Raw genomic sequence first — 110,900 nt, forward strand, 5'->3', positions numbered from 1 at the left:
GATGCGTCAGCTCGCGGACTCCGGATCGGCCGTCAGCTACAACCCGGTGGCCAGCGCCTGGAAGGGCAACGCCGTCGCACAGGCCACCATGATGGCCGCCATGGACGTGCGGTTCGGTACGGGAACCGACGGCACCCGTGGCGACGGGTTCCGGCTCGTCGACGCGGCGGAGTCCGCGCAGCGGCTGACGTCAGGACTGGCGACGGGAGACTCCTCGTGCGGCGCCGGACGGCTCTGGCTCGACCACGCCACCAGGCTGAGCGCCGACGCCGTCGGGCTGAGCAAGGTGACCGGTGAGATCGCCGTCGGCAAGGCAGCCGACTTCCTCGTCGTGGACGTGAACGTCCCCGAACTCACCCCGTCCTTCGACCTTCGCTGGGAGCTGGTCCGCCTCTCGAACCGGGACCAGATCACCGCGGTCGTCGTGGACGGCCGGCTGCGCCTGTGGGACGGCTGGCCGCAGGACTGGGACGGCCGCGCGCTGGTGGCCAGGGCCGCCGAGGTGGGCCCCCAGGTGGTACGCCGCGCCAAGCTGCAGCGGGTCAAACCGACATAGGGGGAGGGGGCCCGGGGCCGCGCGACGGTCTCCACCGGTCCCGGTCCCGGCCCCAGCGGTGCGTGCTGGTGGCGGGGCCGGGACCTGCCAGACCGGTCAGCCGGAGTGGCGCAGCGTGATGTGCGGTTCGAAGGCGTCCAGGAGCAGTTCCCGCATGCGCTCCACCGGCATCTCCGCACTGCCCGACAGCATCTGGATCGCCAGCCCGTCAACCAGGCTGGTGAAACGGCTGGTCAGAGCTTCGGGGTCGGCGTCGGGGGCCAGGCCCTCGCGCTGGCAGTGCCGGATGAGGCCGAGCACGGTCCCGCGCCAGCGCGAGTAGGCAGCCCGCTGTGCCTCGCGCAGCGAGGGCTCCAGCATGGCGGCCGTCCACGACTGGATCCACACCGACCACTCGTCGATGTCCTCCCTGCTGCTGGGCAGTTGGACCTCGACCAGCCTGCGCAGCATCTCCACCGGGTCGCCGACCTGCTCGAACTCGCTCTGCAACCGGGCGTGCAGCCGGTCGGCGCAGTAGCTCAGCGCGGCCCGCAGTGCGCCGTTCTTCGCCGGGAAGTGGTAGTGCACGGTGCCGGTACTGGTGCCGCACTCCCGGGCGATGTCGGCGACCCGTACGGCGTGGATGCCCCGGCGGGCGATCAGCCGCGCGGTGGCTTCGAGGATCTGGACACGGCGTACATCGGCGTCCAGCGACTCGGCCCGCCGCCGTGCGCCCCCCGCGGCGGCACGCGCCAGGGCCGCAGGCTCGCGGCCGCTGCCCGTCGCCAGATACCGCACCGGCACCTTGCCGACCCGGGCGATGGCGGCGAGCTCGTGGTCCTGGAGCCTGCGGGTGCCGCGCAGCGCCTTCGACAGCGCTGTGGGGTCCATCCCGATGAGACCGGCGAACTCGCGCTGGCTGACGTCGGCGGCGAGCACCACCCGGCGCGCCCGGTCGGCCGCCGTCTCCGGGGGCCGGTCAGGTTCCTGGGCCCGGGAGCCGGCCGGATTCGCGGTTGTCTGAGTCTCCTTCGCCATGGCGGGCCCCATTATGCTCGACCGGCCGCACCCGGCGGAATGCCGGGCCGGGACGTCAGCCGTGCTTCTCCGCGAGGACGGCGGTGGGAACGGCGATGGCCCCCGCGATCTCGTCGGCGGCGCGGTATCCGGACGCGATGGCCCCGTCGATGTAGCCGTTCCAGACCGTCGCGGTCTCGGTTCCGGCCCAGTGCACGGCGCCGGTCGGCTCCCGCCAGCCGTGCTCCCCGTAGCCGCTCCAGCCGCCGGGGGCCACGTACGCCGCGTAGCCGCCCCGGGCGAACTCGTCGTCCTCCCACAGGGTTTCGGTGTAGTCGACCGGCCGCTCCGCACGCTCGCCCACCACGGCGCGGAGGCTGCCGAGTACGGTCCTGCGGCGCTGCTCCTCGTCCATCCCGGCCCAGGAACCGGCCCGGTCCCCGTAGACGAAGGCCACGAGGACACCCGCCGACCCGTCCTCGGGGGAGTTGTCGAAGACGACGCCGACCGGCAGCGAACCGTAGAGCGTCGCGATGCCGGACAGACCGTCCGCCCGCCAGAACGGTTCGGAGTACACAGCATGGATCTTGGCCACCCGCCCCATGGGGCTGTGCGCGATCCAGCCCGAGCGGGGCTCCGGAAGCGCGGGGCTGAAAGTGATCGAGCGGGCCGCCGGCGGTGGCAGGGCCACGACCGCGCGGCGGGCCTCCACGACCGCACCGGCAGCGGTACGCACCCGGACTCCGGACCCGTGCTGCTCCACACCGCACACCCGCTCGCCCAGCCGGATCCGGTCGCCGAGCAGCTCCGCGACGGCGCGCGCCGGCCCGGCCGCGCCCGTGGCGAACCGCCGGTCCTGGGCGCAGCCCCCGGTCTCCATGAGCTGCTCGTAACTCCCCGCGGCCCGGATGTAGAACAGCACGTGGAACAGTGAGATCTCGCGCGGTTCGGCACACCACACGCCCTGTACGGCGAGGGCCAGGCGGACCAGGGCGTCCGGGTCCGCGGTCTGTTCGCGGAAGAACGACTCTGCGCTCAGACCGTCCCACTCCGTGAAGTGCGGTGTCAGCCAGGGCTGTTCGGGGTCGACGGTCAGTGCCAGCTCGTCCAGCAGTGCGGTGATCCGGAGGTACTCGGCGATTCCGGGGCCCGAGGCCGGTGCGGCGCCCGCATATCCGACGCGTGCCCCGTCGTGCCAGACCTCGATGTGCTGTCCGGTCTCCCAGGTGGGGAAGGTCCGGCAGCCGAAGCGTTCGGCCAGCGCCAGCAGGCGCTTCTGCGTCGGGCCCACCCACTGGCCACCGTGGTCCACCACGGGGCCCGATGGCCGCTCCTCGCTCAGCACCCGGCCGCCGACGCGGGAGGAGGCTTCGAGTACGACGACGCCGAGGCCCTGCTCGTGCAGTCGGAGCGCGGCGCTGAGCCCCGCGTAGCCGGCGCCGATGACGACGGCGTCCGTCATCACGGGCCGGGCCACGCCCGGGTCGTCCGGCGCGCGTTCGTCCGGGGCGCGGTGCGCCGGGGTGGGTGGGGCCGATGCAGGGGCCGGCATGGGTGCCGACGTGGGATCGGTCTGTGCGGGCTCGGACTGCGCGGGTTCGGTCTGTGACCTCATGGGGGAGAGCGTGGAGCAAGACTGAACTGTCAGTCAACCATTGCGATCAACTTTGTCCGCACCCCTTGACGGAGGTTCCGGCATCAGCAATGGTGACGCACCAATCAGTATTGCGACTCCGTACTCAGCGACCCTGCACCCCACGACCCCGCACTCCACGACTCCACCACTGCCGCGAAGGCCCGCCCCGGGTGCTCCTGCGCGCTGTACATCCCGGCCGGCCCTCCACTCCGTGAGCAAGAGGAGCATCCATGGCAACCACCGAGCAGACCGAGCCGACCGGCTCGGCCGAAGTCCAGTCCAAGGGGCTGCGGCCCGGGGCACTGGGCATGGTCACCAGCCTGATCCTGGCGACGGCATCGGCCGCCCCCGCCTACAGTCTTGCCGCGACGCTGGCCTTCGTCGTCGCGGCCGTCGGCTTCCAGGCGCCGGCGGTCGTGGTGCTGGCCTTCGTACCGATCCTGTTCGTGTCCTTCGGCTACGCGGCGCTCAACCGCTCCGACCCCGACTGCGGAACGATCTTCACCTGGGCCAGCCGCTCGCTGGGCCCGCGCACCGGTTTCATGGGCGGCTGGGCGATCATCGCCTCGTTCGTCCTGGTCATGGGAAGCCTCGCGCAGGTGGCCGGCCAGTACGTGTTCCTGCTGTTCGGTGCGCACGGCATCGGCGAGGACCCGTCGAACCCCTGGGTGCTGGCCGTCGGCCTGGGCTGGATCGCCCTGATGACCGCAGTCTGCTACCGGGGCATCGAGGTCGCGGCCGCCGTCCAGCGGGCGCTGCTCTTCCTGGAGTTCGCCATGCTGGTGGTGTTCTCCGTCGTCGCGCTCGTCCGTGTCTACACCGGCCACGCGGGCGCCGGCGCCCGGCATCCGCAGCTGTCGTGGCTCGACCCGTTCGCGATCTCCTCACCGAGCGCCTTCGCCAGTGGCCTGGTGCTGATGCTGTTCATCTACTGGGGCTGGGAGACCGCTCTCACGGTCAACGAGGAGACTGCCGACCGCCGTCGGACGCCGGGCCGGGCCGCCACCCTGTCGACCCTGCTGCTGCTGGCGCTCTACCTCGGGGCCACGTACGCGACCGTCTCGTTCGCCGGTATCGGCACGACCGGCAACGGCCTGGCCAATCCCGACCACTCGGGCGACGTCTTCTCCGCCCTCGGCGGAGCCGTGTTCGGCACCACCGGCTTCGGCTCGGTGATGTGGCACCTCATGGTCCTGATGGTGCTGTCCTCGGCTGCCGCGTCGACCGAGACGACCGTACTCACCCTCGGGCGCACCATGCTGGCCATGGCGAGGCACCGGGCGCTGCCCGGCTCACTCGGCACCGTGCACCCCCGCTTCTCCGTCCCGAAGGCCGGGACGATCGCCACCGGTGTGGCCGGCGGAGTGGTCTACCTGGCGATGAACTTCCTGGCCCACGGGCATGTGATCGGCGACGCCGTCTCCTCCTGCGGGCTGATGATCGCCCTCTACTACGGCCTCACCGGGATCACCTCCGCCTGGGCCCACCGGCGTGCGGTCCGCCGGAGCGCCGGCGAACTGTGGCTGCGGGTGGTCCTGCCGGCCATCGGCGGGCTGACCCTCGTGGCAGCCGGGGTCTGGAGCCTGCGCAATGACTGGGACCCGGACTCCGGCGGCACCTCCTGGACGCTTCCGTTCGCACCGCACTGGCATATCGGCGGTGTCTTCCTGATCGGTGTCGGCGCACTGGCGGTGGGCCTCGTGGTGATGCTCGTCCAGCAGCGCCGCGCGCCGTCCTTCTTCGCCGCCAAGCTGTCGGCTCCCACGCTGACGGAGGCCATGGACGAGCCCTCGCCGGCCGCCGCCGGACGCAACTGACCGCCCGTCCCTTCCGACCCACCGCCGACCGCTGCCCCGGCAGCGGCCTGCCGGCCCACCACGTACCCGTACCCGTACCGCAGGGAGCCTTCATGCCTTTCGAGATCCGCGACGTCCTGGAACTCAGCACCGAGCAGCGGCAGATCCTCCAGCTCAGCCGCGAATTCGCGGCGAAGGAGATCCGGCCCCGGGCCCGCGAGGTCGACGACGCCCAGACCGAGTCGCCGCTCGACCTGTGGGCCAAGGCGGCCGAGATCGGCCTCGCCTCCTTCATGATCCCCGCCCAGTACGGCGGTGGCGGCATCACCGACATGCTCACCCAGGTCCTGGTGCAGGAGGAGCTGTGCCACGGCGACATCGCCATCGGCAACCTGCTGACCTCCAGCGGGTTCTTCGCCGACCCGATCCTGGAACTGGGCACCGACGAGCAGAAGCAGCGCTGGCTGAGCCCGCTGTGCGGCGACACCCCGCCGTTGACGGCGCTGGCCGTCACCGAACCGGGCCACGGCTCCGACGCCGCCGGCATCCGTGCCCGTGCGGTGCGCACGGGCACCGGAGCGGACGAGCACTACGTGCTCAACGGGCAGAAGGCATGGATCTCCAACGCCCCCTACGCCCAGCGCTTCGTCGTCTTCGCCACCGTCGATCCCTCGCTGGGTGCCAAGGGCGTGACCGCGTTCGTGGTCGAACGGGACACCCCCGGCCTGACCGTCGGCAAGCCGATGCGCAAGATGGGCCAGCGGGCGATCGTCAACGCCGAGGTGTTCCTGGAGGACGTACGGGTCCCGGTCGCGGACCGGCTGGGTGACGAGGGCCAGGGCTTCTTCGGCCTGATGCGGACCTTCGACGCCTCCCGCATCCTCATCGCCGCCTCCTGCGCGGGACTGTGCCGGGCCGCCCTCGACTACGCCACCGACTACGCCCGCGACCGGGTGCAGTTCGGCGTACCGATCATCAAGCACCAGGCGGTGGCCTTCCGGCTCGCCGACATGGCCGTACGTACCGATGCGGCGCATCTCTTCGCGGTCAGGGCGGCCCGGCTGTTCGACCGGGGCGAGCGGGTCACGGCCGAGGCCGCCATGGCCAAACTGGTCGGTTCGGAGAACGCGATGGCCAACACCTGGTCCGCGGTGCAGACCCTCGGCGGCTGGGGCTACTCGCAGGAGTACCTCGTCGAGAAGTGGATGCGCGACGCCAAGCTCGAAGAGATCGAGGAAGGCACATCCGACATCCAGCGGCTGGTCGTCTCCCGCTCGCTGGCGAAGGCGGACGGACCGGGACAGCGGGCAGACCGATGACCGGTCTCGACGCCTTCCGCGACCCGGCGTCCATCGCCGTGGTCGGTGCCAGCGGTACGCCGACGAAGTGGGGCTACTGGCTCGCCAGGGGAGCCCTGACCGGAACCGCGCGGCGCACCGTGCACCTGGTGAACGCCCGGGGAGGCGCAGTCCTCGGACAGGAAACGGCGCGTTCGCTGCGAGAGCTGCCCGACGCTCCCGAACTCGTCGCCTTCGCCGTACCGGGCCCCGCACTCGGCGCCGCCGTGGACGAGGCACTGGCGCTGGGCGCACGCGGCCTGCTGGCCATCACCGCCGGAGTCGAGGACGAGCGCGGGCTCGCCGCCCGGGTCCGCGCGGCCGGTGCCCGGCTGATCGGCCCCAACTGCCTCGGCATCTACGACGCGTCCGCCGAACTCGACCTGGTCTGGGGACAGTTCAGGCCGGGTTCGCTGGCGATCGTCTCACAGAGCGGCCAGCTCGGACTGGAGCTCGCGGGCCTCGCCGACGACGCCGGACTGGGGATCTCCCGGTTCGTCTCCGTGGGCAGTCAGGCGGACGTCACGGCCCACGAAGTCCTCACCGACCTCGCAGGCCACGATGCGACCCGGGTCGTCGCCCTCTATCTGGAGAGCTTCGGCGACGGGCGCGCACTGATCGCCGCCCTCACCGCACTGCGCCGGGCCGGAAAAGCCGTACTGCTGCTGACCGTCGGCGCCAGCGACGCCGGCCGGCAGGCCGCCCGGTCGCACACCGGGGCGATGACCACCGCCACGGACATCGTGGACGCCGCCTGCGAGACAGCAGGCGCGGTGCGGGCCGAGACGCCCGCGCGTCTGATCGCCGCCGCGCAGCTCCTCGTCCGGGCACCGCGCCCCACCGGGCGGCGCGTCGTCGTCGTGACCGACAGCGGCGGACAGGGCGCACTCGCCGTCGACCTCGCCTCGCGCGCCGGATTGCTGGTGGAGCCACTGCCGCCCCCGACCCGGAACGCCATCGCGGCCGGCCTGCCACCGCAGGCCGCCACCGCCAACCCGGTCGACCTGGCCGGCGGCGGCGAACAGGACCTGCGTACGTACGGCCGGGTCGTGGACCTGGTGGCCGCGTCGGGCGGCGCCGACGCCGTCCTGATGAGCGGATACTTCGGCAGTTACGGCCGCGACATCCCGGCGCAGCAGGAACGGGAGACCGAAGTCGCCCTGGAGCTGGCCCGTTCGGCCGTCCGGCACGGACTGCCGGTGCTGGTGCACTCGATGGCCCGGTCCACCACGACCACCGAGGCCCTGCGTGCGGCGGGTGTGCCCACCTACGAGGACATCGAGACGGCCGTCGGCGCACTGGGCACGGCGGCCCGCCTCGCCGAACGGGGCCTGGCAGATGTACGTACGTCTTCCGGCGCGGAAGTACGTACCCCCCAGGCCGCGGGCGGGCGCCCGGGCGGTCCACCTGGCGGGCTCCCCACCGCTGCGCCGACCGCCTTCGGCTACCTCGCGGCCCGCGATCTGCTCGCCGGTGCCGGCATCGCGTTCCCACCCGCCCTCGCCGTCACCGACCTGGCCGAACTGCGGCATGCGGCAACCCGGTTGACTGCCCCGTACGTCCTCAAGGCGGACTGGCTTGAGCACAAGAGCGAGCACGGTGGTGTGGCGGTCGGTCTCGGTGACGCCATCGCGCTGGAATCCTCCTACATGGAGATGTCCCTGCGCCTGGGCCCCGGCCGGTACGTCGTCGAAGAGCTGGACCGCCGCCCGCACGTCGTCGAAATGGTGGTCGCCACCCGCCGCGATCCGTCGTTCGGGCCGGTGGTCGTCGTCGGCGCGGGCGGAACCGAGACGGAACTCTGGCGCGACAGCGTCCTGGCTCTCGCACCCTGCACCCACGAGGACGCGCTGAGTCTGATCGCGCGGCTGCGCTGCGCGCCGCTGCTGAACGGCTGGCGTGGCCGCCCCCCGGCCGACACCGGGGCGCTCGCCGACACGGTCGTCCGGCTCTCCCGGCTGGCCGCCACGCGGCCCGACCTGCTGGAGATCGAACTCAATCCCGTCCGCGTCGCCCCTGCCGGCCTGCTGGCCGTCGACGCACTGATCACCCTCACCGCTGCCACCCCTGCCGGCGAGATCGCCGCCGGCGGCAGCTCCACCGGTGAAACCCTCCGGTGAAACCCGTACCCAAGGAGCACTGCCCCGTGAGCCCTTCCCCCGTGAACACTCCCACCACGAAGAATTCCCCCGCTGAACTCGCGGGCCGGGTCGCCGTCGTCACCGGCGGCGGTTCCGGAATCGGCCGCGCCATCGCCCTGCGCTATGCCGCGGCGGGCGGAACCGTCGCGGTAATCGGCCGGCGCCCCGAGGCACTGGAGGAGACCGCGCGCCTCGCACGGGAGTCCGGCGGCACAGTGGAAACAGCCCCGGTCGACGTCCGCGACGCCGACGCGCTGACGTCCGCGATCGACGCGGTCGCCGCCCGGCACGGGCGCCTGGACGCGCTGGTCAACAACGCCGCAGGGAACTTCGTCGTACCCGCGGAGGACCTGTCCCCGAACGGCTGGCGCGCCGTGGTCGACATCGTCCTCAACGGCACCTTCTTCGCCACCCGGGCCGCCGCGCAGCACATGCTCGGTGCGGGGGACGGGGCGATCGTCAACGTGATCGCCAGCTACGCCTGGCACGGCCACCCCGGCACCGTCCACAGTGCGGCGGCCAAGGGCGGGGTGCTGGCGATGACCCGCACCCTCGCCGCCGAGTGGGGCGCGCGCGGTGTGCGGGTCAACTGCATCGCGCCCGGCCCGACGGAGACCGAGGGCGCGGGCGCCGCGCTGTGGCCCACGCCGGAGGCCCGTGCCCGGGTGCTCGACAGCGTTCCGGCCGGGCGCTTCACCACACCGGATGAGGTCGCCGAGGCCGCACTCTTCCTGCTGGAGGAACGCTCGCGCTACATCACCGGTACGACGATGGTGATCGACGGCGGCCAGTGGCTGGGCCGCCAGGTCTACGGCTGACGTGGGCTGCTCCACGGCTGACGTGGTCTGCGGCTGATGTCGTCCGAGGCGGCAGATCTCACACGCGGTCCGACGGCCGGTCGAGGGCGTTGTCCACGAGGATCCGTGCCCATGCGGCGTCCAGCGGGCCGGGGCGGAACAGGATCCGGTACATCATCGGGGCGACGACGCGGTCGACGACCTGCTCCGTGTCCGGTACGGCCTCGCCGCGTTCCGATGCCCGGCCGAGCATGATGTCGATCTGATCCGCCGCGTAGGCCGAGCACTGCCCCGCATTGCTGCCGTCCGGATCCCCCAGGAGCGCGTCACGGATGTACGCCCGCCCCGGCGGGGAAGCCATCTCCTCCAGGAACTGCTCGGCCCATGTGCCCAGGTCCGCGCGCAGGGTGCCGAGATCGGACGGGGGCGCCTCGGGGCGCAATCGCTCGACAGCGACGTCGGAGAGGAGTTCCTGCAGGTCGCCCCATCTGCGGTACACGGTCGACGGTGTCACGCCGGCACGGGCCGCCACGAGGGGGACGGTGAGTGCGTCCCGCCCCTGCTCGGCTTCCAGTTCACGGACGGCCGCGTGGACGGACTCCTGCACGCGGGCGCTGCGCCCTCCGGGGCGAACCATGGGCTTGGGGCTCATGGCATCCACCTTAATGCAAAATTATTGCTTCAAGGGCGGTCTCTCACGTCTCTCCACCGGGCCCGTCCGGCAGCCTGTGGACTCCGCAGAACAGGGCGCGCCCCATCGCCTACACGAGTGGGGCGTTCAGCCGGCGACCTGGGTGAGCGATCGCGTTCCGGTCTGCGCCCGTTCGTAGGCTCGTCCGGCGCGCAGCACGGTGGCCTCGCCCAGCGGACGTCCCATCAGCTGCATGCCGATCGGCAGGCCCGTGCGGTCGAGGCCGACGGGCAGGGTCAGCGCCGGGACCCCGGTGATGTTGGCCGGCGCGGAGAGGCGGACGTAACTGTCGGAGACGGCCTCGACCGTGCCGTCCGCCCACTCGACACTGTCCTGGCCCGCCCTGGCGGCCGTCATCGGCACGGCCGGAGCCGCTATCAGGTCGACCGTGCCAAGCATCCGCGCCCACGCGTCGCGCATCAGGGTCCGTGCACGCTGGGCGCGCAGATAGTCGCCGGCCGAGACGAACTCCCCGGCCTCCAGCAGAACGCGGACGTCCGGCCCGTACCGCTCGGGCATGGACCGCAGTGTGCGCTCGTGGTAGGCGGTTGCCTCGGGAACCATCAGGCCCCACTGGATCGCCTGGACGTATCGCGCCATCGGGATCTCGACCTCGACGAGTTCCGCGCCCAGTTCCTGAAGCTGCCCGATGGCGCGCTGTACCGCCACGTCGATCTCGGGGGAGACCCGGTCGAAGTAGTAGTTGCTCGGTACGCCCACCCGCAGCCCCGACAAGTCCCCTTCCTCTTCGGACAGTTCACCGATCGGAGCGGCGGTCAGGCTCGCCGGGTCACGCGGGTCGTGTCCCGCCAACGCGGACAGGACCAGCGCCGCGTCCCGCACCGTGCGGGTGATGGGGCCGACGTGGTCGAGGGACCAGGACAGCGAGGTCACGCCGTGCCGGGAGACCAGGCCGTACGTGGGCTTCAGTCCGACCACGCCGTTCAGTGCCGCGGGAACCCGGATCGAACCGCCGGTGTCGGTACCGAGGGCGAAGGTGGCCTCGCCGGCAGCGACGGCCACGGCCGAGCCGCCGCTCGACCCGCCGGCGACGCGGTCGTGGTCCCAGGCGTTCTTGGTCTGGGGTGTCGTCAGTCCGTAGGCGAATTCATGTGTGTGGGTCTTGCCCAGCAGGATCGCGCCCGCCGCGGCCAGACGCGATGCGACGGCGCTGTCTCCGTCCGCCACGTGGCCCGACCTGACCCGGGAGCTTGCTGTTGTCGCCATTCCCTTGGTGTCGATCATGTCCTTGAGCCCCATGGGGATGCCGTGCAGCGGGCCGAGCGGCTGCCCTGCCGTGATCTCCCGCTCCGCCCGGGCGGCCGCTCGGCGCGCGGCATCGGCGGTGACCGTGACGTAGGCCTGGAGCCGTTCCTCGACAGCGCCGATACGGCCGAGGACCGACTCGGTCAGCTCGACCGGGGACAGCTCGCGCGTGCGTACTGCGCGAGCCGCTTCAGTGAGTGACAGCTCAAAGGGCCGCATGGAGGTCCTCCTGAACAACGGCCTTGTAGGAAGTCGCGGGAGGCGTGTCCTCGAAGTCGAGCTCGCGCAGTGTGGCGACAACGGCCTGGATGTGGTGGGCGGTCGCGGCCACTTCCGCAGGACGTTCGCCCTCCAGGGCGAGCCCCGCGCGGCGCGCCCCACGGGCCGCCTCCCGCGGGTCGAGTTCGGTGTTCATGTGGGCTCTCCCAGGCGTTCGTGTCACGCATGCCGGACCTGCGGGCCGATACCGCGACCAATCAAAAAGCTAATGGTTTGCTTTAGGGGACGGTAGGGCCTACGGTGAGTTAACGCAAATCCGTTGCTTTTAGTGCAGAGGTAGCAACGGGCGCCGGCCGAGTGCCCTCTTCCCATGGCTGCCCGAGCACCACTCATGCCGTGACTCACCACAAGTAAAGGAACACCTCATGCCCACGCCCTCGCAGTCCGGCGCCACCGGTACCCCGTCATGGAGCGTGGGTGACCTCACCGTCCGGCGCATCGACGAAGTGCGCCTTCCCGCACCGACCGGCCCCTGGCTGCTCCCCGGGGCGACACCCGAAGTGGTGGCCCAAGCCCCCTGGTTGCAGCCGGACTTTGCCGACCACGACGGCATCCTGCGGCTGGCGAGCCACAGCTTCGCGTTCGAGGTGAACGGGATGCGGGTGCTCGTCGACACCGGCATCGGCAATGGCAAGCAGCGGGCCAATCCGGCCTGGGACCACCTGGACACCCGCTATCTGGAGCGTCTTACGGGCGCCGGATTCGCCCCGGAGACGGTGGACCTCGTCATCCTCACCCATCTCCACACCGACCACGTCGGCTGGAACACCCGGTCTGATGGGGCCAGTTGGGTTCCGACCTTCCCCCACGCCCGTTACGTCAGCGCTCGCGCGGAGTGGGACTACTGGGCAGGTGCCGACATGGAGGAGGCCCGGCGCCAGATGTTCCGGGACTCGGTGGATCCCGTCGAGGAGGCAGGGCTGCTGGATCTCGTACACGTCCCGTACGAGGGCGCGGTCATCGCGCCGGGCGTCCGGCTGCTGCCCACCCCCGGCCACACGCCGGGCCAGGTGGCGGTCGAGCTGCGCAGCCAGGGGGAGGTCGCGCTCATCACCGGAGACTGCATCCATCACCCCGTGCAGATGCTCGACCCCAACCTGGGCAGCTGTGTCGATATCGATCCCGAGCTCGCGGTCAGGACGCGTCAGCGGATCCTCGGCTCACTGGCCGGTACCCGGACCTTGCTCCTCGGCAGCCACTTCCCGCCGCCCACAGCCGGCCATGTGGTCGCCCAGGGCGACTCCTACCGGTTGGTCTGATCGCGGCCCCTGCGTCGGGCGGCGGCTGGGTGTTTGCCGTGAATTACCACGGCCTCGGCCGCGCCGGCCTTACCCCCGCCAACCTGCGTCAACGCTGTCTGCTTCCGGTGGGCTGTCCGTGGTGGGCAGGGCCATGGTGTGCTCCGGGGGTGTGTCCGAAGGTCCGGTGGAAGACATCGATGAACGCACTGGCGGATGACCAGCCGCACTGATGGGCCGTTGTGGTGACCGGGGTGTTGTCGGCGAGGAGGACCAGGGCGTGATGGAGGCGCAGTTGGGTGCGCCACTGGGGGAAGGTCATGTCGAGATCTGCCCGGAACAGCCGGGACAGCGTGCGGCTGCTGGCACCGATGTGCCGGCCGAGCTGGGTGAGCGTGCGGTTGTCGCCGGGATTGGCCTTCAACAGGCCGCACAAGTCCTGGAGTTGCGGGGCTGTGGGCGTCGGCAGATGAAGTGGCTGATGGGGTGAGACACACAGCTGATCCAGCAGTACGGCGCGCAGCCGGGCGCGCTGGGGACTGTCATCGAGGGGGGTTTCGGTGTAAGCGAGGATGAGTTCACGCAGGAGGGGCCCGACGGCGAGCACGGTCGGCTTCTCAAGCCCGATCGGATCGTCGCCCGTCTCCAGGCCGACGAGGTGCATCTCCAGATTCCCGTGGGCCTGGTGGGCGTGGACCGTCCCGGCGGGAATCCAGATGGCACGGGTGGCAGGCGCGACCCAGGTCCCCGTACTGGCCGTCACGCTCAGCACACCCCGGCTCGCGTACACGATCTGATGGTCGTCGTGCCGGTGCGCGTCGATCTCCGCCCCGGTCGCCAGTCTCTGGGTCCGGGTGGGTGCGATGGGCTCATGGCGGATTTCCAGCACAAGTCAGGACTCTATGGGAAGTGCGACAGGTGTGCGGTGGCCGGGCATCAGCGCGCAGTGCCGGTGGCCATGCCGTCCTAGGAGGCACGTACTCCCGGGGGAGGGCTACCGGGGACAATGGGCCAGTGACGATCCGAACTGCTCATGCCGCCGAACTGCCGGTCCTCCAGGACATCGAGAGGGCGGCGGGGCGATGCTTCCGCGACATCGGCATGCCGGAAATCGCCGATGACGAACCGCTGTCCCTGGACGAACTGGCGAGTTACCAGCGGGCCCAGCTGGCCTGGGTCGCGGTCGATGAGACCGACGCCCCGGTGGCGTATCTCATCGCCGACCGTGTCGACAGCAACTTTCACATCGAGCAGGTGTCGGTGCACCCGGACAGTGCACGCCGTGGCATCGGACGCTCGCTGCTGGACCATCTGGCGGACCGGGCGGCGCCGGACGGAATCCCCGCCCTGACGCTCACCACCTTCGCCGGGGTTCCGTGGAACGCGCCGTACTACGCACGCTGCGGCTTCCGGCCTCTTGACGAGAAGGAGCTCGGCCGTGGCCTACGGGAAATCCGAGCACGGGAGGCAGCTCACGGCCTCGACCGGTGGCCGCGGTTGTGCATGATCCGCGCCCTCTGACGCACGACGCGCCGGCACCGCGCCCCAGATGCGCGCGGTGCCGGCCGCTGTCACTGCCCGATGCGCGAACGGCGAGCCCTCCGCTGAGCGGTGCTGTGCGCCGGAGCGCCCGGCCGGACGCCCTCGGGTCACGACGGGCGCCCGCCGAACTGCCAGTTGTGCACCTCGACTTCGGCGTACCGGTCCGGGTTCAGGACGGCGCGTGCCGTGTCCGGGTCCGGTGCCCGGACCAACGCCGCCGTGCCCAGCCAGGTGGCGCCGTTGTCGGACAGCAGTGGCCCGTAGGCGATCAACTCGTCCCGGTCGGGCGGCAGCGCGAGGTCCGCGGCCTGCCGTGTGCCCAGGCCGAGCACCAGGTACCGGTTGCCGCCGGTCCGGCCGCCGGGAAAGTCCCACATGGTGCGCCCCAGTACGTTGCGCCACCGCCGCAGCAGCACGTCGCGGTACACGCCGGCCTGGTAGTTCGGCTCGTCGAAGGCGAACGCGCGGGCGGCGGCGGGATCGGGCAGGTCGACGATGTGCACGCTTCCGGTGGGTGTGTCGCCGTCGTCGGCGAGGGTCGGCCCCCGGGCGATCAGCTCTTTCGCGTACCGGTCCATGTAGGACCAGTGCTCTTCCGACAACTCGTCGCGCAGCGCTGCAGAGCCGAGCCGGTCGCGGTGATAACAGAGGAACTCCATACCCGAAGGATCTCTTCAAAGAGGTACCGCGTCGAGCGGATTCCCTTGCGACGGCTGCTTGGCAGCATCCTCCCTGAACTTCTCGGAGGCAAGGCGTTCTGCTGTCGGCCGAGGCTGCCGCGGCTCCGGTGGTACGGACGGCAGGATCGTCACATGAAACCGGTCTTCGTTCTCGTACACAGCCCGTCGGTAGGCCCCTCGACCTGGCACCCTGTGGCCGGACATCTCACATCCGCGGGATACCGGGTACGGGTGCCGTCCCTGCTGCGTATCGGCGTCGGCGCTCCGCCCTTCTGGCCCCGCATCGTCCATGCGGTCCAGGACGACCTCCGGCAGGTCTCGGTCGGCAGGCCCGTCGTCCTGGTGGCACACAGCAACGCGGGTTTGTTTCTCCCGGCGATTCGCGAGGGTCTCGGCCATCGGGTGGCCGGCTCGATCTTCGTCGATGCCGTGCTGCCGGCCCGGACCGGATCCACCCCTGTCGCCACACCCGAGTTGCTGGATTTCCTCAGGCCGATGGCTGTGAACGGCAGGCTGCCGCGCTGGACGGATTGGTGGGACGAGGCAGACGTCGCGCCCATGTTCTCCGACCCGACGGTGCGGCGGACAGTCACTGAGGAACAGCCCACGCTGCCGCTGTCCTATTACGAGCAGAGCATCCCGGTCACCGACGGATGGGACGACCACCCCTGCTCCTACGTACTGTTCGGCCCTGCGTATGACGATGCGGCCGCCGAGGCGCGCGAACGTGGCTGGCGGGTGGCACACCTGCCCGGCGCACACCTCCATCAGACCATCGATCCCGCCGGCACGGCCCGGCTCCTCGCCGAACTGGCCAATACGACGTGATCCGCCTCCAGTTACGTGCCGTGCGGCCTATCGGACGGTCCCGATACCGGCGAGGAAGAGGTCGATGCCGGCGAGGAACTGCTCGCGGTCGTCATGCTCGGACAGCTGCGCCGCCACCTGATGCACGAACGGGTACTCCGCGGGGTCGAGCTGCGTCCACTGTGCGGCGACCGACCCGAGGAATTCCGCCCGGTCAGTAACGTGCGCGTGCAGGCGGGCGTTCGCGGCATTCTGTCCTGCGACGCCGAGGACGTAGTTCAGGAGCGCGGACGCGGAGTCGAACTGCGCCTGTTCTGGGACGCCGAGGGCCTGGAGGCGGCCGCCGATACCTTCGAAGATCTGCGGCATCGCAGACTGCCACGGCTCGCGGGAGAGCTGGGTGCCCACCCAGGGGTGCGCGTCGATCGCGTCGAACACCCCGAGGGCAATGGCCCGGATCGACTCCCGGGGCTCCGCATCACTGACCACGTCGGACATCACCCGGGCGATGACGTCGTTGGTGGTCGCCGCCAGGAGCTCGTTCTTGTTGGCGATGTGCCAGTAGATGGCCCCGGCCCCGGTGGAAAGGCGCGCCGTGAGCGCGCGGAAGGTCAGTGCGCCTTCACCGTCGGCGTCGAGGATCTCGATCGCGGCCTCGATGATGCGCTCTTTCGAGAGCGCGTCCGTGCGCCGTTCGGTCCGCTGAGCCCTGGTCGCCATGGACGCTATTTTGACACATCTGGAATGCTGTTCCAAACGTCTCTATGGAATAGCGTTCCAGTCACGTTTCGGATGGAAGGGATCATGATGCCGACACCAGTCACGATCATCGGTGCGGGCTTGGGCGGCCTCGCCCTCGCGCGCGTTCTCCACGTACACGGCATTCCCGCGAGGATCTACGAGGCGGACCCCTCGGCAGAGGCCCGCACGCAGGGCGGCCAGCTCGACATCCACGAGCACGACGGGCAGCTCGCGCTCGAAGCGGCCGGCCTCACCGACGAGTTCCGGGCGATCATCCATGAAGGCGGCGAGGCTTCGCGCGCGCTCGACCAGCACGGAAAGGTGCTCCTCGACGAACCCGACGACGGCAACGGCGGACGGCCCGAAGTGCTCCGCGGAGACCTGCGTCGCATCCTTCTCGAATCCCTGCCCGCGGAGACGATCCAGTGGGGGAAGAAGCTCACCGGCGTCGCGGCACTGGGCGACGGCCGGCACAGGCTGACGTTCGCGGACGGATCCACCGTCAGCACCGAACTCCTCGTCGGCGCGGACGGCGCCTGGTCGAAGGTCCGGCCGCTGCTCTCCGACGCCGTGCCCGAGTACGTCGGCACGACGTTCATCGAGACCTACCTGTACGACGTCGACGAACGGCACTCCGCGACGGCCGAGGCAGTCGGCGGCGGCGCAATGTACGCGCTCACCCCCGGGAAGGGCATCACCGCACACCGCGAGGCGGGGAACATCCTTCACACGTACGTCCAGCTGAAGCGCCCCGCCGAGTGGATCGCCGGCATCGACTTCACCGACGCCGCCGCGACTGCGCGACTCGCGGCCGAGTTCGACGGGTGGGCGCCGGAACTCACCGCGCTGATCACCGACGGCGAAACCGCACCGGTCCCACGCATGATCTACGCACTCCCCGACGGGCACCGCTGGGGCCGTACGCCCGGGGTGACGCTCCTCGGGGATGCCGCACACCTGATGCCGCCGTCCGGGGACGGTGCGAACCTGGCGATGTTCGACGGGGCCGAGCTCGGCAAGGCGATCGCCGCGCACCCCGACCACATCGAGACGGCACTCACCGCATACGAAGAGGAACTGTTCTCGCGCAGCGAGTCGGCCGCCGCGCAGGCGCGCCTGGTCCTGGAGCTCTGCCTCGGTGACGGCGCACCTTTCGGACTCATCGACCTCATCACCGGCGCCCCCGAAGGAGCGCGTGAAGGGGCCGTGCAGCCCTGACCCGCACCGCCGACGGTCCTGGCGCGGTCGAGCTCGGCGAACACGAGATCCGTGAGCCCCGCATCGGTGAAGCGCTGAGAAAGGCAGCTGCAGTGTGATGTCGAGGGGCTGCCGGTGTTGCCGCAGGCGAACACGGTGAGTCACGGACTCTGCTCGTCTCCGGTCATCAGAGCGAGCAGGCTGAGGGGTGCGTCGTCATCGATCATGACCGTGTAGAAGCCGTCATCGTCTGCTTCCACGGCGGCAGCCCGCGTGAACATGCCCTGTTCGTGCTCGGCGAGCGCGGCCTCCACATCGCCAGGGTGCGCGGCGAGAGCCCGGCCGAGCTCGGCGCCGTCCTGCATGGCCAGATTGGCGCCCTCTCCGTTCGGCGCCCTGAGATGGGCCGCGTCGCCGAGCAGCGTCGCCCCCGTCACGCGGCCCCAGCGATGTCCGGCCGGCAGCATGAAGATGGGGCGCAGCACCGGCGGCGTGTCGCTGTCAGTGATCAGGGCGGTGAGTTCAGGGGCCCAGCCCTCGAACTCCTTTGCCACCCGCGTGGCCAGGGTGGCCGCATCGGCGCTGTCGAGGTCGGTGATCCATTCCCGGGGCTTCTTCAGTTGCGCGTAGACGTGAAGGGTTCCGCCGCCCTCCCGGTGGGCCAGCAGGCCCCTGCCCGGAGCAAGAGCGAACAGTGATCCGGCGCCGACCGCCGCCGCGGAGACGGGATGACGAGTGCTGCTGTCGAAGAGGAGCGTCTCCACGCTACAGACGCCGAAGTACTCGGGGGTGGCCTCGGAGAGCAGCGGCCGAACCCGCGACCACGCGCCGTCGGCGCCGACGAGCAGGCTCGAGAGGACGGTGGGGCCGTCGGCGAAGCTGACCTCGCGAAGGCTCTCGCCCAGGGTCTTCACGCCGGTGACCTTGTGGCCCCATCGGACAGTGTCGGCGGGCAGGGAGTCGAGCAGCATCTGTCGCAGCTCCCCGCGAGACACCTCGGGGTGCTCGCCGGTGCCGTTGTCGGGGAGGTCGAGCAGCATGTTGCCCGCCCGGTCCAGGACCCGGTACGCCTCGCGGCCGGGCAGGATGAGCCTGCGGAACTCCTCGGCCAGGCCGGCAGCTTCCAGCGCCGTCCGTCCGTTGTGGGGGTGGATGTCGAGCAGGCCGCCCTGGCGGCGCCCGTCCGGCGAGGGCTCCGCCTCGTAGACCGTGGCCGGGATGCCGTGCACATGCAGCACGCGGGCCAGCACGAGGCCACCCAGGCCTGCTCCGATGATCGTTACCGGTGTCGTCACGGTTCCCCCGAACTCAACTCACTGGACCGATCCCCATTGGATCGTCGCTCCAAACACGCTAGCACTTACTTTGGAGCGGCGATCCATCCGTGCAACACTGCGGACTATGGCGAAGAGAACTGCGAAGGGGGCCGCCCGGTCCCCGCGGCGTACGGACGGGCTGTCCAGGGAGCTGATCATCCAGACCGCGACCGAACTCCTGGACGGTGGCGGCGAGAGTGCGCTGACGCTGCGCGCGCTCACTGTGCGTCTTCACACGGGCTACGGAGCGATCTACCACCATGTAGCGGACAAGAGCGATCTGCTCGCGGCCGCCACCGACGCCATCATCGCCGGCGTGCTGTCCGGCTCGGTCGCCGACGCGGACCCGCGCGCAGCCCTGCGCCGCCTCGCCCTGGGCCTGTTCGACGCGATCGCCGCACACCCCTGGGTCGGGGCGGAATTCTCCCGGCAACCGTGGCGGCCCGCGCTGCTGGACTTCTACGAGAGCATCGGCAGGCTGTTGGACTCCCTGGCAGTCCCCGAACAAGCGCGATTCGATGCTGCCGGCACGCTCGTGAACTACGTCCTGGGCGTCGCCGTGCAGAACGCCGCGACCGCCCGGAGCCTCGCCGACGGCATGGACCGAGCAGCCTTCCTGGACACCGCGGCCGGGCAGTGGGCGCAGCTGAGCCCCGACCGGTACCCGTTCGTGCACGCGGCGGCGACGCGGCTGCGTGAGCACGACGACCGCGAGCAGTTCCTCGCCGGCGTCGACATCTTCCTGGCGGGTATCGCCACCCTGCGCTAGGAGCGTCGCCGGCGGTCGTGCGCTCCGGGGCGCGGGGGATCGCGGCGCTTCGATGCTTGTCGGTAGGGTTCACGATCATGAGCGTCGAGGTGGAGGTCGTCCGCGAGGCGACTGATGAGGTAGTCGAAGCAGTCACGCGCCTGCTACCCCAACTATCGAGTACTGCAAGGGCACTTGACCATGAGTCAGTGGTCCGGCTGCTGAGCAGTGATGCCAACACTCTGCTGCTGGCCCGGACCGAGGGCCGAGCGGTCGGCATGCTGACCCTGATCATGTTTCCGTTGCCGTCAGGGCTGCGGGGCCGCATCGAAGATGTCGTGGTCGACGATGCGGCCCGGGGAGGCGGTGTTGGAGCGGCATTGACCAGGGAGGCACTGCGCCTGGCCGAAGCAGCTGGGGCGCGGACCGTCGACCTCACCTCGCGGCCGTCTCGACCGGGAGCGAATCGGCTGTACGAACGTCTGGGCTTCCGGAGTCGCGATTCCCGGGTCTACCGGTTCGTTGTGCGGCCACAGGCGTAGTCGGTTCTCTCCCGGCGTCACGCGGCCGGGCGACCACCTGGGCCGGGTGGCGGCGGACATGGACTTTCATCAGATGGCCGCCGTGGCCAACCGCGACTCCTGCCGCCGGCAGAACGTCAGTCAGTGCTGTGCGACGTTCTCGGAGTGGAAGCGGGCGATGTTGTCGGCGATGTAGTCGACGTGGTCCTCCACAGCGAAGTGGCCCGATTCGAGGCGGTGCATCTCCGCGTTGGGCAGGTCGCGGAGGTAGGCGTCGCCGCCTTCGGGTGTGAAGAAGACATCGCCCTGCCCCCAGAAGATGATGGTCCTGGGCTGGTGTTCGCGCATGGACGCCTGCCAGGTCTCGTACAGCGGCGGATTGGTCCTGTAGTCCTCCAGAAGGTCGAGCTGGATGGCCCTGCGGCCGGGCCGGTCGAGGAAGGTGACGTCCACCGTCCAGTTGTCCGGAGAGATGAGCTCGGGATTCTTGTGCCCGCTGAGGTAGATCGACTTGACGCCGTCCGTGTGCAGGAACGGCAGCAGCGCGGCCTCGGTCTCCGGAGTGCGCTCCTGCCAGAGCTTGAACCGGATGTCGTCCCACACCTTGGTGAAGCCCTCTTCGTAGGCGTTGGAGTTCTGCACGACCTGCCACTGCAGCCAGTCGGGGTGGCGGCCGATGATCCGGTTGCCGATGGGGCCGCCGAAGTCCTGGTGGTAGAGGCCGAAGGACGTGAAGCCGATCCCGGTCAGCCACTGTTCGACTACCTCGGAGAGGTGGTCGAAGGTGTACGTGAAGTCGTCGGGGGCCTCGGTGTAGCCGGAACCGGGGTAGTCCGGCGCGACGACGTGGAAGCCGCGGTCCGCCAGCGCGGGCAGGAGGTTGCGCCACTGGTGCGAGGAGGACGGGAAGCCGCCCAGGAGGACCAACTTCGGTGCGCCTGGTTCACCGGCCTCGCGGTAGAACACCCGGCACCCGGCCACGTCGATGGTGCGGAAGCTGACGGTCATGGCACTTCACTCCTTGCGGTGTCGTACTCGGCGGGGCCACGTGGCCCGGGGCCGACAGGTGGTTTCAGGCGAGGGGGATGTCGTGTCCGGGGCCGCGCCCGCTTTCGGGGCGGGGGCCGAAGTAACGGCGGTCGGCCTCGTCGATGGGCAGGTCATTGATGCTGGCCTCACGGCGGCGCATCAGCCCGTTGTCGGCGAAATCCCACAGTTCGTTGCCGTAGGAACGGAACCACTGGCCTTCGGCGTCGTGCCACTCGTACTGGAAACGGACGGCCACGCGGTTCTCGTGGAAGCTCCACAGGCTCTTGCGCAGTACGTAGTCGAGTTCGCGGTCCCACTTGGCGGTGAGAAACTCGACGATCTCGTCCCGGCCGGTAAGGAACGTGTCCCGGTTACGCCAGGCGGAGTCCTCGGTGTAGGCGAGAGCGACCCGGTGCGGATCGCGGGTGTTCCAGGCGTCTTCGGCTGCCTGGACCTTGGCAAGGGCGCCGTCCATGTCGAAGGGCGGGAAGGGCGGGCGTGCGTCGGTCATGGCAGGGCTGTCCTTCACTGTGCGGTGGGTGGGTCGGTCAGCGGCGGGTTGTCGGGCGCGGCGGTGACGGAGTCGGCTTGCAGCGTCAGTAGCCGGCCGGCGATCAGGTGGTGAGGGGTGAAGTGGACGCGGCGGCCGGTGCGGTCGTCGTCGCCGGGGGTGCCCGGGTCGGTCCACTCCAGGGCGGCCCGGCCGGACAGATGGAGGGTACGGCCGGTGGTGAAGTCGCAGAAGAGCAGTGCGGCGCTGGGGTCGGCCTGGAGATTGCCGAGGGTGTTGAACATGTTGTTGCCCCAGTAGTCGGGCCACCACAGCCGCCCGTCCTCGACCCGGACGAATCCCGGCGGCCCGCCGCGGTGCGATGTGTCGTTGCCGCGAGCGGGGTGGGAGGTGCCGATCAGGAAGGTGTCGGACCTGCGGATCAGCTCGGCGTCCTCCCGGGTCAGCGCGCTTCCGTGCCGGACAGGTCCCGCGCTGGTGGCCGGGGCGGGTGCGGTGTGAAGGCGTCGGCTCTGGATGTACTGGGGGCAGTTGCCGTACGCCTGCTCCACAATGATGCGCAGCCCGTCGCTGTCAGTACGGGACAGGGTGCCGTTGACACGCAGGCGTCTGCGGGTGGCGAACTCGACGGTGATCAGCCCGACCGGCCGGCTGTTCAGCAGGTGTTGGAGTGGGTCGCCCTCGGCGGGCAGGGACCGCACGTCGAGCGCAGTCGGTGAGGCGACGTGGAGGAATCCGGGCGGGCCGGTGAGCGGGGAGGTCCACAGTGTGCCGTCAGCGTCGCGTGCGGTGATCGCCGCGAAGGTCTGCTCCGCCAGGAACCGGGTCACGCCGCTGCGCAGTCGGGCGGGGGCCAGCATGCCCGTGAGCCGGGCCGCGTCCCTGGTTACGCCTGCCTGGCGCTGCACCGCCAGCTCACCCTCATGGAAGCCCGAGGTGGTGTTGCCGGTCGCGGTGCCGGGCTCGACGGGGACGGAACCGTTCATGAGAGCAGGCCTCCTTCGACGACTCGGGTTCCAACGCTTGAGCGCGCTCGTAACCGTTAGGAAAACGATGACACCGGCAACCCCTCATGTCAAACGGATGGGGCGCGCTTCAACCGTTAGAAGTGCGGTAGCCTCGATGCCATGGATACGAAGGCACCGCTGCTGGGCGAGCCGCTTCCCGTGGAGTTGATGAACACGATCTGGGCGGACCGGGACGGCGTGCACGACGCGCTGCGGGATCCCGGCGGCACCAGGGCCTGGCTGCACGCTGTCGCTGCCCGGACGGATCTGATGACCCCGGGGGATCTCGACGCCCTCGCCACGTCGGACCTCGACCGCCTCGGCGACCGACTGATCAGCCTGCGCGGCGCGCTGCGCAGGCTGGCCGCTGAGGCCACCGGGGATCCACGCCCGACGGCCGTATCCGCCCCCCGCGAGTTGCAGGCGGCCGTCACCGTGCTCAACGGGGCCGCCGGCGATACACCTCACTGGTCCGCATTGTCCTGGACGCCTGGCCAGGAGCCCTCGCGCCATTCCCGCACCGGCGGGCAGACGCCCTCTGCCGCCGTCTCCGCCATCGCCGAGGAAGCCGTCGCGCTCTTCAGCCGGGATTCCCGCCATCAACTGCGCGCGTGCCTGGCGCCGGGGTGCGTCCTGTACTTCCTCAAGAACCACCCTCGCCGGGAGTGGTGCTCCGCAGGCTGCGGCAACCGCGCCCGCTCCGCCCGCCATTACCAGCGCCACCGCAAGACCACCGACTGAGAGTCGGGGCATTGCTTCACGGTCTCAACCAGAGTCGGCAACTCAGGGTCGTCGTGGCATGGGTATGGACGTTCCCCTTCCAAAACTGCGGCTGCGGGGGCTACTTGGTCGCGAGAGACCAGTCAGGTGTGCCCCGTGGATGGACTGAATTGCACGAGTCGAACGCCATGAACCGGGCGGTCATCGCGTGGACAACTGCGCGGTCGCGGGGCGTCGGGCGGTCGCGTGGTTCAGACGGCCCCCGCGCCTCCCCGAAGGCCAATCGCCCGGTCGGTAAGGCGGTTGCGTTTGAGGGCCCGGTACAGACCGGTCAGCTGTACCCAGTGGGACGTATGATCACGGATGTCATGTCGTAACTCGCGCCTGGAGGCTTCATGCCGCTTGTTCGTATCGATGCTATGGGCTGTGACGCCCAGCGATTGAGGGCATTGGGGCGGGCCGTCCAAGAAGCGCTGGGCGAGGCGATGGGCTTCCCGGACGACGACCGTTTCCAGATCCTGACCGGACACGACGGAGAGCGCAGCGTTCTGCGGCACGGCACCTATCTCGGCATACAGCGGGACGATGGCATCGTGTACGTGTCGATCACGTTGCGGGGTGGTCGGCCTGCCGAGCAGAAGCAGGCGCTGTACCGTCGTATCGCCGAACTCGCCCAGGAATACGCAGAGACGGAACCCCGCAACGTGTTCATCGTACTGACCGAGAACACCGATGCAGATTGGTCGCTCGGCAACGGGGAGGCCCAGTATCTCGACTGACTGATCGTTTCAAGACAAACTGCTGACGGGCTTGGCGTCGGAATCCGGCGTAGGTGAGGGCCACACTGGTCACCGGCCGGCGGATGACCGCCCCACCGTGTTCTGCGCGTTGGCTGCTGCGAGCACCGTGTCAGCCAGCTCTGCAATGGACCGTCCGCCACTCGCGTCGATGCGATCCAGGCCCAACCTGTCGATGGCATCGATCATGAGTGCCTGGTAGCGCTCCGTGCGGGACAGGAACTTGTCCGTCAGGTGCCGTTCCTCGTATGTAGCTGCTTCATAGCGGCCCGCTACGTGAACACGGGTGCGTAACACGGCGTCGTCCGCGGTGAGCCACACGGCGGCCGTGTACGGGACCTGGAGCCTCGCGACGCGGTCGGGCCAGAGTGCCGATCCCTCCAGGACAAGGCCCGTGTTGCTGCGACCTTCAGTCGTGTGGGCGGCGATCAGCTCTTCGATGCGGGGCCACAGCCGGTCGTAGTGGCTCAGAACGGACGTGATCAGTTGGTCGACTGTGAGTGATCCGTAGTGCTCGGCGACGTGTGCCGGCACCTCCCACTCCGGGGTCCTCCAGGGCCGCCCGGGGTGCCGGGCCAGCCCGTCAGTGGTCAGGCACTCGAACCCGAGCTTCCCCGCCACCGCTTCGGCAACGGTCGACTTCCCGACGTTCGACGTCCCGCCGATCAAGATCACTCGCACATCGTGCACACCGTCGACCCTACTGATCCTTTCGGGACGGTGCCTGCTCGGTGGAGACAGATGAGGCGGCACGCCAAGTGCAGGAACCCGTGGTGGAGGTCGGCGCGGCGTTCATAGCGGATGCGTAGCCTCTTGAACTGGTAAGTCCATCGGCGCGGCTGCCGGTATGGCGCGCGTCCCGTACCAGCTACGGCGCCTCGGACGGGGCCGTCCGACCCGACCCGCCGTGCGCAAGTGGCTAGCAAGCTGAGGTGAGTTCGGTGAGGACTTCGACGGCGCGGTCGATCTCGGCCTCGGTGTTGTAGTAGTGCGGCGAGAGGCGTACCAGCGGGTGGACGTCCCGGTCCTCGGCGTCGAACTGGGTCTGCACCGGGTCGGTGGTGCTGACGTTGATGCCGTGCCCGGCCAGGGCGGCCGCGACATCGGCCGTCGTCATGTTCTCGGCCTTGCAGGTCACGATCGCGCACCGCCGCCGGCCGAGGTCGTAGGTGGTGACGGCGGGCACGGCGTCCAACTTGTCGCGCAGGTAGGTGCCGAGGGCGAGAGTGCGCCGGCCGATCTCGTCCATGCCGATGTCCAGGCACTGCTGGACGGCGGCGCTCAGCCCCAGGACGCTGGCGTAGCTGACCTCCCAGGTCTCGAAACGCCGCGCGCCGTCGTTCCAGGTGAAGCTGCGCTTGCCGTCCCAGGTGGCAGCGGCGATCTCGATCACGCGCGGCTCCAGGTAGGCGAGTGCCTCGGGGCGCACCCACAGGAAGCCCGTGCCGCGCGGGCCGCGCAGGAACTTGCGGCCGGTGGCGGTGAGCATGTCGCAGCCGAGCTCGGCGACGTCCACGGGGAACTGGCCCACGGACTGGGTGGCGTCGAGGAGGAAGGGCACGCCGGCCGCGCGGGTGATGCGTCCGATCTCGGCAGCCGGGTTGACCAGGCCGCCGCTGGTGGGGACATGGGTGATGCCCACCAGCTTGGTGCGGTCGTCGATCAGGTCCGCCAGGGCGGTGGTGTCGAGCTGGCCGGACTCGTCGTTGGGGACGACGACGACCTCGGCTCCGGTGCGCCGGGCCGTCTGAAGATAGGCGAGGACATTGCTGCCGTACTCGGCCCGGCCCGTCAGGATGCGGTCGCCCGGCTTGAACGTCATGGAGTAGAACGCGGTGTTCCAGGCATGGGTGGAGTTGTCGGAGAGCGCGATCTCGTCCGCCCGGCCGCCCACCAGCCGGGCAATGTGCCCATAGGTGGAGTCGATGCGGTCCCGTTCCTGTCCCGCGGCCTCGTAGCCGCCGATCGCCGCTTCCAGCTCCAGGTGGGAGGTGACGGCCCTGAGCGTCTGCCGCGACATCAGACCCGCGCCCGCGTTGTTGAGGTGGATCCGGTTCGCGGTGCCCGGGGTGTCCTGGCGGAGCGTTTCGACGTCCATGCCCTTTGCTTCCCATCTCTGCGGTGCCGCTCTGGCCTTCACGGTCCCAAAGCGCCTCACTTCAGTAAAGGCAACGTTTCCGGTCAGGACAGGTCACAGAAATCGGCGGATGGAGCAAGGGGCGTGGGGTGCGCCGCACCTCGTACCCCGCCCGCAGGGCTCGGGCCCGGGCTTGATGGCGCCGGCGTCGCCGTCCGCCGGGGAGGAGATTCAGCTCTGCCGATCGGCTGGATGGCCGACGCCGAGCAGTGCCAGTGGGTGCTGGCCGGACGGGACGATCGCAGGGGTGAGGCCGAGGAGCCGGTCGTCGTCGAACCCGGCGACGAGCACAGCCCCCAGGCCGGCCTCGGCGGCCTGGAGGTAGATGCTCTGGCCGGCGTGCCCGGCCTCCAGCCATACGTACCGCGCGCCCCGCCGTCCCACCGGCGGCTGATCGGCGAAATGCTGCGCAGCCGCCTCCAGGTCACCGCTGAGCAGGAGCAGTGCCGCCGCCTGCCGTAGCCAGGCGTGGTCGGCGAGCGTGGTGCCGGCCACCCGGTCACGGTGGTCGCCGTCGGCGATCAGAGTCAGCACATCGCGCTCGGCGTCGTACCGGTAAGCCCCGGCGGCGAGACCGTCAATCGGAGGCGTAACCCGAACAGGCTTCAGAGGCACTTCCCGCTGTGTCATCAGCCCGGACAAGCACACGCCGGCCCGGACAAGCACACGCAGGCCCAGACAAGCACAGGCCGGAGAGGGCGGCGTTTGAGGGGCGTCCAGGGGTGTGTCCTCAACCTGACCGGAGGCACCGCTGCCTGCGAGCAGGTTGAGGACAGCGTTTGTCGACGAACCCGACCTCCGCCGGTCAGTCCTTGATTTCGCAGATCGTGGCGCCGGAGGAGACGGAGGCGCCGATTTCGGCGGTGAGGCTCTTGATGGTGCCGGAGCGGTGGGCGTTGAGGGGCTGTTCCATCTTCATCGCTTCGAGGACGACGACGAGGTCGCCTTCCTTGACTTCCTGGCCTTCTTCGACGGCGACCTTGACGATGGTGCCCTGCATGGGGGAGGCGAGGGAGTCGCCGGACGTGGCGGAGCCGGCTTTCTTCGCGGCCCGGCGCTTGGGCTTGGCGCCCGCGGCCAGACCGGTGCGGGCCAGGGCCATGCCCAGCGAGGAGGGCAGGGAGACTTCCAGGCGTTTGCCGCCGACCTCGACGACGATCGTCTCGCGTCCTGCTTCGTCCTCGTCGGTGTCGCCGCCGGCGGGGGCGAAGGGCGGGATCTCGTTGACGAACTCGGTCTCGATCCACCGGGTGTGGATGCGGAACGGGTCGGAGGTGAAGGCGGGGTCGGTGACGACCGCGCGGTGGAAGGGGATGGCGGTGGCCATGCCCTCGACGGTGAACTCCTCCAGGGCGCGGGCGGCGCGCTGGAGGGCCTGCTGGCGGGTGGCGCCGGTGACGATGAGCTTGGCGAGGAGGGAGTCCCAGGCGGGGCCGATCACCGAGCCGGACTCGACGCCCGCGTCGAGGCGGACACCGGGGCCGGTCGGCGGGGCGAAGGTGGTGACGGTGCCGGGGGCGGGCAGGAACCCGCGGCCGGGGTCTTCGCCGTTGATACGGAACTCGAAGGAGTGACCGCGCAGCTTCGGGTCGTCGTAGCCGAGTTCCTCGCCGTCGGCGATACGGAACATCTCACGGACCAGGTCGATACCGGAGACCTCTTCGGTGACGGGGTGCTCGACCTGGAGGCGGGTGTTGACCTCCAGGAAGGAGATCGTGCCGTCGACGCCGACCAGGAACTCCACGGTGCCCGCGCCGACGTAGCCGGCTTCCTTGAGGATCGCCTTGGACGCCGCGTACAGCTCGGCGTTCTGCGCCTGGCTCAGGAACGGGGCGGGGGCTTCCTCGACGAGTTTCTGGTGGCGGCGCTGGAGGGAGCAGTCACGGGTGGACACGACGACGACGTTGCCGTGCTGGTCGGCCAGGCACTGGGTCTCCACGTGCCGGGGCTTGTCGAGGTAGCGCTCGACGAAACACTCACCGCGCCCGAACGCGGCGACGGCCTCGCGTACGGCGGAGTCGTAGAGCTCGGGGATCTCTTCGAGGGTGCGGGCGACCTTCAGGCCGCGCCCGCCGCCGCCGAAGGCCGCCTTGATCGCGATCGGCAGCCCGTTCTCCTGGGCGAACGCCACGACTTCGGCGGAGCCTTCGACCGGGTCCGGGGTGCCGGCGACCAGCGGTGCGCCGGCGCGTTGTGCGATGTGGCGGGCGGCGACCTTGTCGCCGAGGTCGCGGATGGCCTGGGGCGGGGGGCCGATCCAGGTGAGGTCCGCGTCGAGGACGGCCTGGGCGAATTCGGCGTTCTCGGAGAGGAAGCCGTATCCGGGGTGGATGGCGTCGGCGCCCGAGTCCTTCGCTGCCTGCAGGACCTTGCCCATGTCCAGGTAGCTGGTGCCCGGGGTGTCACCGCCCAGGGCGAACGCCTCGTCGGCCGCGCGTACGTGCGGTGCGTCCCGGTCGGGCTCGGCGTAGACGGCTACGCTCGTGATCCCGGCGTCCCGGCAGGCCCGTGCGACACGGACAGCGATCTCGCCACGGTTGGCGATGAGTACTTTCTTCAACATGCCGGCTCCAGCGCAGGGTCCGTGGTGTGGGTGGTGCTGAGGAGGCGGTCGACGGTCTCGACGATTCCACCGATGCCCGCGCCGGGGGTGAAGACCGCATCGACTCCCAGCGCCTCCAGGGCGGCGATGTCGGCGGCGGGAATGATGCCGCCGACAAGGATGCGGACGTCGTCGGCATCCTCTTCGGCGAGAAGCCGGATCAGTTTCCGCATGATCGTCAGGTGGGCGCCCGAGAGCACGGAGAGCCCGAGTACGGGGGCGTCCTCGGCGATCACGGTCGCGGCGATCTGTTCCGGCGTCTGGTGCAGGCCGGTGTAGATCACCTCGTAGCCCGCGTCGCGCAGGGCCCTGGCGATGACCTTGGCGCCACGGTCGTGGCCGTCGAGGCCGGGCTTGGCGATCACCACGCGAGCGCGCGGGGGCGGCGCGTGGCCGGCACGGTGCGCCCCCTCTTGCACGGTGTTCATGACTTCTCCGATCGGGTGGTCAGTGGGGTGGGAGGAGGGGCGCCGGCCTGTGACGACACGGTGAGTTGTCCTGTCGACGAGCTGGTGGAGCTGTTCAGCGCGGCCAGTAGGTACGCGCCCAGGCCGAGGGCCCTTGCTGGGGCAGGGAGTTGATGCGCGAGGGATCGGCCCAGGCGTCGCGGGCGCCCGGCGGTGTGCCGGGTGCGGCGGCTGCCGCCGCGGCGCGGGCCCGGACCACCGCCAGTGCGGCGGCCAGTTCCTCCGGGGTCGGGTTTCCCCGTACGACCTTGATCATCATGGGTCGGTCCTTTCACCGGCTGAGTCCCGGGCTACAGCGGGATGTTGCCGTGCTTCTTGGGCGGCAGGGACTCGCGCTTGGTACGGAGCTGACGCAGGCCCCGCACGATGTGGGCGCGGGTGTCCGACGGCATGATCACCGCGTCGATGTAGCCGCGCTCGGCCGCCGTGTAGGGGTTGAGGAGGGTTTCCTCGTACTCCTGGATCAGGCGGCTGCGGGTGGCTTCCAGCTCTGCGTCGGGGGTGGCCGCGATGGTGCGCCGGTGCAGGATGTTCACCGCGCCCTGCGCGCCCATCACCGCGATCTGTGCGGTGGGCCAGGCCAGGTTCAGGTCGGCGCCCAGGTGCTTGGAGCCCATGACGTCGTACGCGCCGCCGAACGCCTTGCGGGTGATCACCGTGATGAGCGGGACCGTGGCCTCGGCGTACGCGTAGATCAGCTTGGCGCCGCGCCGGATGATGCCGCCGTACTCCTGGTCGACACCCGGCAGGAAGCCGGGCACGTCCACGAAGGTGATGACCGGGACGTTGAACGCGTCGCAGGTGCGCACGAAGCGTGCGGCTTTTTCGGAGGCGTCGATGTTCAGACAGCCCGCGAACTGCATCGGCTGGTTCCCCACGATGCCCACCGGGTGTCCCTCGACGCGGCCGAAACCGGTGAGGACGTTCGGCGCGAACAGCGGCTGCGTCTCGAAGAACTCCGCGTCGTCCAGGACGTGCTCGATCACCGTGTGCATGTTGTACGGCTGGTTCGCGCTGTCGGGGATCAGGCTGTCCAGCTCCTCGTCCTCCGGGGTGCGGGCCAGGTCCGCCTCCTCGGGGAACGCGGGGGGCTCGCTCAAGTTGTTGGAGGGGAGGTAGGAGAGCAGGGTCTTGACGTACTCGATGGCGTCCTTCTCGTCGCCCGCCATGTAGTGCGCCACACCGGAGTCCGTGTTGTGGGTGCGTGCTCCGCCCAGCTCCTCGAAGTCGACGTCCTCACCGGTGACGGTCTTGATGACGTCGGGCCCGGTGATGAACATGTGCGAGGTCCGGTCGACCATGACCGTGAAGTCGGTGATCGCGGGGGAGTACACCGCGCCTCCCGCGCAGGGTCCCACGACGAGGCTGATCTGCGGGATGACCCCGGAGGCATGCGTATTGCGGCGGAAGATCTCGCCGTACATACCGAGCGCGGCCACGCCCTCCTGGATGCGGGCGCCTCCGGAGTCGTTGATCCCGATGACCGGGCAGCCCGTCCTGAGGGCGAAGTCCATCACCTTGACGATCTTCTGGCCGTAGACCTCGCCGAGGGCTCCGCCGAAGACCGTGAAGTCCTGCGAGAACACCGCGACAGGGCGGCCCTCCACGGTGCCGTAACCGGTCACCACTCCGTCTCCGTACGGCCTGTTCTTCTCCAGGCCGAACGCGGTGGAGCGGTGCCGTGCGAACTCGTCCAGCTCCACGAAGGAGCCTTCGTCCAGGAGCAGTTCGATGCGCTCACGCGCCGTCAGTTTGCCCTTCGCGTGCTGCTTCTCCACCGCCCGCGAGGAGCCGGCGTGCGATGCCTCGTCGATCCGGCGTCGCAGGTCCGCGAGCTTTCCTGCCGTCGTGTGTGTGTTGATGTCGTTCACTGGTTGCTCCACCTGGGGCTCACTGGTCAGAAGGTGTCGTGGGGGACGTGGACGCCCCAGACGTCGCGCAGGGCGTGGGAGACCTCACCCACCGTGGCGCGCAGGCGCAGGGCCTCACGCATCGGGGGCAGGACGTTGTCGGTGCCGCGCGCAGCGGCGCGCAGCGCTTCCAGGGTCCGCTCGACGGCGTCGTTGTCGCGTTCCTTGCGCAGGGCCGCGAGGCGTTCGCACTGGTCGCTCTCGATCTGGGGGTCGACCCGTAGCGCCTCGTAGGGCTCCTCCTCGTCGAGGACGTACTTGTTGACCCCGACCACCGTGCGTTCCTGGTTGTCGATCTCCAGCGCGATCCGGTACGCGGACTTCTCGATCTCGGACTTCTGGAAGCCCTGCTCGATCGCCGCCACCGCGCCGCCGCGGTCCTCGACCGCTTGGATCAGTTCAAGGGCCGCCGCCTCGACGTCGTCCGTCATCGACTCCATGACGTAGGAACCGGCGAAGGGGTCGACGGTCTTGGTCACATCGGTCTCGTAGGCGATGACCTGCTGGGTGCGCAGGGCGAGCCGCGCCGCCTTCTGCGTGGGCAGGGCGATGGCCTCGTCGTAGGAGTTGGTGTGCAGGGACTGCGTGCCGCCGAGGACCGCGCCGAGGCCCTGAAGCGCGACCCGTACGAGGTTGGTCTCGGGTTGCTGCGCGGTCAGCTGCACCCCCGCGGTCTGCGTGTGGAAACGCAGCATCTGCGACTTGGGGTTCTTGGCCTTGAACTCCTCGCGCATGATGCGGGCCCAGATGCGGCGTGCGGCACGGAACTTCGCGATCTCCTCGAGCAGAGTGGTCCTGGCGACGAAGAAGAACGACAGACGTGGTGCGAAGTCGTCGACGTCCAGCCCCGCGGCGAGCGCGGCGCGCACGTACTCCTTCGCGTTGGCGAGCGTGAAGGCGATCTCCTGCGCGGGCGTGGCTCCGGCCTCGGCCATGTGGTAGCCCGAGATGGAGATCGTGTTCCAGCGGGGCAGCTCCTTGTGGCAGTAGGCGAAGATGTCGCTGATCAGACGCAGGGACTGCTGTGGCGGGAAGATGTACGTGCCGCGTGCGATGTACTCCTTGAGTACGTCGTTCTGGATGGTGCCGGTCAGCTGGTCACCAGTGATGCCCTGCTCGGCCGCCACCAGTTGGTAGAGCAGGAGCAGTGTCGAGGCGGGTGCGTTGATCGTCATCGATGTGGACACCTTGTCCAGCGGCAGCCCCTGGAACAGGGTGCGCATGTCCTCGATCGAATCGATGGCCACGCCGACCTTGCCCACCTCGCCACGGGCGATCGACTCGTCGGAGTCGTATCCCATCTGCGTCGGCAGGTCGAAGGCGACGCTCAGGCCGCCCGTTCCGGCGCCGACGAGTTCGTGGTAGCGCTCGTTGGACTCCTTCGCCGTGCCGAATCCGGCGTACTGCCGCATCGTCCACGGACGGCCGGTGTACATCGACGGGTACACACCACGTGTGTACGGGAACTTTCCCGGGGCGCCCAGCTTGGCGTCCGCGTCGAAACCCGTCAGCGCCCAACCGTCGTAGAGCGGCTGGATGGGCAGACCGGACTCGCTCTGTGCAACGGAACCCACGCCGGACCTCCTTCGGTACTCGATGTCTGATAGACGGTACTCAGTACCGTTCGCCGGGGCAAGTGGCTTCCGGGCACCGAGACAGGGAAGGATGGGCGGTCATGAGTGAGGATGGGTGGTCATGAGTAAGCCAGCCGCGCGGATCCGACTCGCGGATGCCGCCTTCGCGCTCTTCGACGAGCGCGGATACGAGCAGACCACCGTCGACGACATCGCCGAACGGGCCGGAGCAGGGCGCACGACGTTCTTCCGGCACTACAAGTCGAAGGAAGACGTGATCTTCCCCGACCATGACCGGCTGCTCGCACTGATCAAGGACCGGCTGGCCAGCTCCAGCCACAGCACCGCCCTGATCGCCGTGTCCGACGCGGTCCGCCTGGTTCTGCTGCACTACATCGACGAGGGCGACCTCGCGCACCGTCGGTACGCGCTGACCAGCAAGGTCCCCGTGCTGCGGGACCGGGAAATCGCCAGTGTGGCGCGGTACCAGCGACTGTTCCGTGAGTTCATCGCGGAGTGGATGGGGGACCCCACGGAGTCGGCGTCGCTGCGGGCCGAACTCATGGCGGCGTCCGTGGTCTCGGCCCACAACCATGTGCTGCGCCGCTGGCTCCGGGGCGAGTCCTCCGATCCCGTGGCCGAAATGGACGAGGCGATGCGCGAAGTACTCGCGCTCTTCCCCGCGCCCTCCGGCCCGGAGGACTCCGGCAACGGCGGCACAACGCTGGTGGCCTTCCGTACCGGCCAGGACCTGGACGCGCTGCTTCCCTCGCTGAGGCGTCTCGTCGAGGGCGGATCGGTGCGCTGAGGGCCCCGTCCGGAGCAGTCCTGCCCCGGATCGCCTCGCGGTGATCCCGACAGCGGTCACCTGGCTCCGTGGTGAACCGGACGACGACCGTGCCATCGGATGCTTCCGCGACGGGGTCACGACAAGATCCACCTCGCCGCTTACGACCACTGCCGGCACCTGGCGTTCCGTCTCACCGCAGGGCGGGGCCGGTGACGCACCCGCGCCGGCGGACGCCATGGCTCGCCTACGTGTTCCCCAGCTGCGAGGACGATCCCGGACCGGGCTGGAGTCCGGTGGCCGGCCGGTGTGTGCTGTTGAGCGGGGCGGTCGGGCCCGCCCTTGTTGCCGGGCGGGACGCGGACGAACACACGACGTTTCTCCTTACGGCCTTGCCTGCCCTGTCAGTTGGAGCGTGATCACGGCTTGTCAGTGGGTTCGAGGCGTTCGGTTGGGCCGGCGAAGGCCAGGAACAAGGAACGAGAGCTGAGAAGCCACTGGCCGTCGACCTTGAGGAATGTGTCTTCGTAGTGGCCCACTTGTGTGGGGGCCCGTGGGGGTGCGTAGCCGTCGGTATGTCCATCGACACGGTAGGTCGTGAAGTAGGTGGTTGCCGTGGCTGTTGCCTCGGATGTGACAGTGACCAGGATGTTCGTGCATATCCGGCGCGAGAGCCTGTCCGCGGGTCGGCCGGCGAAATAGGACCGGAGTGCGTCACGTCCCTGGACGCGGCGGTCTCCTTCCGTCCACTCCCAGACCCCGGTATCCGTGAACAGGCCGGCCACCTCGCCCGGGTTGCCGAGGTCGAGCTGGTGGACGAACTCGACGATGAGGCGCTCGCAAGCGCGCTCGGCAAACAGACGGTCCGTTGGATCAAGGACTTCAGTACTCATCCCCATGTCGTATCAGCGCGTCCAAGGGCGCCGCGACGGCTTTTTTGGCGCCGTCTGCATTCAGCTGCAGGACTATCCGGTCGACCTTGTCGAGCCCGTACAGGTATCAGGCGAACACCAATGAACGAGTTCACCGGCAAGGTCGCGCTCGTGACGGAAGCCTGGCGGGGTCCGTTCTCCGTGGCCACCAGGTCGGGGGTCGGCCGGCACACGGCATTCAGCCAGGCCCGATGGCTTTATGCCATTCGTTCGCAACTTGCCTCCAGCGCCGCCCGGCCCCGGATACACAGGAAGTCTGGGGTGGCGCGTTGCTGCCCGTACGGATGTGGTGGCGGGTCGTTTCGGGGGTCAGGGCGGTTGTTGACGATCAATGTGGGTGTGCTGCTCGTGGTGATCGTCTTGTTCCGGCTGCGCAGGCGTACGGAGTCCCGGAGCCGGTTGGACGAGAAGTGCACACCGTGACCATCGTTCTGGCGCTGGGCGTACTCATCGCCCCGACCCCGGTGGGGCAGGGAATCCTCAATTTCCTGGGTCAGCTCGCAAGTGGCGTCACGCAATCCGTGCACTGACGGCGACGCAGGTTCCGGCATGGTTCCCGGGCGGTAGGGCGAAGCCCATGAGCCGACCGAGTACGCCTCCGTATTGCGGTTCACGGTTTTGGAAAGCGGGGGAGTGATGGCGTCACGGCGACGGCGTTGGCGATTGAGGAAGCGGACGCGCCGACAGGTTCAAGGCTGGGGTGCGGTGGTGGCGGCGGCGGTCGTGGTGTGGGTAGCCGGGCACTGGACGATGGTGTGGCCCGTCTTCATGGCTGTGCTTGCCGCGGTCGTAGCGGCCGGGGCCGGCTGGATACTGCTGCGCTCGCACCGCCGGGCGGTAGACCAGGACCGGAGGTGGCGGGCGCAGGAGGAGGCCCGGGCACGGGAGCTGTCGATGGCCGATGTCGACGCCCTGTCGTGGCAGGACTTCGAGACGTACATCGCCGGTCTGTGCCGGCGGGACGGCTGCACGAAGGTCATCGTCAGCGGCAAGAGCGGCGATCTGGGCGCGGACGTCATCGGCTACCTCGCCGACGGCCGCAAACTGGTCATCCAGTGTAAAAAGTACGCCCCCGCCCGGGGGGTGGGTTCGCAGGACATGCAGAGGTTCGTCGGCACTGCCCGTCCTGAACACGGCGCAGACGTCGCACTGTTCGTCACCACCGGCCGCACGTTCACATCGGCCGCACTCGGCCTGGCCCTGCGTCAGGACGTGGTGGCCATGCACCGTGACCTGCTGGGCTCCTGGGTCAAAGGCGCGCACCTGGAATCCCTGATCCCGTTGAACGGAAGCGGCGGTGGCACTCGGCGGCGCCCACCTGCCTGACCGCATCGTCTCCCGTTAAGTCCCGTTGTGGTGGTCCTGTCGGCCAGCGCGCACGACAACGAGGCCGGCATCGCGTTGCTGGACCAGGCGGCCGAACGGTGCGGGATGCGCCTGGAGAAGGTCCTGGTCGACCAGGGCTTCGAGGACGCCGTGATCGTCCACGGCGCGGTAAACGACACCACCGTCGAGGTGGTCCGGCGCAGCCCCGCCGACGAGGGCAAATCAGCCCCAGGTACGACACGGCTTCGCGCGGTCCGACCGAAGTCGCCCCTCGGAACGGGAACTGCGGCTGACTCCACGGCCCGCTTGCCCCGGGACGATGGAACGGTCCCCGGAAAGCAGTACCCGTAGGGACAAGCGAGCGTCGTGAGCGTCGCCGGATCCAGCACGGCGGCGTGGCCGGCCTCGGTGCCGTGGGACTACCGATAGCGAGAGGAAGTACCGAAGATGGCCAAGCTGCAGAGCCTTGATCCGATTACGCCGATGTTCGCGCAGTTCAAGGAGAAGACCGGGCCCATCGTCCTGGCCAACACCTTCTTCGTTCCGAAGGAGAGGACTGAATCGTTCCTGGCCCTCTTTCGGAGGCAGGCGGAGTTCATGAAGGCTCAGCCGGGATTCGTCTCCTTGCAGATGCACAAGGGAACGGCGGACAGCCAGCTTCTGATGAACGTCGCGGTCTGGGAGTCGACCGAGGCGCTCGCCACGGCGTTCGGCAGCCCGGAGTTCCAGCGTATGGCGGCCGAGTTCCCCGACGACATCGTGTCGTACCCGCACATCTTCGAGCAGGTCGACGTATGACCCAGCAACGGTAGAGGCGTGACCGTGCTCGGCAGCGACTCCGCCCTGCACGGCACCGTCCCCTTCCATGGTCGACGGGTTCCTCGCCCCCGCTCTCGTGCACCGCGGCATTTCACGTCCGCCGACTTCGAGGTGGAGGGCAAGATCCTCGCCCACGACGGTGAAGTCCGCCCGCTACCGTGAGGGGCGAGCCGATGGCTGGTGCTCTGACCGTATGCGTTCGCCGGGGTGAAGTCCGTTGGCCCTTGGGGCGGTTGGATGTCGGCTTCTGCTGCGGGGCTCAGAAGGTAGTTGTGCGAGAACCGGTGCGAGTGCGCTGGTAGCGCGCGGGTGTGGTCCCGACGTGGCGTGTGAAGTGCCGGTTTAGATGGGCTTGGTCGTGCAGGCCAACGGTTGTGGCGACCTCGGCGGGTCGGCGGCCGTCGAGGAGAAGGCGACGTGCGTGTTCGATGCGCTTACCGGTGAGGTAGGCGTGTGGAGGCAGGCCGTATGTCTGCTTGAAGCAGCGGATCAGGTGTGTGGGGTGGGCATGCAGGATGGCTGCGGCCTCGTGCAGGGAGAGGCCGGTGTGGGTTCGTGAGTCCAGTAGTTCTCGCAGCTCGGCGGCGAGCCGGTTTGTCTCACGCCCCGGTGCGCGGGGCTGGAGCGCGGCGAGGTGGAAGTGGAGCCGTTCTCGGATGAACGAGAGTCGGGACTCGGCTTCGAACCCGTCTCCGGCATGGATCAGGGTTGTGTGCAGCTGGTCGATCCGCCGGCGTAACAGCCCATCTGTGAGGACCGGGGTGTCCGCTGCGCGGCCGGCCAAATCCTGCGGGAGAACGGAGTCGTCGAGGTAGAGGTTGCGCTTGCGGAACCCGGACTCGGTAACGGTCCGGCCGTCATGGGGGACGCCCGGAGGCAGCAGTAGGACGCTGGCGTTGCCCGTCGCCCCGTGGCGGCGACGGTCGAGGGCGAAGTCCACCGAGCCGTCATCGAGGATCATCAGGTCCCACGTGTCGTGGGTGTGGGCCGGATACGCGTGATCGGTGAAGTGAGCGTGGAAGACCTCAGCGATCCCGGGGACCGGTGGCTTCCAGGCGGTGATGGACGTGCCCGGGGCGGTCAGAGGCCATGCCAGGAACGTACAAGACTCACAGAGTCGGGGTGCGGCAGGCTCGTAACACCGGCTGGGGGGGGCGGAGAGGTCGCTCCCGGTGACCGGTCCCGAGGAAGGCTCGCCTATGTCCACATCGGCTGTTCCCGTCAAACTCGCAGAAAGGCTCGCGCAGTTCAGCGAGTTGTGGTCGCAGAAGAAAGTGGCGGTGCTCAACGACTACGAGGTCAAGCTGGCCAAACTGAAGGGGGAGTTCGTCTGGCACACCCACGAGGACACCGATGAGTTGATCCTGGTCATCAGCGGGCGGCTCACCATCCAGTTCAGAGATGGCGATGTGGTGTTGGAACCCGGCGAGCTGGTCGTAGTTCCCCGTGGTGTCGAGCACCGCACGGTGGCAGACGAGGAGACCGCGATTCTGCTGCTCGAACCGGCAGGCACGATCAACACCGGTGACGCAGGAGGGGCGATGACCAGGGCGGCCGAGACCCTCAACTGACGGTGCGGGCTCAGGCCGCGGCATTGAGGGGGCGTCCGCCCCAGCGGATGCCCCGTCCCCCAAGGGTGGGCCGGCCAGCTGCCGCATGATTTCGTCACGGAACCGGTCCGCCTGGTCACACGCCCTGGCGCCCTCGTACTTGGACAGTTCCAGCGCCCACGTCGTGTCCAGCTCGCCCGGCACTGCGCACAAGACCCACAGGTCGCAGGTGGCCGACTCTTTCCCGGTAGATGCCGGATAGGTCGGCGCCCCACCCCTCGCGACGCGTTGATCAGTCCTGCGCCACGTTCGCCGCGGTCACATTCTCGATCACGCGACCGAGCTTGGTCTTGGCCCGGATCAGGTCCTGGATGCGTGCGGCCATGCGGTCGCGTTCGATGATGAGCTGATCGAGCATGGCGGGGGTCGCGACGCCGGTGCTCACACATGGCAGGAGTTCGACGACGGTACGGCTGGAGAGGCCGGCCGCGAAGAGGTCCTGGATGAGCTGGACCCGCTCCAGGGCTTCGTCGGAATAGTCACGCTGCCCACCGGGCGTCCGCGCCGATTCCAGGAGCCGCTGTTCCTCGTAGTAGCGCAGGGCCCGCACGCTGACCCCTGACCGCCTGGCGAGCTGTCCGATGCGCATGACGCAGGTCACTCCCTTCCCGCCCGTACCTCACGTCGACGTCAGGTTGAGGCTAGCAATACCGGCTCCGGGGGCAGCCCTGCGGGCCGATCGAACCGTTGCCGGCGCCGAGATTGATCATGACCCGGTGGCGGAACCGAGCGCGTTCACCCGGTTCACGTACGCACGGCAGCCCTCGCGTCGTGCCGGGATCGCCGAGCCCGCCCGGGGCACATGGGTGTCGACCGTGACGGGCGGAGTGATCCCTCGTAGTGGCGCAGGCCCCCACGCTCGGCCCGGCCCGCTCGGCAACCTCACCCATCCGCGCCTGCCTCCTCCGGCCGGGGGGCAGTTGCGGCTTGCACCTCAACGGCCGGGCGGCAGTTGCGGCTTGCACCTCACGTCAACGTCAGGTTCTAGAGTGACGAGCGTCGGATGAACACGTCATTCCGGCCCGCCCGTCAAAGTAAGGCAGACCAATATGCGCGCAGCCCGGTTCCACGAATACGGCGGAGCGGAGAGCCTGGTGATCGAGCAGGCCCCCGACCCCCACCCCGGAGTTGGTGAGATCCGTGTCCGCGTCGCGGCGGCCGGCGTCAATCCCATCGACTGGAAGCTGCGCGCCGGCGCCCTGCACCAGCTGATTCCCCTGGAGCTGCCCGCCATTCCCGGGCGCGACGCCGCCGGTGTGGTCGACGAGATCGGCGACGGGGTACAGGGGGTGAGCATCGGCGACCGCGTCTTCGGACTGGGCGGTGTCACCGGGGCGACCGCAGAGCTGCTCATCCTCTCGGCCTGGGCGCACACCCCTGCCACGTGGAACGACGAGCAGGCCGCGGGCGCCGGTCTCGCGTCCGTGACCGCGATGCGTGGGCTCGACGCGCTCGGCTCCCTCGCGGGGCGCGCCCTTCTCGTCGAGGGTGCCGCCGGAGGCGTGGGCAGCGCGGCGGTCGAGTTCGCGGTAGCGCATGGTGCCACTGTGATCGGGACAGCCAGTGAACGCAACCACGAGTTCCTCACCGAACTCGGCGCCGTTCCCACCACCTACGGCCCCGGCCTCGCGCAGCGTCTGTCCGCTCTCGCCCCGCGCGGAGTCGACATCGTGCTCGACACCGCGGCCTCCGGATCGCTGGACGACCTCGTCGCGATCGCGGGCGACCCGAAGCGCGTCGCGACGGTCGCCGACCATGCGGGCGGGCAGCGCCTGGGCACCCATGTGGTCAACGCGGAGAACGACTCCACTCTCCTGTCCGCGGCGGCGGAACTGGGCGGGCAAGGCCGCTACACACCCCGTATCGAACAGGCCTACCCCCTGGAGCGGATCGCCGACGCCCACGCGCACGCCGAGCGCGGACGCACCCGAGGAAAGATCGTGATCTGCATCTGAACAGGCCGCTCTGTATCTGAACAGGCCCACGAGGTAGGTAACTCGCAACGTGCGGGCCTGCGTGGCGAGCGTGCCCTCGATCGGTACCGGTGAGCGGCGCTGACATCAGCAAAGGCGTGGACCCGTCAAGCAGGCTTCACCGAAGTGGCTGTTCAGCGGCCTGGTGCAGCGGCGCCTGTGCGGAGTCCGTGTAGCGCTTCGCGGCCTTCTCATCGAGCCCGCACACCTCGGCGAGGCGAGGCGAGGCGAGGCTAGGCAAGGCAAGGCAAGGCAAGGCAAGGCAAGGCAAGGCGAGGCGAAGCGGGTCGGGTCGGGCCCGTGCCTGAGTGCTTCACAGAGTTGCAGGTCGACGCGGAGCCGCTCCAGTGTTGGGGCGAGCAGCGGCCGACAGCGCGGCCTGCCGCTCGCCCCTCGGACGGACCCGAGTCAGTCGTCCAGGCGGCGCTCGGCGAGCCAGCCGACGATCTCGGGGTCGTGGTGGTCGAAGAACAGCGAGACACCGGTGTCGAGCGTACCGATCCGAGCCATCTGCTCGTCGGTGAGCTGGAAGTCGAAGACGTCGATGTTCTCCGCCATGCGCTCGGCACGCACGGACTTGGGGATGGCGATGACACCGCGCTGGTTCAGCCAGCGCAGTACGACCTGCGCGACCGACTTGCCGTACTCCTTGCCGATCCCGGCCAGCAGAGCGTTGCTGAACAGGTCGTTCTTGCCTTCGGCAAAGCCGCCCCACGACTGAATCTGCACGCCGTGCTCGCGCATCAGGTCCTGGTAGCCGGCGCGCTGGAAGAAGGGGTGGGTCTCGATCTGGTTCACCGCGGGAGTGATGTCGTTGTTGACGATCAGGTCGAGCAGCCGGTCGGGGTAGAAGTTGGCGACACCGATCGCCCTGGCCGTCCCCTCGCGGTTGAACGCCTCCATGGCGCGCCACTGGCCGTAGACGTCGCCGAAGGGCTGGTGCATCAGGTACAGGTCGAGGTAGTCCAGTCCCAGCTTGTCGAGGGACGTCTCGAAGGCACGCTTGGTGTTGTCCTCGGCGGGGGCGTCCTGGACCCACAGCTTGGTGGTGACGAACAGGTCGTTGCGGTCGATGTTGCTGGACCTGATGGCGCGGCCCACGGCTTCTTCGTTGCCGTAGGCGGCGGCGGTGTCCAGCAGGCGGTAGCCGGCGGCCAGCGCCTCGGAGACGGCGCGCTCGGTGTCCTCGGCGGGGATCTGGTAGACGCCGAAGCCGAGGATCGGCATCTCTACGCCGTTGTTGAGGGTTACGGATTGCATGGGTCGTCCTTGGCTGAGGGGGCGGGGGTCAGGGGGTGACGAGGGCCTTGAGGACCTGGCGGTCGGCCATGGCCCGGTAGGCGTCCGGTGTCCGGCCGAGGGCGAAGGTCTGGTCGAAGACGCGGCCGGGAGCGATGGTGCCGTCCAGGACGTCGGGCAGCAGCTGCTCGATGTAGGCGCGGGCCGGGCTGGCGCCACCGGTCAGCGTGATGTTGCGCATGAAGGCGGCCGGGCCGATGGGACCCTCCTCGTACTGCGGGACGCCCAGGCGGCTGATGGTGCCGCCGTCCAGGACCGCGCCGAGCGCGGTGTCGAGGGCCTGGCGGGTGCCGACGGCCTCGATCACCTTGTCCACGCCGCCGGTCAGCTCGCGGATGCGCGCGATGCCTTCCTCGCCGCGTTCGGCCACCACGTCGGTGGCACCGAATTCGCGGCCCAGGCCGGTGCGGGCTGCATGGCGGCCGGCGAGCACGATCCGCTCGGCACCGAGCCGCTTCGCGGCGATCACCGCGCACAGGCCGACCGCGCCGTCGCCGACGACCAGCACCGCGTCGCCGCGGCCGACGCCGGCGGTGACGGCGCCGTGGTGGCCGGTGGTCATCACGTCCGACAGGGCCAGCAGCGACGGCAGCAGCGCGGAGTCGGCGGCCACCGGCAGCTGCACCAGGGTGCCGTCCGCGTACGGGACGCGGACGGCTTCGCCCTGCCCGCCGTCGACGCCGTCGAAGCCGTAGCGGCCGCCGTTGCGGCACGAGATGTGCAGGCCCTTGGCGCAGTAGCCGCAGGTGTTGTCGCTGTACGTGAACGGGGCGACAACCAGAGCACCGGCCTTCAGGCCGGACACGTCCGCGCCGGTCTCCTCGATGACGCCGAGGAACTCGTGCCCCATGGGACGGCCCGTCTCGGTGGCAGGCATCGACCGGTAGGGCCACAGGTCGCTGCCGCACACGCAGGCGGCTACGACGCGGACGAGGGCGTCGGTCGGCTTCACGATCTTCGGGTCGGGCCGGTCCTCGACGCGGACGTCACCGGCCCCGTACATCAGGGCTGCACGCATAAGAGGTACTACTCCAAACGGGGGGTTCTGGGAGGTGCGGAAGGTCAGCGTTCGAGCATCTGCGCCTGGGCCTCGGTGTGGGTGTCGCCGGCGGCGGGCGGCAGGCTGCTGAGCTGTGCGAGCTGCTCGGCGGTCAGGGTGACGGTGTCGGCGGCGGTGTTCTCCTCGACCCGGCTGACGCGCTTGGTGCCGGGGATAGGGGCGATGTCGTCGCCCTGGGCGAGCAGCCAGGCCAGCGCGACCTGCGCGGGCGTGGCGCCGACCTCGTCGGCCAGCCCCTTGACCTCGTCGGCGAGGGCGAGGTTGTGCTGGAAGTTCTCACCGGTGAAGCGCGGGTTGTCGCGGCGGAAGTCACCCTCGTCGAACTGGTCGGTGGAGCGGACCGTGCCCGTCAAAACCCCGCGCCCGAGCGGGGAGAACGGCACCAGACCGATGTTCAGCTCCCGCAGCACCGGCAGGACGCGCTCCTCGATGCCGCGGGTGAACAGGGAGTACTCGGACTGCACCGCGGTGACCGGCTGCACGGCGTGCGCCCGCCGGATGGTGTCCGGGCCGGCCTCCGAGAGACCGAAGGCGCGTACCTTGCCCTCGGCGATCAGCTCACCGACGGCGCCGGCGGTCTCCTCGATCGGGGTGTTCGGGTCGACGCGGTGCTGGTAATACAGGTCGATGTGGTCGGTGCCCAGCCGCTTCAGTGAACCCTCCACGGCGGTACGGATGTTCGCCCGGCTGGAATCCAGGTTCCAGGCACCTTCTCCGCCGTGGGACACGAGACCGAACTTGGTGGCCAGTACGACCTGGTCCCGGCGCCCCTTGAGCGCCCTCCCGAGCAGCTCCTCGTTGGTGTACGGGCCGTAGATCTCGGCGGTGTCGATGAGTGTGACGCCGAGCTCCAGCGCCCGGTGCACGGTCCTGATCGACTCGGCGTCGTCCGTGCCGGAGCCGGTGTAGCCGTGGGACATCCCCATCGCGCCCAGACCGATCCGGGAAACCTCCAGGTCACGCAGCTTGTTGTAACGCATGTCGTCCTCTCCGCATCGTGGCGTCGCCCGGCGCACCTTCGCTCTCGCCCGGCCCGGCAGACCGTGCCTGCGAGGGCCACCGGTGGGATCCGGGGTTGGTTGCTCATTCAGCTTCGCCCGGATTGCGTCGATGTGGCAGGGCGGGCTCTTCGGGGGTAATGACAGGGCCCCCCTGGCACCTGCGGACCAGGTCGAGCGCGAGTGAGACTGGAGTCATGGCAACAGACAGTGCGCACAGTGAAGGCGCCGAGCTGGGCCGCTACCTGCGCGCCCGCCGCACCCAGACCAGCCCCGAACACGTCGGCCTCACCGTCGGCTCCGGTGTCCGCCGCACCCCGGGCCTGCGCCGCGAGGAGCTGGCCACGCTCTCCGGCATCAGCATCGACTATTACGTGCGCCTGGAACGCGGCAAGGAGACCCGCCCCAGCCCCGCCGTCCTCGACTCGCTCGCCCGCGCCCTGCACATGGACGACCAGGAGCACCAGCATCTGCGTGAGCTCGCCGCCCGTGCCGCCCGCTACGCCCCGGAACCGCCGCCCGCGCCCAGCCGAACCGTGCGCCCCCACCTCAAGCTGCTGCTTGAATCACTGCGCCCGAACCCGGCCTACGTCATCAGCCGCAGCATGGACATGCTCGCCTGGAACCCCGGCGGCCTCGCCCTGTACGCGGGCCTTGAGGATTGGCCGGCCAAGCACCGCAACCTCGCCCGCTACCTCTTCCTGCACCCCGCGGCGCGCGACCTGTTCCCCGACTGGGACCGGCAGATCACCGCGTGCGTGGCCCGTCTGCGCGCCGTCGCCGGCACCGCCCCGGACGCACCGGACCTCACCAACCTCGTCGGCGAACTCCTTCTGAAAAGTCCTGACTTCGCGGGCCTGTGGGAACGCTACGAAGTCACCGGACGCAAACCCGCCCACAAGACCTTCCAACACCCACAGGTCGGCACGGTGACCCTCACCTCGCAATCCCTCCAGGTGGAAGGCACTCCCGGCCAGCGCATCGGTGTCTACACCGCCGAACCCGGAACCCCCGACCATGACGCCCTGCTCCTGCTGGACATGAGCGCGCCGCAGCCGGCGGAACGCCCCGCGCCGGCCTCGGAATCCACTGGTCAGCAGACCCGCAGGGACTGACCGCACGGGAGGCTCATTCGGCGGGTTCTGCGGTGGTGCGGTGCTGGTCGGCCGCCCAGGAGGCAAGGATCCGCAGGCCGTCGTGGGCGGGAGAACCGGCCTCGGCGGTCCATACGACGAGCTGCTGGTCGGGGTCGGTGCTGGCCGTCAGAGTGTCCCAGTCCAGGGAGAGTTCACCGGCGATCGGGTGGTTGAGAACCTTCGTGCCCACGCTGAGCGTGGCGACATGGTGCGCTGCCCACCACTGACGGAAGTCCTCGTCCTGAACGCACAACTCGCCGACCAGAGCGGTCAGTCGGGGGTCGTCCGGATACTTCGCCGCTTCCATACGCAATTGCGCAACCGCAGTGCGGGCGACGCCTTTCCAGTCGGCGTACAGGGTGCGCATCGCCGGGTCGGTGAAAAGAATACGTACGTAATTACGGTGCTTTTCCGGGACCGCGCCGAAGTCGGTCACGAGCGCCGCTGCCAGGGGATTCCAGGCGATGACGTCCATCCGGCGGCCCATCACGACGGCGGGTGTGGCGGTGAGGTCGTCCAGGACCCTGCGCAGCTGCGGCTGCACCTTCTGCCGGGCCCTGCGGCGAGGGCGTGCGGTCTCTTTACCCGCCAGGCCGAACACGTAGCGCCGCTGGTCATCATCGAGATGCAGGGCCTGGGCCACCGCCTCCAGCACCGGTGCCGACGGGGGCAATCTGCCCTGCTCCAGGCGCGTGTAGTAGTCGGTGGAGATCGCCGCGAGCTGGGCGACCTCTTCCCTGCGCAGCCCGGCGACCCGGCGCTGCCCGCCGCTGTCGGGCAAGCCCACTCCTCGCGGGCTCAGCTCGGAGCGGCGGGCCTTGAGGAACTCGCCCAGCTCGTTCAGATGCGGTGTCGGACTCATACCCCCAGTGTGGCAGCGGAAGGGCTTGGTGTGAGGGGGAAGAATTCTTCCCAGGATGCTTCTTTCCCAGGAACAAACCCTCCTCTGCACGTGCGCCCGCAGAAGTGTCAGCCTGAATTGCACGAGACAGAGGACGAGGGAAGGAAAAGAGCGTCGTGCCGGAAAAGGAATCCGCAGCGCAGCAGGCCATCGGCGATATAACCCCCAAGCTCGCCGGCCTCACCGACCAGGTGCTGTTCGGCGACGTGTGGGAGCGAGAAGGGCTCTCCCCGCGGGATCGCAGCCTGGTCACCGTCACCGCGCTGATCGCCCTGTACCGCTCCGACCAGCTCGGCTTCCACCTCAAGCTCGCCCTGGAAAACGGACTGACCGAGGCGGAGCTGAGCGAAGCCATCACCCATCTGGCGTTCTACGCCGGCTGGCCCAACGCCATGGGCGCCGCCGGTCAGCTGAAGGCCGTCCTGGCGTCCGCCGACGCCGCCCACCACTGAACCCCGACGACGCAGGAGCGTTCCCGTTCTCATGAGCAAGGTCATCTTCGTTACCGGTGCGGGCCGCGGCCTGGGCACCGACATCGCCCGCCAGGCCCTGGCCGCCGGCCACCAGGTCGTCGCCACCGGCCGCCGCCCCGAAAACGTGCTCAATGCGCTCGGCGGCGAGCAGAACAACCTGCTGGTCACCGCGCTGGACATCACCAGCACCGCCGCGGCCCGGGCGGCCGTCGATGCTGCCGTGGCCCGCTTCGGCCGCATCGACGTGCTGATCAACAACGCCGCGACCTTCCAGGCCGGCTACTTCGAGGAGATCTCCGAGGCGCAGATGCGGGCGCAGATCGAGACGAACCTGTTCGGCCCGATGAACGTCACCCGCGCCGTACTGCCCGTCATGCGCAAACAGCGTGCCGGTCACGTCGTCACGATCTCCTCGCTGGCCGGTGTGATCGGCCAGGAGTTCTGCGTCGCCTACGCCGCATCCAAGTTCGGTGTCGAAGGCTGGATGGAATCCCTGCACTTCGACCTGGAGCCCTACGGCATCAGGACGACGATCGTCGAGCCCGGCTTCTTCCGCACCGAACTGCTCGTGGACGCCTCCACCAGCTGGGCGGAGGGCTCGATCGAGGACTACGCCGAGCGCACCGCGGAGACCAAGAAGATGTGGCAGTCGATGAACGGTCGGCAGGCCGGCGACCCTGCCAAGCTCGCCGACGCCTTGTTGAAGGTCGTCGGCCTGGAGGAGCCACCGCTGCGGTTCGTCGCCGGCGATGACGCCGTACCCGCCATCGAGGCCAAGGGCAAGGAGATCGCCGACCAGGCCGTCGCGTCGCGCGCCCTGGGCACCGGCCTCTCCCGCGACGACGCGGCCTGATGGCGTCGGCCCCGGTATCCCGGGGCTGGAGCAGACGCACCGTTCTTAACTCGCGGCGCCATCCCGGCCGCTGACACTTGCCCAAATCAAGGAGAGCCCCCCATGGAATTCGTCAAGACCCAGCCCACCGGCAAGGGGCCCGCGGAATGGTTCAACGGAGACGTCTGGTTCGACGTCATCCACGCCGGAAAGGAGCCGTCCCGTATTCGGGCCAACATGGTGCGCTTCGCTCCCGGCGCCCGCACCGCGTGGCACCACCACGCTGTCGGCCAGACGCTGCACATCGTCGCCGGTACCGCCCTGATCGGCACCCGTGACGGCACCGTCTACGAGGCCCGCCCAGGCGAGACGGTGACCTGCCCGCCCGGCGAGGAGCACTGGCACGGAGCGACCGAAGACCGCTTCATGGAGCACCTCGCCCTGTGGGATGCCGTCGCCCCCGGCGACGACCGGCCCGAGACCACCTGGCTGGAGCACATCACCGACGCGCAGTACAACGCCGGGCGCACCAGCAGCCACTGACCCCCGCGCTGCCCGTGAAAGGAGCCCCGCCCATGGCCGAGACGACGATGACCGCTCTGTTCGGCGGCACCGGACCTGACTGGACCGCCCGGCAGGTTCCCGTACCCGAACCCGGTCCCGGGCAGATCGTGGTGCGCGCCCGTGCGACGGCCCTGAACAACGCCGACGCCTCCATGCTCGCCGACGCCGACCCCACCTCCGGCGGCACCGGCAAGGAGTACCGGGCCGGCTACGAGTTCGCCGGCGAGGTCACCGCCATCGGTGAGGGCGTCGACACACCCGCCGTGGCGAGCGGGTGATGGGTACCACGCCGGGCAGCTTCGCCCAGTACGTCCTGGCCGACCACCGCCACGTCCTGCTGGTCCCCGAGCAACTCGGCTACGCGGAGGCGTGCGCGCTGCCCACCGGGCTGCTCACCGAGCACGGCGCCCTCATGGCCGCCGGGTTCCAGGCCGGGCAGTCGGTGCTGATCACCGGAGCCACCTCCAGCATCGGCCTGATCGGCGTACAGATCGCCAAGGCACTCGGCGCGGGACACGTCATCGCCACCACCCGCAGCGCAGCGAAGCGCTCCCTGCTCAGCAGGGCGGGGGCCGACACCGTCGTGGTCACCGGCGAACAGGACCTTGCCCAGGCGGTGCTGGACGTAACCGACGGCGAGGGTGCCGACGTTGCCCTCGATCACGTCGGCGGCCCCGCCTTCGCCGCCTGCCTGCGGGCCACCCGCACCGACGGCGTCGTGGTCAACATCGGCCGCCTCGACACGGCCGAGTCCACGATCGACCTCGATGCCCTCTCCTACCGCCACCTGCGCGTCGCGGGCGTCTCCTTCGGCTTCACCCGGCCCGCCGAACTGGGCCACGTCATCGCCGCTGCGGGAAAGCACCTGCTGGAGGCCGTGGCCGACGAACGAGTCCGGCCACTGATCGACACCACGCTGTCCTTCGCCACCGCCGCCAAGGCCGCAGAGCGCCTGCGCTCCCACGAGGCTCACGGAAAGATCATCCTCACTGTCCCCTGATGCCGGCCCATGCTGCGGGGAGTGCGACGCACCACCACGGAACCCGTACGGGACACCGCTATGGACCACGGTGTCCCGTACGGGTTCCGTGCCGTTCCGGGCTGGGTTCGCCGCCTCAGCCGCCCCCTCGGCCCCGACCGCATCGTCGACGGCGTTCTGCCACCGTGCGTACCGGCACCTGCCACGCCGTCAGCAGCAGACTTGCCTTCCCGATGCCCCTGGCCGACGTGCAGAGCGGCAGCGAGGACGAGTGTGTGGAACTGCCAAGCGGTAACGGGCTGGACGGGGATATAAGCGGAACATAAGCTTCGGGGCCGGTCGTCCTTCGACGGCCGGTTTTCGTACCCGTGGGGGGTTCTCTCAGTCATGTCGCATACGCCTGCCTTCACACCACCGCGCAATCTGTACGTCGGACCGCGGTTGAAGCCGACCAAAGGACTGTCCCTGGCCGTCACCATGTTGCTCGCGTTGTGCGCCGCGACGGACGTCTTCTCGGTCGTCGCCCACGTCAACATGTACCGCCTGCTGGGGGGCGTCTCGGACGGCGGGTTCGCCTCCTACGCAGTGGAGGACGGGGAGCGGGCCGACCGGCTGGTCGGCTTGGGCAGCAACGTTTACATGGTGGCGCTGGCCGCGACCGCGGTCGTGTTCATCGTCTGGTTCCACCGGTCCCGCAAGAACGCCGAGGTCTTTGCCCCGGACATCCAGGGCCGACGCGCGGGCTGGGCGATCGGAGGCTGGTTCATCCCCCTCGGAAGCCTCTGGATACCGCACGGCATCGCCTCCGCGTCCTGGGACGCCAGCTCCCCGGCCGCACCCGACGGCTCCCGGCGCGCAGCGCCGCGGACGCTGCTGACCGCGTGGTGGGCCGCATGGGTCATCTCGCTGGTCCTCGGCAAGCTCGGATCGGCACTGAGCAGGTCGGACGACCTCGACGCGTACCGGCAGTCGGTGGGCGTCATGCTCGCCGGTGACGCCGTTGACATCGTGGCCGCCGTCCTCGCGATCTTCTTCGTACGGAAGCTGACACACATGCAGCGCACCAAGGCAGCGGAGGGACCGTACGCGACCGTTTGATCCGGTGCCGTGTTCAGGGGTAGCGACGCGCACTCGCTACGACTGGGCACGGCGACAGCGGGCGGGCGAGCGGACGGCCAGGCAGGAACTCCCTCCCGCACCCGGCACGAGCACCGGCATTCCGCCCTGACCCGCCTCGGTGAACAGGGCGCCTCGCCATTGATGCTGACGGCGAAGTCCCGGCACAAGGGGCCGGATGGTGTACGCCTCTGCTTCGAACCGTCTCCCGCATCGATCGCCGGGCTCAGGCGCCGGCTCGCGCCGGAAGGCGGTAATCGCTGGGCCGCGTTCCTCGATCCTTCTCGGCGGCGACGGCGGAGGCGGAAAGGAGGGTCGCGGCGGCGAGGCTGCCCCAGAGGGCGGCCGAGCCGCGGGAGGCGAGAGCAGTGACGATCGCCGGGGAGACGGCGAGGCCGAAGCCCGTGGAGAGCTGGAAACGGGTGAGGGCGTGCCCCAGGACATGGGCCGGGGCGAGGGCAGTGACGAGCGCGGTGGCGCTGCCGGCGTAGATGATCTCGCCGATGGTGCAGACCACGGACACCACGGCGACGGCCGGGGCACCCCAGCCGTGTCCCAGTGAGGTGGCCGCGAAGAAGCCGAGGTAGGACGCGGCCAGCACCACGCCGGCGAGAGCCAGCACGGTCCGCCGGGCGAAGCGGGACATGAAGACGGTGACCGGAACCTGCAGCGTGACCACCAGCACCGTGTTCGCCACGAAAATGGCCCCCGACCACACCGGGGAAGCGTGTAACTGCGTCACCAGGACCAGGGGAAGCGCGATTTCGGGGATGTTGAGGCAGAAGACGTAGATCACGTTGGCAGCCAGCAGCACGCGCATCCGGGGTGCGGGTTCGTCGTCCCGGTCCTTGGCCGCGGCAGCGCCCGGATATGCACGCAGATGGACCGACCATGCCAAGGCCGCCGCGGCGAGGTAGGCGAGGCCGGTGACGGCCGCCAGAGCCTGCAACGCGGTGGTGCCACCCGCCAGGCACGCCGTGGCCAGGAGTCCACCGGCGCCCAGGCCGGCGTTGCGCAGCGCACGGCCCCCTGCGAGAGCGGCGTCGCGTTCGCGGCCGTGGGCGACCGTGGACACCAGGGCCGCATGGGCAGCCGGCCACGCCTGGTTGCCGATGCCGAGGAAGAGCGCCGCCGCCGTGAACAGCCACGGGTGCCCCGCCGGGGCGGCCAGCAGCAGCGCCACACCCAGCACCCGCACCAGCATCGACGCCGCCACGACCGTGCTGCGCGCGCCCCGGTCCAACCATCGCCCCACCGCGGGCATGCACACCAGAGCCACGACGCTGCCTGCCGTCATGGCGATGCCGGTGGCCGACACGGACAGCTTCAGCACCGCCACCCCGTAGAGCAGCAGAAAGGGACGCAGGAAGCCGGTGCCGAGCGCGTCCACGGCCAGGGCGACGGCATAGCGGGGGCCTCCGGAGGCACGGACGAGAGCGCGCGGCTGGATATACGTTTTCGTTGCCATGGCGTCAACGGTGCGTTCGGCAGCCCGGGCCGGGCGCGTCGGTTGACGGACACCGTCAACCGACGCGGTCGTCGGCCATGCGAGCGGCGATGATGAGGAGATGACGTTGAGAATCGACATCGGCGGTCCGCCGTCGGGGCAACTGCGGTTCACCGCCTCCCCGCTGGCCGAGCTGACCGCGATGCTTCACGTGCTGGCCGAACCCGCACATCACCCGCAACTCGCCGGCTGGGCTGGGGACGTCTGGGCCGGGCTGCGGCCGGAACTGGCCGAGCGGCTCAGGGAAGCGGAGTTCCTCTGGCGTTCCTCACGAGCCGACTTCCTGGTTCCCGCCCGTCCCCGGCCGACCCTCGCCGAGGAGCTGGACGACGTGGACCGGATCGACGACGAAACCTATGTGACCGCAGCGCTCATCACTACGTGCGGCAGCAACCGGGTCCACTTCGCCGGACCGTCGCCGCTCGCCGACGCGACGGCGCGCGAGCGCGCCCTGGACCTGGCCCAGGCCCGCGGCGCACTCCAAGAGGCCTTCGCGGAACGGCTGCTCGCGGACCCGGCCGCTGTGCGGGCACGGGTGCGTCACACCCTCGAACAGTGCGCCGACGCATTCTTCGACACCGCCTGGACGGGCGTCGCCGTGCAACTCGCCACCGATCTGCGCCTGAAGAACGACCTGTTGAAGCGCCAGGGCGTCGGGGCGGCGCTCGCATCGGTCTCCGGCGCCGTCACCCTGGCACCGGACGGCAACTGCATCATCGTGGACAAGCTCCAGGACAGAGCGACCACCGCCCACGGCACCGGGGTCACGTTCGTCCCCAGCGTCTTCGGCCGCCCGCACCTGGTAGCGGTCCACGCGCCCGGGTGGCACCCGGTGGTGCAGTACCCCGTGACCGAGCCGAGCCCCTCGGCGCCGGTGCCGCTGGAAACAGTCACGCTACGGCTGGAAGCACTCGCGCATCCGGTACGGCTGCGGCTGCTGCGCACCCTGGCCCGCGGCCCGCACACCACCGGTGAACTGGCGCACGCCTGGGAACTCTCGCCCCCGGAGGTCTCCCGCCACCTCGCTGTCCTGCGCCGCGCGGGCCTGCTCACGACCCGGCGACACGGGCGCTACGTCCAGTACACCCTCAACCTGCCCGAGATGACGACGCTGGGCACGGACCTGCTGGCGGCCGTCCTGCGCTGAGCAGTTTCGTTCTGCCGAAACGCGGCGACCGCCGCGTTCGCGACATCGTCCTACTCGGCAGGGCGCCGAGCCGCCCGTCGCGACCGCAGGCCGCCCTCGGGCAGTCGGGCAGCGCACCGGCTGCATCCGCCCCGGCCGTATCGCGCCGGGCCATGGCTCACGGCCCTGCCCGCCGCTGAACTTCACGGTCTTCTCGGTGCTCGGCTTCTTGGTGCCCGACACGGACACCTTGCGGCCGGCCCGATGTGCCGTGGGACGGTGGACCGCGCCTCGGTGCCGCCGATCCGCAGCGTGACGCCCTCGGCCCCGGTACAGCCGGACACGTCGGCCAGGGCGACCACGGGTCGGCCAAGTCAGCGATCAACCCGAGCTTCTCGTGCGGCTGTTCGTGTCCTGGCATCAGGGCGCCGGGTCGCGCGTGAACCATGACCGACGCGACCGGCTCAAGAGACGACTGGCTTCTCATGCCGCCCCGGCGGAATATGAAACCACTCGGCAAGGTTCCAGGGACAGTTCGCCGGGGCCTGCCCGGTCAGGACACCTTCAGAGAGAAGATGTGACGATGCGTGCTGTCATCCTGTCCGAATACGGTGGCTCCGACGTGCTCCGCATCAGCGAGGTCCCGACCCCTGAGCCGGGCGACGGTCAGATCCGTATCCGGGTCTCGGCGGCCGCGTTGAACCCCGCCGACGCTTTGATTCGTGCCGGCGCACTGGCCTCGCGTGTCCCCGTGCGGGACCACTACATTCCCGGTCTCGACGTCGCGGGAATCGTCGATGCCCTCGGCGGCGGCGTCCACAGCTTCGAGGTCGGCGACGCCGTGATCGGCATGTCCGACTGGCCGGACACCCAAGCCGGCACGCACGCCGAGTACGTCGTCCTGCCCGCCACGGCCGTCGCTGCCGCACCCCAGCACGCGAGCCCGGTGCAGGCAGCGACGCTTCCGCTGAACGGACTCACCGCCCGGCAGGCGCTGGACCTGCTCGCCGCGGCCGACGGCGCGACCGTGGCGATCACCGGTGCCGCAGGCGCCGTAGGCGGCTATCTCGTCGAGCTGGCGGCCGAGCGTGGCCTGCACGTCGTCGCCGTCGCCGGATCCCAGGACGAGGAACTGGTGCGCAAGTTGGGTGCCAGCCTCTTCGTACCGCGCTCTGACGACCCCGCCGCTGCGATCCGCGCGGCAGTTCCCGGCGGAGTCGCCGGGCTGATCGACGCCGCGGCCCTGGGCGAATCAGTGATCGGTGCGCTAGGAGACGGCGGCACGTTCGTCAGTGTTCTCGGCGCCGGCCCAGCAGCGGAACGCGGGATCCGTGTCTCCCAGGTCCAGGTACACAGCGACGCGGTGCAACTCGCCGAGCTGGCTACCCTCGCGGACGCCGGCCTCGTCACCCTACGGGTGGACCGGACGATGCCGTTCTCGGAAGCCGCTGCAGCCCACGACACGCTGGCCTCGCGCGGCCTGCGCGGGCGCATCGTGCTCGTGCCCTGATGAGCTGACCGCCGTCCACGCACCGGCCCGAACACAACTGACTGGCCGACCACTTGGCGTCGATCCGGTCACCGCCGACCCGCGGTGGGACCGGACGGCCCAGACCGGCGCCGCCTGGGCCGACGCCTGCCTTGCCCTCGTTCGGGACGAGGGATACGTCTACGCCCAGGCGGAGATCGACACAGGAGGGCGTCTGTCCGAGGAGACCCCCGCCACCTGGCCCTCGACTCGCGCATGCTGAGTCAGCAGACCTCCGGCACCTCTCTGTCAGCCTTGGGTGGGACGGCCCGCCCACCGGGACGGCGGACGGGCCGTGAAGCGGCTGAGCGGGAGGAATCAGGACTTCGGTCGTCCCCCGTACCGACTCCAGAACATGACAGACGCCGGTCGGTAAACCCGATCCAGGCCGCAGTTGAGCTCCCGCTCTTCCTGTTCCTCGCTGACGGCCCGCTGTCCGGCCGCCCGTTGAGGCCGGGGGCAAATCAACCCCGGCGGTCAACCGGATTGACGGAGCAGTACTTGAAGGGCAAAGATCTCAGGGAATTGACAACGTTGTCACAGGAAGGATCGCGATGAGAGCATGGAAACGCGTGTTCGCCGCCGTGTTGCTCGCCACCACTGTGGTCGCGGCATCCGCCACCCCAGGCGTCGCAGATGCCAAGGAGCGGGGACCGAAGTTCGCCGATGACCCCACCACACTGGTCGACACGTCGATCGGCAACAACGGCGACGGGACCACATTCCCGGGCGCCACCGTCCCGTTCGGCATGGTGCAGCTGAGCCCGGACACGCAGCTCAACCAGTACGCCTCCTATGACTACAAGCAGGACACGATCCTCGGCTTCAGCCACACCCACCTCTCGGGCGTCGGCTGCCAGACGATGGGCAACTTCCGTTTCATGCCGACCACCGGGGCGGTCACGTCGTCCGACCCGGCGCAGTACGGTGCGAAGTTCAGCCACGACAACGAGACCCGCGCGCCGGGTTACTACGGAGTGAAGTTCAACAACGGTATCCAGGCCGAGCTCTCCGCGACCCAGCGAACCGGGCAGCACCGCTACACGTACCCCGCCGGATCCGGCCCCGAGAACGTGCTGATCGAGACCGGCGAGAGCAATGGCAGCACCTATGCCGGTGACGTCCACGTCGTCGGCAATGACACCGTCGAGGGCTGGCTCCAGGGCGGCAACTTCTGCGGTGAGACCGGGAAGGAACGCTACCGGATCTATTTCAGCGCCAAGTTCGACCGGAAGTTCTCAAGCTTCGGCACCTGGACCGACGGCACCATCACCCCGAACCAGCGCGACGCATCGCGTGGCACCAAGCGCGCCGGCGCCTATGCGACCTTCGACCCGGCCAAGGGCAACCAGGTCGGCACTTCGGTGGGCCTGTCCTACACGTCGATCGACGGCGCACGCCTCAACCGCAAGGCCGAGCAGCCGAAGTCGTTCGACAAGGCCCGTGCCGCCGCGCACAACACCTGGCAGGAAGAGTTGAACCGGATGCGCGTGGCCGGTGGCAGCACCGCCGACCAGCGCACGTACTACAGCGCGCTCTACCACTCGCTGCTGCACCCGTCGATCGGGTCCGATGTGGACAACCGCTACCGCGGCTTCGACGACAAGGTGCACCGCGCGGATTCCACGTACTACCAGATGTTCTCGCTCTGGGACACCTACCGCTCGCAGAACCAACTGGTGGACCTGCTGAACCCGGACAAGGCCACTGATATGGCCAAGTCCGTGCTGCACATCTACCAGGACGGTGGCTGGCTGCCGCGCTGGGCGCTCGGCAACAGCGAGACCAACGTGATGAGCGGCGACCCCGTCACGCCGTGGATCGTCGACATCTACAACCGCGGCCTGCTCGACAAACGCACCGCCCGCCAGCTCTTCGGCGCGCTGTGGAAGAACGCCAACGAAGTCCCCGCGGACCAGTCGATCTTCCGTGGCCGTGACGGTAACCCTACATACGTCAAGAACGGCTGGGTCGGCTACCAGAACCTGCCCGGGTACAAGTACGGCGACAGCCGCCAGTCGGGCTCGGCCACACTTGAGTACTCGCTCGCCGACTGCGCGCTGTCCACGATGGCCAGGGGCCTCGGCTACCAGGGCAGGGCCACGACGCTCGCCTCTCGCTGCGACAACTTCACCAAGCTGTGGGACCCCACCGTCACCTCGCAGGGTTTCTCCGGGTTCCCGGTGGCCAAGAACGCGGACGGCACCATTGCCGGCGACCCCGATCCCGCCCAGGCCGGCGCGTTCCACGAGGGCACCGCGTGGCAGTACGAATGGCTCGCGCAGCAGGACCCGAAGACGCTCTTCGGGCTCATGGGCGGCCCTTCGCAGGCCGAGCAGCGGCTCGACAAGTTCTTCGACATGCCGACCGTGCTCACCGACCCGGCGAAGGCGGCTTCGGACTCGTGGGTGACCGGCGCGTACGACTACCACAACAACTTCGCGTTCAACCCCAACAACGAGCCCGACTTCCACGCGCCGTGGATGTACACGTGGACGGACGCGCCGTGGAAGACCTCCGCCGTGCTGCGTGCGATGCGGACGCTCTTCACCGACGACGTGTACGGAATGCCCGGCAATGACGACCTCGGCGCCACTTCCTCGTTGCTCGTCTTCGCCATGGCAGGAATCTTCGAGCCCCAGCCCGGCTCCGCCACCTACGTGATCACAGCGCCCATGTTCGAGAAGGTCGAGATCCGGCCCGAAGACGGACGCACGATCAGCATCGATGCCCCGGGCGCCAACGCGTCGAAGCTCCAGTACGTGTCCTCCGTGGACACCGGCAAGGGGAAGTTGCGCCAGAGCTGGCTGTCCCACAAGGACCTGCTCCGCTCCGGCACGATCAGGATCAACCTCTCGGACAGGCCGACGAGTTGGGGCGCCAACGCCGCCCCGCCCGCCATGGCCCGGCCCTGAGGCTCGGGGTGCGGTCCCTCCCATGAGGGTCCGCACCCCCGGGACTTCACCGGTTGGTGCGCACGTCGCGGCGGCCACACTCGGCGAAGCGGGCTCGCGGCCGGGCGCAGAACTCCGTCACCGCCGCGGAGCAGTCTCGTCCCGGTGCGCGCGGTGGCGCAGGTCCACGGCGGTGGCGGCGAACGCCGGCGGGCCGGGCAGCAGCGGGAGCAGGACGGGCATGGCCCACAGGAGCAGCGTGGCCAGCAACACGGCGCCGGCCGGCAGCGCGGTGCCACGCGGGTCGGCCAGCGAGCGCGCCGGCGCCTCCCGGCCGCAGAGCCGGTACGGTCCGTCCAGGGCGACCGCGCGCAGACCGACGGCGGCAGCGCCCAGGGCGAGCAGCGGCAGGACCGGCGCCATGACGGCCGCTCCCGGCAGCCCGGAGCGCAGCAACTCCTCGTCGAGCAGGAACAGTACGCCGAACGCCGGCGGCACCAGGCCCCTGACGAGCGCGGCCGCATGATCGCCCTTCACTGCGCGCTGCGAGCCAATCGCGCAGGAGGGTGATCGGCTGGACTCATGCCCCCGCGTGCAGCCTCGATCTCCTGGACTGGACGCCAGGTCGGCGCACCTGGCCGCGCCATGACGATGACCGCTCCGCTTCGCCTCAGTGGGCGGCGTGACGTTCACGGCGGAGTCGGTCCGGGCCTTGGCAGGGGACAAGAACGCAGGCGAATGTGGGTGGGCCCCGACGCGGTAGTCGCGTCGGGGCCCACCCACATCAGCCTCCTGAGCGCCGTCTACCAGCGGTACCAGCGGCCACGCTTCCCTCCGCTCGCTGCGGGGCGGACGAGGAACCCCAGCAGCCACACGACCAGCACGATGGCGGCGATCCACCACAGGGCCTTGAGTGCGAAACCCACACCGAAAAGGATCAGGGCGAGCAGAAGAACGAGAATGATAGGAACCATCGTTATCAACCTCCAAGCTGACGACTGCCCTGGTGTGAACCGTTCACTCCTGCCGCCCTCATATCACCTTCATGCCGCCCGGCGGGAGATGGTTTCCGTGCAGCAGCTGTCGGGGTTTGAGCGAAAGGCTTTCGGGCCAGATGTGGCATATCGCGTTCCTCTAGTAAGGCAGGGAGTGAGTGATTGTGGCTGCGGATGAGAAGGCTCAGGCCAAGGGCGAGCAGGTCAAGGGCAAAGTCAAAAAGGCCGCCGGAGGCGCTGTCGGTAACGAGTCCATGGAGGCCGAAGGGCGCGCCGAAGAAGCCAAGGGAGACCTGCGGCAGGCCAAGGAGAAGGCCAAGGACGCTTTTAAGAAGTAGAGCCGCTACACGCTGATCCCGGCAGCCGTGCCTTGGCTGCCGGGATCAGCGTTGCCCTGAGTCGTCGTCCCGGGGCTGATGCGCTGTGGCCGTGTTTCGCGGGGCTCCGTCAGGACCGTCGCGCCGTAGCCGATCGCCGCGACCTCGGGGCCTGGCTTCCCCATGTCCGGTGCTGCATGACGCACTCTTTTGAACAGGCTGAAGATGGTGATGAACGAAAGACGCATGGTGGGTGATGAGCCTCGCTTAGCCGCCCGCCAAACCGAACGATTCTGCCGGGTACGCTCGCCGGCGTAACCCCTCGGTCGGGGTGGACTCCAGCGGCCTCCTGGTCCGGAGTTGCTGTTCGCTGGTGCAGGGCGGGGGCTGCCGGGCCGGTTCACGGACCGTTGTGTCAGTGCGTTGCGGCGGTCAGTCCGGCGCGGTGGATGCGGGCGTGCCCGGCGACGCGTCGGCCGAGGTGGCGGGCGGTGTTCAGGTCTGCGTCGTGGACCGCGGGGGTGTCGTTGAAGCTTTGTGCGCCGGCGCCGAGGTAGAAGCCGAGGCGGTTGTCGTCCTGGGGGCTGGATGTGGTGGTGTTCCAGCCCGGCAGAAGGTTCAGGCTCACCCAGAGCATTCCGTGCTGGGCCGCAAGGAGCGAGAGGTACTGCAGGGTGTGCAGCTTGTCGCCGCTCATGGAGCCGGAGTTGGTGAACCCCGCCGCGAGCTTGTCGCTCCAGGCGCGGGTCATCCACCGCTTGCTGCTGGCCTCGGCGAAGGCGTGGAACGCCCCCGACGCAGTGCCCATGTAGGTGGGAGTGCCGAAGATGATGGCGTCCGCAGCGTCCATCAGCTCCCAGTCCGCGTCGCTGAGGGAGGCGACGTCCACGTCGTGGACCTGCGTCCCGGCGACGGAGCGTGCGCCGTCCGCGACGGCCGTAGCGATCTGCGCGGTGTGGCCGTAGCCGGAATGCGACGCGATCACGATCGAGATATCGGACATGGGTGTTCCTCTCCTGCCGCGATGGCGGCGTGTTCGGTGGTGGTGTCGGCGGACGGCGAGCTGCCCGCTGCGGCGGTCGGCCGCACTGCTCCACGAGTGGGGGGCCGACCGCCCCGGCGGGGGTGTGCGCATGCCCAGCTCTCGCGGGCCGGCGCCGACCGCATCAGCGCACGGATCGACGATCCGCTTTAAACCGTAGCACCGATAAGGCGGTGATACGCAAAATGCGATATCGTTGTTCCATGAATGAGGGACGACTCGCCGCGCGGCGCCAGGTACTGCAGGTGGCCGCCAAGCTTTTGGAGGAGGGCGGCAGCGAGGCGGTCTCCACGCGCGCTGTCGCCGCAGCCGCGGGCATCACAGCCCCCGCGCTCTACCGGATGTTCGACGACAAGGACGGACTCCTGTCGGAGCTGGCCGCCTACGGATTCGACATGTACCTGGCCGAGAAACGGGAGGCGCTGGCGCTGACCCCCGACGACCCGGTGGCCGACCTGTACCGCGGCTGGGACCTGCACGTCGACTTCGGAGTGCAGCACCCCGCGTTCTACATGCTCATGTATGGCACTGTGCAGCCCGGACGTCGGCCCCCGGCCGCGGACGAGGCGCACGCCCTGCTGGTGACACTGCTGGGCCGGGCGGCTGACGCCGGGCGCCTTCGGGTTCCGGTGGAGCAGGCGACCCGGGTCATCCACGCGGCGACGACGGGTGCCACGCTGGCGCAGATCGGCGAAGAGTCCTCGGAGCGGGACCTGACCACTTCGGCACGGCTGCGGGACACCATCATCGCCTCGATCACCACGGACCCGCCCGCCTCATCCGGGTCGGACCTGGCCTCGCGCGCACTCGCCCTCGATGCCGCACTTCAAACCGCGCTCACCACCGGGCCCCCGGCCGCTGGGGTACCTCTGCGAGACACGGAGACGGCTCTGCTGCGCGAATGGCTGCAGCAACTGGCAGGCTGAACCCGCCGTCTGATCTGCAGGCGTGGGCGCAGTCGGTTATGCCAGCCGCACGGAGGGCGTTCAGTCGCAGGGGCCGACTGCAAGGCCCTGACGGGGCGATGCGCTGGCTTGAACCAGGGCTCGTGCCAGGTCGGTGCTTTCCGGAAGGGTGTCGAGGGGGAGTGGCTGCGTGGCGAGAGCGCCTTCATGCAGTACGAGGAGTTGGGTGGCGAGGGTGGCGGGGTGTGAGCAGCCCGCTGCGGTGGCGAGTTCCTTGAAGAGGTTTCGGAGCCAGAGTTTCTGGTTCGCGGCGATGCGGTGTGCGGGGTGTGAGGGGTCCGGGAGTTCGGCGAGTGCGTTGATGAAGGCGCATCCGCGGGTGTTGGTTTCGCTCCAGGTCCGCAGTGCTTCGAAGGGTGCGGTGACGGCCTGGGTGGGAGTGTCGCTGGTGTCGACGGTGGTACGGACATGTGTCCGCCAGCGCTGGTCGCGGCCTGTGAGATAGGCCGCTACGAGGTGGTCTTTCGAGCCGAACTGGTTGTACAGGGTCCGCTTGGTCACCCCTGAGTGCTCGGCAATCAGATCCACGCCGACCGCTGTGATGCCGCGGTTGTAGAACAGTTCCTCTGCGGCTGCCACGACGCGGCGCCCGGCGGGTGTTATGGGCCGTGCTTCCTGCACTGTGGGACCTTTCACCGGTCGGTGTACGGTGGGGCATGTTCACAGATCAGTATACCTGAGGGAGGTTCAAGCGATGAGTGCATCCCCGTTCATGCGAGCGGTGCGGATCACCGGGCACGGAGGGCCGGAGGTTCTTGAGCCGGCGGAGGTCGCGGTCCCTGTTCCGGGGGCTGAGGAGGTGCTGGTCCAGGTCAGTGCGGTAGCCCTGAACAACACCGACTTGTGGACTCGGGAGGGCGCTTACGGGAGTCCGGGGGACCCGGACGCGAGGTCGGGCTGGCGCGGCCCGGTCGGCTTTCCGCGTATCCAGGGTGCAGATGTGTGCGGCCGCGTCGTGGCTGTCGGGACTGGAGCGGAGCGGAGCCTTGTCGGGCGCCGGGTGGTCGTCGATCCCGCGATCTACGAGACCGAAGGGCCGCACGCCAACCCGGTGGGCCTGATGGGGAGTGAACGCGACGGTGGATACGCGGAGTATGTGACAGCGGCGGTGGAGCGTGTGCATGACGTGACGGATTCCCCGCTCACGGATGACCAGTTGGCGGCGTTGCCGACCGCCTACGGTACGGCGCTGGGCATGATCGAGCGGGGCCGGCTGCAGCGAGGAGAGACCGTCCTGGTTTCGGGGGCGTCCGGCGGCGTTGGCCTGGCCCTGGTGCAGATCGCCCGTGCGCGCGGCGCGCGGGTGCTCGCCATCAGTAGTGGAACCAAGATCGGTGCGGTGCGTGAAGCGGGCGCGCACGAGGTCATCGACCGAGCGGGCGACGTCGCGGAGCAGATCCGTACCGCCGCTCCGGAGGGCATCGATGTCGCACTGGACGTCGTGGCCGGCGAACTGGTGAGTGAGGGGCTGCCGTTGCTGCGCGAAGGGGGCCGGTGGGTCATCGCGGGCGCGCTGGGGGGCTACGGCGTGGCTTTCGATGTGCGCCGTCTCTATCTGCACAACGCCCAGGTCATCGGGTCCGCAATGCATACGCCCGCACACTTCGATCTCCTTATGGGCCTGGCTCGTCGGGCCGAGGTCCAGCCCGTCATCGCCGCTACCTTCCCACTGGACCAGGCCGCTCAGGCGCAGGAGGAACTCTCCCGCAGAGGACACGTGGGAAAGATCGTCATGCACCCCTGAGTTCAATCCAGCGTGCGGTGGGGGAAATTCGGCTTCGGTGACGTACGCGGACAGGGCACTCACCATGTCCTCGGCCCTCCAACGCATCCGCCGGATCCAGTGGAACTCCCTGGGGTCGGCATGCCGCTCCCGAGCCGGAGAAGACCGGGCATCACTCGCTCGTAGACTTCGTCACCGGGAATTCGCAGAAGAGCGAATTCAGCAGCCCGCAGATGGCGCTTGGCTCGTTACTCCCACGACTGTTCCTGCGGCATGCCGGGCGAAGGCGTGGTCGTCTCAAGGAGGTCGTGGGGCTTGAGCGACTCCGACAGAGCCGTAGCCGAGCGGACCGTCCCAGCTCAAGCCGGCGGACCCTCGCCTCGGTTGACCTGCTGTGCTGTGTCGGTGGGTTCGGTGGGTTCGGTGGGTTCGGTGTGTGAGAGTGCGGCGAGGAGTTGCAGTTTCTCGTCGCTGTCGCTGTCCTTGTCGGGGTAGTAGACGACGAGGATGACGTCGTCGATGGGGAGTTTGTCGCGGTGGAGGCGTAGTTCACCGACGACGGGGTGGTGGACCGTGGTCGTGCCTCCGTCGAGACTGCGGACGTCATGGCGGGCCCACAGGGTGCGGAACCGCTGACTGGACAGTGCGAGTTCTCCGACGAGTTCGACGAACCGGGGGTTGTCGGTGTCGTCGCCGATGGTCGTGCGAAGGGCGGCGATGAAATCGGCGGTGGCTTTGGTCCAGTCCTGGTGGAAGGCTTGTTCCTCAGGGTCGAGGAGGAGGGAACGAAGCCGGTTCAGGCCGGGCCGCAGCCGGGGGGAGAGCGCGATGGCCATGGAGTTGGAGGCCAGGACATCGAACGCGCGCCCTTCGATGAACGCGGGGATCTGAAGGTGGGCGAGGAGTTCGTGCACCCGCGGCGGCACGTGTTCGGGCCGCTTGCGGCGCGGTGCCCTGGGGCGTGCTGCCGTCAGGCCGAGGAGATACGTCCGTTCGATGTCGTCGAGCTGCAGGACGCGCGCGAGTGATTCGAGGACCTGAGGTGAGGGGTTCTTGTCGCGGCCGCGTTCCAGGCGCAGGTAGTAGTCGGGGCTGATTCCGGCGAGCAGGGCGACTTCCTCACGGCGCAGGCCGGGCACGCGGCGGTTGCCGCCGCCGGGCGGGAGTCCTGCCTGCGCCGGGGAGACCAGCTCACGTCGGGCGCGAAGGTAGCTGCCGAGCCGGTTGCCGGATTCCTCATCCTTCATACCGACACCGTAACGCGGTGTGCGTGACTCAGAGGGGCCCTGGTGGGACCAGGGAAGACGGGGGCACTGTCACATCCAGCGGATGTCGCCAGACTGCGATTGCACTGTTCACGAAGGACAGAGCACACCACGGAATGCGCCGCGGGCCTGAACGCCGTCGGCACCTGGACTGAAGGGAAGATCTCATGGATCTCTCCAACCGCACCGTTCTCATCGTCGGCGGGACCTCGGGTATCGGGCGAGAGCTGGCCCGCCGGTTCGCCGCAGCGGGCAGCACCGTGGCCGTTGGCGGCCGCAGCGAGGAGGCGCTCTCAGAACTTGCCGGAGAGGGCTTCGGCACGATCAGCATCGATGTCACCGACGGCGCCTCCGTCACATCAGCTCGTGACACCGTGCTCGCCCGGTACCCCGAGCTGGACACCGTGGTGACGATGCCGGGCGTCATGCTCCTGGAGGACCTGCGCGACCCCGCGCACTTCGGGACGGCCGAGACGACGATCGACACCAACCTGACGGGCACCATCCGGGTCATCGACGCCTTCACCGCGCACATGGTCCGGCGGGGCGCCGGCACCTTCATCACCGTCACCTCCGGAATCGCCTTCCTGCCGTTCCCGCCCATGCCCACCTACGCCGCCTCGAAGGCGGCAGTGCACGCCTACACAGAGGCGCTGCGCGCGCAGCTCGACGGCACCGGCATCGGTGTCGTGGAGCTCGTCCCTCCGGCCGTCGCCACAGCGGGCCAGGAAAAGGTGAACCCGCACGCCCTGCCGCTCGACGACTTCGCCACCGAGGTCATGCAACTGCTCTCAGCGGACCCCACCCCCCGCGAAATCGTCGTGAAGGCGGCCCTCGTGCACCGCTGGGCCGAGCGCGACGGCACCTACGACGACCTCGTCGCACAGCGCTCGCAAGCTCTGACCATGCTCCCCAGCCGCGAAGGCTGACGCCCCATCTCCCCATCGGGTCGCATGGCTCATCGCCTCCGGGCGCCAGCGAGCAGAGCCACGCGTCCTGTCCACGGGGCCCCGCCACCCGCACGGCCCCGCCTCGCCGGGCGGCCACGGTTCAGCCGCGAGCGTCGCCGGGGCGGGCAGGCTGGTGAGTTCGGCGATCGCCTTTCCTCCTCGCCAGTCACCAAATCCCGGTTCGACTCGATCACGATGTCGACGCCCAGCTGTTGACGCCGGAGCCGGCCTGGATAGCGCGTTGACCGGGCGGAGCCCGCGTCGGTTCAGAAAGCTGGTGACCGTGCTGCGGCGCGAGGGTGTGGACGCGGTCCGCAATGGCCGTCCGTGGAGCCTTCCACTGGAGGGCCGGGCCCTGCGGGAGCCTTGATGACCCATACGCTCGTCGTCCGCCGACAGCGCGATCCCGGTGACGTACGAGGCGCTGAGGGTCCGACCGATGGGTGCTGGCCGGACCGTCACTCCCCGATCGGCGGCCCACTTCAGCCTGAGGGCGGCGGGTTCTGCGATTCGGCGGCGCGGTGGTGTTCGGCGTTGATGCGCTGGGCTTCTGCGAGTTGGGGTTCGAGGATGACGATGCGGCAGGCGGCCTCGATGGGGGTGCCCTGGTCGACGAGTTCCCGGGCGCGTGCGGCGATGCGCAGTTGGTAGCGGGAGTAGCGGCGATGTCCGCCCTCGGAGCGCAGCGGGGTGATGAGGCGAGCTTCGCCGATGGCGCGGAGGAAGCCCTGGGTGGTGCCGAGCATTTCGGCGGCCCGGCCCATGGTGTAGGCGGGGTAGTCGTCGTCGAGACGGCCGAACGAGTCGTCTGCTGTCATTGCACCTCTCTATGGAACATGTTGGAGGGCCCGGGTGCTGTGTGGCACCCGGGCCCCGAAGGAACTGCTACACCATCTGCCGGCCCTGGTACTGCGCCGGCCTTATGTTTCCGCATTCCCGCCCGGGAGAGGGCGTGGGATGCGGGGATCGCGGTTGCTTGACCGGAGACCACCTCACTATCGATGTCCTGCGGTACCCGGGCTCGAAGATTCCGCCCGGGCGATCCTGATGATGCTTGGCTCCTCCGTTCTTCCCTCTGGGATCACTCACTTACCTCTGCTGGTACTACTGTCCTGCGGCCTGTGACAGCGCCACTCTTCGACAGCCAGCCCCGTCGCCCGTCCTGCGTCTGCTCTGGCTTAGAACCCCGCTGCCGAACTTCCCGATGCGCGCGCCCGCAGCCGACGCCTTCACCAAGGTGCTGCTCACTTAACTCCACTGCTGGGTCATGCACTTGCGGGTCCTGCAGTACTGCTCTCGGTGGCCCCTGATCACTGCGGGCTACCCGGTCCGGTCGTCAGTCCCGTCGCCGTCCTGCGACAACCCTGGCTTCGAAACTCCACCACCGCACCGTCCTGCTATCTGTAACTGCGATTACTGCTGCCCGGCAGTTCGTCTCTGCCGGACCCTGCGGTCTCTCTGGCTACGAAAGAAACCATAACCACACCACCACCCAATGTCTACTCCGGCGAGAATAGATTTCCGTGTGCGTCATGGGTAGATAGTCGGCCTCGATGGACGAGGGCGTGCGAGGCGCATCGCCCCGGCAGGGCGTACCAGGTCCGGCGCGCTTCCTCGATCGGCTCGGCCGTGTACGGGCATGAGGAACTCTGCTGATTCAGCGTCCGCCCCTGCCGGCCTGGCGGAGCCGGTCGGCGTTGTGGGTGATGATGTCGATGCGGGCGGCGAGGTCGGGGTGGCCGGCTGCGAGGTACGTGTGGGTGTCGGCGAGCGGCTTGATGAGGTTGGCGGCGTCGTTGTCGGCGAGTGCCTCGGCAAGGTTCTCCCGGGGCGTGTGCGCCGGCGCGGGGAGGTCGGTGAGTGCGGTGATCTGTCCGGCGAGTTGTCGCAGATCGGCGGCATTGTCCCGGGCCCAGGCGGTGACGCTGCGGTCGGCGGCACGGTCGTCGCGGGTGGCCTGGACGCGTTGTTCGCCGGTGGTGCCGGGGGCTCCTGGACGTACGCGGAGATAGCGCCGCTCGGCGGCTTGCCGACTGGCGACGCCCAGGGGGTGGGCCAGGTCTGCCCAGCTGGTGCCCGCGTCGCGGGCCGCTTCGATGAGTCCCGGTTCCCATTCGGCGAGTTGCTCGCGCAGTTCGCGCAGCATGAGCAGAGCGGCCAGGGCCTCTTCCGAACTTGCCTGAGTGCCTTCTGGGTGGGTTGGCTGCTGGGCGTTTTGGGCGGTGCGGACGGCTTCGTCGATCGTGTCCAGCGCTTCTGCGGCGGCGAGGAAGGAAGCGGGGTTGCTGGAGGACTGGGATGCGTTCATGGGACCCTCTTCTCAGCCGTCACCCTCTGGGTGACACTGAACTTGTCATCGTCTGGATGACATGTTACAACGGTGGCACACGAAGCGCATTGGCAGTTTCTGCCAGACCTGTGGAGGTGTTTTCGCGATGTTGATGCGCACTGACCCGTTCCGCGAACTCGACCGGCTCGCCCAGCAGTTGACGGGCGTGACGGGTACCTGGTCCAGGCCCTCAGCGATGCCGATGGACGCCTACCGGGAGGGCGAGGAGTACGTGATCGCCCTGGACCTGCCCGGGGTCGCGCAGGACGCGATCGACATTGATGTCGAGCGCAACATGCTCACCGTCAAGGCCGAGCGCCGGCCGGCGGTGAAGGCGGACGATGTGCAGATGGAGCTCTCCGAGCGGCCACTGGGTGTCTTCTCCCGTCAGCTGGTGCTGGCCGACACCCTGGATACCGAGCGCATCACGGCCGACTACGACGCCGGGGTGCTGACCCTGCGTATCCCGATCGCCGAGCGCGCCAAGCCCCGCAGGATCTCGGTCGGCGGGCGACCCGCGCACACGGAGATCCGCAGCTGAGAAGCCGGCTGTCCGGCCACGCCGACGTCGGAGGACGGGCATCGATCCCTGTCCCCTTCTGATCCCGTCCTCCGCGTTCCGCTTTCGTGCGCACCATGTCGCGCACCATGTGCAGAACCCGCCCGCCGCATCCCGCTCAAGCCCCCGGGCCACGGCCTCCTCTGCGGCCGCCCGTCAGCACACCCGAGCCCAGACGCAACAGCCCAACCGGCACCAGCCGGGTCGGCTGACACTCATGCAAGTAGCCCTTCCTGCCAGCAAAAACGCCCTTGATTGAGAAAGGCGATCCCCGATGTTCCCGCTGAGTGAACCGGCCTCCGCCCGGACGGACATGACGTTTCACCAGATGCTGGAAAGAATCCGTTACGAAGGTGCGTACCCCACCCGAGAACATGCCGAGGACGTCACGCGCGCCGTGCTGGCCGCCCTGGGCCGCCAGCTGACCGGCGACGATCGCGTCGACCTCGCCGCCTGCCTCCCCATCGAGGCCGCCCTCGTCTTCACCGCCCAGATCCCCGACAGGCAGCCGCTCACGGGCTGGGGCTTCGTCAAGGACCTGGCCGCCCGCACAGGCGGCACGCCGGCAACCACCCGCTGGGACACCGGAGCCGTCCTCTCTGCCGTCGCTCACCTGGCCGGCCCCGGCCTCATGGACCGTATCCTCACCCAGCTCCCGTCCGGATGGGCTCTGCTCTTCGGCCGCGCAGAACTCATCCAGGCCGCATGACCGCTTCGGCCGGGAACCCGTAGCAGCAGCTGTTGGGGCGGATGTGAACGGTAGGGGGGCTCCGGCGGGACGCCGGAGCCCTGCCCGCGGGCGACCACCCTCGAACCCAGCTCAACCCGCACATTCGCAGGGTGCGTGCCAAGTTCGGGCAGCGGGGTCACTGGCCGAAAGGAGCACCGCCTTCTGGCGACTCTCACTGGATCACGGTCCTGTACATGGCGGGATCCGTGCAGCCGGCGAGCGCCAGCGTAGACGGAGCAGACCTTTGCCCTCGTAGCACCCGCTCCACCCACCGCACACACGCAAGGCGTCACTGTCGGGGCACTGTTTGAGGCGCCGGAACATCCCGCCGGTTGGTCGGGGGAGTCGGCGTCATAGTGCCGGAGCTTCTCGTGAACCTCCTTTTCGCCCACCCCTGGGTGCATCGCGCCCGACCAAGATCGGGAAGTCACTCGCGAACCGTACAACCGGGCAACGGTGTCGCGAGGATCATTGAAATCGGTAGGCATGCCTGCGTACGAGCTGGTCAAGTGCGCTCTACCTGGCATCGTTTAGGGAGTGATTGTCGTGACGTCCTCGCTGACCGCAGCGTCGTTGCCCGTACCGCCGGCCAAGGCCGCCGCCTCCATTGCCGAAAGCCCTACGATCGGCGAACTACCGCCAGTCGAGAACCCGTTGAAGGTTGCACCGAAGGATGCGCGGGCCCTGAGCAAGGCGTTCTTCGACCGGCTGCAGGTGCTGGAAGAAGGCACACACGAGTACCAGTACGCCCGGAACACACTCATCGAGATGAACCTTTCCCTGGTCCACTACGCGGCCTCCCGCTTCCGCAACCGGGGCAGCGGCACCATGGAGGACATCGTCCAGGTCGGCACCATCGGCCTGATCAAGGCCATCGACCGCTTCGACCTATCCCGAGAAGTCGAGTTCACCTCCTTCGCCATCCCCTACATCGTCGGCGAGATCAAGCGGTTCTTCCGCGACACCAGCTGGTCCGTCCACGTCCCACGCCGCCTGCAGGAGCTGCGCGTCGAACTGGCCAAAGCGCAGGACACCCTCTCGGTTGACCTGAACCGCCAGCCAACCGCGGCGGAACTCGCCACACACCTGAAGCTGAGCGAAGAAGAGGTCATCGAGGGACTGATCGCATCCAACGGCTATACCGCCGGGTCGCTGGACCTGCCCCAGGACAACAACGACCAGCACCAGGGGCCCTCGGGAGGTACACGGAGCCTGGCCGATGTCGTCGGCGCGTGCGACCCAGCGATGGAACTGATCGAGGACTTCCAGGCACTTGCCCCTCTCCTGACCACTCTCGACGAACGAGACCGGACCATCCTTACCCTGCGCTTCGGCCAGGAAATGACCCAAGCCGAGATCGCCGCGGAACTGGGACTTTCCCAGATGCACGTCTCCCGCCTGCTGACCCGAACGCTGACCAAACTCCGCAAGGGAATGCTCGCCTAGTCTTCCGAGTCGGGAATTCCGTTCAGATGTATAGGCTTGCTCCATCAACGACCTGCTGGCCGTCGGCGTGATCCGGGCCTTTCACGAAGCCGGTCTCACGGTGCCCGGGGACACCGCCGTCGCCAGCATCGACGGCAGCGAGGAGGGCCGGTACGCCACCCCCACGCTGACGACGGTGGTGCCCGACAAGGCCGCCATCGCCTCACTGGCCGTCACTTCGCTGGCCAACCGCATCGGTGCGCAGACCACGCCGCGGCCCACGGTGCACCTGGCCCCGCACCGGCTGGAGGTCGGCGAGTCCACGACCGGCGTGCGGCGGCCGGTGGCCGACTGAGCGACGGTACGTCCACGGGTGAGCCCCCGGCCGGCGCCGGCCGGGGGCTCCCGCGACCCGTCAGCGCACCGTGAGTGCCACCAGGTGGGCCGTCCCCGCACCGGACGTGTCGGTCGCCAGAGCGACGTAACGGGCGGTGGCCCTGGTGGTGAGCTGCCGCAGAGCGCCGGAGCCGGTTGTCGTGCCCGCGTTCCGGTAGGTCAGGCCGTCGTCGCTGACCTCCACCCGGCCGGTGGGCACGCGGCCCCCCGCCCACTCGGCGCGGACGGTGCTGAACGCCACCGAGGAGCCCAGGTCGACCACCATCCGCCCGTTCGGGCCGGGCGTCCACGCCGTGTGCGGGTCACCGTCGACGGCAGCCCGCGGGTCGGACATACCGGGCGGCAGTGGATTGGTCGGGAAGACGGTCCGGCCCAGCGCCAGATCGTCCACCGGGAACGCGGTCGCTCCGGACAGCCGGACGGTGACGGTGCCCCGGACGGTCGCGACCGAGCTGCGGCCCTGGCCGGTCACCAGCACCCGGCAGGACGGGCCGGACAGCCGTAGGGTGGCGCCGTCCAGCACCTCGGCGACCAGACCGGCAGGGAGCCGCCCACCGGTCAGCGGGCGCAGGGTGAAGCGCGGAGCGAGCAGCACCGCCGAGGCCGCATCGAGACCGGCCACCAGCGAAAGCCCGTCCGGTGTGACCGTCTGGCGGCCCTCGAACAGCGCGAGGCCGGTACCGGAGGCCGCCACCTCGACTGTGGTGGACACAGCGGAACCCGTCAGATTGAACAGGCTGAGGTGGCCCTCGGTCAGAGCCGCCCGCACTCCGTCCGTGTCCGGCTTCGGCACCGGCCGCCCGGCCAGCTCGCGCAAGGTGCTCGCCGAGGCGCCGGGTATGCCCTCCACCAGCAGTGGCCCTGACGGCCCGTCCGCCAGGACAACGGTGTCGCCGTAGACCGACAGAGGCAGCTTCGAGCCGCGTACGACCAGCCCGGCGCGGCCGTCGACGTCGAGCCAGCCGCCCTTGCTCGACGCGTCCGGAGCGGGCCAGGAGACAAGATCGGTCCAGGTCTGCCCGTCGGTGGAGCCCTGCAGGAGGTACTTCCGTCCGGCGGCAGCCTCCCAGCGGACGGTGACCCGGTCCACGGCCTCAGCGTGCCCGAGGTCCACCGCCAGCCAGCTGTCGGCCCGGGTCCTGTCCCCCTTGGAGACCGCCCACCGGGTGGTGGTGCTGCCGTCCACAGCGAGCGAGGGACCCATGCCGGTGTCGGAGGAGGACGCGGTGGCAGCCGCGCCCCGCGCGAGGTCGCCACCGTCGCCACCGTCCCGGACCTCGAACTCGTAGATCGAGTAGCCGTAGGTGGGGTCGCCCTGGATTCCCTGCATACGCAGATACCGGACCTGGGTACGGGTGAACGTCAACGAGTCCACCCGGCCGCCGCCGGTGGCCCCGCCGGAACTGTCGGCGGCGGCCACGGCGTGACTGCCCTCTGCGTACCGGTAGGTGCGCGACCCGGTGAGACCGGCCACGCCCGGCATGGTGAGGTTGTAGACCTCCAGGTGCCCTTCACCCTCTCCGGTGCCGGTGGTGGCGTACACGACCGCGCCCGAGGGCAGGGTGGTGAGGCCGGCATAGGCCGCGGAACCGAGGTCCAGGACGGTCGCGCTGCCGTCGAAGCCGTCACGCACCGCGTGGTAGGTGCGCACCTGGCGGCCTGCGACCTTGCCGGTGGTGGCCGGCAGGAACATCGGAGTGGCGGCGCTGAGCTTGAACAGCCAGTCGTCGTGGGCGGGTTGCCAGGTGAACTTCACGAACCCGGGCTTGCTGACCGCCGCCGACCAGGCGGCCGGCGACTGGTGCGACAACAGGCCCGGGACCTCGCCGAAGTCCATGACACCGGACGCCTGCTCGAAGAACCCCTTCTCCGACAGTGCTTGGACCTGCCGTCCCGACTTCGCCGCCCACAGATGGAGCAGGTAGCTGATGGCGACCTCGGCGCGGGCCTCAGGCTCGTACTTGGGCTCGCCGGAGAACTTCGCCAGCCGGTACTCCGGCGGATATACCTGATAGGCCTCCAGCCGTTCCGCCATGGCCTGTTCGGCCCACGCGGCGGCTCGGTCGCCGATCACCTGGGCCTGGAACGCCAGCGGGATGACGTCACGGCCGTACAGGTGCTCCCGGTCATTGATCATCGGCATGAACGGCTCACCCGCGTCACTCATCACGTTGAGGATGCTGCGCCAGAGCGGGCCGGTGTTGGGCTGGTCGGTGACCACCTGCGGCAGGGCGCGACCGGCGGTCAGGTAGTGGATCGCGGTGCGGGCGGAGGTGCGCCACACCTCCTCCTGGTAGTGCGGCTCGAAGGAGCCGTGGTTCTCGACGAGGAAGGTGTCCCACAGGTTGTGCCCGGTGTTGTCGCTGACCGCAGTCCCGTCCACGGTGACCGGGTTGGCCAGGTCCGCAGCCGGAAGACCCGTCTCATTCCGTGCCCAGGCGCGGTAGGCAGCCAGCCAGTCCTCATAACGCGGGTCGTCCTGCGACCAGACCAGCGCCGGCACCAGCGACTGGGCATAGACGCCCATTTCGTCGACCTTGGTGTCGCTCTGCCAGCCGCCCTTCAGCCCGTTGGGGGTCCACGGGGAGGACAGCGGGTCGTCGCCGGCGCCGAGCGAGGTGGTGTAGGCGGCCTGGTTACGGATCAGTGAGTCGACGCTCTTCTGCGTGGCGGCGTCGAGGTCGTCCCAGAGCAGCCGGGCGGCCAGTGCGAAGTACAGCTGGAAGGTGGTGTCGAAGAAGAGCGTCTTGCCCCACTCGGTGCCGCCGTTGTTCCGGTTGGACCCCGCGAAGTGACGGATCGAGGCGATCGTCCGGTCCTTCAGAGTGGCGGCGTCGACGCCGGCTTTGTCGGCGTCGTAAGTGCCGTGGGTGAGAAGGACCGCATTGCCGAGAACGACGGCGAAGCCGAAGTCGGTGGCCGTGTAGTGGCCCTTGTCGGAGTCCCACCGGGTCTCCGACCAGTTGGTGTGGGCGAGCAGGACCCGGTAGTAGGTCTCAGCCACCGGGTCCGGGGCGGGTGTGTGTCCCGTGCCGGCACCGGTGCCCGGGTGCCCGGCGGCGGACGCGGCGCCCTCGCTGAGGGCCGTGGGGAGCGCGGCCAGGGCGGCTGAGGCCCCCAGGAGCTGGACGAATCGACGCCGGTTGACAGGGAGAGGGGGGAGCTGGGGCACGTTCGATGCCTCTCGGAAGCGAATAGACAACGTTGTCGGGCAGGGTCAGTTTTCGGCCGCCGTGCGGCGACGTCAAGGGGCGCGTGCGAGGTGATGGCGGCCGGCATCGACCGGAGCTGTCCGGCATGTAACGGGACGCCGGGGGACAGGCCCGGCGTCTGACGCCAGGGCCTGTCGTTGGGGTTCTTGCTGGGTCAGGAAGTGGGGTCGAGGGGGCACATCCCGTATGCCCTTGTCACCTTCAACGCGCCCCATGGACTCGGAAGCGACCGTGGGTGGGCTGCCCGCGCCGTACCCGCGACAGGGCGCGGTCACGAGCCTGGGCCCCGTCGTGGGCGGGACTGCCTCCCGACCGGCGACATTCGACCCTATTGCGCTGGATCGGCCGTACTACCCCGGCGTGCAGGGCGCCGGGGGTAGTACGGCCCTTGACGTCGCTCCTGGTCTTTCCGAGTGGAGTCCCGACGGCCGAACCGCGAACTGCGCGCTGTCACCTGCGAATGCCTCGTCATGACAGAGCCCCGTCCACTCGGGCGGCCAACCGAGCGGGAAGCGCAGAGTGTTCGGTTGATGGAAGAAGTCAGTGACTTTGCCCGGCCTGTTGAGAGCGAACAGCGGCCCCGGGTGCTCCTGCCACGGGGCTTCGCTGGTCACGGACGGGGATATCAGACCTCTTCTCCGTCCTTTCTCCGTCCTCTTCGGCGGTGTCGGTTCGGCGTGTCGGGCACGGATTCGATGTCGTGGCCATCGGTGCGGAGCCGGGTTACGGCGTCGAGGACCAGGCGCGGCCCGACCGGCTGATCTTCTTGGCCCTCAGGGCTCACACGGTGAACACGGTGTCCAGCCAGTCGAATGTGCGCTGGTGCCACAGGGCGACCGCGCCTTCGTGGCAGTGCTCGCCGCCGCCCTCTTCCTCACGGAAAGAGATCAGTTCCTTCGGGCAGGTCAGCGCGTCGAGGACACGTTGCGGCTGGCCGGCGAAGAACTGGTCGTTCTCCGCTTCCAGAACGAGCGTCGGACAGGCGATTCGCTCTGCGACTCCCTCCAACGTGTAGGCGCGGAAAGCCTCGACCAGTTCGTCCATGTCGGAAACCCCGAGGGTCCACAGGCCGTTGCGGACCAGCCAGCGCGCCGAAACACTCTGCGCCATCACGGTGTCCAGGCCGCCGGGGACTTCCGCCGCGGCCCGGGCGACCGCCTCGAACGTGGCGTGGACGTCGTAGACCCCGTCGTGCAGGACGCAGGCAGCGATGCGACGCTCGAAAGCGACTGCCCGTGCAGCGAGATACCCGCCGAGGCTGGTGCCGATGAGCGCGATCCGGTCCGGGTCCACCTCCTGCAGGGCGAGCGCGAACTCGACGGCAGGGGTGACCACGGCCTCCCAGTCCGGCCGGAAGTGCAGGCCTTGCTCGCGCACGGTGCTTCCCTGGCCGGGCCCGTCGAAGACGAGGACGTGGTAGCCGCGCCGCAACGCCCCCGCGGCCAATGCGAGATAGCCCTCTTCGAGGGTGGAGTCGTAACCGCCGTGATAGAGCACGGTCGGGCGTTGCCCGCCCGACTCGTCGGCGAGGAACAGATAGCCCGGCAGGGTGGTCCCCTCGTACGGGATGCGCACGGCGCGAGCTGGGATGTCGAGCAGCGCGGCGGCGTCCGCGAAGGTCAGCTGGGACGCCTTCGCCAGCCGCGCGGACTCGATGTCGTTCGCCGGATCCGCCCGCCGGTAGAAGTCGGCGGTCCGGTAGTAGTTCGAGGCCCGCAGCAACGCCTCCCGCGCACTCACCCGGTGTCCGGCGGCCAGCGCGTCCCGGCCGATGCGCTCGACCCGCGCCGCCGTCGCGGCCCACTGGTCCGACCACGCCTCTTCGTCCCCCTCGGGAACCTGACGGCAGGTCACCAGGACCTCGCCGAGCTCGGCGCCACCGTAAGTGGCGTAACCGGCGGCCCGCAGCGCCTCGAAGGAGAAGGACTCGTCGTCGTAAAGAAATTTCACGCCAGCACCTCCACTTGGAACGGAACGGTTCCGTTCCGTCTGGTTGGGCCAACGCTAACCCATCACCGAACGGAACGCACCCGTTCCACTCCTTTATGCTTGCCGGATGGCGACAGAACGCAGGGCAACCGGCGGCGCGGCCTTGCGGCAGCAAGTGACCGAGGCCATCACCGAGGCGACCTTCGACGAGCTGGCCGAGACCGGCTACGAGCGCATGTCCATGGAGGCGGTCGCACGGCGGGCCGGTGTGGGCAAAGCCGCGCTCTACCGACGCTGGGCATCCAAAGAGGAAATGCTGACCGAACTCGTCCGAGAGGCAGTGGAGTACGCACTGCCGCCCACTCCGGCAACCGGGGCCCTGGGCACGGACCTGCGCGAGTTCCTCGACAGCCTCCGCAGTCAACTGGCCAACCCGGTGGTCAGCGGCATCGGCCCCGGACTGCTCGCCGAGAGCCGCCGCATGAGCGCGCTCGCGGACGTGGTGCACACCAGCGTGGCGGCACCGCGCCGCGCCGCGGTGCACGCCATGTTGCAGACGGCGATCGATCGGGGCGAGCTCCCGGCCTTGCTGGACTTGGAACTGGCCGCAGACCTGCTGATCGCGCCGCTGGGCTTCCGCATGCTGATCATGGACGGCGACAGCGGTGACGCGTACCTGGACACACTCACCCGTGTGATCGAAGCCGGGCTGAAGGCGGCCGTCCGCTAGGCAGGCGTTCGGGGGCTGGAAGAGCATGAACGGCGATCAGCGCGAGTGCGCACGCCATGGCGCGTGGTTCGCTGCCGGGGTCCGGTCCGGTCCGCTCCGGTCCGGTCCGGTCACACGGTGTTCAGCGCCCGCCGTCGGTTGCTGCGACCCGGTGAGGAGTATCGCGAGCCCACCGCGCAGGAGTGGCAGGACTTCCTGGCCCACTTCGAGCTGCGGTCGCCCTCGGCACCTGCGCACGCGACGTAGGCACCCCCTGCGTCCACGAGCACGCGTGCATTCGCTGCCCTGTCCTGCGGCCCGATCCCGAGCAGATGCCCCGTTTGAAGGAGATCCACGCGAACCTGCTCGACCGGCTCCAGGAGGCCAAGGAACAGGGCCGGCTCGGCGAGTTCGCCGCGATCGAAGCCAGCCTCGCCGCCGCCGAGCAGAAGCTCGCCGCCATGCGCGACCTCGCAGCCCGCCACACCACCGTCAACCTGGGCAAGCCCAATTCCGTGGCGTCGTCGCGCATAGCGACTCCGAGCAGCGAAACGAGGATGCGAAACACCAGTCCTGAGCACTACAACGAGGGGATGACTGTCTTCCTCTGTTCCAAGTGCGGCACCGCGATCACGCCGGAGCTGGCCGAGCTTGCCGCCATCCCTGACGTCTCCGACGACGAGCGCAACCGGGACAAGGAGACACGCCAGGCACCTTCCACCGTTCCGCGGGGCCACTACGCGATCGATGCAGAGCCCTGGGGACCCCCCTACGTCGTGCAGGACGATCAAGAGGACCCGAAGCCGACTCAGTCGCGCGGCCCTGCAGTCTGCCGCGAAGAGGGCTTCGTCATCTCGGCCGGCACGCGACACACAGCGCTGTTGCATCCCGACGACGCCGCCGGCCTCCAGCCCCTGCCCAACTGGGAGAACAGCACTGGGTGCTGCGGACCGATAGGCGACGAGGGACTCAACCGGGCCTGCCCCTGCGGCGCTCCGGTCGCGACCCTCGCGGCCGACTGCTTCGGGCCCAACGAACTGCACCTCGACCCCGACCGGACCTACGCGTTCTCACAGTAGGACCGCGAAGCGCACGGGGACGACGCGATCGACACGCCCGACGGAACGCGTCCCCCTCCAACTTCTTCACGACTACTCGCCGTCGTGAACTTCAGATCGCAGGCGGACCCGCCACCGAGCTGGGCCAGTTCGGATAAGACCAGTTCGGCGCGCTCGGACTCACCCTGAACGTGGTCGTCCTGTGGAACGGCCTCTACCTCGACCACGCGGCCAAGCAGCTCGCCGCCGACGGGTTCCCTGTCACCGACGACCTCCTCGCCCGCCTCTCACCCCTCCAGTTCGACCACATCAACTTCCTGGGCCGCTACGCCTTCTTCCGCCCGCAGATCCCCCGGCCGGCGCCCGCTGCGGGACCCGGACGGCGCCGAGCGCCCGCAGGAGTAGCCGGGATGGAGAGCACGGCGGCACCTGGCGGTCACGCATGAGGCTTTGGAGTTACCGATCCTCAACAACGGCGTCGGACTCCGTATTACCTGTTCGCCTGCCAAGAGCTACTTCGCTCCCGCCGGCAGAGACACCGGGCGAGGTTTCCACGGCTGTTGAGGCCAGGCCCTCGGTTGAGATGCCGGCTCGCTGGATCATGGCGTTCGCATCGATACGAAACCATTGCGCCTGACCTTGGAGTACTTTGACGGCCTTCCAGAAGCGTCTACGTCCTCCCTCGTCCGCCCCTCGGAAGAGGACCTGCAGACTGACCTCTCGCTCGTGCTGTGCACACCACCGCATGATCAGCATCAGGTCTTGGATAGACCTGTGACGTCCGGCAGCGGCAAAGACGTGGTCGGCGCTGACCCCTCGCCCTGTGCTTCTCAGCGCCTCAGTAAGCGTGAGCAGAGCGTTCACACTGGTGTGCCTTGCCACGATGTCCAGCACAGTGTGCACCTCTGCGTACCGGGTAGCCGGTCCAAGTTCATTCACGAACTGGGCGACTTGTTCAGACGTCCATTCCCGGGCGATGCGATCCAGGATCCATTGAATCTGAGGAGTTCGGTCTGCAATGTCGAGAAGGTCGATCAGCTCGCGTATTTCGGCGTGGGATCGTTCACTGACTGTGGCGTTGAGCGCCATTCGCGTCTCATCCCCATAGCCCCGGCCTTCGAGCATCGCGAGCAGCTCGTCGAGGAGCAGAACAGGACGCTGTGCGCCGGCGCCGGCCAGGACGGCGCGCACATCCTGTCGACGTCCCGAGGCGCGTAGGCGTTCCACAAGCGCCAAGGGCACCTCCGTGGGGCGCCGAATCCCGGCCGCCCTGAGCACAACGGTTGCGTCGTGTGATTGCCCACTTTCCGCGAGGCGCTCCGTGAGCATGGCGATTTCGGCGATCGGCCTCAACTGGCCTGCCGCCGTTAGTAGCTTGAGGGCATAGCTCTCGCACTGCATGGAACGCAGGTAGGTGACGGCCTCACCCACCTCTTCAAGATCCCACGCGGTTCCCGCCCTGCTGAGCTCCACGTGGATGTCACCGGCTCTGTCCTGGCCTTCCAATGTCATGACGTGCCGCAGGAGGCGTTCCGGCCTGGTGAGACTGGCGGGGGCATTTGGCGTGTGCCCAGAAGGGCCTGGTCCAGGCAGTCCGTCCGCGGAGAGTGCTATTGGTGTGAATTCGAAGGATTCCACTGCCGCATGGGGGATTCCTGGTTTCGGTTGTTCTGAAGTAACGGGTTTGGGGTGGCCGGCAGCGGAAAACCAAAGAGCCTGTAAACGCCCGGCCTCGATGTCGGGATCTCGACGGGGATGGCACCAACCTGCCAGGACTCGCACTGAGGGTTCTAGATTTATCCACCGCGGCAACCCTCCGCGACCTTGCAAGATGGCGCGCAGACGCTCATGGCTGAGCGTGCTTGCGAAGTCGCCGAGCTTGATCGTTTCACTTACCTTGCGGAGGCCTGGCCATCCCGCGGAACGGTGAAGCTCCTGAAGGGCCATTACGAGATCACGGTGGGCGCCTTCGGGTAGTTTGTCCACGCTGAGTATCGAGATCTCTGGCAACCCGTCCCCCGTAAAGTTCGTCAACCTCCGTCAAGTCTTGTGGAGTTGACCGATCACTGCAAGCGGAACTGCCGTCAACTTCAGGGGCCTAGCGCCATTCAATGTCTCCCACTGTTGGGCGTCCGGCAGTGTTCTCGGTAGGGCAGATCGCGAGGAGACGCCTGATGAGGCGCCACCAGCGGAAGCCCGCGCACGGTCACGTCCGGTTGCGGACAGAAGGCCGGCCCAACGGTGAGACGTTCGTGCCCGGCATACGGTCGGTCACAGGGACCTGGAGGCATCTTGAATCGGCAATACCATCGGGGTTCAGCAGTACCCCTTCAGGTCGAGTGTGCATCGCTGCGCGCTGCTGGTGGAGGCAATCCGTTCACCGGTAGCGCCCTGAAATTGGCCCTGTGCGGCGCGAGGAGGACACAGTGAACGGCCTCACCGTGCTGTCAGGGCTCCCTGACTCGGCAGGCGTCATCACGGTGGTCATCGCTGCCATCAGCGCCGTACGAGGTACTCTCCGCCCACTGGCGATGACCCTCTGCCTCTGTGTGCTGGCAGTGTCCCGCGACGCTTCCCGCCGCTCGGATGTGTTGGTCTATATGTCGCTGCTGAGGGAGGAATCAACCACCAAAGGCCGAAGGGTGCTTCGGAGGCGGCGCCGGCGAGAAGAGTAGAGACCGAGCGTCGTGAATCCACAGGGGATCACCGGTTCGCTCCTTGCCCGGACTCGACAGCCCGGAACTGACATGAAGTTGAACGCATCCTGAGAGCTCGTAACGCACCTCGGCGGGCGTCGCCCGGTCCCACTCGACCTGGACCACCCGGAGCCGGCGCCACCAACGCAGTAGGGCAAGGCTGTAGCTGCGGACACTGCCCGGCCGGTTGTCCCGAGCGACGAAGCCGACCAGGAACCTCCGGATCGGCTCCACTGCCTTCCCCGTGACGCTCCGCGACCGCTCCCCAAGATCTGTGCCAGAACCCCTTGGAGATGAACGAAGCCATGGAGTTCTCGCCTGGATCCTGGGACCTGGTCGTGCCCCTGGCTTTATCGAGCAGTAGTGGCTCTGGCACAGATTTCGTGATCGATTACGTTGCGTGCTGGCCGCTGGTATCTGGCAGTGGTGCGCTGATGGCCAGATCTTCGTCGAGTCTGGCTGCCAGGTCTTCGGCGAGAGTCGGAACGTGGCAAGTGGCCCACTGCTTGGTGAGATAGAGAAAGCCTTGCAGTCCCTCTTGCACGGTCTGCAGGATTCCCGGTAGGTCACCCACCACGATCTCGATGGGCAGCCCGGAAGGAGTTTCGTGAGCGTCTGCTCCGTCCGGCCACAGCTGCACGGCCTCGTCGGCGTGCTCAAGCCTTGGCGAAGGGTTATGGCCGAGCCACAGGGTCTCTCCGTTGGCGACGTCGAGCCACTCGCGCCAGTCCTCCAGGCCGCAACAACATCCGGGCAGGACGGTGACGTTGGTTCGTGTGTCGTGGATGCGCAAGCCTCCTGGTGCGATGACCTTGTCTGTCTCCAGCAGGTGGCGAATCGCCTCGCCGGCGTCCGTCAGGGGGCGATCGTCGCCATCTGCCAGCCAGTTGTAGCCAGCCAGCATGGCCAGCGCGGTGCCGACTTCGAGCGGGGACATACTGCCCGACAGAGCCATGAACTGGTACGGAGGCAGGTCAGCCACCGGCCAGAAAGAGAAGTCAACGGTGTCCGGGGTCTCCAGGACGGCATTCACGATCAGCACCGCGTCATTCTCACCTCGGGCGGTCCTGCCTGCCCAGCAATTTTTTTCCGGGGGTGCCTCTATGGGGTTCGTCAAGGAAATCGGTCTGCGGTCGGGTGGCCCCGGCAGGCAGCATGGCGGCATGCCGGATCTGCTGTGGGACAACGTCAAGGAGTTCTTCGACCCTGACCTGATGGGCGCTCTGCCGGACGTCTGCGTGGAGGGCGCCTCGGTCGAGGACTGGCAGTCGGTGTTTGACATGGTCCGGTTGTGCGGGTGGGTGTGGGAGTACTGGGAAGACGATGTCCTGGTGCCGTTGCCCTCGGCGGAGGCGGTGTTGTCGCGTCCTGCCGACGCGGACACAGCCATGGTGCGGGTGTGGCCTGTTGCGGGCGTGCTGGCGAACTTTTGGCCGATGTCGTCAGGTGAGATCGATTTCGATGTCGACCTTCGGGAACTGCAGGGCCAGGAGGGGGTGGACATCCTGTGCGGCTTCCTGGGATCGATCGGACGCCGGCTGGGCAAGCCCGTGCGGATGACTGCGGAGGGCGACTGGGGAAACCTGGTGCTCGGGTTCGATCCAGCGGCGGACCGTGTGGTGCTGCTGGCAGATTCCCGTGGAGTTCAACTGTCGGCCGCTGCGGGCCGGGACTCGTAGAAGGTGCCGTCGCGGAGCATGGTGAACAGGACGTCGACTCGGCGTCTGGCCAGGCAGAGGAGTGCTTGGGTGTGGCGCTTTCCCTGGTTGATCTTCTTGTCGTAGTAGGCCCGGGAGGCGGGGTCGTTGAGTGAGGCGAACGCGGCTAGGAAGAACGCCCGTTTCAGCTGCTTGTTGCCGCGGCGGGAGGGTTGCTCGCCGCGTATGGAGGAGCCGGAACTGCAAGTCGCGGGGGCGAGTCCGGCGTATGAGGCGAGGCGGGCGGCGGTCAGGAACGCGCTCGCGTCGCCGACGTCGATCAGGACCCGGGCCCCGGTCCTGGTCCCGATGCCTGGCATGGAGGTCAGGATCTTGGACAGCGGATGCTCGTCCAGCAGTTCCTCGATCCGTTTCTCCAGCAGCCCGCGCTGATCCAGGACGGCTCGCAGGGAGCCGGCCAGGCTCGGCACGATCAGCGCGGCCGCCTCGGTGCCCGGGACGATCACGGTCTGCTCGTCGAGCGTGGTGAGGATGTCCTCGACCAGGCGCTCGAACATGCGCGGGGCCAACGGCTGGGCGATGTTCAGCAGGCGACGGCGTCCGGTCTTGCGCAGGGCCGCCGGAGAACCGAACTGTTCCAGCAGGGCGAGGACCGCCGGGTGGTCGCGCCGCGGCCCCAGCACACGCTCCAGGTACGGGTGGATCTGGGTGAGCAGTCCGCGCAGCCGGTTGACGATGCGGGTCGCCTCGCCGGCCAGGTCGTCGTCGAAGCCGACGATCATCTCCAGCTCGGCGATGGTCTCGTCGGTGAGCTCGATGCCGCGCAGGGTGTGCGGCATGGTGCGGGCGGCGTCGGCGAACGGACGCGTCGCGGGCGTCGGTCTTGGCCTCGCCGGGGTAGAGGTCGGCGATCCGGCGCATCGTGAGGCCGGGCAGGTAGGCGACGCGGCATCAGGCGTCCCGGGCGACCGCGAGCGGTAGGGCGCCGATGGAGGCGGGCTGGTCGACCACGACCAGGACCGTGTCGTGCTTGGCGGTGAGCGTGTCCAGCACGGCCCGCATCTTGGGCTCGCTGTTCGGCAACCGCTTGTCGAAGACCCGCTTGCCGCCCCTCGTCAGAGCGGTTCCGTGGTGCTCGCCCTTGCCGACGTCCAGGCCGAGGAAGGCGTCCACATCTCCGGTGTCGATCACGCTGATCCCTTATGAGGTCGTGCTTTCCCGGCCTCGTTGGCGTGGCACCAGTCGCCGGCATCCACGTTACGAAGAGCCTCCCAGCGAGCTGGTGGTCCTGCCTCTATCAGCGGTCTACCGGTGCCTCCGGCCCGGTGACCCCCCCCGGATCATGCGAACTACAGGGGGAACAGTCATGCCGAGCCGGAGACCGGGAGCCCCGTTGTGGGGCCACCAAAAAGGTAACGGGGGGCGTCCGCACCCGCGTCGGCGCCCTCAGTGCTGCGGGTCGCCGGTGCTGCGGCCGTAGCGGGCGAGCATCGTCGTGACCGCCTCATCGACGGCGTGGCCGACGTCGGCAGGTGCGGGGCTCCAGTCGGCGAGCAGCATCTGCGGCCATAGGACGTAGTTGGCGATCATTCCGAGGAACTGGTTGGTGGCGCTCTCCGCGTCGGGCACCACCGCAGTGCCCGCGGCATGCTCGGCCTCCAGGTAGTGCTGGACGGAGATGAAGTAGGGCAGTTTTCCCAGCTCGAACTGAGCCCGTCCCAGTTCCGGGAAGCGCGGCAGTTCGGCGATGACGATGCGGAAGAGGGCCGCCATCGCGGGCTGGCCGATCAGGTCGGCGTACTGGCGGCCGATCGCGCTCAGGCCGGCGCGCAGGTCCCCGGGCTGCGTTGCGGGCGCCGCCTGGTCCGGCCCACCCTTCCAGTACTCGGTGACGATGGCTTCGAAGAGCGCTGCCTTGGTGGGGAACTGTTTGAACAGCGTGGACTTCGAGACGACCGCTTCCTGCGCGATCTTCGCCAGCGAGGTCCCGTCATATCCCCGGTCCAGGAACAGCTTCGTGGCCGCTGCGGTGATCGCCTCGCGCTTGCGCTGGGCGAGTCGTTGATGGTGCGCGGAGAGTCCTGCGGTCATGGGCCCAGTATGACCCATCACGAGGCGAGTCACTTGACTCGCCACTGTGCAGGTGTTTACGTGGACAGAGAGGCGAGTCGTCCGACTCGCCTTCGGTTGGCGGGAGCACTTCCCGCCGGCGTCGTTCCGTCACCGCATGGAGAAGCACTCATGGAGTCAGGCAAGATCGCATTGGTGACCGGCGGCAATCGCGGGCTGGGCAGGGCCACGGCCCAGTCGCTGGCCCGGCACGGGCTGCGCGTCATCGTCACCCACCGCGGCGACGCGCAGGCGGCCGAGGAGACGGTCAAGAGCATTCAGGACACCGGCGCCACGGCCGCCGCATTGCGGCTGGACATCAGCGACGTGGCCTCCTTCCCCGCCTTCGTCTCACACCTGGCCGCGCAGCTGGAGCGCTGGGAGGCGACCCGGCTGGACGTCCTGGTCAACAATGCCGGGATCGGGCTGTTCGGACCGCTGGAAGCGGTCACGGTCGACGACTACGACGCGGTGATGGACACCAACGTGCGCGGCACGTTCTTCCTCATCCAGGCGCTTGCGCCCGTGCTGGCCGACGGGGGGCGGATCATCAACGTCTCCTCCTCCCTGAGTCGCCACACCAGTGCCGGCACCTCGGTCTACTCGGCCTCCAAGGCGGCGGTCGAGGTCCTCAGCCGGACATTGGCCGTGGAGCTGGGGGCGCGCAAGATCCGCGTCAACACCATCGCACCGGGTCCGACCGCCACCGACTTCAACGGCGGCGCCATGCGGGACGACGCGCAGATGCGCGAGGGCTTGAGCGCGCAGACTGCGCTCGGCCGCGTCGGCGAACCGCAGGAGATCGGCGACGCCATCGCCGCGCTCGCCTCCGAGGACCTGCGATGGGTCACCGCCCAGCGCCTCGAAGTGTCCGGCGGCGCCCTGCTGTAGGCGCCCCCGGCCCACACCGTGTGCCCGCCCCTTACCTGGCAGAACCGGGAGATGTATCAGACGCGGTCCGCCCCGCGGGCCCGGTGGGCAACATGGCGGGCCTCGCCGCCGCCGCTCTCGGCCATCCAGTTCGCGGCGGTCTGCTCGCCGCCCAGCTCCCGGCCCACTACGCGGTGTGGGACCTCCTGGCCCACCCGGACCTCGGAGATATCCGGCTGAGCCGCCCGTACGCGGAGAGACGCCGGCTCCTTCTCACCGTGCTGGAGGGGATAGGGCCGCCGATCCAGCCGGTGCCGGCGACCGGAGACCGCACGATCGCGCTGCTCTGGTACGAGCAGCCTCACTTGCCAAGGCATTGAGGGCATCGTCGCGAAGAGAGGCAGCGGCGTGTACCGGCCGGGCCGAATCTGGTCGAAGGTGCGGCACACCGAGCCGGTCGATGCGACGGTGATCGGATACACCGGGCCACCATCGAGACCCAAGGCACTCGCCGTCCGGCCCCCGGACGGGCGACAGCGCTTAGGCCGATTCTTTCGAATCATCTGATCGTTGGCTGACGCCCAGTGGGCACGCATTGAGCCGATACTGCCGGATCGGACTCCGCAGCGGGGAGGGCGGTGGCGTGATCACCGGCAGGTGATCGACGCGATCGCGTCCAAGTACCGGACCGGGACGCCGTGGATGGACCTGCCCGAGCGCTTCGGGTCGTGGAAGGGCGCCCACAACCGTCTACGGAAGTGGGCCGCCGACGGCACCTGGGAGAAGGTCTTCACCGCTCTGCTCACCCAGGCCGACGCCGAAGGCGATCTCGGCTGGGTTGTCGCGGTCGACTCCACCGTCGTGCGTGCTCACCAGCACGCCGCCGGGGCCCGTCAAAACGGGCCCCGGCCGGCGAGCCCGCCGACCATGCCCTCGGACGCTCCCGCGGCGGGCTGACCACCAAGATCCACCTCGCCGCCGACGGCCTCTGCCGTCCGCTGGCCTTCGTCATCACGCCCGGGCAGGCAGGTGACGCGCCTGCGTTCCCCCAGGTGATGGCCCGCTTACGGGTGCCCCGGCAGACCGGCCGCCCCAGAATCACACCGGACATGGTCCTGGGCGACAAGGTCTACTCGTCCCGCGCGATTCGTTCTCACCTTCGCCGACGCGGGATCCGGGCAGTGATCCCGCAGCCCGCCGACCAGGCCGCCAACCGTAAACGTCTCGGCAGCCGCGGCGGCAGACCATCAGCCTTCGACCGCGACGCGTACAAGCAACGCAACACGGTCGAGCGCTGCATCAACAAGCTCAAGCAGTGGCGCGGCCTGGCCACCCGCTACGACAAGACCGCCACCGAGCCACACCCCCGCCCCCCGCTTTGCTGCGCCGGGCCGCCGGTCTTTTCGTCGGCTGCTGCACCGCACTGATCGGCTTCCTCTACTTCACGGTGGTCGGAACGGCCCTCGGCCCGCTGCTGCTGTGGCCCCGTACCCGCAGGAAGACCCTCGTCGTGCTGGCTGGCGGGCCCGACAGCTCACCGCGTGGGAACGGCGGCGTCGCTCGGTCTACTTCGGGGGCCGCTTCCCCGCCCGCAACGTGCCCGACCAGCGGATCCTGCGCTATCTCGCGACACGCATGTACGTCGGCATGCTCACCAGCATCGTGGTCGGACTGCTGGTCTTCGGCGCCGTCCTGGCGGGCCTTCTCCTCGGCGGAGTCGTACGCGGCACGCTTAGCTGGCAGGAACTGCTCACTCAGGTGTTGCTCGGCGGAGTGCTGCTGTTCCTCGATGTGCAGGGGTTGTTCTCGTTGGAGGCGTTCGACTCACGCCTCGCCCGGGAATGCTTTGGCCCCTCGGAGCGCGAGCTGCTCCAGCAGCGCATCAACGAACTGGCCACCAGCCGGGCCGCGGTGCTGCAGGCGGTCGACGCCGAGCGCCGCCGCATCGAGCGCGATCTCCACGACGGCGTCCAACAGCGCCTGGTGGCCCTGGCGATGCTGCTCGGCCGTGCCCGCAGGAACCGGACGCCCGAGCAGGCCGACGCACTGCTGCTGCAGACGCACAAGGAGTCGCAGGAAGTCCTGACCGAGCTGCGGGAAGTGGCGTGGCGGGTCTACCCGACCGCGCTGGACAACCTGGGCCTGCAGGAAGCCCTCGGCGGGGTCTCCGAGCGGTGCAGCATTCCCATCCGGATGGATCTCGACCTGACCAAGGCCCTGCCTCGCTCGGTCGAGACCGCCGCCTACTTCGTCGTCTCCGAGGCCGTGACGAACGCCGCCAAGCATTCGGCGGCGACGGCGATTTCGGTGAGCGTGCGCCACCACAGGGAAGTCCTCGTCGTCCGGGTCGAGGACAATGGCGTCGGTGGCGCGAACCCGGCGGGCAACGGTCTGACCGGGCTGGTCAGCCGGGTCGGCGCGCTCGACGGCCGACTGCATGTCCACAGCCCCACGGGGGGCCCAACCACGATCATCGCGGAGCTGCCGTGCGCGTAATGCTGGCCGAGGACTCGACTCTCCTGCGGGAGGGGCTCGTCCGCCTGCTCACCGAGGAGGGCCACGACGTGCTGGCTGCGGTGGGTGACGCGGACACCCTCCTGCGCGAGGTCGAGACCATGCCCCCGGACATCGTCGTCGTGGACATCCGGATGCCGCCGACCCACACGGACGAGGGACTGCGTGCCGCGGTCGAGATCCGCAAGCGCTGGCCCGACATCGGCGTCCTGGTGCTGTCCCAGCACATCGAGCGCAACTACGCCGCCCAGCTGCTGTCCGCGAACGCCGAACGGGTCGGCTACCTGCTCAAGGACCGGGTGGCGCAGGTCGATGAGTTCCTCGACGCGCTGGAGCGCATCCACGCGGGTGGGGTCGCCATCGACCCCGAAGTCGTACGGCAACTGGTGTTCCGCACCACGCACAGCGACCCGCTCACCCGACTGACCCCGCGCGAACGCAGCGTCCTTGAGGAACTGGTCCAGGGGCACACCAACGCGGCCATCTCGCAGAAGCTGCACATCTCCATGAGCACGGTCGAGAAGAACCTCAACGCGGTCTTCGACAAGCTCGAACTCGCCCACACCACCGGCTACAACCGCAGGATCCTGGCCGTGCTGCGCTACCTGGAGTCGTAATGGCCCAGGCACGGCGAAGCGCCTCGCCCGACGGACCCCGCAGGGGATCCGGCAGAGCAGAGGCGCTCAGCCGTTCGGTGTCAGTGCGCCAGGCGTCCTGTCACTGGAACGAATACGGGTTCAGCGCATCGTCGGGAAGGTGCTCCAGCTGCACCCGGTCGCCGATGCCGGCCTCCGTGGCGAGTTCGAGGAGCACATCGAGCGCGACGTGGTCCTCCAGCGCGAACCCGGTCGAGTCGAAGACGGTCATACGGTCCTGGTAGCGGGCCGCAACGTCCGGCTGTGCACACAGGGCCATCAGATCGGGTCCGAGGTCGCCCGGCTCCAGCTGCTGGGCACTCCCCCTCGCGGAGCGCCTGGGTGCTGGTCGGGCTGGCCCTGGGCGTCGTACGGGCTCTGCTGTTGGGGCGCCTGGTTCACCTGCCGCTGCTGCAGATAACCATCGGGGACCGGCGGCCCCTCCTCAAGCCGGGGCCCCGTGCCGCCTCCGCACCGCAGCCTCTTCTCGGACACCACGAATGGGCCGAGGCGCTCTGAGCCGCCACTCACCACTCACCGCACGCCGCCGCCCGCGCTTCCGCCGACCAGACGAAGGCCCACCTCCACAACGCTGATCGATATGTTCCCGTGGGTTCAGAGGGTGGGATCGTCGAATTGGTCAAGGAGGGCTTCCACGGATGTGTCGCTCGTCGCAGCAGGGGCGCCGTTGTGCAGCGGTTGTTCGGTCCAGATGACCTTGCCGCCCGGGGTGTACCGTGTGCCCCACCGTTGGGCGGACTGCGCCACCAGGAACAGTCCACGTCCGCCCTCGTCCGTGGTCGCTGCTCTGCGTACCCGTGGTGAGGTGCTGGAGCCGTCCGACACCTCGCAGATCAGGCTGCTGTCGTGCAGCAGCCGCACCCTGATCGGCGGCGAGCCATACCGGATGGCGTTGGTGATCAGCTCACTGAGGATGAGTTCCGTGGTGAACGCGATGTCCTCAAGTCCCCACGCCTGCAGTTGCACCCCGCACTCCGCACGGACCGGGGCCACCGCCGCCGGATCGGGCTGCACCTCCCACTGCGCCACCCTGGAGGGCTCGAGCAACCGGGTGCGTGCGACCAGCAGTGCGATGTCATCGGCCGGGTGCGCCGGCAGCATCGCGTCGATCGCCGCCTGACACGTCTCCTCCGGAGTACGCCCCGCCCCCTCCAGCGCCCGGTGCAGCAGGTTTAGCCCGGCGCCGATGTCCCGGTTGCGGTTCTCGATCAGCCCGTCGGTGAACAGCACAAACCGAGAGCCTTCGGGCAAGCGCAATTCAACGGTTTCGAAGGGGTGGCTGCTGCCCAGGCCGAGAGGCGGCGAAGCAGGCACTTCCGGAGAGGTGACGGTCCCGTCGGGATGCACCACCGCCGGTCCCGGGTGTCCTGCTCGCGCAGTCACGCATACTCCCGTGACCGGGTCGTAGATCGCGTAAAGGCAGGTCGCCCCCGTGACCGCTTCGCTTTCGTGGCCGTGCGGCCCGTCGTCAACGCTCTCGTCGCTGTCGATGCGGGTGACCAGGTCGTCCAGGCGTCCGAGCAACTCGTCCGGCGGCAGATCCAGGGCGGAGAAGTTCTGTACCGCGGTGCGCAGCCGCCCCATCGTCGCCGCCGCATGCAATCCGTGTCCCACGACGTCGCCGACCACCAGCGCCACCCGGGCACCCGACAGCGGGATGACGTCGAACCAGTCCCCGCCCACGCCGGCTTCCGCCGGCAGATACCGCCAGGCCACCTCCAGCCCGTCCTGTTTCGGTACCCCTCGCGGCAGCAGACTCCGCTGCAGGGTTACCGCCATCGCGTGCTCCCGGGTGAAGCGGCGGGCGTTGTCGATGGCCACCGCCGCCCTCGCCACCAGCTCCTCCGCGAAGGAGAGGTCCTCTTCCTTGAACGGGGGCGAATCCCCCGTGCGCCAGAAGTTCGTCGTCCCCAGCACCACACCACGCGCCTGGAGCGACACCGTCACCAGCGAATGCACTCCGCGCTCCAGGGCCATACCGGCCCCGTCAGGGTCCTCTTCCCACCACCCCCGGGCCTGCCGCAGGTCGTCCTCCAGCACTGCCCGCCCTGTCTCCAGGGCCCGAGCCTGCGGAGCCGCCGGCGAGTAGGTGATCAGCTCTCCGACCGGGTAGAGCCCCTGCCGCTCCTGATACCCCCCACTCACTACCGTTCGGCGCATATCCGCCGCCCTGGCCGGCTCCTCGCCGCGCTCCACCAACTCCAGCAGATCGACCGTGACGATGTCGGCGAACCGCGGGGTCGCCACATCCGCCAGCTCCTGTGCGGTGCGCACCACGTCCAGCGTTGTGCCGATCCGCTCGCCCGCGTCGTACAGGAGCTTCAGCCTCTCCCGCGCCACCTCCGCACGTCCGGTGACCGACGCCAGCTCTGTGGTGTCGCGCAACGTCACCACCCAGCCCGCCTGACCGCCGTGCGGGGCGGTAGGGCGCATGTTGACCGCCAGCAATCGGTCTCCTGCGAGATGCACCTCATCCGTGGCCGGCTCACCCGACGCCAGCAGCTGTGCTGTCTCCGTATCCAGCTGCAGCTCCCCCAGCTGTCGCTGCTCCGCGTCCACGGGTAGCTCGAGCAGCCGCCGCGCCTCGTCATTGGCCAGCATCAGCTGTCCGTCGGCACCGATGATCAGTACTCCCTCCCGGACTGCATGCAGCACCGCGTCATGGTGCTCGTACATGCGCGTCATCTCCGCCGGCCCCAGACCGTGCGTCTGCCGACGCAACCGCCTGGCCACCAGCGCCGCCCCGGAGGTGGACAGGGCCAGCGCGGCCGCCCCGGCGCCGAGGATGATCGGCAGTTCCCGTCCGGACAGGTTGCTCACATACCGGACCTTGATCCCGGCGGACACCAGGCCGACGACCGAGCCGCGGTCATCGGTCACCGGGACCACCGCCTGGATGACCGGCCCTCTGTCCGCCGGCAGAGGAAGCCCGCTGGCCCGCTCGATGGTGGTGTGGCCTTCCAGCGATGGTTTGATGGTGCCGACGAACTTCTTCCCGATTTGATTCGGGTCGGGGTGCGTATAGCGAATTCCCTTAGTGTTCATGACAACGATGTCGCTGACGCCTGCCCGCTTCCGGGCTGCTTCGGCACGCGGCTGAAGCACTGCCGTCGGATTCCCGCTGCGCAATGCCTGGACCGTGCCCGGGGCGTTCGCGAACGTCTCCGCCGCCGTCAGTGCCTGAACCTCGGCTTCCCGCGTGCTGTCACGCCTCGACTGGAGCACCAGGGCCGTCACCGCGGCCGCAACCAGCAGCGCCACGATCACGACCTGCAAAACGAACACCTGCCCGGCGGCGCTGCGCAGATTCAGCAGAGAGCGCAGCCCCGGGCCCGCGGACTCACCCCGATCAGACGCAGGGCCGGGGAAGAGACGGTGTCGGATATGCCTTTTTGGGCTAGAAAGTCCCTTCATGGCTACTTCCTAGCACTGTCTTCTGCCCCGCAGCGTGCACGGTACCGTCGCGACACATTTGCAGAGGAGCTGTCCTGTCCAACTGTCCCGAGCTCGACGCGCTCACCGGACACGTCCGGCCCTTTGCCCAGATGCTCACCGGGCGCCAGGGCGAACGGCTCCCGCAGTGGCTCGATGCCGTACGCAAGGACGACTTGCCCAGCCTGCACTCTGGCGCTGTCACGTTGGCTGACAGGGTGGGAGGATCCTCGGGCTGGTCACGGTGGAGGGGGTCGTCCGTGGAGGGCATGTCGCCGTCGTGCAAGGGGCACCGGTATCCGGTCGAGGTGATCTCGCACTGCGTGTGGCTGTACTTCCGGTTCCCGCTCAGTTTCCGCGAGGTCGAGGAGCTGATGCTGGAACGCGGCGTGATCGTCTCGTACGAGACGGTCCGCCGCTGGTGCCTGAAGTTCGGTCAGCAGTACGCCAACGGACTGCGCCGCCGGCGGCCCCAGCCCGGCGGCAAGTGGCATCTGGACGAGGTCTTCATCAAGATCATCGGTGAGCAGAAGTACCTGTGGCGGGCTGTCGACCAGGACGGCAACGTGCTGGACATCCTGGTGCAGAGCCGCCGGGACGCGGCTGCGGCCAGGCGCTTCTTCCGTACGCTGCTGACCAAGACGGGCGGGGTGCCGCGGGTGATCGTCACGGACAAGCTCCGCTCCTACGGCGCGGCCCACCGCGAGGTCATGCCCTCCGTCGAGCACCGTTCCCACAAGGGCCTGAACAACCGGGCCGAGAACAGTCATCAGCCCACCCGGCAACGCGAACGGGCGATGAAATGCTTCCGCAGCGTGGGCGCCGCGCAGCGTTTCCTGTCCGCGTTCAGCGGCATCTCACCCCACTTCCGGCCCCGCCGTCACCTGATGACCGGCACCCAACACCGCGCCGAAATGACCGTCCGCTTCACCATCTGGGAGCAGATCACCGGCGTCACCGGCCGGCCTGCCGCCGCCTGAGCCCAGGGCCGGCACCCGGCCCCACCACACCTCGACACACCGTCAGACACCCGCACACCCAACAACGTGACCACGCCGTCGCTGGCGAACCGGAAGAAGGCCCAGGGAAGTGGTGGGCTGGAGTGCGGGATCGCGATCCGCATGCCGAGTGGCAATGTCCGGGTGACCGGTCTGGAGGGCGTTCTCCAGGACGGTGTGGCGTCTGGGAAATGCGTGGTCAACCGGGCTCATGTCGGGCACCGGATCCCACTGTGCACGCCCACGGCGCACAACGGGGGGACCCCTCCGGCGGGGCCGGGGGCGAACGAAGGAGGTGGTCCGGCCCCGTCTTCAACGGGTCACGCGGCAACGGGCGATGCGACCGGGCTCAGAAACGGTCCGGTGCACGCTCCGGGAGCGGAGACCCGGGAAGCAGGTCCCGCTTCTGTTTCTTGCGCCCCTCCGGGACCGAGCCAGCCGTCGCCTCGCAGGTCACGTCCTTCGCCGGGAGCTTCCCCGTGCGCAGATAGTCGGCGACCGCGTCGTCCGTGCACGCGTTGCCGTTCGGGTAGACGCCGTGGCCCTCGCCGCCGAGGACGGTGACCATTTTCGAGCCCTTCAGGTCGGCGTGCATGGCCCGGCCACTGGGCAGCGGGGTCTGCGGGTCCCACTCGTTCTGGACGATCAGGGAACCGACGCTGTTGTTCACCTTGGTCGCCGGTTCCACGGACTCGCCCCAGAACGCACAGGGCTTGACGCTGGACGCGAAGTCCCCGAATAGCGGGTAACGGCCCTTGTCCTGCACGGCGTCGCGCCGGTAGCTGTCAGGGTCGCGGGACCAGGCGGCCGAGTTGTCGCCGCACACGATGGCCAGAAGGCTCGCCGTATCATTGTCGGACGGCGCCTCGGCGGCACCAGCGGCGGCGCCTCCCGTACCAGCGGCGTCGGCGGCGGCGCCTGCCGGACCTGCCCCTTCGGCTCCGGCGAACGCCGCGAGCTTCTTCGTGGAGGCGGACTTGCCTGCTGCTGCCTTCTTCAGCTCCACGACCCCCTCAGTGGCGTACTCCGGGGTGAAGACCGCCGAGCGGATACCGCTCCGGAGGTCATCACCGGTGTTCGGCTGCCCGTCCACCACGATGGGCTTCTCGTCGGCCTGCGCGACCAGGTCCCAGAAGGTCCGGTCGACCTTCTTCGGGGTGTCACCGAGGCCGTACTTCTCCGAACGGTCGGCGGCCCACTCGGTCCACCGGTCGAACGCCGGCTCGGCGCCCTTCGCCCACCACTGGATCATCCCCCGCCAGGCGCGCGCCGGATCGACCGCGCTGTCCAGCACGAAACGGTCGGCCCGGCCCGGGAAGAGCTGGGTGTAGACGGCGCCCAGGTAGGTGCCGTACGAAGTGCCCATATACGAGATCTTCTTCTCGCCGAGGACAGCCCGGAGCAGATCCATGTCGCGCGCGGTATTGCGCGTGGTGATGTACGGGAGCGTGCCGCCCGCCTTTTCCCCGCACTTGTTCGCGACGTCACGTGCCCAGGCGACGTCCTTGTCGAACTTCTCCTCCTTGTACGGTCGCAGCCAGTCCTCCTCCTCCGGCTTCAGGTCACAGGAGACCGGGCTGCTCTCTCCCACACCGCGCGGGTCGAAGCCGATGAGGTCGTACTTCTGCCGCACGGACTCGGGCAGCCTGTCCTGCAACCCCATCGGCATGTAGCGCCCCTGCATTCCCGGGCCGCCGGGGTTGGAGAACAGGACACCGTGCCGCTTGCCGGGCGCGGTGCTCTTGATCCGGGATATGGCCAAGTCGATCCGCTTGCCCCCGGGAGCCCGGTAGTCCAGCGGAACCTTGATCGTGGCGCACTCGAACTCCGCCGGAGAGTCGGCGTCGCACCGCTTCCACTGCGGCTTCTGCTTCGCATAGCGGCCCAGCGCGCCCCTGGCGGCGGACGGCTCGGAGGCCGGGGCAGCGGTCGACGAAGCGGCGGTGGCCGGAGCAGCGGTGGCCGTCGAGGTGGCGAACGCGGGGGCCAGCATCGCCGTGACACCGACAGCCAACAGGGGCACGAGACATCTTCTACGCATGTAATCGATCCTTCCGGTCGCATGTTCGGACAGGAATGATCATTCAGGTGGAGTACGCCGGAATCGTCAGCCGAGCGGCCCCAACTCCCCTCCGACCTGGGCGTGACGCACCGCGGCACCTGGTCCCTGGGTCGTAGTACCGGATATGGAGCACACCCGGCACGCGGCGGCCGACGGGAACCAGGCGGGGGTGAGGTACCACTGCCGTGCGTCGTTCATGTTGTCGCGCAGTGGCGGCCCTTGATCACGTCCTGGTTGTGCGTACAACGTTGCCCCACAGGACGCGCTGGTCGCCATTGGCCACCTTCAGCGGCGCTCGGCGAGCGGCTCTGCAACGTCCCGGCGTGACCCCGAGGTGGCTGCGGGCCCGCACCTGGAGCGGCAGGGAACTCGGCGTCACCGCCTGCCGGCTGTGCCCATGTCACGAACGCTCCTCCTAGAGGATCCGATTTCAGGTCGAGCCACTCGTAGGTCCTATAGGTGCGGAATCCCACGACTTCCCCCGCGCCTCACCTGTGCTCTACGGCACACGTGAAAAGGCGGGGGGTCCGGGGGACACCGGCACCTACACGGTGAGTAGTGGTCGACACCGGTCGGCCCCGTCACAAGCAGCAGCGCGTGCCCGACCCGTCTTCAACCCCGAGCCCCGTTGGCTCGCGCACTGCTCACCGCGCACGCGGCCATCGTCATGCTGACGGCCGCTCTCGTGGGGGCAGTCGCTGGAGTACTCACCGGCTACAGCACTGATAACACCGCCAGCGCTGTTCTTGCGGGGCTTGACGCCGCGGGATTGAGCGTGCCCATCCTGCACCACCTGATCGGAGGCTGAGCCCGGGCGGCACGGGCGGCACAGGGACCCGCCGCGCGCACGGCCCCAAGGGGCAGTGGGGTACTGGACTCTGGTCGTGCGCGACCGCAACAGTCAGGCCAGGGGGAGAGTGACTGAGTGATGATGCCGCCCAGTTCGCGGGGTGGATCCGTCTCACCTGGTTACCCTCGGCGAGAGAGGTAGCGTCACGAGTCCGAGGCCTTGTGCCCTTCCGTAAGGCCGCAAGAGCATCCCCAGAAATGGGCATGCGCTCACTCACCCGCCTCACCACATAGGACACGGTCTTCGACCAGCACCTGAACTGATCCTGTTCGAGCGAGACTTGAGCGAGGCCCGAGTCAGGAGGACTCCTGGCGGTACGCCCCCGGCCTGCGCTCCTGGTCTCCCACCCCTCTCTCCCGACGTGAAGAAACCCGACACCTGCTCCGCGCCGAAACGGCTCATCCAGCCGAAAAACTCATCTCAACGCCAGGTCTTGAGCCGGGATCAGGCAGAGGGCGCGGTGTTGATCATCCAGTGAGTGAAGGCGGCGTAGCGCTCGGCGGACTCGGCGGCTCCATCGGCGTGCTCGATCGCGGCGGAGTGCTGACGCACCTCTTCGAACCGGGACCGGCGTATGCTCTCGTAACGGCCGAGGGCGGTAGCCGTGGCGCATCCCTTCGCCAACTCGGCACGCAGCACTCCGGCGTCCTCCATGCCCAGGGTGCCGCCCGCCGCGATGTGCGGGGACAGGCCATGTGCGGCGTCCCCGATCAGGGCGACCCGGTCCGTGGTCCAGCGCCGCAGCTCGGGGACGAGCATGATCTGGTTCTCCAGGATGGATTGCTCCGGCGTCGCGGCGATCATTTCCAGGAGCTCGTCGTGCCAGCCGGACTCGGCCACGTTGCCGGCCCGAAGAAGTGCCCGGTCCCTCTTGCTACCGACCAGTTCACCAGCGTCGAACTGGCCCACCCACCACATGGTTTGGCCCGGCGCGACCCGGGTGTAGCCGCCTCGGGTCCGCGCGTGCCCGATGGTGACAAACGTGCCGTCCGGCCGCTCGTCCCCGGATGGCAGCACTGCCCGCCAGGCGAAGTTGCCGGGCTGTGCGACTGCCGCGCTGCCGGGCTCGAGAGCGGTGCGCACGTCGGAGTACACACCGTCCGCACCGATCAGCAGATCCGCCCGCAGCGGCGCACCGTCGGCGAGGTGCACTTCCACGTGTGTGTCGTGCTCGGTGAAGCCGGTGACGTGTGTTCCCAGTCGGATCCGGTCCCTTCCGACGGTGTCGGCGAGGAGGTTGTTCAGGTCCGGCCTCGGCACCATGAGGAACTGGTGGGCGGCCGGATCGTAGCCGGCCGCGCGCATCGGGTGTCCGGCGGCGTCAAGGAAACGGGCCTCAACGGTCTCACTTATGCTCCGGACGTCGTCGCCGACGCCCAGGGTGTCCAACTCCCGCAGCGCGTTGGGCCACAGGGCAATACCGGCCCCGGCGGCCCGTACCCGCGGCGCGTGCTCCAGCACGATGACCTCATGCCCGATCAGCCGCAGCGAAGCCGCGGTGGTGAGCCCGACCAGGCCCGCTCCCACGATCACAGTGCGCATCGTTCCTCCCCTTGCCATCCAGTACTGCCGTGGCGAGATCGGCCGACGACTGGGAGGACGGGCAACCAGGCACCCGCCGGCCGGAAGCGGCAAAGCTCATTCTCTTCACCCAGGGAACGTAACACTAACGGTTAGCTTTTCCTAACGATTACGCTTATGTGTGACGGACGCCGTTGATCGGCCGGGCCGAGCCCCCGTAGGGCTCTCGTTTGCTCGACGGTGGCCATGAGTTCCCAGACCAGCCGCTCATACAGAACTGCCGTGGCGGTGCCGGAGACCACGACGTCGAGCACCGGTTGCAGGCCACGCCCTTGAGCTACCGGCCCCGCAGGGTCCCGGTTCGGCCGGGAAACGGCCCTCGTGACTCAGCGGGCGAGGGAGCGGGCTACATGAACTCACCTGGCCTGCACACGCCCGCCCAGATCGCCGCCTGGCGCACCGTCGCCGACGCCGTCCACCAAAACGGCGGACGCATCGTCGCGCAGATCATGCACGCCGGACGCATCTCCCACCCCGACAACAAGCACCACGCCGAAACCGTCGCCCCCAGGGCCTGTCTTCAAAGGGTCATATCCACATCAGGATTGACGCGATGGTGAGTGCCGCTTCGTATGTGCGTTCTCTCGGTTTTGTGTCAGTGGAGTGGGAGACAGCGGGGCTTGAGGGTGTTGATGCTGGTCGTGGGTTGTTTCGGGGCTGAGGGGTCGCTGTCCTGGAGGTGAGAGATCCACGGGGCATCGTTGTCGTGGAGCGTTATCGTGTGAGGGTGACGCTGTGTCAGTTTCGTGAGTTCTGATCCGCTGGCCGGCGGGCGTTGGTGTGATCGTGGGGTGGATCAGGAAGGACGGCTCCAGCTGCCGAAGGGGTCGGGCGGCGGCGTGGGCGCTGCTTTGCCGACTGAATCGGTTCGGGCCTTGCGCGGGCCGGCGGTGCGCCGGCTGCTGGCTCTGCGCCAGAAGGGCAAGCTCACCACCGGGCATGTGAGGTCAGTGGCGGATGCGTTGGGAGTGCGGGAGCGGGCGGTTGGCGGTGGCTGGCCGCTGCTGAGAAGGACGAGACCGTGGCTGCGGCGCCGGGAGAGCGGGCCCGGTACTACGGGAGGTTCACTGTCACTGAGGAGGTCCGTGCCCTGCTCGGGCTGTGGAGGGGGAACGTTGCCGCCGTTCATCGCGAGATGACTGCTCGCGCGGCCAGGGGCGAGGGGGAGCCGCCTCCGTCGGTCCCGACCTTGCACCGGGCGATCCGTCGGGATCTGACGCCGGGGGGCGGGCCGGGCTCGCGGGCGGTGAACGCGAGGCACGTAAGCATGATGTGTTCCCGGCCCGACCGCGGGGCTGGCGCAACCACGTGTGGGAGACCGACCACATGCAGGCCCCCGTCCTGGTCGATGTCGAGGGCACCGCCCGCAGGCCGTGGATCACGTGGTTCACCGACTGCGCCACCAACGCGATCACGGGGGTGGCGGTCACCCCGGTACATCCCTCCCGGGAATCGGTCCTCGCGGCGCTGCGTTCCGCGGTGCTGCGCGAGGACCCCTACGGTCCGTTCGGCGGCGTGCCCGAGAAGGTACGGGTGGACCGCGGCAAGGACTTCCTGTCCCGGACGGTGACCGCCGCGTTCGATCTCCTGGACGTCACCGTGGAGGACCTGCCCGTCTACACCCCCCACCTCAAGGTCACCGTGGAGGGCCTGCCCGTCTACACCCCCCCACCTCAAGGTCACCGTGGAGGGCCTGAACCGTGCGGTGGAGAGCATGTTCCTGGCCGCGCTGCCCGGCTACGCCCGCCAGCCGCGCCCCGGTAAACGCCTCACCCGCCCGAAGGGCGAGGTGCTGCTCAGCTTCGAGGACTTCACCGCCCGGTTGCTGGACTGGACACGGTGGTGGAACACCGAACATCAGCCCGCACCTTTGCGGGGCAGGACCCCGCTTGAAGCGTGGCAGGACGATCCGACCCCGCTGCGGGACGTGCCGGCCGCGGATCTGTGGACGTTCACCCTGGAGGACGCCGGTACCCGCTCGCTGACCACCCGCGGCATCCGCTTCAGGAGACGCGACTATGTGGGGTCGTGGATGACTGGCCAGGCTGGCATCCAGGTCCGGGTCCGTTTCATGCCCCACCACGACCACCGCATCGAGGTCTACCACGCAGCCACCGGCCGCTACCTCGGCCCAGCGGACCTGGCCGACCAGGCCACCGAGGAGCAGATCAGCGCCGTACGAAGAACCCGGGCCGCTCGTGCCCGCCGCCTGAAGAACGACCTGGAAGCCTCCCAGCGCGAGTGCTACGCCGCCGCTACCCATGGCCGAGCCCCTTCGGCGGCTCGGCGCCCTGACCGGTGCACAGGCCGGGGCCGAACTCGCCCAGGCCACCGACACCGACCTGCCGGAGGCGCTGCCGGACCTCATCCCGCCGACCGCGCCTCCGGCCGGGTGGCGCACTCCTGCTTCCCTGACCGCGCTGACCACACCAGGCCAGCCCGTCCCGCTCCCGTCCGGCAGCGATGAAGAAGCCGCCCCGGACCGCCGCGACGGGCCGGCCGCACGTCCCACCACTGATGAAGACGGAGACGTCTGATGACCGCGGCCACCTACCAGTACGTCGACCTGCCCGATGCCTCCGTGGTTACCACCCGCGCCCTGCTCACCGCCCGGGAGAACATCGCCGACACCGTCGCTGCGCGGGCCATGATGTGTATCCATCCACGGCGGTGCCGGCTTCGGCAAGACTCTCGCGGTCAACACCTGCCTGCGCGCACTCGAGCCGGACGAGGATGTCCGCCGGGTCACCTTCCGCGCCCGCCCCACCGCCCGAGCGGTGCGCTACGAGCTGTTCACCGCCCTTGACTTGCCCGGCGAGCCGCCCCGCCACCCCAGCGAGTTTGACCGCCTGCTGAAGAACGCCTGGCCGAGCGCCCCCGTACCTTCCTCGTGGACGAGGCCCAGTGGCTCAACGGGGAGGCGTTCGAGTACTTCCGCTACCTGTGGGACGAGCCCGCCACCCGCTTCGCGGTCGTCTTCGTCGGCGGCGAGGGCTGCCACACCGTGCTGCGCCGCGAGCCGATGCTCTCCTCCCGGATCTTCATCTGGCAGCACTTCACCCGCCTCACTCCCAGCGAGGTCCTCGACGTCATCCCGCTGTTCCACCCGGTCTGGGCCGACGCCGATCCCGAGGACATCACCTTCGCCGACCAGCATGCCGCGCACGGCAACTTCCGCGCCTGGGCCCAGTTGACCGCCCACACCCGCACCGCCCTGGCACGCACCGGCCGCCCTCGCGTCGACCAGGAACTGCTGCGCTGGGCCTTCAGCCGCCTCGCCTGACCACCGCACCGCCATGCCGCTCGCCGCGCCACCGTCGCCTGTCACCGTGGTCATCGACCGCCATGACGACGTGCTCCACACGCACACTGCCCTGGCCGCCCACCATCCGCCGTCCGGCCGGGTCACCCTGCACCCCGGACCGGGCACCACCAGTGAAACCGGCCTTGCCCACGACCTTCTCGCCGCTCTGGGAAAGCCGCCACTGCTCCCGGGCCGCTTCCCTGCCGGCCGTCAGCCCGCGTGGGAAGCCGCCACGGCCTGGATGACCGCTCTGTCCGTGAGCCGGCTGACCGTCTTGCGCGCCCACCGCCTCACCAATCGCCGCACGATGCGCCTCCTCCAGCTACAGACCCTCACCGGTATCCACCTGACCCTGGTCTGCCACCGCCGTCCACACCTTCCCGCCGCTCTGCACCAGGCCCTGCGGACGGCCGACTACTCCGTCACCACCGACTTCGAGGCAGCCCGCCGCCACTACTACGGCACGCCTATCACCGAACCCCCGCCCGCAGACAAACCCGCCGGGCCGGCAGACCGCTGGCTCACCCTGCCCGCACTGGACCGCCTCGTCTCCTACGACAGCCCCCGCCCCTGCGCCGACCCGTGCACGCCGCCCCCGATCGCCTTCCGGCACCGCCCACCACCCGTGCCTCTCACCGCACACACCGCCCAGCAAGTCGCCCACCGGCTGCACGCGGCAACCGCGCACCCCCGCTTGGCCGCAGCTATCGCCTCCGCACTGTTCACCGGCGCCTCCCTCCAGCAACTCGCCACCGCCCGCCCCCGCGACTACGACGACGCCGCGGCCACGCTCGCCCTGCACGACCGCACCCGCTACACCGACGGCTGCGCCGCCTACCCCGTACCCGACTGGGCAGGCACTTTCCTACGGGCCACGGTCTGCTTCACGCGGCTCGCATCCGGCGAAGACCAAGAACTGCTCGCCGCGCCAGGCGACCGTACGCACCTGCTGCGCGTGGCGGAGACGGCCAGACTGCGCCCACCCCAGCCACCCGCGGTCCGCCGCAAAGGCCCGGTCAGCCGTGTGGAGTGGGACTGGCGCGAGCGGCAGGAAGCCGAGAGGTACGAAGCCATGCCGACAAGCCACGCCAGGTCCCCATGACGCTGAGCACCCTGACGCTGTTACGCGACGGGCCAGGCTCAGCCGATCGAGAAGTCGGCGAACTCGACGTCGCTGAAAGCGATGTGCAGCCCGTGGGCCCGGCGGCCCCACTCGCGAAAGTAGGAGTGCCCCAACGCGCGGGCGAGTATCACCGTCTGCTGCTGCTCGCCCGCGCCGGCATCCCGAGCGGCGAACAGTTCCCGGGCTACTTCTCCCGGCAGGTCCTGCGTGATCCATCGCACCCGCGGATCGTCCGAGGAGCCGGCGCGGCAAACCCGAATCGCGCCCGGGTATGGAAGACGAAGCCGTCCGCCTCTGCCTGGGCACGCCGGCGGGCCCGTACTCGGGGCTGCCACCGAGCCAGGACCGCTTCCTCGATCGCCCGGACCTGCAGCGGACCCGGCGGGCGGCGCGCTCCCGGCTTCTTCGCAGCCCACCGTTGCACGGTGCGCTGCGACACCCCCAGTACGGCGTCTACCCTCCGGGTGGAACCCTGGTGCATAAGCAGAAACCGCAGGCGGGCCCCGGTACTTGAGGGAACGGGACGGGTGCGCAACGCACGCCCCAGCCCCTGCTCGATCTGTCCCACGTCCACCTCTCCCACCGGCCAACCCGACAAGGCATGCTCCCCGCAGCGACAGTTCTCCCACACCGCTTGGCGCTGCCCGCCAGTTCCAACATCTTCGGGACAGGATTGGCGGACGTCGGCTACGAGAGAGCTGGAGCCGACGACTAGCAGCAGCCGCGTGTGTGCGTCGTTGCCGTGCCGGGCTCCCGCGCGGGTTCCGACCCGGCTTTCTTTTGGTGCCGCCGCGCCGCTGACGGCCCCGGCCCCGGTGCTGAGTCCGGGGTCGCCAGCGGCGGTGTACGACGGGATCAGTGGGTGCGCCGACTCAGCGCTGCTGGATCCACCAGATGATCCACCCGGTCCCGCTCGCGCCCACGGCGCCGGCGGAGCCGCGGAGGACGCCGTAGCCCGCCGTACGGGCGAGGGCGCGCAGGCAACGGTGGCGGCCGCCGTCCAGCAGTTGCCGCAGCCGGGTCCGGATCTCGGACCGGATGGGGCACAGCTTGCCGTTGCCCTGGTGATGCCGGGTCGACGTCGGCGGGTCGGTGCCTTTAGCCTCGTTGAGCATGCTGATGGTGCCTCCTTGGGGAGTGACTGTCGGTTTCTTCACTGGGCGGCTCCCTGCTGGAACAGGGGGCCGTCGCCCGTTTCGGGGCGGCGTCCTGCGCCGCGCCCGACCCAGGTGTGCCGGGCCGGGAGTCGTGGGGCCGAGGGCCGTAGCGCCCCGGCGGTGCTCACTGCGGAATCGTGGCCCCCGAGAGCGCGGGGATACGGGTGCCGATCCGCAGCGCGGTGCGGGCGACGCCCTCAGGAGTCCAGGCGGCCTCTGCCGCCTCGCGCTCCGTCTTGTTGACGTTCAGGTCGAACGGCGCGGCGAGAGCCCAGCGGACATGCGTGCTCTGCCCGAGGACGGAGAAGCCGTCCAACTGCTGCTCGGAGAGGAACTCGTACAGCAGGCGCTTTTTCTTCAGCTCCTCGATGCCGCGCCCGACCGTTGACGGGGAGACCCCGTACCAGAGCGCGTACTCCCTGGCCTTGTGCAGGGCGAAGGACGGGCTGCGCTGGCTCATGAGGATGAGCAGCATCGTCTTCGCCGGCATCGAGAGCGACCGGTAGTAGCGCTGCTCCCAGTACGCGAACGGCACCTTGAAGTAGGTGCTCTTGCGGGAGCCCTCCTTGTCGCCCGACGGCAGCGTGTACGGGTCGCCGGAGCCGTCCTCGAGCAACTTGGTGATCTTCGTCATCCGGCCGTAAGGCTCGGTGCTGATCAGCTTCAGTTCCTTGAGCTTGTGCAGGTGCCGGGAGACCGCGGCGCTTGCCGTTCCATTGGTGGCGAAGGAGATCCCCGCGGCGCGGCCCCAGGTCTCGGACCGGTGAGCGACACCCCAGTCGGCGCGCGCGGTGACGCAGTGGATCAGGAGGAAAAGGTCCAGCCGCTCGTTACTGCGCAGCATCTTGGAGAACGGGCCGGGCCGCGTGACCAGACGGAGGCCGGGATCGGCATCCTGGACGAAGGCACGCCGGATGAGGACGGCACGGCCGGTGCGCTTGGACTGCTCCAGCAGCATCCGTATCGTGTCGTCCTGGCTCACGGCCATGTCCCGCTTCAGCACGGTCAGTTCGGTGTTCACGGAGTCCATGTTCACCGATCGGTCATACGAAGCGGGTGCCGAATTCCGATGCGGCCGCTTGGCCGCCTCCCGTTCAGACCGGGCTATCGGAAAACATGGGATAACAGATGACCCCGATAGGAAACCATTGGTGCCCGAAGCCGCAGGCAGGCGCTTACTTTGCACCTGGAACCTTTAACGCTTCAGATGGTGATCTTTGATGTTCTGGAGCCGAACTCTTGGATAGTTCACGCCGTGACTGCGCACATGGCAGAACACGGCGGCGAGTCCCGTTCGATCCGGTCACCGGTGACGTCTCTTTCCGTGGCTGTATGTGGCCTACGCGATCCGAACGACTGCACCCGTCCCGAACCCGACGGCACGAGACCCCGGGCCTGAAAGATGGGCCCGGGGTCCAGCGTGGTGAGAAGGGCGCAGTCAAGAGAAAGGTTCAGTAGTCGTCCCGTTCGGAGGGCGGCCCGAAGGCTCGACGAGGTCGCAGGTGCAGGTGCCGCCCTCGTACAACTCCTTCTCGCAATCGTCATGGTGGCCCCGCTCCAGCAGCGGCTTCGCCGGAACGGGCCGCGAGCTGACTGCGGCGGGCGGGGTCGGGGCGGTCGGCAGTACGGAGTTCGATGTCCACGACAGCGGAGGCGATTTCGTCCGCTTGCCACTTTTCGCGGGAGTTGTGGTTCACCAGACCGCCTGCGTATGCCATGCGCATCAGTTCGTTCATCCGCCAGACCCCGCTGGAGCGCCTGCTCCGCTTTGCTCGGGCCCCCTTTCGCCGTACGCGTGGCCGCCGGGGGCGGGAGACGGCGCCTCAAGCGGCTTGACGCCCAGCTGCTCCCGCTGCTCGGGGAGGATCTGCGCCCGTGTGCCCGGCCTCTGCTGCCACCGCCACTTGCCCACGTCGTCGCCCTCGAAGACGACGCCCGGCGCGATGTAGGGCAGAACGCCGTCGGCATCGACCAGATCGGCGAGCACCCGGTAGTGGCGCTCCCTGCCTCGGGGGACAGCCCAGGGCCGTCAGGACAGCAACCCTTTTCTGGTCAGTATGTTGCTCAACTGCCTGTACAGGTCCAGGAACCTCTGCCTCGCCGTCGACAAGTCTTCAAGCGCCTTGTAGTAGCGAGCGGGGTCTGTGCCCTTCCATTCGGCTGGTACTTCCGTGTACTTGTAGCCGCTCACCCCGCCAGGCGGGAAGGTCCCGATGAACTCAGCGTGGAGATCACCCAGCGCTTCTACCAGGGCCTGGTGCTCTTCAGCCGCCTCCGCGTCGATGAAGTCCACGACGTCGACTGTGAGCGTGTCGTACGCGTCGTAGACGGCGCCCGCCAGCCAGGTGGGCACCCGATACAGCGGGGCTCCTTCGGCCAGTACCTTGATCCATCGGGCATCGGGAAGAAGCGCGTCGAAGACGCGGCCGCTCTTCGCACGGTCCGCAGTGCGCGAGGCTGCTGGTTCAGCAGGTGCACCGGTCACCGCCCACCCTGTGGCGAGCAGCGCCTGGATCTGTGCCCGGGGGAGCCATATGGTGCGGTCTCCTCGCCGCATCGGTACGGCGACCGAATCGGGTGGTGCGCCCTTGGTCGGACCCGGTACTACGAGAGGCTGGGAAGCGGGCGGCTGGGCTGGGATGTCGATGACCAGTACGCCCTTTTCTTCACCGCAGCCGATCCAGTTGACGCTCAGACCTCGCACCGTGGGTATCAGCTTTCCGTCGATCAGCTTGCGGTGCCGGTCGAGGTCGACGAGCTTCCGCGGCACGGGATTGAGCTCGGAAACGATCTCGACATCGTGGGGCTGCTCGGTCTTGAAGCCGACTACCAGCAGTCCACCGGTGGAAGTGTTGGCGAAGCCGGCCACGTCCTTGAGGAGTTCCTGTTCGTGCTCCGGATTGCCCAGGTGGTAGATCCCGCTCTTGACGTCCAGCCAGCTCGACTCCTCCAGCCCCAGCAGAACATCGAACCTGGACTCCTCCAGGGCCCGGCGTACCTCATCAATGTTTGTCACCGGCAAAGCATCCACCCGCGCCGGCGTCCCCAGGCCCTGTTCACGATCAAGGCCACTTGCTCAGATGTGGTCTTCAGGTAGGAAGCAGGGCGCGGTCTCCGCGGAGCACCCCTCGATCCACCTGGCGATCATGTTCAAGTTCACCAGGAACTCCGGTGCAGCCTGCTCGGCTGTGGTGGTGCCCTCACCTGGGAGATCGTTCCCCCAGTGCCGGCGCGCGCGAACCGTCGGCTCTCCGCGCTCAGAGCTCCGCTGGTCGCACTGGAGCGCGCACGGGCCGGAGTGTCAGAGGGCACTGAGACACTTCTGTGCATGGCGCTGCTATCACCGATCTACCTCGACACTGAGACCCTGCTGTCGCAGGCGGAGTACTACGAAATCGAGATTCCTCACCAAGCCGAGATCGTCGAGAAGTCCATTCGGAGGCAGACCGGCGGCGGCAAGGCTGGCGTGGGCGCGTTCGCGCTGGAAGGCTCTAGTAGGGCTTTGTTACGTCTCTAGGCAAGTGGGCGCGTTGGTGGTTTCCTGCTGGTATGAGGGCGAATGAACTCGCGGCGTGCCGGGGTCGGTTGGAGGAGTTCGCTGGGGAGGTGTTCGCGCCTTTGGCGCGTGCTGATCAGCGGGTGAAGGGCGGGCTGTATCTGCGGGGTCTGTTGCTGGACGGGCGTCGGAAGTCGATGCAGCCGATGGCCGGGCGACTCGGGGTGGACCATCAGCAGTTGCAGCAGTTCATGACGTCGTCGACCTGGCCGGTGGACACGGTTCGTGCCGGATTGGCCCGCCGGGCGGTGGCGGTGGTGCGTCCGCAGGTGTGGGTGGTGGACGACACCGGGTTCCCGAAGGACGGGACGTCCTCGCCCGGGGTGGCCAGGCAGTACTCCGGCACCCTGGGCAAGGTCGGGAACTGCCAGATCGGGGTCAGCGTCCACGCCGCGTCCGACACCGCGTCGTGCCCACTGTCCTGGCGTCTGTTCCTGCCCGGCAGCTGGGACGGGGCCGAAGCTGCCGGCCGTCGGGCCCGCTGCCGCATTCCTGATGAGCAACAGCACCGGCCGAAGTGGCGGCTCGCGCTGGACATGCTCGACGAACTGGCGGCCTTGGGGTTGCGGCCCGCGGTGCTGGTCGCGGACGCCGGCTACGGAGCGAACGCCGACTTCCGCCACGGCCTGGAGGACCGCGGCCTCGCCTACGCCCTGCGGGTCAAGGGCGAGATGACCGCCCATACCGAATCGGCCGTGCCACACCAGCCGCCCTACGGCGGGCTCGGACCGCGTCCGCTGGCCCGCTACCGGACCCGGCCCATCAGCCTGCGCGAACACGTCCTGGCCGCCGGACGTGCACGAGCGGTCACGGTCACCTGGCGCAAGGGCTCCAAAGCAGCCGTGTCCGCCCGCTTCGTGTTCCTGCGCGTCCGCCTCGCCGGCCGCCGCCCGAAACCCGCCCCGGACGGTGCCATCGCTCTTCGGTGGTTGATCGCGCAGTGGCCCGAAGGGGAGAACGAGCCGGTCAAGTACTGGATTTCCAACCTTCCGGCCGACATTCCGGCCCGGGATCTCGTCCGCCTCGCGAAACTACGGTGGCACATCGAACACGACTACCGCGAGCTGAAAACGACGCTCGGACTCGACCATTTCGAGGGCCGCTCGTTCACCGGCTGGCACCGCCACGTCACCCTCGTCACCGCCGCCCACCTCTTCCTGACCGAACAGCGGTCCTCCCCAAAAGCCCCTGCCAGGGCCTGACCCTCTACCAGGCCCTGGCACTCCTCCAACACCTGTTAGCCACCTGGACCGGAACCTGCCCCACCTGCCGACAACCCACCCCATGGCAGACCTACGACACCACCTAACAAAGCCCTACTAGGGGGGCCGACGTTGAGTTCCAATCCACCTACAGTCTTGCCCCCAAGCAGAAGGCCACCTTCAGCAAGTTGATCGATGCGCTGATCAACGACGCTGGCGCGGTCAAAGTCGACCCGGACGGCGAAACTCCCCTCGTCAGGGACGATCTGGTCCAGATCGAGGGAACGACGAGGATCACCGCGGCCAGCCTGGCAGGGAAGATGTTCTTCATCCTTCGTCGGCTGATGGACACCGTAGAGGCCGACCTGGACAGCCTCCGCAATCTCGAGATTGCAGATTTGCCGTTCGCCGAGCAGTTGCAGCAGGTGTACCTCCGGAACGAGCTCCTCCCCATTCCAACCCTCCTGGAACTGACCGGGTCGAACCTGCCGCAGAAGGTCTACATCAATGTGCCGCCGGACCACTTCCTGGGCGAGGCTTCAGCGAACCGTATCGAAGGAGAACTCCGCGTTCTGGGAAGCGTTAGCAGGTTGATTCCAGGGGGCAGCGATGGATACCTCAGCGCCGAACAGTGGCTCCTCCACGACTGGGAACACATGATGCGGCGCTTCATGATGCTCGACGTAGACGATCACGTGCGAGAGCTGGTCAGCCACTTCAACCTGGATCTCCCCACTGAGGACGTTCACTCCCATATCGCCGGTCCGGCCATCATCGTGGACGCGATCGGGCTTTACTGATCTGCAGCAGAGCCGGTCTTTGGGGCGAGCGCTGGCAGCCGCCCCAAAGACCGGCTCTACGCCCAGCCGACGCCCAGCTCTCGCAGCGCGTCCAGCTGCTCCTGGGCGAGCTTGTCCCGCCGGGTCTTGGTGTTGGAGAGCCATACGCCCAGCTTCACCGGCACCGGCTCCGCCTCACCGTCGACCGCGATCTGCTCGCCATGACCGCGCGGCACAGGCCGATCCGCGCCTTCCCGCTCGACCCACTGTGTGAGGGCCTGTACGCCGCGCTGGAACGCCTGCTGGGCCCTGGTCGGGCCCTTGGTCGTACGAGTGGCTGCCGGGGCGGGAGGCGACGCCTGGATGGGCTGTACGCCCAGCTTCGACAACCGTTCCTGCTGCTTGGTCGACAGCTGCGCCCAGGTGCCGGGGTTCTTCTGCCGCTCCAGCCACTTGCCCAGGTCGTCGCCTTCGAACAGCACCCCGGGTTCGATGGCAGGCAGAACGCCGTCGGCGTCGACGAGGTCGGCGAGTACCCGGTAGTGGCGTTGCCAGTCCAGCGGCCACGGGCAGTTCCAGTCCGGGTCGATCGCGGTCAGATGCTTCGCGCGCTCCGCCGCCCGCTCCGTGTCCTTCCCCAGGCCGCCCTTGCGCCGCAGGTTCGCCATGTGCTGCCCGACTGGCACCATCGCCTCGCCCTCGCCCCACACTGCGTCCTGACGCGGAGCAAGGTGCCCCATGGCCCGCCGGTAGGACCGCAGCGTGGCGAGCTTGTTCTCCCACGCTTCCTCGCCCGGCTCCCAGACCATCCCGGCTTCGGGTGCGTCCAGCAGGGTCTTGCGCCGCTCCTCCAGCTCCCCGGCCCGTAGCGCCTTCCGCTGCTGGTGGACCCATCGGCCAAGCGGGAAATCCTTCGTGACCCCCACCTCGACCTCGACGTCGTAGGGCACGGCGTGGACGCCGGTGATCTCGTTCTCTGCCCGCCACCGGATGAGGGCCTGGTATCCCTCCAGCCACACCAGCGACTCCGGCCGGTACACCCGCGTACGGAGGAACGCCACGATCGTCGCCGCGTCGCGCGGGCTGGAGAAGTGGAGCAGGGCGGCTTCGGCGGCGGCCTGCGTGTCGTCGTCCTGGTCCTCGCCGTCGCCCGCGCCGCCGGCCCCGACGATCCGGCCGTCCTCGTCACGCCGGACGTGGACCTTGCGCTTTCCGCTGGTGAGGGCGCGGGAGGCGAGCTGCTCGACCAGACGCTCATCATGACTGCGGAGTCCTTGGAGGACCGCTACAAGGGGGCGGAAACTGGCGCTGGCGACCATGTCGGTGGGGTCCTCGCCGGGCTCCAAGAACACCGGCACGATGATCCTGGCGACCTTGGTGGAGCCGTCCTTGTTGAGCCTCAGCGCCCGGCCGATGTTCTGCACGATCTCCACCTGCGATCCGCGGGTGTCCGCGAAGCACACGGCCTCCACGCCCCGCTCGCCGGTGATGTCCACGCCCTCACCGAGGACGCGAACGCTGGCGAGGAACGCCCGGTGCACCCGGCGCCCGGCCGCGTCGATGCCGTTGGCGAACTGCCGCAGAGCCTCGCGCCGCTCACTGACGAGGTGGTCGCCGCACAGCCACGCCGACCACACGCGGTCTGGGGGTACGTGGCGGCCGGCTTCCAGCTCGTAGAACTCCGCGTCGATCGACGACTTCGGCAGCTTGTCAGCGGCGGCCAGGTCGGCGTCGGACGCGTCGTTGACGTACAGCTCGGCAGCGGTCTCCGGCAGCTTTTCCGCGAACGCGGCGGCCTCCTCCACCTTCTGGTGGAACGTCATGACCGTACGGAGGTTGTACGCCGCCGCGTGCTCCAGCAGGGCGGTCTGCAGGAGCGCCAGGCGCCGGCCCCGCCGGGCCTCCTCGGACTCCCCGAGAACGGGGGAGGGGTCGCGGATCTCCAGCACGTCGATCTCGAACCCGGCGAGGATCTCCCGCTCGATCGCCTCGCTCAGACCCAGCTCCGCGAGCCACGCGCCGTACGTGCCCTCCGGGTCGTCGGCCATGGATGCGATCTCCGCCTTCTGGCCGTCCGCGCCCTTCTGCGGGCGGGCCGCGGCGAGGATGCGCGGGGTCGCGGTGAGGTAGAGCCGGAAGTCGGCGGGGATGCGGGCGTTGTCATGGATCGCCGCCCACGGACGACCAAGATCACCAGCGGTGCCGTGCGCCTCGTCCACGATCGCGAGGTCGAAGCCCGCCATGCGCTGGCCGTACAGTCGCTCTCCGCCCGCCAGAGCGGTCTCCAGTGGCCCGCGAATCTTCCGCTGGCCTTTCGGTGCGTCGATGTCCTCGCGGTCCACAAGAGAGGCGTACGTGGCGAGCACGATGACCGGTCCGTGCCCTGCCCACAGGGCGAGCTGGATCGGGTTGGTGGTGGTGCGCACGCCCAGCTCGTTCAGTACCGCGTCGTTCTCCAGCGAGCACACCGCGACCATCGGGGCCCGGTGGCCCACCAGGCGCCACGCCTGGGCGGTCTGCGCGAGCAGGTCCAGGGTCGGCACGGTCACGAGGATCCGGTCGTCTGCGAAGCTCTCCAGCGCGCACGCGGCGGCCGTGATCGTCTTGCCTGAACCGGTCGCTGACACGATCGTTCCCCGGGCACCCTGCGGGGGCACAGATGACCTTGCAGGGAATCCCACCCACCTGCGAAACACGGAGCGCTGATCTACCTGGTGTTCCTTGAGCTGAATCGCTGACATTTCCTTGCCTCCCCGAGCGCTGAATTCCGTGGTCTTTCAGAGGGCCTCGTTCCGCGATGTGTACGGCCAGTTCAACGGCGCCGGCCGACCGGCCACCACACCGCGACCAACCGTGGTCCACGATGCCCACCAAGGCCTCGCTCACGGCCGGTACCGCATCGTCGCAGCCGTCCTCGAACACCGAGCCACACGAGCGCGACGCCATGCCTTCCAGTTTCGCCACCTCGCGCTGCGCCCTCGCGACCGCTCTTCAGCCTCCAGCGCGGCCACCAGGTCATCCGCCTCGCTCGCGGGCACGCCGTGGGCGGCCAAGAGCGCGAACAGCCTCAACCGGGCTTTGGCGCCCGCCCTCTGATACCGACTCACCCGGCCCAAAGAATGGCTGCTCAGCGCGGAATCGGGTCCGGTAGGTTCGTGGCGCCAGGCCATCTGTGGTCGTTCCTCTCGGAATTTCAGGGAGGTTCCCCGACGAGGGGAGGTGTCCTGTATTTCTACCAACGTTACATGCTGAATCAGTTTGATGCAGCCACCACACGGGAACCTTCACGAACGAGCGACCCCTACTGGAAACCGGAGTGCATCGCAAGCCCCAACCTCCACAACTCGGATACAGAGGCTGCGTGTTGGCCTGTTGGCTGGGCACTGGAGAAGCATGACTCGACTCAGTGTGGCCGCCTCAGAGCTGACCCAGGGCGCCAGGCCGGACGGCCATCCATGGTTCAAACGGGCCTTCCTGGCCGTGTGGCTCATCTTGGCCCCAGTGATCATCTACAAGCTGCATCAGCACGGTTATTTCAAAAGACGACGCTGAAAGGTCCGCGCGATACCCCTCTTCCGTAGCCAGACTGGCCCGCGTTAGCGGGCCTCGGTTCTGGAGGTGCAGCCGGAAGGACCGTTCAGGCAGGGGAGCGCAGCGGACCTGCCTGCCAGGCTAGAGCGAAGCGAAAGCCTGCTACGGGACACAGTCCCGCTGCCCCGGGAGCGCAGCGGACGGGGCAGCAACTGGGCTGCGCAGCAGCCCAGTTGAGCGGGACGCGGAGCGTCCCGCTCGCGCTTCCGCGGAGCGGAAGCGCAACCACCGCGCGCAGCGCGGTGGTTCGCTTGCACAT

The 110,900-nt window shown here is 68.9% G+C and carries 104 protein-coding genes and 8 pseudogenes (1 of these 112 only partly in view); 59 read left to right on the forward strand and 53 right to left on the reverse strand.

Annotated elements, in window-relative coordinates; all coding sequences use genetic code 11:
• A protein-coding gene (locus OG385_RS32690) for an amidohydrolase family protein (protein WP_266861307.1) crosses the window boundary here: on the forward strand, positions 1-556 show its 3' portion. Its footprint begins 734 nt before the window's first position; only the last 556 of its 1,290 coding nucleotides appear in the window; the start codon falls outside the window, past its left edge; its stop codon occupies positions 554-556.
• Positions 557-652: 96 nt separating this feature from the next.
• On the opposite strand, the gene OG385_RS32695 is transcribed toward OG385_RS32690, so the two are convergent.
• Together OG385_RS32695 and OG385_RS32700 are read right to left on the reverse strand one after the other, a co-directional pair.
• Positions 653-1,573, reverse strand: coding sequence for a TetR/AcrR family transcriptional regulator (locus OG385_RS32695; protein ID WP_266860350.1), 921 nt, complete (start codon positions 1,571-1,573; stop codon positions 653-655).
• A gap of 55 nt (positions 1,574-1,628) precedes the next feature.
• Positions 1,629-3,167: an FAD-dependent oxidoreductase gene (locus tag OG385_RS32700; protein ID WP_266860352.1), complete on the reverse strand. Its 1,539-nt coding sequence runs from the start codon at positions 3,165-3,167 to the stop codon at positions 1,629-1,631.
• 251 nt (positions 3,168-3,418) lie between these two features.
• On the opposite strand from OG385_RS32700, the gene OG385_RS32705 reads away from it, so the two are divergent.
• The 4 genes from OG385_RS32705 to OG385_RS32720 all read left to right on the forward strand — a co-directional run bounded on the left by OG385_RS32705 (position 3,419) and on the right by OG385_RS32720 (position 9,280).
• The gene (locus tag OG385_RS32705; protein ID WP_266860354.1) at positions 3,419-5,005 is read left to right on the forward strand and encodes an APC family permease; all 1,587 of its coding nucleotides are present in this window, start codon (positions 3,419-3,421) and stop codon (positions 5,003-5,005) included.
• Positions 5,006-5,097: 92 nt separating this feature from the next.
• The gene (locus OG385_RS32710; protein ID WP_266860356.1) at positions 5,098-6,303 is read left to right on the forward strand and encodes an acyl-CoA dehydrogenase family protein; all 1,206 of its coding nucleotides are present in this window, start codon (positions 5,098-5,100) and stop codon (positions 6,301-6,303) included.
• Positions 6,300-8,441, forward strand: a complete 2,142-nt coding sequence (locus OG385_RS32715) for an acetate--CoA ligase family protein (protein ID WP_266860357.1) — start codon at positions 6,300-6,302, stop codon at positions 8,439-8,441. The genes OG385_RS32710 and OG385_RS32715 overlap by 4 nt, the downstream gene beginning before the upstream one ends.
• A 26-nt stretch (positions 8,442-8,467) precedes the next feature.
• Positions 8,468-9,280: an SDR family oxidoreductase gene (locus OG385_RS32720; RefSeq protein ID WP_266860359.1), complete on the forward strand. Its 813-nt coding sequence runs from the start codon at positions 8,468-8,470 to the stop codon at positions 9,278-9,280.
• A 58-nt stretch (positions 9,281-9,338) separates the two neighbouring features.
• Here OG385_RS32720 and OG385_RS32725 read toward each other — a convergent pair whose 3' ends face one another.
• The 3 genes from OG385_RS32725 to OG385_RS32735 form a co-directional block, all read right to left on the reverse strand.
• Positions 9,339-9,911, reverse strand: coding sequence for a TetR/AcrR family transcriptional regulator (locus OG385_RS32725; protein WP_266860360.1), 573 nt, complete (start codon positions 9,909-9,911; stop codon positions 9,339-9,341).
• Between the two features lie 126 nt (positions 9,912-10,037).
• On the reverse strand, positions 10,038-11,435 hold the full coding sequence (locus OG385_RS32730; protein ID WP_266860362.1) for an amidase: 1,398 nt from the start codon (positions 11,433-11,435) through the stop codon (positions 10,038-10,040).
• Positions 11,422-11,631 (reverse strand): hypothetical protein, encoded by a 210-nt coding sequence (locus OG385_RS32735; RefSeq protein WP_266860363.1) that lies wholly within the window; start codon positions 11,629-11,631, stop codon positions 11,422-11,424. The genes OG385_RS32730 and OG385_RS32735 overlap by 14 nt, the downstream gene beginning before the upstream one ends.
• Positions 11,632-11,860: 229 nt before the next feature.
• Here OG385_RS32735 and OG385_RS32740 point away from each other — a divergent pair, with 229 nt between their 5' ends.
• On the forward strand, positions 11,861-12,754 hold the full coding sequence (locus OG385_RS32740) for an MBL fold metallo-hydrolase (RefSeq protein ID WP_266860364.1): 894 nt from the start codon (positions 11,861-11,863) through the stop codon (positions 12,752-12,754).
• Between the two features lie 88 nt (positions 12,755-12,842).
• On the opposite strand, the gene OG385_RS32745 is transcribed toward OG385_RS32740, so the two are convergent.
• Entirely contained in the window at positions 12,843-13,622 is a 780-nt protein-coding gene (locus OG385_RS32745) for a helix-turn-helix transcriptional regulator (protein WP_266860366.1), read from the reverse strand.
• Positions 13,623-13,747: 125 nt separating this feature from the next.
• Here OG385_RS32745 and OG385_RS32750 point away from each other — a divergent pair, with 125 nt between their 5' ends.
• A complete protein-coding gene (locus tag OG385_RS32750) occupies positions 13,748-14,254 on the forward strand; it encodes a GNAT family N-acetyltransferase (protein WP_266860368.1) in 507 nt (168 codons plus the stop codon).
• 128 nt (positions 14,255-14,382) lie between these two features.
• On the opposite strand, the gene OG385_RS32755 is transcribed toward OG385_RS32750, so the two are convergent.
• Positions 14,383-14,934 (reverse strand): YciI family protein, encoded by a 552-nt coding sequence (locus OG385_RS32755; protein ID WP_266860370.1) that lies wholly within the window; start codon positions 14,932-14,934, stop codon positions 14,383-14,385.
• 153 nt (positions 14,935-15,087) lie between these two features.
• On the opposite strand from OG385_RS32755, the gene OG385_RS32760 reads away from it, so the two are divergent.
• Positions 15,088-15,783 carry an alpha/beta hydrolase gene (locus OG385_RS32760; protein ID WP_266860372.1) on the forward strand — a complete coding sequence of 232 codons (696 nt, stop codon included), beginning with the start codon at positions 15,088-15,090 and terminating at the stop codon, positions 15,781-15,783.
• Positions 15,784-15,810: 27 nt separating this feature from the next.
• Here OG385_RS32760 and OG385_RS32765 read toward each other — a convergent pair whose 3' ends face one another.
• Positions 15,811-16,482 carry a TetR/AcrR family transcriptional regulator gene (locus OG385_RS32765; RefSeq protein WP_266860374.1) on the reverse strand — a complete coding sequence of 224 codons (672 nt, stop codon included), beginning with the start codon at positions 16,480-16,482 and terminating at the stop codon, positions 15,811-15,813.
• An 87-nt stretch (positions 16,483-16,569) separates the two neighbouring features.
• On the opposite strand from OG385_RS32765, the gene OG385_RS32770 reads away from it, so the two are divergent.
• Positions 16,570-17,721, forward strand: a complete 1,152-nt coding sequence (locus tag OG385_RS32770) for an NAD(P)/FAD-dependent oxidoreductase (RefSeq protein ID WP_266861309.1) — start codon at positions 16,570-16,572, stop codon at positions 17,719-17,721.
• Between the two features lie 140 nt (positions 17,722-17,861).
• On the opposite strand, the gene OG385_RS32775 is transcribed toward OG385_RS32770, so the two are convergent.
• On the reverse strand, positions 17,862-18,995 hold the full coding sequence (locus tag OG385_RS32775; RefSeq protein ID WP_266860376.1) for an NAD(P)/FAD-dependent oxidoreductase: 1,134 nt from the start codon (positions 18,993-18,995) through the stop codon (positions 17,862-17,864).
• A 106-nt stretch (positions 18,996-19,101) separates the two neighbouring features.
• On the opposite strand from OG385_RS32775, the gene OG385_RS32780 reads away from it, so the two are divergent.
• The gene (locus OG385_RS32780) at positions 19,102-19,785 is read left to right on the forward strand and encodes a TetR/AcrR family transcriptional regulator (protein ID WP_266860378.1); all 684 of its coding nucleotides are present in this window, start codon (positions 19,102-19,104) and stop codon (positions 19,783-19,785) included.
• Between the two features lie 77 nt (positions 19,786-19,862).
• Entirely contained in the window at positions 19,863-20,306 is a 444-nt protein-coding gene (locus OG385_RS32785) for a GNAT family N-acetyltransferase (protein ID WP_266860380.1), read from the forward strand.
• Positions 20,307-20,426: 120 nt separating this feature from the next.
• Here OG385_RS32785 and OG385_RS32790 read toward each other — a convergent pair whose 3' ends face one another.
• The 3 genes from OG385_RS32790 to OG385_RS32800 form a co-directional block, all read right to left on the reverse strand.
• A complete protein-coding gene (locus tag OG385_RS32790; RefSeq protein ID WP_266860382.1) occupies positions 20,427-21,293 on the reverse strand; it encodes an alpha/beta fold hydrolase in 867 nt (288 codons plus the stop codon).
• A 64-nt stretch (positions 21,294-21,357) separates the two neighbouring features.
• Positions 21,358-21,825 carry a nuclear transport factor 2 family protein gene (locus OG385_RS32795; protein WP_266860383.1) on the reverse strand — a complete coding sequence of 156 codons (468 nt, stop codon included), beginning with the start codon at positions 21,823-21,825 and terminating at the stop codon, positions 21,358-21,360.
• A 14-nt stretch (positions 21,826-21,839) separates the two neighbouring features.
• Positions 21,840-22,811 carry a pyridoxamine 5'-phosphate oxidase family protein gene (locus tag OG385_RS32800; RefSeq protein ID WP_266860385.1) on the reverse strand — a complete coding sequence of 324 codons (972 nt, stop codon included), beginning with the start codon at positions 22,809-22,811 and terminating at the stop codon, positions 21,840-21,842.
• A 141-nt stretch (positions 22,812-22,952) separates the two neighbouring features.
• Between OG385_RS32800 and OG385_RS32805 the strand changes: the two genes are divergently transcribed.
• Both OG385_RS32805 and OG385_RS32810 read left to right on the forward strand, forming a co-directional pair.
• Complete coding sequence (locus OG385_RS32805; protein ID WP_266860386.1) at positions 22,953-23,573, forward strand: ABATE domain-containing protein; 621 nt, start codon at positions 22,953-22,955, stop codon at positions 23,571-23,573.
• 374 nt (positions 23,574-23,947) lie between these two features.
• Positions 23,948-24,331, forward strand: a complete 384-nt coding sequence (locus OG385_RS32810) for a tautomerase family protein (protein WP_266860388.1) — start codon at positions 23,948-23,950, stop codon at positions 24,329-24,331.
• 69 nt (positions 24,332-24,400) lie between these two features.
• Here the strand turns inward: OG385_RS32810 and OG385_RS32815 are convergent, their stop codons facing one another.
• From OG385_RS32815 to OG385_RS32850, 8 genes are all read right to left on the reverse strand, one after another.
• Positions 24,401-25,039, reverse strand: coding sequence for a hypothetical protein (locus tag OG385_RS32815; RefSeq protein ID WP_266860389.1), 639 nt, complete (start codon positions 25,037-25,039; stop codon positions 24,401-24,403).
• A gap of 229 nt (positions 25,040-25,268) precedes the next feature.
• On the reverse strand, positions 25,269-26,447 hold the full coding sequence (locus OG385_RS32820) for an aminotransferase class V-fold PLP-dependent enzyme (RefSeq protein WP_266860391.1): 1,179 nt from the start codon (positions 26,445-26,447) through the stop codon (positions 25,269-25,271).
• Between the two features lie 210 nt (positions 26,448-26,657).
• A complete protein-coding gene (locus OG385_RS32825; RefSeq protein ID WP_266860392.1) occupies positions 26,658-27,101 on the reverse strand; it encodes a nitroreductase family protein in 444 nt (147 codons plus the stop codon).
• Positions 27,102-27,291: 190 nt separating this feature from the next.
• Positions 27,292-29,046: a biotin carboxylase N-terminal domain-containing protein gene (locus OG385_RS32830; RefSeq protein WP_266861311.1), complete on the reverse strand. Its 1,755-nt coding sequence runs from the start codon at positions 29,044-29,046 to the stop codon at positions 27,292-27,294.
• On the reverse strand, positions 29,043-29,516 hold the full coding sequence (locus OG385_RS32835; RefSeq protein ID WP_266860394.1) for a cobalamin B12-binding domain-containing protein: 474 nt from the start codon (positions 29,514-29,516) through the stop codon (positions 29,043-29,045). Before OG385_RS32835 ends, OG385_RS32830 begins: the two co-directional genes overlap by 4 nt.
• A 94-nt stretch (positions 29,517-29,610) precedes the next feature.
• Entirely contained in the window at positions 29,611-29,814 is a 204-nt protein-coding gene (locus tag OG385_RS32840; RefSeq protein ID WP_266860395.1) for an acyl-CoA carboxylase epsilon subunit, read from the reverse strand.
• 31 nt (positions 29,815-29,845) lie between these two features.
• Complete coding sequence (locus tag OG385_RS32845) at positions 29,846-31,426, reverse strand: acyl-CoA carboxylase subunit beta (protein ID WP_266860396.1); 1,581 nt, start codon at positions 31,424-31,426, stop codon at positions 29,846-29,848.
• A 26-nt stretch (positions 31,427-31,452) separates the two neighbouring features.
• Complete coding sequence (locus OG385_RS32850) at positions 31,453-33,039, reverse strand: methylmalonyl-CoA mutase (RefSeq protein WP_266860397.1); 1,587 nt, start codon at positions 33,037-33,039, stop codon at positions 31,453-31,455.
• A gap of 121 nt (positions 33,040-33,160) precedes the next feature.
• Between OG385_RS32850 and OG385_RS32855 the strand changes: the two genes are divergently transcribed.
• Positions 33,161-33,847 (forward strand): TetR/AcrR family transcriptional regulator, encoded by a 687-nt coding sequence (locus OG385_RS32855; RefSeq protein ID WP_266860399.1) that lies wholly within the window; start codon positions 33,161-33,163, stop codon positions 33,845-33,847.
• 398 nt (positions 33,848-34,245) lie between these two features.
• Here the strand turns inward: OG385_RS32855 and OG385_RS32860 are convergent, their stop codons facing one another.
• Positions 34,246-34,719 carry a nuclear transport factor 2 family protein gene (locus OG385_RS32860; RefSeq protein WP_266860401.1) on the reverse strand — a complete coding sequence of 158 codons (474 nt, stop codon included), beginning with the start codon at positions 34,717-34,719 and terminating at the stop codon, positions 34,246-34,248.
• 357 nt (positions 34,720-35,076) lie between these two features.
• On the opposite strand from OG385_RS32860, the pseudogene OG385_RS32865 reads away from it, so the two are divergent.
• From OG385_RS32865 to OG385_RS32880, 4 genes and pseudogenes are all read left to right on the forward strand, one after another.
• Positions 35,077-35,288: pseudogene (locus OG385_RS32865) on the forward strand (hypothetical protein).
• Positions 35,289-35,526: 238 nt separating this feature from the next.
• Positions 35,527-36,084, forward strand: a complete 558-nt coding sequence (locus OG385_RS32870) for a restriction endonuclease (protein ID WP_266860403.1) — start codon at positions 35,527-35,529, stop codon at positions 36,082-36,084.
• 27 nt (positions 36,085-36,111) lie between these two features.
• Positions 36,112-36,306: pseudogene (locus OG385_RS37415) on the forward strand (IS5/IS1182 family transposase); the annotation flags it as partial.
• 225 nt (positions 36,307-36,531) lie between these two features.
• On the forward strand, positions 36,532-36,882 hold the full coding sequence (locus OG385_RS32880; protein ID WP_266860407.1) for an antibiotic biosynthesis monooxygenase: 351 nt from the start codon (positions 36,532-36,534) through the stop codon (positions 36,880-36,882).
• A 280-nt stretch (positions 36,883-37,162) separates the two neighbouring features.
• Here OG385_RS32880 and OG385_RS32885 read toward each other — a convergent pair whose 3' ends face one another.
• The gene (locus OG385_RS32885; protein WP_266861313.1) at positions 37,163-37,987 is read right to left on the reverse strand and encodes an AraC family transcriptional regulator; all 825 of its coding nucleotides are present in this window, start codon (positions 37,985-37,987) and stop codon (positions 37,163-37,165) included.
• 115 nt (positions 37,988-38,102) lie between these two features.
• On the opposite strand from OG385_RS32885, the gene OG385_RS32890 reads away from it, so the two are divergent.
• Positions 38,103-38,474, forward strand: coding sequence for a cupin domain-containing protein (locus OG385_RS32890; protein ID WP_266860409.1), 372 nt, complete (start codon positions 38,103-38,105; stop codon positions 38,472-38,474).
• Between the two features lie 271 nt (positions 38,475-38,745).
• Here the strand turns inward: OG385_RS32890 and OG385_RS32895 are convergent, their stop codons facing one another.
• On the reverse strand, positions 38,746-39,102 hold the full coding sequence (locus tag OG385_RS32895) for a MerR family transcriptional regulator (RefSeq protein WP_266860411.1): 357 nt from the start codon (positions 39,100-39,102) through the stop codon (positions 38,746-38,748).
• 460 nt (positions 39,103-39,562) lie between these two features.
• Between OG385_RS32895 and OG385_RS32900 the strand changes: the two genes are divergently transcribed.
• The gene (locus OG385_RS32900; RefSeq protein WP_266860413.1) at positions 39,563-40,468 is read left to right on the forward strand and encodes an NADP-dependent oxidoreductase; all 906 of its coding nucleotides are present in this window, start codon (positions 39,563-39,565) and stop codon (positions 40,466-40,468) included.
• A 426-nt stretch (positions 40,469-40,894) separates the two neighbouring features.
• Here the strand turns inward: OG385_RS32900 and OG385_RS32905 are convergent, their stop codons facing one another.
• Genes OG385_RS32905 through OG385_RS32915 form a run of 3 tightly spaced genes read right to left on the reverse strand, consistent with a single transcriptional unit; the run spans position 40,895 to position 43,825 of the window.
• Complete coding sequence (locus tag OG385_RS32905) at positions 40,895-41,746, reverse strand: aldo/keto reductase (protein WP_266860415.1); 852 nt, start codon at positions 41,744-41,746, stop codon at positions 40,895-40,897.
• A gap of 28 nt (positions 41,747-41,774) precedes the next feature.
• A complete protein-coding gene (locus tag OG385_RS32910) occupies positions 41,775-42,803 on the reverse strand; it encodes an alcohol dehydrogenase catalytic domain-containing protein (RefSeq protein WP_266860416.1) in 1,029 nt (342 codons plus the stop codon).
• Between the two features lie 44 nt (positions 42,804-42,847).
• The gene (locus OG385_RS32915; RefSeq protein WP_266860418.1) at positions 42,848-43,825 is read right to left on the reverse strand and encodes an aldo/keto reductase; all 978 of its coding nucleotides are present in this window, start codon (positions 43,823-43,825) and stop codon (positions 42,848-42,850) included.
• A gap of 215 nt (positions 43,826-44,040) precedes the next feature.
• On the opposite strand from OG385_RS32915, the gene OG385_RS32920 reads away from it, so the two are divergent.
• Positions 44,041-44,958, forward strand: a complete 918-nt coding sequence (locus OG385_RS32920; RefSeq protein WP_266860420.1) for a helix-turn-helix transcriptional regulator — start codon at positions 44,041-44,043, stop codon at positions 44,956-44,958.
• 13 nt (positions 44,959-44,971) lie between these two features.
• On the opposite strand, the gene OG385_RS32925 is transcribed toward OG385_RS32920, so the two are convergent.
• Positions 44,972-45,841, reverse strand: a complete 870-nt coding sequence (locus tag OG385_RS32925) for a helix-turn-helix domain-containing protein (RefSeq protein WP_266860422.1) — start codon at positions 45,839-45,841, stop codon at positions 44,972-44,974.
• Between the two features lie 155 nt (positions 45,842-45,996).
• Between OG385_RS32925 and OG385_RS32930 the strand changes: the two genes are divergently transcribed.
• The 6 genes from OG385_RS32930 to OG385_RS32955 all read left to right on the forward strand — a co-directional run bounded on the left by OG385_RS32930 (position 45,997) and on the right by OG385_RS32955 (position 49,826).
• Entirely contained in the window at positions 45,997-46,332 is a 336-nt protein-coding gene (locus OG385_RS32930; protein WP_266860424.1) for a carboxymuconolactone decarboxylase family protein, read from the forward strand.
• 31 nt (positions 46,333-46,363) lie between these two features.
• A complete protein-coding gene (locus OG385_RS32935) occupies positions 46,364-47,206 on the forward strand; it encodes an SDR family oxidoreductase (RefSeq protein WP_266860426.1) in 843 nt (280 codons plus the stop codon).
• Positions 47,207-47,308: 102 nt separating this feature from the next.
• Positions 47,309-47,728: a cupin domain-containing protein gene (locus OG385_RS32940; RefSeq protein WP_266860428.1), complete on the forward strand. Its 420-nt coding sequence runs from the start codon at positions 47,309-47,311 to the stop codon at positions 47,726-47,728.
• A 32-nt stretch (positions 47,729-47,760) separates the two neighbouring features.
• Complete coding sequence (locus tag OG385_RS32945; protein WP_266860430.1) at positions 47,761-48,027, forward strand: hypothetical protein; 267 nt, start codon at positions 47,761-47,763, stop codon at positions 48,025-48,027.
• Positions 48,027-48,749, forward strand: a complete 723-nt coding sequence (locus OG385_RS32950) for a zinc-binding dehydrogenase (protein WP_266860431.1) — start codon at positions 48,027-48,029, stop codon at positions 48,747-48,749. Before OG385_RS32945 ends, OG385_RS32950 begins: the two co-directional genes overlap by 1 nt.
• A gap of 366 nt (positions 48,750-49,115) precedes the next feature.
• Positions 49,116-49,826: a DUF4328 domain-containing protein gene (locus OG385_RS32955; protein ID WP_266860432.1), complete on the forward strand. Its 711-nt coding sequence runs from the start codon at positions 49,116-49,118 to the stop codon at positions 49,824-49,826.
• A 244-nt stretch (positions 49,827-50,070) separates the two neighbouring features.
• On the opposite strand, the gene OG385_RS32965 is transcribed toward OG385_RS32955, so the two are convergent.
• Positions 50,071-51,312: an MFS transporter gene (locus OG385_RS32965; protein WP_266860433.1), complete on the reverse strand. Its 1,242-nt coding sequence runs from the start codon at positions 51,310-51,312 to the stop codon at positions 50,071-50,073.
• A 100-nt stretch (positions 51,313-51,412) separates the two neighbouring features.
• On the opposite strand from OG385_RS32965, the gene OG385_RS32970 reads away from it, so the two are divergent.
• The 3 genes from OG385_RS32970 to OG385_RS32980 all read left to right on the forward strand — a co-directional run bounded on the left by OG385_RS32970 (position 51,413) and on the right by OG385_RS32980 (position 56,920).
• Entirely contained in the window at positions 51,413-52,498 is a 1,086-nt protein-coding gene (locus OG385_RS32970; protein WP_266860434.1) for a helix-turn-helix domain-containing protein, read from the forward strand.
• 562 nt (positions 52,499-53,060) lie between these two features.
• Positions 53,061-53,987, forward strand: a complete 927-nt coding sequence (locus OG385_RS32975) for an NADP-dependent oxidoreductase (protein WP_266860436.1) — start codon at positions 53,061-53,063, stop codon at positions 53,985-53,987.
• A 572-nt stretch (positions 53,988-54,559) separates the two neighbouring features.
• Complete coding sequence (locus OG385_RS32980) at positions 54,560-56,920, forward strand: GH92 family glycosyl hydrolase (protein ID WP_266860438.1); 2,361 nt, start codon at positions 54,560-54,562, stop codon at positions 56,918-56,920.
• Positions 56,921-57,037: 117 nt separating this feature from the next.
• Here OG385_RS32980 and OG385_RS32985 read toward each other — a convergent pair whose 3' ends face one another.
• Positions 57,038-57,436 (reverse strand): hypothetical protein, encoded by a 399-nt coding sequence (locus tag OG385_RS32985; RefSeq protein WP_266860439.1) that lies wholly within the window; start codon positions 57,434-57,436, stop codon positions 57,038-57,040.
• 266 nt (positions 57,437-57,702) lie between these two features.
• On the reverse strand, positions 57,703-57,873 hold the full coding sequence (locus tag OG385_RS32990) for a hydrophobic protein (RefSeq protein ID WP_266860441.1): 171 nt from the start codon (positions 57,871-57,873) through the stop codon (positions 57,703-57,705).
• A gap of 185 nt (positions 57,874-58,058) precedes the next feature.
• Here OG385_RS32990 and OG385_RS32995 point away from each other — a divergent pair, with 185 nt between their 5' ends.
• Entirely contained in the window at positions 58,059-58,232 is a 174-nt protein-coding gene (locus OG385_RS32995; protein ID WP_266860443.1) for a CsbD family protein, read from the forward strand.
• A 394-nt stretch (positions 58,233-58,626) separates the two neighbouring features.
• Here OG385_RS32995 and OG385_RS33000 read toward each other — a convergent pair whose 3' ends face one another.
• Positions 58,627-59,214: a flavodoxin family protein gene (locus OG385_RS33000; RefSeq protein WP_266860445.1), complete on the reverse strand. Its 588-nt coding sequence runs from the start codon at positions 59,212-59,214 to the stop codon at positions 58,627-58,629.
• Positions 59,215-59,456: 242 nt separating this feature from the next.
• On the opposite strand from OG385_RS33000, the gene OG385_RS33005 reads away from it, so the two are divergent.
• On the forward strand, positions 59,457-60,179 hold the full coding sequence (locus OG385_RS33005) for a TetR/AcrR family transcriptional regulator (RefSeq protein ID WP_266860447.1): 723 nt from the start codon (positions 59,457-59,459) through the stop codon (positions 60,177-60,179).
• A 60-nt stretch (positions 60,180-60,239) separates the two neighbouring features.
• Here the strand turns inward: OG385_RS33005 and OG385_RS33010 are convergent, their stop codons facing one another.
• Positions 60,240-60,839, reverse strand: a complete 600-nt coding sequence (locus OG385_RS33010) for a TetR/AcrR family transcriptional regulator (protein WP_266860449.1) — start codon at positions 60,837-60,839, stop codon at positions 60,240-60,242.
• A 73-nt stretch (positions 60,840-60,912) separates the two neighbouring features.
• Between OG385_RS33010 and OG385_RS33015 the strand changes: the two genes are divergently transcribed.
• Positions 60,913-61,962, forward strand: a complete 1,050-nt coding sequence (locus OG385_RS33015) for a zinc-binding dehydrogenase (protein WP_266860450.1) — start codon at positions 60,913-60,915, stop codon at positions 61,960-61,962.
• Between the two features lie 338 nt (positions 61,963-62,300).
• On the opposite strand, the gene OG385_RS33020 is transcribed toward OG385_RS33015, so the two are convergent.
• A complete protein-coding gene (locus OG385_RS33020) occupies positions 62,301-63,188 on the reverse strand; it encodes a helix-turn-helix transcriptional regulator (protein WP_266860452.1) in 888 nt (295 codons plus the stop codon).
• A 185-nt stretch (positions 63,189-63,373) separates the two neighbouring features.
• On the opposite strand from OG385_RS33020, the gene OG385_RS33025 reads away from it, so the two are divergent.
• Together OG385_RS33025 and OG385_RS33030 are read left to right on the forward strand one after the other, a co-directional pair.
• On the forward strand, positions 63,374-64,135 hold the full coding sequence (locus OG385_RS33025) for an SDR family oxidoreductase (protein WP_266860454.1): 762 nt from the start codon (positions 63,374-63,376) through the stop codon (positions 64,133-64,135).
• A gap of 230 nt (positions 64,136-64,365) precedes the next feature.
• Positions 64,366-64,514, forward strand: a pseudogene (locus OG385_RS33030) (IS5/IS1182 family transposase); the annotation flags it as partial.
• A 124-nt stretch (positions 64,515-64,638) separates the two neighbouring features.
• Here OG385_RS33030 and OG385_RS33035 read toward each other — a convergent pair.
• Both OG385_RS33035 and OG385_RS33040 read right to left on the reverse strand, forming a co-directional pair.
• Entirely contained in the window at positions 64,639-64,974 is a 336-nt protein-coding gene (locus tag OG385_RS33035; RefSeq protein WP_266860456.1) for a MerR family transcriptional regulator, read from the reverse strand.
• 839 nt (positions 64,975-65,813) lie between these two features.
• Positions 65,814-66,464, reverse strand: a complete 651-nt coding sequence (locus OG385_RS33040; protein WP_266860458.1) for a type III effector protein — start codon at positions 66,462-66,464, stop codon at positions 65,814-65,816.
• Between the two features lie 127 nt (positions 66,465-66,591).
• Between OG385_RS33040 and OG385_RS33045 the strand changes: the two genes are divergently transcribed.
• The 4 genes from OG385_RS33045 (at position 66,592) to OG385_RS33060 (ending at position 69,554) form a co-directional block, all read left to right on the forward strand.
• Positions 66,592-67,026 carry an Hsp20/alpha crystallin family protein gene (locus OG385_RS33045; RefSeq protein WP_266860460.1) on the forward strand — a complete coding sequence of 145 codons (435 nt, stop codon included), beginning with the start codon at positions 66,592-66,594 and terminating at the stop codon, positions 67,024-67,026.
• Between the two features lie 292 nt (positions 67,027-67,318).
• The gene (locus OG385_RS33050; RefSeq protein ID WP_266860461.1) at positions 67,319-67,753 is read left to right on the forward strand and encodes a DUF2267 domain-containing protein; all 435 of its coding nucleotides are present in this window, start codon (positions 67,319-67,321) and stop codon (positions 67,751-67,753) included.
• Positions 67,754-68,347: 594 nt separating this feature from the next.
• Entirely contained in the window at positions 68,348-69,220 is an 873-nt protein-coding gene (locus tag OG385_RS33055; protein WP_266861315.1) for an RNA polymerase sigma factor SigF, read from the forward strand.
• Between the two features lie 55 nt (positions 69,221-69,275).
• Positions 69,276-69,554 carry a substrate-binding domain-containing protein gene (locus OG385_RS33060; RefSeq protein ID WP_266861316.1) on the forward strand — a complete coding sequence of 93 codons (279 nt, stop codon included), beginning with the start codon at positions 69,276-69,278 and terminating at the stop codon, positions 69,552-69,554.
• Positions 69,555-69,614: 60 nt separating this feature from the next.
• On the opposite strand, the gene OG385_RS33065 is transcribed toward OG385_RS33060, so the two are convergent.
• Both OG385_RS33065 and OG385_RS33070 read right to left on the reverse strand, forming a co-directional pair.
• Positions 69,615-72,698, reverse strand: a complete 3,084-nt coding sequence (locus OG385_RS33065; protein ID WP_266861317.1) for a discoidin domain-containing protein — start codon at positions 72,696-72,698, stop codon at positions 69,615-69,617.
• An 889-nt stretch (positions 72,699-73,587) separates the two neighbouring features.
• The gene (locus OG385_RS33070) at positions 73,588-74,757 is read right to left on the reverse strand and encodes a S9 family peptidase (protein ID WP_266860463.1); all 1,170 of its coding nucleotides are present in this window, start codon (positions 74,755-74,757) and stop codon (positions 73,588-73,590) included.
• Between the two features lie 106 nt (positions 74,758-74,863).
• Here OG385_RS33070 and OG385_RS33075 point away from each other — a divergent pair, with 106 nt between their 5' ends.
• The 3 genes from OG385_RS33075 (at position 74,864) to OG385_RS33085 (ending at position 76,949) form a co-directional block, all read left to right on the forward strand.
• Positions 74,864-75,466 carry a TetR/AcrR family transcriptional regulator gene (locus tag OG385_RS33075; protein WP_266860465.1) on the forward strand — a complete coding sequence of 201 codons (603 nt, stop codon included), beginning with the start codon at positions 74,864-74,866 and terminating at the stop codon, positions 75,464-75,466.
• A 320-nt stretch (positions 75,467-75,786) separates the two neighbouring features.
• Positions 75,787-76,524 carry a hypothetical protein gene (locus OG385_RS33080; protein WP_266860466.1) on the forward strand — a complete coding sequence of 246 codons (738 nt, stop codon included), beginning with the start codon at positions 75,787-75,789 and terminating at the stop codon, positions 76,522-76,524.
• A 170-nt stretch (positions 76,525-76,694) separates the two neighbouring features.
• Complete coding sequence (locus OG385_RS33085; protein WP_266860467.1) at positions 76,695-76,949, forward strand: Tn3 family transposase; 255 nt, start codon at positions 76,695-76,697, stop codon at positions 76,947-76,949.
• Between the two features lie 10 nt (positions 76,950-76,959).
• Here OG385_RS33085 and OG385_RS33090 read toward each other — a convergent pair whose 3' ends face one another.
• Both OG385_RS33090 and OG385_RS33095 read right to left on the reverse strand, forming a co-directional pair.
• Positions 76,960-78,015, reverse strand: a complete 1,056-nt coding sequence (locus OG385_RS33090; RefSeq protein ID WP_266860468.1) for a hypothetical protein — start codon at positions 78,013-78,015, stop codon at positions 76,960-76,962.
• A 1,575-nt stretch (positions 78,016-79,590) separates the two neighbouring features.
• On the reverse strand, positions 79,591-80,241 hold the full coding sequence (locus OG385_RS33095) for a hypothetical protein (protein WP_266860469.1): 651 nt from the start codon (positions 80,239-80,241) through the stop codon (positions 79,591-79,593).
• A 121-nt stretch (positions 80,242-80,362) separates the two neighbouring features.
• On the opposite strand from OG385_RS33095, the gene OG385_RS33100 reads away from it, so the two are divergent.
• The gene (locus OG385_RS33100) at positions 80,363-80,878 is read left to right on the forward strand and encodes a hypothetical protein (protein WP_266861318.1); all 516 of its coding nucleotides are present in this window, start codon (positions 80,363-80,365) and stop codon (positions 80,876-80,878) included.
• Here the strand turns inward: OG385_RS33100 and OG385_RS33105 are convergent.
• Together OG385_RS33105 and OG385_RS33110 are read right to left on the reverse strand one after the other, a co-directional pair.
• Positions 80,845-82,045: pseudogene (locus OG385_RS33105) on the reverse strand (IS110 family transposase). The gene OG385_RS33100 and the pseudogene OG385_RS33105 sit on opposite strands and share 34 nt — an antisense overlap.
• Positions 82,046-82,303: 258 nt before the next feature.
• On the reverse strand, positions 82,304-82,948 hold the full coding sequence (locus OG385_RS33110; RefSeq protein WP_266860470.1) for a TetR/AcrR family transcriptional regulator: 645 nt from the start codon (positions 82,946-82,948) through the stop codon (positions 82,304-82,306).
• 150 nt (positions 82,949-83,098) lie between these two features.
• Between OG385_RS33110 and OG385_RS33115 the strand changes: the two genes are divergently transcribed.
• The 5 genes and pseudogenes from OG385_RS33115 (at position 83,099) to OG385_RS33135 (ending at position 86,967) form a co-directional block, all read left to right on the forward strand.
• A complete protein-coding gene (locus tag OG385_RS33115) occupies positions 83,099-83,857 on the forward strand; it encodes an SDR family NAD(P)-dependent oxidoreductase (RefSeq protein ID WP_266860472.1) in 759 nt (252 codons plus the stop codon).
• Between the two features lie 92 nt (positions 83,858-83,949).
• Positions 83,950-84,216 carry a hypothetical protein gene (locus tag OG385_RS33120; protein WP_266860474.1) on the forward strand — a complete coding sequence of 89 codons (267 nt, stop codon included), beginning with the start codon at positions 83,950-83,952 and terminating at the stop codon, positions 84,214-84,216.
• Positions 84,217-84,406: 190 nt separating this feature from the next.
• Positions 84,407-85,263: pseudogene (locus tag OG385_RS33125) on the forward strand (IS5 family transposase).
• Between the two features lie 52 nt (positions 85,264-85,315).
• The gene (locus OG385_RS33130; protein ID WP_266860476.1) at positions 85,316-86,332 is read left to right on the forward strand and encodes a sensor histidine kinase; all 1,017 of its coding nucleotides are present in this window, start codon (positions 85,316-85,318) and stop codon (positions 86,330-86,332) included.
• Entirely contained in the window at positions 86,332-86,967 is a 636-nt protein-coding gene (locus OG385_RS33135) for a response regulator transcription factor (RefSeq protein WP_266861320.1), read from the forward strand. The genes OG385_RS33130 and OG385_RS33135 overlap by 1 nt, the downstream gene beginning before the upstream one ends.
• Positions 86,968-87,067: 100 nt before the next feature.
• On the opposite strand, the gene OG385_RS33140 is transcribed toward OG385_RS33135, so the two are convergent.
• The gene (locus OG385_RS33140) at positions 87,068-87,217 is read right to left on the reverse strand and encodes a hypothetical protein (protein WP_266860478.1); all 150 of its coding nucleotides are present in this window, start codon (positions 87,215-87,217) and stop codon (positions 87,068-87,070) included.
• A 110-nt stretch (positions 87,218-87,327) separates the two neighbouring features.
• Between OG385_RS33140 and OG385_RS33145 the strand changes: the two genes are divergently transcribed.
• Positions 87,328-87,504, forward strand: a complete 177-nt coding sequence (locus tag OG385_RS33145) for a hypothetical protein (protein ID WP_266860480.1) — start codon at positions 87,328-87,330, stop codon at positions 87,502-87,504.
• Between the two features lie 96 nt (positions 87,505-87,600).
• Here the strand turns inward: OG385_RS33145 and OG385_RS33150 are convergent, their stop codons facing one another.
• Positions 87,601-90,291 carry a SpoIIE family protein phosphatase/ATP-binding protein gene (locus OG385_RS33150; protein ID WP_266860482.1) on the reverse strand — a complete coding sequence of 897 codons (2,691 nt, stop codon included), beginning with the start codon at positions 90,289-90,291 and terminating at the stop codon, positions 87,601-87,603.
• A 416-nt stretch (positions 90,292-90,707) separates the two neighbouring features.
• On the opposite strand from OG385_RS33150, the gene OG385_RS33155 reads away from it, so the two are divergent.
• Complete coding sequence (locus tag OG385_RS33155) at positions 90,708-91,418, forward strand: IS6 family transposase (RefSeq protein ID WP_266861322.1); 711 nt, start codon at positions 90,708-90,710, stop codon at positions 91,416-91,418.
• A gap of 367 nt (positions 91,419-91,785) precedes the next feature.
• Here the strand turns inward: OG385_RS33155 and OG385_RS33160 are convergent, their stop codons facing one another.
• The 3 genes and pseudogenes from OG385_RS33160 to OG385_RS33170 all read right to left on the reverse strand — a co-directional run.
• Positions 91,786-93,477 (reverse strand): alpha/beta hydrolase, encoded by a 1,692-nt coding sequence (locus tag OG385_RS33160; RefSeq protein WP_266860484.1) that lies wholly within the window; start codon positions 93,475-93,477, stop codon positions 91,786-91,788.
• 1,315 nt (positions 93,478-94,792) lie between these two features.
• The gene (locus tag OG385_RS33165) at positions 94,793-95,890 is read right to left on the reverse strand and encodes an FAD-dependent monooxygenase (RefSeq protein WP_266860486.1); all 1,098 of its coding nucleotides are present in this window, start codon (positions 95,888-95,890) and stop codon (positions 94,793-94,795) included.
• A 131-nt stretch (positions 95,891-96,021) separates the two neighbouring features.
• Positions 96,022-96,207, reverse strand: a pseudogene (locus OG385_RS33170) (hypothetical protein); the annotation flags it as partial.
• Between OG385_RS33170 and OG385_RS33175 the strand changes: the two are divergent.
• From OG385_RS33175 to OG385_RS33200, 6 genes and pseudogenes are all read left to right on the forward strand, one after another.
• Positions 96,202-96,489 carry a hypothetical protein gene (locus OG385_RS33175; RefSeq protein ID WP_323183927.1) on the forward strand — a complete coding sequence of 96 codons (288 nt, stop codon included), beginning with the start codon at positions 96,202-96,204 and terminating at the stop codon, positions 96,487-96,489. The pseudogene OG385_RS33170 and the gene OG385_RS33175 sit on opposite strands and share 6 nt — an antisense overlap.
• A 766-nt stretch (positions 96,490-97,255) precedes the next feature.
• A complete protein-coding gene (locus OG385_RS33180) occupies positions 97,256-97,693 on the forward strand; it encodes a hypothetical protein (RefSeq protein ID WP_266860488.1) in 438 nt (145 codons plus the stop codon).
• Positions 97,644-97,997: pseudogene (locus OG385_RS33185) on the forward strand (transposase); the annotation flags it as partial. The gene OG385_RS33180 and the pseudogene OG385_RS33185, both read left to right, overlap by 50 nt.
• Before the next feature lie 193 nt (positions 97,998-98,190).
• Positions 98,191-98,466 (forward strand): hypothetical protein, encoded by a 276-nt coding sequence (locus tag OG385_RS33190; protein WP_266861334.1) that lies wholly within the window; start codon positions 98,191-98,193, stop codon positions 98,464-98,466.
• 353 nt (positions 98,467-98,819) lie between these two features.
• Positions 98,820-99,212, forward strand: coding sequence for an ATP-binding protein (locus tag OG385_RS33195; protein ID WP_266860489.1), 393 nt, complete (start codon positions 98,820-98,822; stop codon positions 99,210-99,212).
• A gap of 13 nt (positions 99,213-99,225) precedes the next feature.
• Positions 99,226-100,335, forward strand: a complete 1,110-nt coding sequence (locus OG385_RS33200) for a hypothetical protein (RefSeq protein WP_266860491.1) — start codon at positions 99,226-99,228, stop codon at positions 100,333-100,335.
• A 38-nt stretch (positions 100,336-100,373) separates the two neighbouring features.
• Here OG385_RS33200 and OG385_RS33205 read toward each other — a convergent pair whose 3' ends face one another.
• From OG385_RS33205 to OG385_RS33230, 6 genes and pseudogenes are all read right to left on the reverse strand, one after another.
• On the reverse strand, positions 100,374-100,577 hold the full coding sequence (locus OG385_RS33205) for a terminal protein Tpg-like protein (protein ID WP_266860493.1): 204 nt from the start codon (positions 100,575-100,577) through the stop codon (positions 100,374-100,376).
• Positions 100,578-101,228: 651 nt separating this feature from the next.
• Positions 101,229-101,471 carry a hypothetical protein gene (locus OG385_RS33210; RefSeq protein ID WP_266860495.1) on the reverse strand — a complete coding sequence of 81 codons (243 nt, stop codon included), beginning with the start codon at positions 101,469-101,471 and terminating at the stop codon, positions 101,229-101,231.
• Between the two features lie 166 nt (positions 101,472-101,637).
• A complete protein-coding gene (locus tag OG385_RS33215; RefSeq protein ID WP_266860497.1) occupies positions 101,638-102,534 on the reverse strand; it encodes a hypothetical protein in 897 nt (298 codons plus the stop codon).
• A 520-nt stretch (positions 102,535-103,054) separates the two neighbouring features.
• Entirely contained in the window at positions 103,055-103,231 is a 177-nt protein-coding gene (locus OG385_RS33220) for a hypothetical protein (RefSeq protein WP_266860499.1), read from the reverse strand.
• Between the two features lie 19 nt (positions 103,232-103,250).
• Positions 103,251-103,515 (reverse strand): annotated as a pseudogene (locus OG385_RS33225) (helicase); the annotation flags it as partial.
• 27 nt (positions 103,516-103,542) lie between these two features.
• A complete protein-coding gene (locus OG385_RS33230; RefSeq protein WP_266860501.1) occupies positions 103,543-104,544 on the reverse strand; it encodes a helix-turn-helix domain-containing protein in 1,002 nt (333 codons plus the stop codon).
• Positions 104,545-104,841: 297 nt separating this feature from the next.
• On the opposite strand from OG385_RS33230, the gene OG385_RS33235 reads away from it, so the two are divergent.
• The 3 genes from OG385_RS33235 to OG385_RS33245 all read left to right on the forward strand — a co-directional run bounded on the left by OG385_RS33235 (position 104,842) and on the right by OG385_RS33245 (position 107,071).
• Positions 104,842-105,030: a hypothetical protein gene (locus tag OG385_RS33235; RefSeq protein WP_266860503.1), complete on the forward strand. Its 189-nt coding sequence runs from the start codon at positions 104,842-104,844 to the stop codon at positions 105,028-105,030.
• 32 nt (positions 105,031-105,062) lie between these two features.
• Complete coding sequence (locus OG385_RS33240; RefSeq protein ID WP_266860505.1) at positions 105,063-106,271, forward strand: IS701 family transposase; 1,209 nt, start codon at positions 105,063-105,065, stop codon at positions 106,269-106,271.
• Between the two features lie 188 nt (positions 106,272-106,459).
• Positions 106,460-107,071: a hypothetical protein gene (locus OG385_RS33245; protein WP_266860507.1), complete on the forward strand. Its 612-nt coding sequence runs from the start codon at positions 106,460-106,462 to the stop codon at positions 107,069-107,071.
• Positions 107,072-107,127: 56 nt separating this feature from the next.
• On the opposite strand, the gene OG385_RS33250 is transcribed toward OG385_RS33245, so the two are convergent.
• Positions 107,128-109,791, reverse strand: coding sequence for a DEAD/DEAH box helicase (locus OG385_RS33250; RefSeq protein ID WP_266860508.1), 2,664 nt, complete (start codon positions 109,789-109,791; stop codon positions 107,128-107,130).
• Between the last annotated feature and the right edge of the window lie 1,109 nt (positions 109,792-110,900).

Source organism: Streptomyces sp. NBC_01306 (genome assembly GCF_026340465.1).
Classification (GTDB): domain Bacteria; phylum Actinomycetota; class Actinomycetes; order Streptomycetales; family Streptomycetaceae; genus Streptomyces.

Excerpts from the sequence above, each read along its gene's own strand:
- OG385_RS32780 (WP_266860378.1), top strand. The coding sequence starts at position 19,102 with ATGGCGAAGAGAACTGCGAAGGGGGCCGCCCGGTCCCCGCGGCGTACG.
- OG385_RS32740 (WP_266860364.1), top strand. The coding sequence starts at position 11,861 with ATGCCCACGCCCTCGCAGTCCGGCGCCACCGGTACCCCGTCATGGAGC.
- OG385_RS32925 (WP_266860422.1), bottom strand. The coding sequence starts at position 45,841 with ATGAGTCCGACACCGCATCTGAACGAGCTGGGCGAGTTCCTCAAGGCC.
- OG385_RS33040 (WP_266860458.1), bottom strand. The coding sequence starts at position 66,464 with ATGAACGCATCCCAGTCCTCCAGCAACCCCGCTTCCTTCCTCGCCGCC.
- OG385_RS32800 (WP_266860385.1), bottom strand. The coding sequence starts at position 22,811 with ATGAACGGTTCCGTCCCCGTCGAGCCCGGCACCGCGACCGGCAACACC.
- OG385_RS32755 (WP_266860370.1), bottom strand. The coding sequence starts at position 14,934 with ATGGAGTTCCTCTGTTATCACCGCGACCGGCTCGGCTCTGCAGCGCTG.
- OG385_RS32870 (WP_266860403.1), top strand. The coding sequence starts at position 35,527 with ATGGCTGTGCTTGCCGCGGTCGTAGCGGCCGGGGCCGGCTGGATACTG.
- OG385_RS32955 (WP_266860432.1), top strand. The coding sequence starts at position 49,116 with ATGTCGCATACGCCTGCCTTCACACCACCGCGCAATCTGTACGTCGGA.
- OG385_RS33020 (WP_266860452.1), bottom strand. The coding sequence starts at position 63,188 with ATGAAGGATGAGGAATCCGGCAACCGGCTCGGCAGCTACCTTCGCGCC.
- OG385_RS33140 (WP_266860478.1), bottom strand. The coding sequence starts at position 87,217 with ATGACCGTCTTCGACTCGACCGGGTTCGCGCTGGAGGACCACGTCGCG.
- OG385_RS33050 (WP_266860461.1), top strand. The coding sequence starts at position 67,319 with ATGTTCCCGCTGAGTGAACCGGCCTCCGCCCGGACGGACATGACGTTT.
- OG385_RS33135 (WP_266861320.1), top strand. The coding sequence starts at position 86,332 with ATGCTGGCCGAGGACTCGACTCTCCTGCGGGAGGGGCTCGTCCGCCTG.
- OG385_RS32920 (WP_266860420.1), top strand. The coding sequence starts at position 44,041 with ATGGCAACAGACAGTGCGCACAGTGAAGGCGCCGAGCTGGGCCGCTAC.
- OG385_RS33190 (WP_266861334.1), top strand. The coding sequence starts at position 98,191 with ATGGCCGAGCCCCTTCGGCGGCTCGGCGCCCTGACCGGTGCACAGGCC.
- OG385_RS32695 (WP_266860350.1), bottom strand. The coding sequence starts at position 1,573 with ATGGCGAAGGAGACTCAGACAACCGCGAATCCGGCCGGCTCCCGGGCC.
- OG385_RS32840 (WP_266860395.1), bottom strand. The coding sequence starts at position 29,814 with ATGATGATCAAGGTCGTACGGGGAAACCCGACCCCGGAGGAACTGGCC.
- OG385_RS33100 (WP_266861318.1), top strand. The coding sequence starts at position 80,363 with ATGCCGGATCTGCTGTGGGACAACGTCAAGGAGTTCTTCGACCCTGAC.
- OG385_RS33045 (WP_266860460.1), top strand. The coding sequence starts at position 66,592 with ATGTTGATGCGCACTGACCCGTTCCGCGAACTCGACCGGCTCGCCCAG.
- OG385_RS32855 (WP_266860399.1), top strand. The coding sequence starts at position 33,161 with ATGAGTAAGCCAGCCGCGCGGATCCGACTCGCGGATGCCGCCTTCGCG.
- OG385_RS32965 (WP_266860433.1), bottom strand. The coding sequence starts at position 51,312 with ATGGCAACGAAAACGTATATCCAGCCGCGCGCTCTCGTCCGTGCCTCC.
- OG385_RS33090 (WP_266860468.1), bottom strand. The coding sequence starts at position 78,015 with ATGACATTGGAAGGCCAGGACAGAGCCGGTGACATCCACGTGGAGCTC.
- OG385_RS33120 (WP_266860474.1), top strand. The coding sequence starts at position 83,950 with ATGGCGGGCCTCGCCGCCGCCGCTCTCGGCCATCCAGTTCGCGGCGGT.
- OG385_RS33025 (WP_266860454.1), top strand. The coding sequence starts at position 63,374 with ATGGATCTCTCCAACCGCACCGTTCTCATCGTCGGCGGGACCTCGGGT.
- OG385_RS32970 (WP_266860434.1), top strand. The coding sequence starts at position 51,413 with ATGACGTTGAGAATCGACATCGGCGGTCCGCCGTCGGGGCAACTGCGG.
- OG385_RS32790 (WP_266860382.1), bottom strand. The coding sequence starts at position 21,293 with ATGACCGTCAGCTTCCGCACCATCGACGTGGCCGGGTGCCGGGTGTTC.
- OG385_RS32980 (WP_266860438.1), top strand. The coding sequence starts at position 54,560 with ATGAGAGCATGGAAACGCGTGTTCGCCGCCGTGTTGCTCGCCACCACT.
- OG385_RS32880 (WP_266860407.1), top strand. The coding sequence starts at position 36,532 with ATGGCCAAGCTGCAGAGCCTTGATCCGATTACGCCGATGTTCGCGCAG.
- OG385_RS32835 (WP_266860394.1), bottom strand. The coding sequence starts at position 29,516 with ATGAACACCGTGCAAGAGGGGGCGCACCGTGCCGGCCACGCGCCGCCC.
- OG385_RS33075 (WP_266860465.1), top strand. The coding sequence starts at position 74,864 with ATGGCGACAGAACGCAGGGCAACCGGCGGCGCGGCCTTGCGGCAGCAA.
- OG385_RS32785 (WP_266860380.1), top strand. The coding sequence starts at position 19,863 with ATGAGCGTCGAGGTGGAGGTCGTCCGCGAGGCGACTGATGAGGTAGTC.
- OG385_RS33110 (WP_266860470.1), bottom strand. The coding sequence starts at position 82,948 with ATGACCGCAGGACTCTCCGCGCACCATCAACGACTCGCCCAGCGCAAG.
- OG385_RS33210 (WP_266860495.1), bottom strand. The coding sequence starts at position 101,471 with ATGCTCAACGAGGCTAAAGGCACCGACCCGCCGACGTCGACCCGGCAT.
- OG385_RS32805 (WP_266860386.1), top strand. The coding sequence starts at position 22,953 with ATGGATACGAAGGCACCGCTGCTGGGCGAGCCGCTTCCCGTGGAGTTG.
- OG385_RS32700 (WP_266860352.1), bottom strand. The coding sequence starts at position 3,167 with ATGAGGTCACAGACCGAACCCGCGCAGTCCGAGCCCGCACAGACCGAT.
- OG385_RS33015 (WP_266860450.1), top strand. The coding sequence starts at position 60,913 with ATGAGTGCATCCCCGTTCATGCGAGCGGTGCGGATCACCGGGCACGGA.
- OG385_RS32990 (WP_266860441.1), bottom strand. The coding sequence starts at position 57,873 with ATGGTTCCTATCATTCTCGTTCTTCTGCTCGCCCTGATCCTTTTCGGT.
- OG385_RS32795 (WP_266860383.1), bottom strand. The coding sequence starts at position 21,825 with ATGACCGACGCACGCCCGCCCTTCCCGCCCTTCGACATGGACGGCGCC.
- OG385_RS33240 (WP_266860505.1), top strand. The coding sequence starts at position 105,063 with ATGAGGGCGAATGAACTCGCGGCGTGCCGGGGTCGGTTGGAGGAGTTC.
- OG385_RS32820 (WP_266860391.1), bottom strand. The coding sequence starts at position 26,447 with ATGGACGTCGAAACGCTCCGCCAGGACACCCCGGGCACCGCGAACCGG.
- OG385_RS32900 (WP_266860413.1), top strand. The coding sequence starts at position 39,563 with ATGCGCGCAGCCCGGTTCCACGAATACGGCGGAGCGGAGAGCCTGGTG.
- OG385_RS33250 (WP_266860508.1), bottom strand. The coding sequence starts at position 109,791 with ATGTCAGCGATTCAGCTCAAGGAACACCAGGTAGATCAGCGCTCCGTG.
- OG385_RS33160 (WP_266860484.1), bottom strand. The coding sequence starts at position 93,477 with ATGCGTAGAAGATGTCTCGTGCCCCTGTTGGCTGTCGGTGTCACGGCG.
- OG385_RS32905 (WP_266860415.1), bottom strand. The coding sequence starts at position 41,746 with ATGCAATCCGTAACCCTCAACAACGGCGTAGAGATGCCGATCCTCGGC.
- OG385_RS32770 (WP_266861309.1), top strand. The coding sequence starts at position 16,570 with ATGCCGACACCAGTCACGATCATCGGTGCGGGCTTGGGCGGCCTCGCC.
- OG385_RS32915 (WP_266860418.1), bottom strand. The coding sequence starts at position 43,825 with ATGCGTTACAACAAGCTGCGTGACCTGGAGGTTTCCCGGATCGGTCTG.
- OG385_RS32735 (WP_266860363.1), bottom strand. The coding sequence starts at position 11,631 with ATGAACACCGAACTCGACCCGCGGGAGGCGGCCCGTGGGGCGCGCCGC.
- OG385_RS33220 (WP_266860499.1), bottom strand. The coding sequence starts at position 103,231 with ATGGCATACGCAGGCGGTCTGGTGAACCACAACTCCCGCGAAAAGTGG.
- OG385_RS32860 (WP_266860401.1), bottom strand. The coding sequence starts at position 34,719 with ATGAGTACTGAAGTCCTTGATCCAACGGACCGTCTGTTTGCCGAGCGC.
- OG385_RS32950 (WP_266860431.1), top strand. The coding sequence starts at position 48,027 with ATGGGTACCACGCCGGGCAGCTTCGCCCAGTACGTCCTGGCCGACCAC.
- OG385_RS32760 (WP_266860372.1), top strand. The coding sequence starts at position 15,088 with ATGAAACCGGTCTTCGTTCTCGTACACAGCCCGTCGGTAGGCCCCTCG.
- OG385_RS33005 (WP_266860447.1), top strand. The coding sequence starts at position 59,457 with ATGAATGAGGGACGACTCGCCGCGCGGCGCCAGGTACTGCAGGTGGCC.
- OG385_RS32715 (WP_266860357.1), top strand. The coding sequence starts at position 6,300 with ATGACCGGTCTCGACGCCTTCCGCGACCCGGCGTCCATCGCCGTGGTC.
- OG385_RS33180 (WP_266860488.1), top strand. The coding sequence starts at position 97,256 with ATGCAGGCCCCCGTCCTGGTCGATGTCGAGGGCACCGCCCGCAGGCCG.
- OG385_RS32810 (WP_266860388.1), top strand. The coding sequence starts at position 23,948 with ATGCCGCTTGTTCGTATCGATGCTATGGGCTGTGACGCCCAGCGATTG.
- OG385_RS32895 (WP_266860411.1), bottom strand. The coding sequence starts at position 39,102 with ATGCGCATCGGACAGCTCGCCAGGCGGTCAGGGGTCAGCGTGCGGGCC.
- OG385_RS32730 (WP_266860362.1), bottom strand. The coding sequence starts at position 11,435 with ATGCGGCCCTTTGAGCTGTCACTCACTGAAGCGGCTCGCGCAGTACGC.
- OG385_RS33155 (WP_266861322.1), top strand. The coding sequence starts at position 90,708 with ATGTCGCCGTCGTGCAAGGGGCACCGGTATCCGGTCGAGGTGATCTCG.
- OG385_RS33035 (WP_266860456.1), bottom strand. The coding sequence starts at position 64,974 with ATGACAGCAGACGACTCGTTCGGCCGTCTCGACGACGACTACCCCGCC.
- OG385_RS33115 (WP_266860472.1), top strand. The coding sequence starts at position 83,099 with ATGGAGTCAGGCAAGATCGCATTGGTGACCGGCGGCAATCGCGGGCTG.
- OG385_RS32890 (WP_266860409.1), top strand. The coding sequence starts at position 38,103 with ATGTCCACATCGGCTGTTCCCGTCAAACTCGCAGAAAGGCTCGCGCAG.
- OG385_RS32940 (WP_266860428.1), top strand. The coding sequence starts at position 47,309 with ATGGAATTCGTCAAGACCCAGCCCACCGGCAAGGGGCCCGCGGAATGG.
- OG385_RS33200 (WP_266860491.1), top strand. The coding sequence starts at position 99,226 with ATGCCGCTCGCCGCGCCACCGTCGCCTGTCACCGTGGTCATCGACCGC.
- OG385_RS33165 (WP_266860486.1), bottom strand. The coding sequence starts at position 95,890 with ATGCGCACTGTGATCGTGGGAGCGGGCCTGGTCGGGCTCACCACCGCG.
- OG385_RS33235 (WP_266860503.1), top strand. The coding sequence starts at position 104,842 with ATGGCGCTGCTATCACCGATCTACCTCGACACTGAGACCCTGCTGTCG.
- OG385_RS33000 (WP_266860445.1), bottom strand. The coding sequence starts at position 59,214 with ATGTCCGATATCTCGATCGTGATCGCGTCGCATTCCGGCTACGGCCAC.
- OG385_RS32945 (WP_266860430.1), top strand. The coding sequence starts at position 47,761 with ATGGCCGAGACGACGATGACCGCTCTGTTCGGCGGCACCGGACCTGAC.
- OG385_RS32725 (WP_266860360.1), bottom strand. The coding sequence starts at position 9,911 with ATGAGCCCCAAGCCCATGGTTCGCCCCGGAGGGCGCAGCGCCCGCGTG.
- OG385_RS32910 (WP_266860416.1), bottom strand. The coding sequence starts at position 42,803 with ATGCGTGCAGCCCTGATGTACGGGGCCGGTGACGTCCGCGTCGAGGAC.
- OG385_RS32975 (WP_266860436.1), top strand. The coding sequence starts at position 53,061 with ATGCGTGCTGTCATCCTGTCCGAATACGGTGGCTCCGACGTGCTCCGC.
- OG385_RS32935 (WP_266860426.1), top strand. The coding sequence starts at position 46,364 with ATGAGCAAGGTCATCTTCGTTACCGGTGCGGGCCGCGGCCTGGGCACC.
- OG385_RS32710 (WP_266860356.1), top strand. The coding sequence starts at position 5,098 with ATGCCTTTCGAGATCCGCGACGTCCTGGAACTCAGCACCGAGCAGCGG.
- OG385_RS32705 (WP_266860354.1), top strand. The coding sequence starts at position 3,419 with ATGGCAACCACCGAGCAGACCGAGCCGACCGGCTCGGCCGAAGTCCAG.
- OG385_RS32765 (WP_266860374.1), bottom strand. The coding sequence starts at position 16,482 with ATGGCGACCAGGGCTCAGCGGACCGAACGGCGCACGGACGCGCTCTCG.